This window comes from Rosettibacter sp. KY25 (assembly GCF_057554405.1).
Genome location: NZ_BAAJAO010000006.1, coordinates 1 through 115,343, shown reverse-complemented (window position 1 = coordinate 115,343; position 115,343 = coordinate 1). Strand labels below are relative to the sequence as shown.

Annotated in this window: 93 protein-coding genes (1 of these 93 running past the window's edge); 48 read left to right on the top strand and 45 right to left on the bottom strand. The window is 30.6% G+C overall.

Annotation, left to right across the window (positions count from 1 at the left end; translation table 11 throughout):
• From AC27L2_RS05610 to AC27L2_RS05580, 7 genes are all read left to right on the top strand, one after another.
• Positions 1–97, top strand: the final stretch of a protein-coding gene (locus AC27L2_RS05610) for a glutamate synthase subunit beta (protein WP_487210720.1). Its footprint begins 1,334 nt before the window's first position; only the last 97 of its 1,431 coding nucleotides appear in the window; the start codon falls outside the window, past its left edge; it ends in the stop codon at positions 95–97.
• Positions 98–352: 255 nt separating this feature from the next.
• On the top strand, positions 353–7,423 hold the full coding sequence (locus tag AC27L2_RS05605) for a lamin tail domain-containing protein (protein WP_487210719.1): 7,071 nt from the start codon (positions 353–355) through the stop codon (positions 7,421–7,423).
• A 309-nt stretch (positions 7,424–7,732) separates the two neighbouring features.
• On the top strand, positions 7,733–8,671 hold the full coding sequence (locus AC27L2_RS05600) for an integron integrase (RefSeq protein ID WP_487210718.1): 939 nt from the start codon (positions 7,733–7,735) through the stop codon (positions 8,669–8,671).
• Between the two features lie 173 nt (positions 8,672–8,844).
• A complete protein-coding gene (locus AC27L2_RS05595) occupies positions 8,845–9,288 on the top strand; it encodes a DUF6790 family protein (protein WP_487210717.1) in 444 nt (147 codons plus the stop codon).
• A gap of 267 nt (positions 9,289–9,555) precedes the next feature.
• Complete coding sequence (locus AC27L2_RS05590; RefSeq protein WP_487210716.1) at positions 9,556–10,158, top strand: hypothetical protein; 603 nt, start codon at positions 9,556–9,558, stop codon at positions 10,156–10,158.
• A gap of 925 nt (positions 10,159–11,083) precedes the next feature.
• Positions 11,084–12,106 carry a hypothetical protein gene (locus tag AC27L2_RS05585; protein ID WP_487210714.1) on the top strand — a complete coding sequence of 341 codons (1,023 nt, stop codon included), beginning with the start codon at positions 11,084–11,086 and terminating at the stop codon, positions 12,104–12,106.
• A 186-nt stretch (positions 12,107–12,292) separates the two neighbouring features.
• Positions 12,293–12,634 carry a signal peptidase II gene (locus AC27L2_RS05580; RefSeq protein ID WP_487210712.1) on the top strand — a complete coding sequence of 114 codons (342 nt, stop codon included), beginning with the start codon at positions 12,293–12,295 and terminating at the stop codon, positions 12,632–12,634.
• 723 nt (positions 12,635–13,357) lie between these two features.
• Here the strand turns inward: AC27L2_RS05580 and AC27L2_RS05575 are convergent.
• The 9 genes from AC27L2_RS05575 to AC27L2_RS05535 form a co-directional block, all read right to left on the bottom strand.
• The gene (locus AC27L2_RS05575) at positions 13,358–13,768 is read right to left on the bottom strand and encodes an acyl-CoA thioesterase (protein ID WP_487210711.1); all 411 of its coding nucleotides are present in this window, start codon (positions 13,766–13,768) and stop codon (positions 13,358–13,360) included.
• Positions 13,769–13,789: 21 nt separating this feature from the next.
• On the bottom strand, positions 13,790–16,600 hold the full coding sequence (locus AC27L2_RS05570) for a tetratricopeptide repeat protein (protein ID WP_487210710.1): 2,811 nt from the start codon (positions 16,598–16,600) through the stop codon (positions 13,790–13,792).
• 237 nt (positions 16,601–16,837) lie between these two features.
• Positions 16,838–18,337 carry an MBOAT family O-acyltransferase gene (locus AC27L2_RS05565; protein ID WP_487210709.1) on the bottom strand — a complete coding sequence of 500 codons (1,500 nt, stop codon included), beginning with the start codon at positions 18,335–18,337 and terminating at the stop codon, positions 16,838–16,840.
• A 28-nt stretch (positions 18,338–18,365) separates the two neighbouring features.
• Positions 18,366–18,599, bottom strand: coding sequence for an acyl carrier protein (locus AC27L2_RS05560; protein WP_353678482.1), 234 nt, complete (start codon positions 18,597–18,599; stop codon positions 18,366–18,368).
• Positions 18,599–20,332: an AMP-binding protein gene (locus AC27L2_RS05555; RefSeq protein ID WP_487210708.1), complete on the bottom strand. Its 1,734-nt coding sequence runs from the start codon at positions 20,330–20,332 to the stop codon at positions 18,599–18,601. The genes AC27L2_RS05560 and AC27L2_RS05555 overlap by 1 nt, the downstream gene beginning before the upstream one ends.
• Before the next feature lie 3 nt (positions 20,333–20,335).
• Positions 20,336–21,742: an SGNH/GDSL hydrolase family protein gene (locus tag AC27L2_RS05550; protein ID WP_487210707.1), complete on the bottom strand. Its 1,407-nt coding sequence runs from the start codon at positions 21,740–21,742 to the stop codon at positions 20,336–20,338.
• A 26-nt stretch (positions 21,743–21,768) separates the two neighbouring features.
• The gene (locus AC27L2_RS05545; protein ID WP_487210706.1) at positions 21,769–22,479 is read right to left on the bottom strand and encodes a GDSL-type esterase/lipase family protein; all 711 of its coding nucleotides are present in this window, start codon (positions 22,477–22,479) and stop codon (positions 21,769–21,771) included.
• A gap of 26 nt (positions 22,480–22,505) precedes the next feature.
• On the bottom strand, positions 22,506–24,191 hold the full coding sequence (locus tag AC27L2_RS05540; protein ID WP_487210705.1) for a hypothetical protein: 1,686 nt from the start codon (positions 24,189–24,191) through the stop codon (positions 22,506–22,508).
• A gap of 95 nt (positions 24,192–24,286) precedes the next feature.
• Positions 24,287–25,546 carry a toxin-antitoxin system YwqK family antitoxin gene (locus AC27L2_RS05535; protein WP_487210704.1) on the bottom strand — a complete coding sequence of 420 codons (1,260 nt, stop codon included), beginning with the start codon at positions 25,544–25,546 and terminating at the stop codon, positions 24,287–24,289.
• A gap of 92 nt (positions 25,547–25,638) precedes the next feature.
• Between AC27L2_RS05535 and AC27L2_RS05530 the strand changes: the two genes are divergently transcribed.
• Positions 25,639–26,466, top strand: a complete 828-nt coding sequence (locus tag AC27L2_RS05530) for a M23 family metallopeptidase (RefSeq protein ID WP_487210703.1) — start codon at positions 25,639–25,641, stop codon at positions 26,464–26,466.
• Between the two features lie 92 nt (positions 26,467–26,558).
• On the opposite strand, the gene AC27L2_RS05525 is transcribed toward AC27L2_RS05530, so the two are convergent.
• On the bottom strand, positions 26,559–27,203 hold the full coding sequence (locus AC27L2_RS05525) for an HAD family hydrolase (protein ID WP_487210702.1): 645 nt from the start codon (positions 27,201–27,203) through the stop codon (positions 26,559–26,561).
• Positions 27,204–27,327: 124 nt separating this feature from the next.
• Here AC27L2_RS05525 and AC27L2_RS05520 point away from each other — a divergent pair, with 124 nt between their 5' ends.
• From AC27L2_RS05520 to AC27L2_RS05490, 7 genes are all read left to right on the top strand, one after another.
• A complete protein-coding gene (locus tag AC27L2_RS05520; RefSeq protein WP_487210701.1) occupies positions 27,328–30,411 on the top strand; it encodes a ligand-binding sensor domain-containing protein in 3,084 nt (1,027 codons plus the stop codon).
• A 96-nt stretch (positions 30,412–30,507) separates the two neighbouring features.
• Positions 30,508–32,106, top strand: coding sequence for a sodium:solute symporter family protein (locus AC27L2_RS05515; protein ID WP_487210700.1), 1,599 nt, complete (start codon positions 30,508–30,510; stop codon positions 32,104–32,106).
• Positions 32,103–32,402, top strand: coding sequence for a hypothetical protein (locus AC27L2_RS05510; protein WP_487210699.1), 300 nt, complete (start codon positions 32,103–32,105; stop codon positions 32,400–32,402). The genes AC27L2_RS05515 and AC27L2_RS05510 overlap by 4 nt, the downstream gene beginning before the upstream one ends.
• An 847-nt stretch (positions 32,403–33,249) precedes the next feature.
• Positions 33,250–36,468, top strand: coding sequence for an alpha-mannosidase (locus AC27L2_RS05505; protein ID WP_487210698.1), 3,219 nt, complete (start codon positions 33,250–33,252; stop codon positions 36,466–36,468).
• Between the two features lie 23 nt (positions 36,469–36,491).
• On the top strand, positions 36,492–38,135 hold the full coding sequence (locus AC27L2_RS05500; RefSeq protein WP_487210697.1) for an amidase: 1,644 nt from the start codon (positions 36,492–36,494) through the stop codon (positions 38,133–38,135).
• Positions 38,136–38,292: 157 nt separating this feature from the next.
• A complete protein-coding gene (locus AC27L2_RS05495) occupies positions 38,293–39,042 on the top strand; it encodes a cytidylate kinase-like family protein (protein ID WP_487210696.1) in 750 nt (249 codons plus the stop codon).
• A gap of 70 nt (positions 39,043–39,112) precedes the next feature.
• Positions 39,113–39,577, top strand: coding sequence for a YbhB/YbcL family Raf kinase inhibitor-like protein (locus tag AC27L2_RS05490; RefSeq protein ID WP_487210695.1), 465 nt, complete (start codon positions 39,113–39,115; stop codon positions 39,575–39,577).
• A 13-nt stretch (positions 39,578–39,590) separates the two neighbouring features.
• Here AC27L2_RS05490 and rfbA read toward each other — a convergent pair whose 3' ends face one another.
• The 6 genes from rfbA to sucC form a co-directional block, all read right to left on the bottom strand.
• The gene (rfbA, locus tag AC27L2_RS05485; protein ID WP_487210694.1) at positions 39,591–40,454 is read right to left on the bottom strand and encodes a glucose-1-phosphate thymidylyltransferase RfbA; all 864 of its coding nucleotides are present in this window, start codon (positions 40,452–40,454) and stop codon (positions 39,591–39,593) included.
• Positions 40,455–40,473: 19 nt separating this feature from the next.
• Positions 40,474–41,238, bottom strand: coding sequence for a hypothetical protein (locus AC27L2_RS05480; protein WP_487210693.1), 765 nt, complete (start codon positions 41,236–41,238; stop codon positions 40,474–40,476).
• Positions 41,239–41,317: 79 nt separating this feature from the next.
• A complete protein-coding gene (gene cydB / locus AC27L2_RS05475; RefSeq protein ID WP_487210692.1) occupies positions 41,318–42,337 on the bottom strand; it encodes a cytochrome d ubiquinol oxidase subunit II in 1,020 nt (339 codons plus the stop codon).
• Entirely contained in the window at positions 42,334–43,668 is a 1,335-nt protein-coding gene (locus AC27L2_RS05470; RefSeq protein ID WP_487210691.1) for a cytochrome ubiquinol oxidase subunit I, read from the bottom strand. The genes cydB and AC27L2_RS05470 overlap by 4 nt, the downstream gene beginning before the upstream one ends.
• 56 nt (positions 43,669–43,724) lie before the next feature.
• On the bottom strand, positions 43,725–44,096 hold the full coding sequence (locus AC27L2_RS05465; RefSeq protein WP_487210689.1) for a hypothetical protein: 372 nt from the start codon (positions 44,094–44,096) through the stop codon (positions 43,725–43,727).
• Between the two features lie 78 nt (positions 44,097–44,174).
• Complete coding sequence (sucC, locus tag AC27L2_RS05460) at positions 44,175–45,395, bottom strand: ADP-forming succinate--CoA ligase subunit beta (RefSeq protein WP_487210688.1); 1,221 nt, start codon at positions 45,393–45,395, stop codon at positions 44,175–44,177.
• Positions 45,396–45,526: 131 nt separating this feature from the next.
• Here sucC and AC27L2_RS05455 point away from each other — a divergent pair, with 131 nt between their 5' ends.
• Positions 45,527–45,784 (top strand): hypothetical protein, encoded by a 258-nt coding sequence (locus AC27L2_RS05455; RefSeq protein WP_487210687.1) that lies wholly within the window; start codon positions 45,527–45,529, stop codon positions 45,782–45,784.
• Positions 45,785–45,804: 20 nt separating this feature from the next.
• Here AC27L2_RS05455 and AC27L2_RS05450 read toward each other — a convergent pair whose 3' ends face one another.
• Complete coding sequence (locus AC27L2_RS05450; protein ID WP_487210686.1) at positions 45,805–46,971, bottom strand: HDOD domain-containing protein; 1,167 nt, start codon at positions 46,969–46,971, stop codon at positions 45,805–45,807.
• 159 nt (positions 46,972–47,130) lie between these two features.
• Here AC27L2_RS05450 and AC27L2_RS05445 point away from each other — a divergent pair, with 159 nt between their 5' ends.
• A complete protein-coding gene (locus tag AC27L2_RS05445; protein ID WP_487210685.1) occupies positions 47,131–47,766 on the top strand; it encodes a YceI family protein in 636 nt (211 codons plus the stop codon).
• Here the strand turns inward: AC27L2_RS05445 and AC27L2_RS05440 are convergent.
• Genes AC27L2_RS05440 through AC27L2_RS05420 form a run of 5 tightly spaced genes read right to left on the bottom strand, consistent with a single transcriptional unit; the run spans position 47,763 to position 52,955 of the window.
• Positions 47,763–48,425, bottom strand: coding sequence for a LolA family protein (locus AC27L2_RS05440; RefSeq protein WP_487210684.1), 663 nt, complete (start codon positions 48,423–48,425; stop codon positions 47,763–47,765). The two genes, AC27L2_RS05445 and AC27L2_RS05440, sit on opposite strands and share 4 nt — an antisense overlap.
• A gap of 5 nt (positions 48,426–48,430) precedes the next feature.
• Positions 48,431–49,267 (bottom strand): ABC transporter permease, encoded by an 837-nt coding sequence (locus AC27L2_RS05435; RefSeq protein WP_487210683.1) that lies wholly within the window; start codon positions 49,265–49,267, stop codon positions 48,431–48,433.
• The gene (locus AC27L2_RS05430; RefSeq protein ID WP_487210682.1) at positions 49,264–50,187 is read right to left on the bottom strand and encodes an ABC transporter ATP-binding protein; all 924 of its coding nucleotides are present in this window, start codon (positions 50,185–50,187) and stop codon (positions 49,264–49,266) included. The genes AC27L2_RS05435 and AC27L2_RS05430 overlap by 4 nt, the downstream gene beginning before the upstream one ends.
• Before the next feature lie 45 nt (positions 50,188–50,232).
• A complete protein-coding gene (locus tag AC27L2_RS05425) occupies positions 50,233–52,041 on the bottom strand; it encodes an MFS transporter (protein ID WP_487210681.1) in 1,809 nt (602 codons plus the stop codon).
• Complete coding sequence (locus AC27L2_RS05420; RefSeq protein WP_487210680.1) at positions 52,038–52,955, bottom strand: N-acetylglucosamine kinase; 918 nt, start codon at positions 52,953–52,955, stop codon at positions 52,038–52,040. The genes AC27L2_RS05425 and AC27L2_RS05420 overlap by 4 nt, the downstream gene beginning before the upstream one ends.
• Before the next feature lie 241 nt (positions 52,956–53,196).
• Here AC27L2_RS05420 and AC27L2_RS05415 point away from each other — a divergent pair, with 241 nt between their 5' ends.
• From AC27L2_RS05415 to AC27L2_RS05365, 11 genes are all read left to right on the top strand, one after another.
• Positions 53,197–53,670: an aminoacyl-tRNA deacylase gene (locus AC27L2_RS05415; RefSeq protein WP_487210679.1), complete on the top strand. Its 474-nt coding sequence runs from the start codon at positions 53,197–53,199 to the stop codon at positions 53,668–53,670.
• A 25-nt stretch (positions 53,671–53,695) separates the two neighbouring features.
• Complete coding sequence (locus tag AC27L2_RS05410) at positions 53,696–54,127, top strand: lipocalin-like domain-containing protein (protein WP_487210678.1); 432 nt, start codon at positions 53,696–53,698, stop codon at positions 54,125–54,127.
• 146 nt (positions 54,128–54,273) lie between these two features.
• Positions 54,274–57,660 (top strand): transcription-repair coupling factor, encoded by a 3,387-nt coding sequence (gene mfd / locus AC27L2_RS05405; protein ID WP_487210677.1) that lies wholly within the window; start codon positions 54,274–54,276, stop codon positions 57,658–57,660.
• A 96-nt stretch (positions 57,661–57,756) separates the two neighbouring features.
• Positions 57,757–58,185 (top strand): heme-binding domain-containing protein, encoded by a 429-nt coding sequence (locus AC27L2_RS05400; RefSeq protein ID WP_487210676.1) that lies wholly within the window; start codon positions 57,757–57,759, stop codon positions 58,183–58,185.
• 1 nt (position 58,186) lies between these two features.
• Positions 58,187–59,218, top strand: a complete 1,032-nt coding sequence (locus tag AC27L2_RS05395) for a serine hydrolase domain-containing protein (protein ID WP_487210675.1) — start codon at positions 58,187–58,189, stop codon at positions 59,216–59,218.
• Positions 59,218–60,333 (top strand): sensor histidine kinase, encoded by a 1,116-nt coding sequence (locus tag AC27L2_RS05390; RefSeq protein ID WP_487210674.1) that lies wholly within the window; start codon positions 59,218–59,220, stop codon positions 60,331–60,333. The genes AC27L2_RS05395 and AC27L2_RS05390 overlap by 1 nt, the downstream gene beginning before the upstream one ends.
• The gene (locus AC27L2_RS05385; RefSeq protein ID WP_487210673.1) at positions 60,334–61,341 is read left to right on the top strand and encodes a histidine kinase; all 1,008 of its coding nucleotides are present in this window, start codon (positions 60,334–60,336) and stop codon (positions 61,339–61,341) included.
• Positions 61,342–61,362: 21 nt separating this feature from the next.
• On the top strand, positions 61,363–62,160 hold the full coding sequence (locus tag AC27L2_RS05380) for a LytR/AlgR family response regulator transcription factor (RefSeq protein ID WP_487210672.1): 798 nt from the start codon (positions 61,363–61,365) through the stop codon (positions 62,158–62,160).
• Between the two features lie 157 nt (positions 62,161–62,317).
• Positions 62,318–65,893: a pectinesterase family protein gene (locus AC27L2_RS05375; RefSeq protein ID WP_487210671.1), complete on the top strand. Its 3,576-nt coding sequence runs from the start codon at positions 62,318–62,320 to the stop codon at positions 65,891–65,893.
• Positions 65,894–66,080: 187 nt separating this feature from the next.
• Positions 66,081–67,019, top strand: coding sequence for an alpha/beta hydrolase fold domain-containing protein (locus tag AC27L2_RS05370; protein ID WP_487210670.1), 939 nt, complete (start codon positions 66,081–66,083; stop codon positions 67,017–67,019).
• 84 nt (positions 67,020–67,103) lie between these two features.
• Positions 67,104–67,478, top strand: a complete 375-nt coding sequence (locus AC27L2_RS05365) for a hypothetical protein (RefSeq protein ID WP_487210668.1) — start codon at positions 67,104–67,106, stop codon at positions 67,476–67,478.
• Here the strand turns inward: AC27L2_RS05365 and AC27L2_RS05360 are convergent.
• The 15 genes from AC27L2_RS05360 to AC27L2_RS05290 form a co-directional block, all read right to left on the bottom strand.
• Complete coding sequence (locus tag AC27L2_RS05360; RefSeq protein ID WP_487210667.1) at positions 67,475–67,972, bottom strand: hypothetical protein; 498 nt, start codon at positions 67,970–67,972, stop codon at positions 67,475–67,477. The two genes, AC27L2_RS05365 and AC27L2_RS05360, sit on opposite strands and share 4 nt — an antisense overlap.
• Positions 67,973–68,060: 88 nt before the next feature.
• Positions 68,061–68,453 carry a M67 family metallopeptidase gene (locus AC27L2_RS05355; RefSeq protein WP_487210666.1) on the bottom strand — a complete coding sequence of 131 codons (393 nt, stop codon included), beginning with the start codon at positions 68,451–68,453 and terminating at the stop codon, positions 68,061–68,063.
• A 3-nt stretch (positions 68,454–68,456) separates the two neighbouring features.
• Positions 68,457–68,684, bottom strand: coding sequence for a sulfurtransferase TusA family protein (locus AC27L2_RS05350; protein WP_487210665.1), 228 nt, complete (start codon positions 68,682–68,684; stop codon positions 68,457–68,459).
• Entirely contained in the window at positions 68,681–69,157 is a 477-nt protein-coding gene (locus tag AC27L2_RS05345; protein ID WP_487210664.1) for a DsrE/DsrF/DrsH-like family protein, read from the bottom strand. The genes AC27L2_RS05350 and AC27L2_RS05345 overlap by 4 nt, the downstream gene beginning before the upstream one ends.
• Before the next feature lie 11 nt (positions 69,158–69,168).
• Entirely contained in the window at positions 69,169–69,972 is an 804-nt protein-coding gene (locus AC27L2_RS05340; protein ID WP_487210663.1) for a HesA/MoeB/ThiF family protein, read from the bottom strand.
• A 14-nt stretch (positions 69,973–69,986) separates the two neighbouring features.
• Positions 69,987–71,222 carry an O-acetylhomoserine aminocarboxypropyltransferase/cysteine synthase family protein gene (locus AC27L2_RS05335; protein WP_487210662.1) on the bottom strand — a complete coding sequence of 412 codons (1,236 nt, stop codon included), beginning with the start codon at positions 71,220–71,222 and terminating at the stop codon, positions 69,987–69,989.
• Positions 71,212–71,430: a sulfur carrier protein ThiS gene (gene thiS, locus AC27L2_RS05330; protein WP_487210661.1), complete on the bottom strand. Its 219-nt coding sequence runs from the start codon at positions 71,428–71,430 to the stop codon at positions 71,212–71,214. Before thiS ends, AC27L2_RS05335 begins: the two co-directional genes overlap by 11 nt.
• A gap of 9 nt (positions 71,431–71,439) precedes the next feature.
• Complete coding sequence (gene cysK / locus AC27L2_RS05325; protein WP_487210660.1) at positions 71,440–72,363, bottom strand: cysteine synthase A; 924 nt, start codon at positions 72,361–72,363, stop codon at positions 71,440–71,442.
• A 14-nt stretch (positions 72,364–72,377) separates the two neighbouring features.
• Positions 72,378–72,620 carry a sulfurtransferase TusA family protein gene (locus AC27L2_RS05320; protein WP_487210659.1) on the bottom strand — a complete coding sequence of 81 codons (243 nt, stop codon included), beginning with the start codon at positions 72,618–72,620 and terminating at the stop codon, positions 72,378–72,380.
• A complete protein-coding gene (locus tag AC27L2_RS05315) occupies positions 72,613–74,826 on the bottom strand; it encodes a nitrite/sulfite reductase (protein ID WP_487210658.1) in 2,214 nt (737 codons plus the stop codon). Before AC27L2_RS05315 ends, AC27L2_RS05320 begins: the two co-directional genes overlap by 8 nt.
• A 19-nt stretch (positions 74,827–74,845) precedes the next feature.
• On the bottom strand, positions 74,846–76,156 hold the full coding sequence (gene cobA / locus AC27L2_RS05310; protein ID WP_487210657.1) for a uroporphyrinogen-III C-methyltransferase: 1,311 nt from the start codon (positions 76,154–76,156) through the stop codon (positions 74,846–74,848).
• An 11-nt stretch (positions 76,157–76,167) separates the two neighbouring features.
• The gene (locus AC27L2_RS05305; RefSeq protein ID WP_487210656.1) at positions 76,168–77,523 is read right to left on the bottom strand and encodes a sulfate adenylyltransferase subunit 1; all 1,356 of its coding nucleotides are present in this window, start codon (positions 77,521–77,523) and stop codon (positions 76,168–76,170) included.
• 38 nt (positions 77,524–77,561) lie between these two features.
• Positions 77,562–78,443, bottom strand: coding sequence for a sulfate adenylyltransferase subunit CysD (gene cysD, locus AC27L2_RS05300; protein ID WP_487210655.1), 882 nt, complete (start codon positions 78,441–78,443; stop codon positions 77,562–77,564).
• Between the two features lie 10 nt (positions 78,444–78,453).
• Positions 78,454–79,155, bottom strand: a complete 702-nt coding sequence (locus tag AC27L2_RS05295) for a phosphoadenylyl-sulfate reductase (protein WP_487210654.1) — start codon at positions 79,153–79,155, stop codon at positions 78,454–78,456.
• 8 nt (positions 79,156–79,163) lie between these two features.
• Positions 79,164–79,394, bottom strand: a complete 231-nt coding sequence (locus AC27L2_RS05290) for a DUF2061 domain-containing protein (protein WP_487210653.1) — start codon at positions 79,392–79,394, stop codon at positions 79,164–79,166.
• Between the two features lie 550 nt (positions 79,395–79,944).
• On the opposite strand from AC27L2_RS05290, the gene AC27L2_RS05285 reads away from it, so the two are divergent.
• The 5 genes from AC27L2_RS05285 to AC27L2_RS05265 all read left to right on the top strand — a co-directional run bounded on the left by AC27L2_RS05285 (position 79,945) and on the right by AC27L2_RS05265 (position 87,789).
• Positions 79,945–80,841 carry a cation diffusion facilitator family transporter gene (locus tag AC27L2_RS05285; RefSeq protein WP_487210652.1) on the top strand — a complete coding sequence of 299 codons (897 nt, stop codon included), beginning with the start codon at positions 79,945–79,947 and terminating at the stop codon, positions 80,839–80,841.
• Between the two features lie 123 nt (positions 80,842–80,964).
• Positions 80,965–83,637 (top strand): pyruvate dehydrogenase (acetyl-transferring), homodimeric type, encoded by a 2,673-nt coding sequence (gene aceE / locus AC27L2_RS05280; protein ID WP_487210651.1) that lies wholly within the window; start codon positions 80,965–80,967, stop codon positions 83,635–83,637.
• Between the two features lie 29 nt (positions 83,638–83,666).
• Positions 83,667–85,004, top strand: a complete 1,338-nt coding sequence (locus AC27L2_RS05275) for a 2-oxo acid dehydrogenase subunit E2 (RefSeq protein ID WP_487210650.1) — start codon at positions 83,667–83,669, stop codon at positions 85,002–85,004.
• Positions 85,005–85,155: 151 nt separating this feature from the next.
• On the top strand, positions 85,156–86,574 hold the full coding sequence (lpdA, locus tag AC27L2_RS05270) for a dihydrolipoyl dehydrogenase (RefSeq protein WP_487210649.1): 1,419 nt from the start codon (positions 85,156–85,158) through the stop codon (positions 86,572–86,574).
• 72 nt (positions 86,575–86,646) lie between these two features.
• Positions 86,647–87,789: a tetratricopeptide repeat protein gene (locus AC27L2_RS05265; protein WP_487210648.1), complete on the top strand. Its 1,143-nt coding sequence runs from the start codon at positions 86,647–86,649 to the stop codon at positions 87,787–87,789.
• A gap of 2 nt (positions 87,790–87,791) precedes the next feature.
• On the opposite strand, the gene porQ is transcribed toward AC27L2_RS05265, so the two are convergent.
• Positions 87,792–88,721 carry a type IX secretion system protein PorQ gene (gene porQ, locus AC27L2_RS05260; RefSeq protein ID WP_487210647.1) on the bottom strand — a complete coding sequence of 310 codons (930 nt, stop codon included), beginning with the start codon at positions 88,719–88,721 and terminating at the stop codon, positions 87,792–87,794.
• A 155-nt stretch (positions 88,722–88,876) separates the two neighbouring features.
• Between porQ and htpX the strand changes: the two genes are divergently transcribed.
• The 7 genes from htpX (at position 88,877) to AC27L2_RS05225 (ending at position 96,012) form a co-directional block, all read left to right on the top strand.
• Positions 88,877–89,731 (top strand): zinc metalloprotease HtpX, encoded by an 855-nt coding sequence (gene htpX, locus AC27L2_RS05255; protein WP_487210646.1) that lies wholly within the window; start codon positions 88,877–88,879, stop codon positions 89,729–89,731.
• An 11-nt stretch (positions 89,732–89,742) separates the two neighbouring features.
• The gene (locus tag AC27L2_RS05250) at positions 89,743–90,369 is read left to right on the top strand and encodes a hypothetical protein (protein WP_487210645.1); all 627 of its coding nucleotides are present in this window, start codon (positions 89,743–89,745) and stop codon (positions 90,367–90,369) included.
• Positions 90,370–90,442: 73 nt separating this feature from the next.
• The gene (locus AC27L2_RS05245; protein WP_487210644.1) at positions 90,443–91,216 is read left to right on the top strand and encodes an outer membrane protein assembly factor BamD; all 774 of its coding nucleotides are present in this window, start codon (positions 90,443–90,445) and stop codon (positions 91,214–91,216) included.
• Complete coding sequence (locus AC27L2_RS05240; protein ID WP_487210643.1) at positions 91,191–91,667, top strand: acyl-CoA thioesterase; 477 nt, start codon at positions 91,191–91,193, stop codon at positions 91,665–91,667. Before AC27L2_RS05245 ends, AC27L2_RS05240 begins: the two co-directional genes overlap by 26 nt.
• Complete coding sequence (locus AC27L2_RS05235) at positions 91,657–93,744, top strand: FG-GAP repeat domain-containing protein (RefSeq protein ID WP_487210642.1); 2,088 nt, start codon at positions 91,657–91,659, stop codon at positions 93,742–93,744. The genes AC27L2_RS05240 and AC27L2_RS05235 overlap by 11 nt, the downstream gene beginning before the upstream one ends.
• Entirely contained in the window at positions 93,744–95,375 is a 1,632-nt protein-coding gene (locus tag AC27L2_RS05230) for an MXAN_6640 family putative metalloprotease (protein ID WP_487210641.1), read from the top strand. The genes AC27L2_RS05235 and AC27L2_RS05230 overlap by 1 nt, the downstream gene beginning before the upstream one ends.
• Positions 95,368–96,012 carry an ABC transporter ATP-binding protein gene (locus AC27L2_RS05225; RefSeq protein WP_487210640.1) on the top strand — a complete coding sequence of 215 codons (645 nt, stop codon included), beginning with the start codon at positions 95,368–95,370 and terminating at the stop codon, positions 96,010–96,012. The genes AC27L2_RS05230 and AC27L2_RS05225 overlap by 8 nt, the downstream gene beginning before the upstream one ends.
• 260 nt (positions 96,013–96,272) lie before the next feature.
• On the opposite strand, the gene AC27L2_RS05220 is transcribed toward AC27L2_RS05225, so the two are convergent.
• From AC27L2_RS05220 to metH, 6 genes are read right to left on the bottom strand one after another with little or no spacing between them, the layout of a single operon-like run.
• Entirely contained in the window at positions 96,273–96,770 is a 498-nt protein-coding gene (locus AC27L2_RS05220; RefSeq protein ID WP_487210639.1) for a NanQ anomerase/TabA/YiaL family protein, read from the bottom strand.
• Between the two features lie 33 nt (positions 96,771–96,803).
• Positions 96,804–97,343: an outer membrane protein gene (locus AC27L2_RS05215; RefSeq protein WP_487210638.1), complete on the bottom strand. Its 540-nt coding sequence runs from the start codon at positions 97,341–97,343 to the stop codon at positions 96,804–96,806.
• A gap of 16 nt (positions 97,344–97,359) precedes the next feature.
• Positions 97,360–99,222: a CocE/NonD family hydrolase gene (locus AC27L2_RS05210; RefSeq protein ID WP_487210637.1), complete on the bottom strand. Its 1,863-nt coding sequence runs from the start codon at positions 99,220–99,222 to the stop codon at positions 97,360–97,362.
• Positions 99,219–99,962 (bottom strand): nucleotidyltransferase family protein, encoded by a 744-nt coding sequence (locus tag AC27L2_RS05205; protein WP_487210636.1) that lies wholly within the window; start codon positions 99,960–99,962, stop codon positions 99,219–99,221. The genes AC27L2_RS05210 and AC27L2_RS05205 overlap by 4 nt, the downstream gene beginning before the upstream one ends.
• Entirely contained in the window at positions 99,959–101,389 is a 1,431-nt protein-coding gene (locus AC27L2_RS05200) for a RapZ C-terminal domain-containing protein (protein WP_487210635.1), read from the bottom strand. Before AC27L2_RS05200 ends, AC27L2_RS05205 begins: the two co-directional genes overlap by 4 nt.
• Positions 101,390–101,401: 12 nt before the next feature.
• On the bottom strand, positions 101,402–105,097 hold the full coding sequence (metH, locus tag AC27L2_RS05195) for a methionine synthase (protein ID WP_487210634.1): 3,696 nt from the start codon (positions 105,095–105,097) through the stop codon (positions 101,402–101,404).
• Between the two features lie 92 nt (positions 105,098–105,189).
• On the opposite strand from metH, the gene rfaD reads away from it, so the two are divergent.
• Genes rfaD through AC27L2_RS05180 form a run of 3 tightly spaced genes read left to right on the top strand, consistent with a single transcriptional unit; the run spans position 105,190 to position 107,024 of the window.
• On the top strand, positions 105,190–106,173 hold the full coding sequence (gene rfaD / locus AC27L2_RS05190; protein ID WP_487210633.1) for an ADP-glyceromanno-heptose 6-epimerase: 984 nt from the start codon (positions 105,190–105,192) through the stop codon (positions 106,171–106,173).
• A 15-nt stretch (positions 106,174–106,188) separates the two neighbouring features.
• Positions 106,189–106,536, top strand: a complete 348-nt coding sequence (locus AC27L2_RS05185) for a four helix bundle protein (protein ID WP_487210632.1) — start codon at positions 106,189–106,191, stop codon at positions 106,534–106,536.
• Between the two features lie 29 nt (positions 106,537–106,565).
• The gene (locus AC27L2_RS05180) at positions 106,566–107,024 is read left to right on the top strand and encodes an NUDIX hydrolase (protein WP_487210631.1); all 459 of its coding nucleotides are present in this window, start codon (positions 106,566–106,568) and stop codon (positions 107,022–107,024) included.
• Between the two features lie 42 nt (positions 107,025–107,066).
• Here AC27L2_RS05180 and AC27L2_RS05175 read toward each other — a convergent pair whose 3' ends face one another.
• Positions 107,067–107,858 (bottom strand): alpha/beta fold hydrolase, encoded by a 792-nt coding sequence (locus tag AC27L2_RS05175; protein WP_487210630.1) that lies wholly within the window; start codon positions 107,856–107,858, stop codon positions 107,067–107,069.
• 64 nt (positions 107,859–107,922) lie between these two features.
• Between AC27L2_RS05175 and AC27L2_RS05170 the strand changes: the two genes are divergently transcribed.
• The 5 genes from AC27L2_RS05170 (at position 107,923) to AC27L2_RS05150 (ending at position 115,131) form a co-directional block, all read left to right on the top strand.
• Complete coding sequence (locus tag AC27L2_RS05170) at positions 107,923–110,379, top strand: sigma 54-interacting transcriptional regulator (protein ID WP_487210629.1); 2,457 nt, start codon at positions 107,923–107,925, stop codon at positions 110,377–110,379.
• 142 nt (positions 110,380–110,521) lie between these two features.
• A complete protein-coding gene (locus AC27L2_RS05165; RefSeq protein ID WP_487210628.1) occupies positions 110,522–111,532 on the top strand; it encodes a hypothetical protein in 1,011 nt (336 codons plus the stop codon).
• On the top strand, positions 111,519–112,460 hold the full coding sequence (locus tag AC27L2_RS05160; protein ID WP_487210627.1) for a hypothetical protein: 942 nt from the start codon (positions 111,519–111,521) through the stop codon (positions 112,458–112,460). Before AC27L2_RS05165 ends, AC27L2_RS05160 begins: the two co-directional genes overlap by 14 nt.
• A gap of 16 nt (positions 112,461–112,476) precedes the next feature.
• A complete protein-coding gene (locus AC27L2_RS05155; protein ID WP_487210626.1) occupies positions 112,477–114,438 on the top strand; it encodes a hypothetical protein in 1,962 nt (653 codons plus the stop codon).
• Between the two features lie 9 nt (positions 114,439–114,447).
• Positions 114,448–115,131, top strand: a complete 684-nt coding sequence (locus tag AC27L2_RS05150) for a FecR family protein (RefSeq protein WP_487210625.1) — start codon at positions 114,448–114,450, stop codon at positions 115,129–115,131.
• The last annotated feature ends 212 nt before the right edge of the window (positions 115,132–115,343 follow it).

Genomic DNA, 115,343 nt, shown 5'->3' with positions numbered 1-115,343 from the left:
TGGAGATTCAATAATTGGTGCATCACTTGTTGTTCGTGCAATTAGTCATGGAAGAAAAGTTGCAGAAGCAGTAGACAACTATTTGAGCAATGTTTAAAAAAATTATTTCATAATTAAAAGATTGCAAAATTGCAAGTTGAGGTCTGGGTAATAGATTAAAAGTTATAGGTTACAAGTTCAAGGTTGAAAGGTCAGGCTTCAATACTTATTTTTAATTGTGATATAATATTTCAACGAGGGTAAGCTAAAATTCTTGATGAAATTTTTGCTTGGATTTTATTTTAATAATTTTTAAATAACATCGTTAATAATTTATCTTGGGGCATTAGCAGGGCATTTTGAAGTTCACTCTATGTCAAACATAAAGTGTATTTCAATATTATTTTTGATTTTGGAAATTTCTGTTTTTGCTCAACAAACTTCTCCTCTTACATTTAGTGAAATTATGTTTTATCCTTCCGAATCAAACGGTGAGTTTGTAGAAATTTATAACACATCTTTAACTGACACTGTGGACCTCTCTGGTTATAAATTCAAATATTACACTTCTTCGAATAATAATATTGTTTCATTTATTAGCGGAACAAAATTAGCACCTCAAAAATTTGCAGTAATTATTCAAGGAAATTATGATTTCAACAATGGAATTTATAAAACATTAATCCCTCCAGATGCAATTGTATTGAAAATCAGTTCAAATAATTTTGGTTCTTCTGGAATGGCTAATACAACAAGCAGAACAGTATATTTAATTAATCCTGCTGGACAAATTGTTGATACTTACACTTATTCTGCAGATAATTCAGCTGGCATTTCGGATGAAAAGATTATTTTGAATAAAGATAATTCTTCATCAAATTGGCAAAATTCTATTAAGACTCATGGAACACCTGGTTTTAAAAACTCTGTCTCTCCAACAGATTATGATTTACAAATTAAACTGCTTAAAATCGAACCACTTATTCCTCGAGCAGAAGATTCTTTAAAAATTACCTTAGCAGTTTTTAATAAAGGTAGATTAAGTGCGAACAATTTTTCTGTAAATATTTTTAATGATGTGAATCATGACTCTGCAGCACAATCAGAAGAAAATATTTTTTATCAAGATTTTTCCGAATTACTTAGTGGTGATTCTATTATAATTCATAAATCAGTTTATGTTGAAGCGCCAGGTAATTATTCATTTGTCGCAAATGTTAATTTTATTAATGATGAAGTTACAGAAAACAACAGTGTGATTATAAATGTAACAGTTACTGAAAAATTATCTTTGTATAATGATGTTGTCATTAACGAAATTATGTATGCACCAATTAATGACGAACCCGAATGGATTGAACTTTATAATCGCTCTAATAGAAGAATTAATTTGAAAAATTGGAAAATCGGGGATAACTCTTCTTCAGTTGTAATTTCTGCTAATGACATATTTATTGATTCCAACCAATATTTAATTATCAGCAAAGACGCATCAATTAATAATTTTTATAGCATAACTTCTCAATTGTTAATAAAATTATTTCCAACATTGAATAATACTGGCGATGAAGTGATTTTAAGAGACAGCGAAGGAAGAACAATTGATTCTGTAAAATATAATCCTTCATGGGGTGGAAGTTCAGGCAAATCACTCGAAAGAATTTCTGCAAATGAAAACAGTTTGTCATCTTCGAATTGGGGAACCTCGATAAGCAAGGAAAAAGCAACTCCAGGAAAAATTAATTCTTTAACCAAGAAAAATTATGATGTCGCAATTATCTCTGTATCTGTTGAGCAGCAATTAGTTTATGCTAATCAGCCTTTGAATGTAAAATCTGTAATAAAAAATGTTGGAAAAGAAAGCGCATCAAATTTATTACTAAAAGTTTATGATGATAAAGAAGGCAATTCAATTATTGATGAAAATAATTTAATTGTTACACGGAATATTGAGTTAATTAATCCTGATAATCAAATTGAAGTAGAAGTTGTGATTGATTCAATTAAAGCCGGTAAAAACAATTTTATCTTTTATCTAAAATATGAATTAGATGATTTTACTGATAACAATCTTTTTATCTTATCTGTTAATGGAATCGAAGTAAAAGAAAATTTATATGATGTTGTTATAAATGAAATAATGTATGCTCCTTCCGGAGATGAACCAGAATGGATTGAATTGTTCAATCGTTCAGATAAAGTAATTAATCTTAAAAACTGGAAGGTTGGAGACAATTCAACTTTTACGGAGATTACCAAAAATGACTTTGAACTGAATCCGTATGAATATCTTGTAATAAGTCGTGATTCCTCAATAACTAATATCTATACTTCAATAACAAAATTAATTGTTTGTTCTTTACCGGTATTAAATAATTCAGGAGATGCAGTTATAATAAAAGATATTTACAATCGAACAATAGATAGTTTGAGATATTTTTCTGATTGGGGAGGAAATGGTGGAAAATCACTTGAAAGAAAAAGTGCAGACTTAAGCAGTATATTGAAAGAAAATTGGAGCAGTTCAATAAGTAAATACAAAGGAACGCCAGGTAAAATAAATTCTATTTCAGAAAAAAATTTTGATTTGGAAGTTAAGTCATTTTACAGCAAATCAAATTATGCCGAGATTAATAAGAGTATAAAGTTAAGAGCAATCATTAAGAATAATGGAATAAAAAAAGCAGAAAACTTTAGTGTTAATCTTTATAAAAAAGAAAATCTTCTTCAGAATATTAAAATAGTTGAATTGGAACCTGGCAGAGAATACGAAATTGAATTTGATGTTTATGATATTGATTTAGGAAATAATCAATTTGTTGTAAATATTTTTTATCAACAGGATGAATTCGAAGAGAATAATGAAAAAGTAATTAGTGTAAATGGAGTAAAAATAAATGAAGAGAGAAATGATATTGTAATAAATGAAATCATGTATGCGCCAATATCACCAGAGCCAGAGTGGATAGAACTATACAATCGAAGTGAAAAAGAGATTGACATAAAAAATTATCAGATTGGAAATGAAATAAACAAAAGCTCAATAATTAAAACAAGCAAAGTAATAAAGCCAAAAGAATACGTTGTAATATCAAAGGATACAAACATATATTCAATTTATTCTGGATTGAAGAATGTGGTGATAAGCAACTTTCCAATTTTGAATAACAATGGAGGGATGATAGTAATAAGTGATTCATTGGGAAGAGTGATAGATTCAGTTTATTACAGGCCATCATGGGGAGGAAGAAATGGAAAATCATTAGAAAGAATTGATGTTAATGTTTCTTCTGTAGATTCAAGTAATTGGAAAAGCTCATTAGAAATTAGAGGTACACCTGATAGAAAAAATACTGTTTCAGCAGCAGATTATGATTTAGAAATTACTTATGATGGGTTATCTCCCTCCACACCAGTAATTGGAGATACTATAATTATAAAATTTAAGATAAAGAACAAAGGCAAATTGCCTGCAGAAAATTTTTCTATTCAGATTTTTAATGATGTGCAATGCGATTCAATTCTAAAAGAAGATGAATTAATTCAAACAATAGATTATTCTTTTCTTAATTCTAATGATTCACTAATTATTAATTATAAAACAGCTGCAAGTGTAATTGGCGAAAATTGTTTGATATCAAAAATTATTTTTAGTCAAGATGAAAAAATTTTTAATAATTATATTCATATGAAATACAATGTATTAGAAAAGCCGAGAAAATATAACGATGTTGTAGTCAATGAAATAATGTATGCTCCTTTGGGCGATGAGCCGGAATGGATTGAATTGTACAATTGTTCAGATGAAATTATTAATCTAAATAACTGGAAAATTGGAGATAAATCATCATTCACAAAAATTATTGCACGAGATTATAAGTTACAACCAAAAGAATATTTAGTAATAACTAAGGATTCATCAGTACTAAATTATTATTCATTTCTCTTTCGACTCATCAAATGTTCTTTCCCAACTTTGAATAATACTGGTGATGCTGTGGTCATTAAAGATTTATATGATAGAACTATTGATAGTGTAATGTATTTCCCAAATTGGGGAGGAAACAATGGAAAATCACTTGAAAGAAAATCTGTTGATTCAAGCAGTAATGAAAAATATAACTGGAGCAGTTCAATAAGTAAATTTAATGCAACACCGGGAAAAACAAATTCTATTTCACAGAAAGATTATGATGTGGCTATAGAATCATTTTTTAGTAAATCAAAATATGCAGAAGCTGGGAAAAGTTTAATTATATCAGCAGTTATAAAAAATTTAGGTAAGCAAAGAGCTGAGAATATTGAAGTTCGTCTTTATAAAGATGAGAATCTTAATAACATTATTGATGAACCAGTTATAGAAGAAAAAGAAATTTCACTTATTGAAGTTAATCAAGAACTGCAAAATGAATTCACCATATCAACTGTTACTTTAGGAATAAACCAATTTATTTTATCAGTTAATTATTCATCTGATGAATATGATGTGAATAACATTGCTTACTTTGAAATTAACGGCGTCAAAATAAATGAAGAGAGAAATGATATTGTAATAAATGAAATCATGTATGCGCCAATATCACCAGAGCCAGAGTGGATAGAACTTTATAATCGAAGTGAAAAAGAGATTGACATAAAAAATTATCAGATTGGAAATGAAATAAACAAAAGCACAATAATTAAAACAAGCAAAGTAGTAAAGCCAAAAGAATATGTTGTAATATCAAAGGATACAAACATATATTCAATTTATTCTGGATTGAAGAATGTGGTGATAAGCAATTTTCCAGTTTTGAATAACAATGGAGGGATGATAGTAATAAGTGATTCATTGGGAAGAGTGATAGATTCAGTTTATTACAAATCATCATGGGGAGGAAGAAATGGAAAATCATTAGAAAGAATTGATGTTAATGCTGCTTCTGAGGATTCAGTAAACTGGCAGAGTTCAAAACTTGCTAAAGGTGGAACACCAAACAGAAGCAATTCTGTATCAAGAAAAAATATTGATGTGGTAGTAGTTAGTTATACAATTCAGCCAGAAGTTCCAAATGTTGGTGAAAATGTTAATCTTACTATTTACTTCGCAAATTATGGCAAGTCTTCAGCAGAAGCTGATTTAATTATTTATGAAATAAAAAGTAATGGAAGAGAAAAAATCAAAGAAATAAAGATTAATCATTTGCTCCCGGATACTCATCAACAATATGAGATAAAAAATTTTATTCCAAAATTAATTTCAAAAAGAAAATTAGAAGTAGCATTAAATATTATTAATGAAGCAGATGAGGATACAACAAACAATAGTATAACTTTCACAATTTTTCCGGGTTATGCTGCAAATTCAATTTTAGTAAATGAAATTATGTATAATCCAATTAACGGTGAGCCTGAATGGATTGAAATATATAACACAACAAATTACGATATTGATTTGGAAGGCTGGTCAATTTCTGATGTACTAACAAATCCAACTAAGACGAAAATAAAATCCGGAATAATCCCTAAAAATTCTTTTGCTGTAATTTCAAAAGATTCATCAATAATAAATTATCATAAAACTGTTCCTTCAGAATTAATCATCAATCAGTTTGCTAATTTAAATAATGATGCCGATGGTGTGGTGATTAAAGATTATTATGATAAAACTATTGATTCTGTTTTTTATGATAAAAGCTGGGGTGGAGAAAATGGCAAATCACTTGAAAGAAAATCTCTGTTGGTTTCATCTTTAGAAAAAAATAATTGGGGTTCATCATTAGATATTGAATTAAGCACACCATGTAGAGTAAACAGCATATCAAAAAAAGCAAATGATTTGGTATTAAGAAAAATATTTACTAAACCAGAATTTCCAGTTCAAGGTGATGAAATAAAATTACTTGCAGAGGTAATCAATTATGGATTGAGTATGATTCAAAATTTTTCTGTTAAGTTTTATCTTCAGAAAGGAAATGAAAAGATATTCTATGATGAAGTTTATGGAGAAAGTTTATCTTCAGGTGATTCTATTGTAATGCCGTCTAATAAAAAACTGCTTTTTAGTGATGACATTAAGATATTTTGTAAAGCAATCATGAATAATGATGAAGATACATTGAATAACTATTTGGAAAAAGAACTTAGAGTGAGCAGTCCCGCTAAATCTGTCTTAATAAATGAAATTATGTTCAACCCTTTTGAAGGTGAATCAGAATGGATTGAAATTGTAAATGTTTCTAATCATCCAATTAATTTGAAGAATTGGTATGTATCTGATTTGATGCCTTCACCAATTAAATCAGTAATTACAAAAGAAGATGAATATTTACAGCCAAATGAATTTGCTGTATTAACAAGTGATACTTCAAAATATCTATACAATCATGCGGGAAAAATATTTCAAACTAAATTTGGAACATTGAATAACACTACTGATGGAATAATTATTTATGATTTTAATGGAAGAATGATTGATAGTGTTTTTTATAATTCAAAATGGGGGAACAAAAAAGGTTATTCACTCGAAAGAATTTCTTTTACAGCATCATCAACAGACAGCACAAATTGGTTAATATCATTAAGTAAAGATGGAGCTACGCCGGGTTATGAAAATTCTATAAACAATATATCGACTTACAAAAAGAATTCAATTGTAATTAATGAAATAATGTATGAACCAGAAACAGGCAATTCTGAATTTATCGAATTTTTTAATACTACGAACGATACAATTCAAATTGGCGGAATGAATTTAATGTTTGGAAAAAATGGTAAAACTAAATTGTCGGATACATATTTGTTAATTAAGCCAAACTCATTTTTTGTATTGGCAAATGATTCTTCAATTTATAAAAATTATACTTCATTGCAAATTGATGATGTAATAATAATCAATAATTCATTGTCTCTTTCAAATGACGGCTGTGAATTGATATTGAAAGATATTAAAGGAAATACAATTGACTCAGTCTATTATTTGCCGAACTGGCATAATAAAAATTTATTGAATACAAAAAACAAATCTCTGGAAAGAATTAATCCATATTTAGATTCGAATGATAAAACAAACTGGAGTACATCAGTAAGCAAAGAAGGAGCAACGCCACTAAAACAAAATTCAATTTATACAGCAGTTGTTAATTCAGAATCGAAAGTTACAATTTCACCAAATCCTTTCTCCCCGGATAATGATGGATTTGAAGATTTTACAATAATTAATTTTGATTTATCATTCAAAATATCTCAAGTAAGAATTCGTGTATATGACAGCCAAGGCAGATTGGTTAGAACTCTTACACACAACATGCCCGCTGCTTCACATAATACAATTATATTTGATGGACTTGATGATAGTGGCAGACCACTCAGAATCGGGATTTATATTTTGCTGATAGAAATTGCAAATGAAAATGGTAATACTGAAGTAATAAAGAAGCCGATTGTTATTGCAAGGAAGTTGTGAAAGTGCTTTATTACACAATTACAAGATTACAAAATTGCAAGATTGCGGGATTGTGGTTGCAGGTGACGGAGTGGAGTAATGGAATGATGGGAAGTTCCTATTTTAAAATTTGTTAAGTGATTAAGTGTTATTGAAACCGCAATGTTCGCAAAGAAGTCGCAAAGGGTATAAAGATTTATTTTATTTGATAGCTTACAACTGCTAATTGCTTATTGTTTATAAATCGAAAAAATGTTTTTGAGTTTTTAAGATTTTTTCTATATTGCTCAAGGCAATGAGGGAATACATGTGAGCACAAGCCAGAGTAATATGGCTGACAAACCGAAGCTCTTCGATGAGGTAAGGTTTACGCTGCGGGCAAATCACTACAGCAAAAAAACGGAAGAGGCATACATCAGTTGGATAAAGAGATATATTCTTTTCCACAAAAAAAGACATCCCAATGAAATGGGTGCTGAAGAAATAAAAAAATTTATATCATTCCTTGCAAATGAGAAACAAGTTTCATCATCTACACAGAATCAGGCATTAAATGCGATTTTATATCTTTACAAAAACATTATTAAGAAAGAAATAAATTTTGTTGATGGACTAAGTTATGTAAAACGAGTAAGACATTTGCCAGTAGTATTTACAAGAGAAGAGGCTCAAAAAGTAATAGCAGAGTTAGAAGGAATGGTTCAGTTATTTGTAAAAATGTTATATGGGACAGGAATGAGACTAAGTGAAGGTTTACAACTAAGAGTTAAGGATATTGATTTTGAGGCAAGACAAATTATGATTAGAGATAGTAAAGGTGAGAAAGACAGAAAAACAATATTACCGGAAAAATTAATAGAGCCTCTTAAGGATCATATAAGAAAAGTAAAGAATTTGCACTTGAAAGATTTACAAAAAGGTTTTGGTTTTACTGTTTTGCCGTATGCATTAGAAAGGAAATATCCGAATGCATCTAAAGAATTTATATGGCAATATGTTTTCCCTGCCAAAAGTTTTATTTATGATAAAGAAAGAAAGTTGAAGTATAGATACCATATACATGAATCAGTTATTCAAAAAGCAGTTCGAAGTGCAATACAAAAAGCTGAGATAAATAAGCAGTCAAGTGTACATACATTCAGACACAGTTTTGCCACGCACTTGCTTGAAAGTGGTGTAGATATCAGAACCATACAAGAATTATTAGGTCATAGTTCAATCAGGACTACAATGATTTATACACGTGTAATGCATAAATTGTCCGCTTGATAATATTTTATAATAGGGTGTTGACTATGTGGAAAATATTTTTTGAAAAGTGCGAAATTATTCAAAAAAAGAACTCAAATTTGCAATATATTATGCAGAACCGCCAAGCATACTATACGGAATTTTGGCGGGTTAAATAATAGTTAGGTTTTACTTGGATAGGAGATAATATTATGATTTATATCATATCATATTTCATTGGCTGGATAATTGGAATAACATTTTATTTCGTAAGCCCAGAAAATGGGTTTATAAATAGTGTTTTATTATCACATTTGGTTTTTACAGTTGGATTTTTTGGCATATTTAATTTTATAGGGCATTCCCTTCTCAGTGAGAAAGTTGCAAAAAGTATTGGTTGGATTTCAAATGGATTTCAAAAAGAGCTTGGCTATGTATCTTTGGGAATCGGTATCTGCGGAATAAGTTGTTTCTTTTTCAGAGATGCATTCTGGCTTGCAACTATAATTCCATTATCAACTTTTTTATTTGGAGCTGCTTTTCTTCATATTAAAGAAATTATAATAACAAATAATTATAAACCCGGAAATACCTGGATAATAATTCCAGATTTTTTAATGCCGATCACACTTATAGTATTATGGCTATTGAAATAGGAATAAGAGCTAGAAATTACAACCAGTTTATTAGTAATACATTTTTGTAAAACCTAACCAGCAACTCAAAGCGACCGCGTTTTCGATGTGGTCTAATTGAGTCGCATTAGGGTTTTGCTTTTCAGAGTAAGTTTGTTGTTAAAGTTGATTTATAAAACGAAGTTGATTTTAGAACAAAAAAGGTAGTTGCCGTAAGCGTCAATATAGTTATGGGCGGCGCTTTAGTTGCAACGCCGTTAGTTTGCTAGAATTAATCGAGTATAAATTATGAAGAGAAGGATTTATGCAACATATAGAAAACGTGAAGTGGACAATGGTAAAGAGATTTCTTTTTACTCGGCAATTTATAATGGCTGGCTTACAACAAGATTAGAACATGATAAAAGTATTTTAACACTTGCAACTTCCGCAATAGGATTATTAATTACTTTACTAATAACCAAAACTAGCGTTGACAGAATAGAATTGATATTATTTTTAGCTGCATTAGTAGCATTTAGTATCTCGGCACTTTTGGCATTGCATATCTTTGAAAAAAATTCTGATTTACTTGAAGCAGTGGCGAAAAATCAAAGTTATGTTAATGACGATAAGAAGTTAAAACTGTATGATAGGATTAAAAAATATTGTTTTTACATCGGTATAATTCTCACTTTCATTATTGGACTTAACTTTGGTCTAACTAAGATAAAAGAGGTAAATATGGCAAAGGATAATTCACAAATTAACAAGATTATTAAATCTGATATGAAGAAGAGTTTTCAAGGGGTTCAAAATTTGAAACCTGTATCCGGTAGTAAACCAACTGGTAATTCTTCCAGTTCTTCTGGTAATTCCGGTTCTTCTAAGTCATCTGGCAATAAAAAGTAATGCAAACTAACAAGCGCCTCAACAGCGACCGCGTTTTCGATGTGGTCTAATTGAGTCGCATTAGGGTTTTGCTTTTCAGAATTAGTTTGTTGTGTAAAGTTGATTTAGGTCTTTAAATTGATTTACAAATTAAAGTTGCGTTGACAAAACCGTCATTGTTGTTTTGGGCGGCGCTTTAGTTGCAACTTCGTTATGTGGCTAAATGGAGATGTATATTGGCTAAGGTAATAAGTTATGGAAAAGAAGTTGAATTACGAGAATATATAAAAGATGAATTAGCGAAATCTGATCCATCAGTATTCGAGATGTTGATAGATCTATTGATTATTTCATGAATCTTACTGTATCATTAAGTGGAATGATAACTCTTTTATATGAGAAAATATTATTAACCGTTGATGACGTTAGAAGAATTAATAAATCGCAAGAAATTAATATAATAGATTAGAGAAAGGTTTATTATATCGAAGCAATGTTCAATAATAATATATTGATTGAAATATAAATATGAGTAGAGATAGGATATGTAGAATTATTGGCCTAATCCTAATAATAATATCAATATTATTGTTATTTGTTATTTCAGATAACTCTGAAATGTTGTCATTTGTTGCTGGATTCTTGTTTGGGCTAGGACTTGGGTTCCTATCATCTGGAGAGAATGTTCTATTGTTTTGGAAATCTTTTATTAAAAAAAATGATAACGCAATATAACCAGCAACTCAAAGCGACCGCGTCTTCGACTTGGTCTTTTGATGTGGTAATTGGGTTTAGCTTTTCAGAGTTATTTTGTTGTTCAAAGTTGATTTATAAATAGAAGTTGATTTTAAAACAAAAGAGGTTGTTGCCCAAAGTGTCATCGCAGTTATGGGCGGCGCTTTAGTTGCAACGCCGTTATGTAGCTTAAATATTATACGAGGTAATAATGGTTTTATTTAATGAAAATAAAAAATATTATGAATTTGCCTATTCAAAAGAAGAAGATATTGAGAGAGACGTAATACAAAATTCACAACTATTTTTTGGTGATAAATCAATATTTATTGATGCAAAACGCAAAATAGATTCAAAGTTTATCGGTACAACAATACCAGATGGGTTTCTGTTTGATTTTTCAGAACCGGATAATCCAGAATTTTATATTGTCGAGGTTGAACTTTCCTCTCACGATTTTTACAAACATATTTTTCCACAAATCACCAAATTTTTTGCATTCTTTAAAAACCAACAAAGCCAGTCAGAGTTAATTGATAAATTATTTTCAATAATAAATTCAGATAGTAATTTAAAACGTGAATTCAAAAAAAATATTGGCGAAAAAGAAATCTACAAATCAATAAAGGACATTGTAAAAAATTCACAAAACATTTTACTTGTAATTGACGACGAAAAGGATGAATTGCCCGAAATAATTGATACTTACACAGATACTTGGGGTAAAATGGTAAAACTTATTATTCTAAAAAAGTTTTATTCTGGTAAAGAATTTCTTTTCTCATTAAACCCTGACTTTCGCGATATTCAATTTGCTGATGCTGACTCAATTAAAAGAACCGAAAGTGAATCAGAATCTAATTACACTGAATTAGACCACCTAGATAATGTTACTGATAATGTTAAGAATATCTATACTTTACTAAAATCAAAAGTAATATCTCTTAATTCAAATCTTATTTTTAATCCTCAGAGGTATTATATCTCGATTCGTTCAGATAGAAACATTGCTTTTATCAAGGTTCGTAAAAAGAAAGTTAGAATCATTGTAATGCTGCCAGAAGATGAAGTAAAAAATATTATAAAGAGTTACCCAGTTGTAAGTTTATCTGCACCTGTTCAAAAATTTTATAACGGTCCATCTTGTGCAATTGATATTGAAGATGATAAATACCTTGATGAAGTGTTAAAAGTATTTAAAGAGAAATTAAATAAAGATGAAAACGCTACATAACAAGTGCCTCAAGCCAAAAGCATTTTCGCATTTGTCATTTGTGTAATTATTGTCTTTGTTCTTCCGTGTATTGTTGCTTTGTAAAGTAGTTCTATTAAATAAATGTTTTAAAATTATTGGCAGTTATTTATTAAGCGGCACAGTTGTTCTGGGGCGCCACTTATCGGCAGCGCCGTTATGTGATAGATGAGAAATATAAAATTCTCTAAAATATTTATAGAAAATACCAAACAAATAGTAAGCTTACTTGTATTGGTTTCGTCATTGATAATTATTGATCAAGTTACTAAATCATTGGCTCAAAAGTATTTGGAAAATTCAACGAGTATTGTGATTATACCAAATTTTATAAGTCTACATTTTGTTCGAAATGAAATCACATATATACATCAGTACATTTTATATTTCATTCTGAGTGTCATTGTATTTCCAGTAATAATATTTTATTCTATTAAAAAATCATTTTCGAGAGGAATTATAATTGGACTTGCATTGCTGTGGAGTGCAGTTATTTCAAACAATTATTAGATGCTTTCTTGCTAGGTTATATCCGCGATTTCATAAAACTACACGGAGTTGCAACTGGAAATATAGCAGATCAGTATAGAACAATTGGTTTATTAATAATAATTGTTGCTCTTATAATCAAAGATGAAAAAAAACTTAATTCAAAGATTATTGTGAAATTGCTTTTTTCAATTATCATTATTTTGGCTCTACTTATTTTATATTGGAGATACCTTGCAAAGAGTATACCTATATGAAACAGTAAAACCACTATACCCGCATCTTTAGCCTACAACGTATTTGCACTCGGCATTTTACAAATTTTAGAGTTGGTCGTTCCATTTCAGAAATATTGTTCGAGGCAGTCTTGTCATGAAAGTTCTTTCTAATATTTACTATCATGTCGGTATTGTTTGCTTGATGCTGCGGCTTGCAGCACCGTTATGTTTACAAAATATGAAGAAAACCATCGTTGTAATGTTTTTTGTTTTTCAAATTCATTTTATGCACCAACAAATGATTTATCAATTTTATTAGAAATTGGTAGAGCTAGGGATAATGATGTAATCTAAGTATTGTCAGTGGTATTGGTGCTGGTCACAAGGCGTGGGAATCAGGTTCATTATTTAGGATAGGCTTAGAATACAAATGCAGAGTATGTGATACAAAAATTTCTTAGGAAGGATAAAAAGAGTGAATAATTAGTAACGATATTTTCAAGAAAGTAATTTCAATTTTTTGTTATTAATAATTTTCTTGCAAATGATTTTTTAGTTTATCATACAATTCTTTCGGCAGCTCACTTTTATTGAAATTACTCTTTGAAACACAAACATGAACAGTCTTCGCAGTAGCAGCAAGCTCATTCTTTTGTCGATAAACTTTATAACTTAATTCAAAGGAAGATTTTTTTATTTTGGTGACATGAATTTCAATTTTTAATTCGTCGCCAACTTTTATTGGTAAAAAATAATCTGCTTCTGTATGCAAAATTGGAAGAACATAGTTATCATCAAAGAAAAAATTTCTTTTCATGTTCAAACTTTTCATAAAGTCTTCGTATGCTACATGCAAATACTTAAATAAATTTCCAAAAAATATAATGCCTGCTGGATCAGCATCAAAAAAATATGTTTTAATTTTTGTTGTGAACATTTTTTGAACTCATATTTTTAATTAAAATACATTCCAGTAAATTGACAATTGTGCAGAAAAATATCTGTAGCTCGATTCATCACGCGAAGTGCTGCCCATTCCAACTTTGCCGCTTATTAACAAATACTTTATTGGTTGATAGAAAAATTCTGTGTGTCCTTCTAAAGCTAAAAATTTATTTCTTGGAATTATGCCAACTTTTCCTCCAAGTGTAATTCTTAATTCTTCCTGATTTTCTAAATCATGGTCAATCCAGATGGAGTGAGATTCAAAATTTTGAGGTGAATAGTAATTTTGCACTTTTAGTTTGTAATTTGTGTAATAATATTCATAACCTGCTGATAAATCTTTATAAAAATATTTTCCAATTCTTAACATCAAATCATTCCCTTCATTTTCATCTGAAACAGATATATATTGAAATGAACCGCTAAGCTTTAAGCCATTATTATGTCTGTAATATCCTTCTATTCTGTAAAGAGAAGAGTAATATCTCTGGTCAATTAAATAAGGAGAATAAAGTATGAGTGCTGCATCTGAATTTTGATAAACAAAAGCCATTGAAATTGTGTCTTTTTTTTCAAATCGAATGAAAGCATCTCTTTCATTTCTTGCTAAAAAGCCTCGAGCATTTGTTGTTCCAAAACCTGCTCCTGCATTAAGATATTTTGATAAACGAAATAACAAATGTCCTTTTAATGTTCTGAACTCTCTCTGTCCCGTAAAATTATAAGTCGAAATTATATCTTGATTTAAAATTTCTGCATTTGCTTTTAGTTGGGAATGAATGAAAGAAATTCCAATTGTAAAAAAGTTTGTTACACCTAAATCAATTCGTGAACCGAATGACAATATTTTAAAACCAAGATTATCATTATAAACTTGAGCAAGGGGAGCCAGTCCAACATAATTTGGAAATGTTTCAAGAATTGCAGCTAAACCTGTAACAGGCAGCCATTTTTTTCTCAGCTTAATCATTTCTACTTGAGTTGAATCGAGCTGCCAGTTTTCAAGAAGATTATTATAAATTGTTCTTGCAGAATCATGTTCACCTAATTTTGCAAAAGAATCACCAAGATACATTTGTGCTTCTAAGTCAGTTGAATCCTGTTTTACAAGTTCTTTAAATTCTTTGACGGCATTAAGTGAATCTCCCATTGCATAATAAACTTTTGCTCTTTGCATTGCTGCATCATAATTATAATTTGTAGCAAGAACCTGATTATAAGTTTTGAGTGCATCTTCATATTTTTTTGCACAGAAAAGAACATCTCCATATTCTTTGAGAATTAAAACATTTGGTTCAGCTTTGGAAAGATATTCTTCATAAAATGGTAGAGCTCCGCTGCAATCTTCGGCTATAACTTTTTTTCTTCCTTCTTCAAGTATTGCATAAAGTTTTTCTTCCTCTTCTCTCATTTTCTGCCAATCAATATTAGATTGAAGTTTAATCACTTCATCATTAGCAGGTTCTATTTCTTTTGCTTTATCGGCATACTTTTGAGCTGCATCATAATCTTTTTGAATTAATTTAAGAGAACCCATTGCAATATTAGCTTCAAGATTATTTGGTTTTGCTTTAAGAACATTTTGTAAATATTGTTCTGCAAGTTCTATATCTCGATTAATCCATACAGATACTTGTGCTCTAAAAAGTTGATAGTCAAGATTGTCAGGATAATCTTTCAATAATTTGTCTATTATTTCAATTGCTTTGTCAAATTCACGATTCCATGCGGATATTCTTGCATAACGATAAATTAATTGCGGGTCTTTTTCATCAGGATATTTTTCAAAAAATTTATTAAGCAAAACCATAGCGCTGTCATAATATTGAAGATTTTCATAATACTGAGCAGCAGCTTTAATTGCTTCTTTGTCGAATTCATTGATTAATAATTTTGCTTTTGCTTCATTTAATCTTTGCAAAAAAATTTCTTCTCTTAGTTTAAGAACCTGTGCCCATTTGTCTTTATATCTCTTGTCTTCTGAATGAGTAAGCGAAATTATCTGAAGTTGTTGATAAGCTTCTTCATATCTTTTTGCTGCAATTAATTCATCAACAAGTTTAAATCGTGTTTCAACATCTTCAGGTTTTCTTCTTAAAATTCTATAATATCTATCGATTGGATATTCTTTTTCAAAGGCTCTTGGATTTTGCTGCGTAACATAAGCTTGTTTTGTTACCATATCCAATCCATCCTGAGCCTCTTTAAAAAATGGTTTAATGCTGAGAGCTTTTTCAAAAGCTTGCTTTGCAATAGCATATTTAGCAAGCCACATAGTAAAGTAACCATAACGACTCCACAACCGCCAATCTTCAGGATATCTTTCAACATATTTTTTTAGAATTTTTTCTCCTTTAGTAATACTTCCGGTTTTGGCAAGTATTTCAGTGTAACGAATAATTTCATCTGGTGATGCGTTATCATCGCGCTTTAGATATTCATCATACCATGCTTCTGCTTTATCCCATATTTCCATCCATCTGTATGCTTTTCCAATTTCAAGATAGTTTACAGGATTTTCAGGATTAATTGCTATTTCTCGTAAATGTCCTTCAATTTTTTTATTTAGAATTGCATACCATACTTCCTGAACTCTTCTGAGATTATTCTCATATTCTGATTTTTTAGCAGGATTTTTTTCGAGTGCAATTGCACGTCTGTAATCAAGAACAGCATTTTGGTATTGTTGTCTTTTTTCAAAACAAATTGCACGAAGATTATATCCATCTGCTTGTTGTGGAAGAGCTGAGATATATTTATTCAATTGGTCGATTGCTTCGCCGTATCTGCCCGCTTCCATGTGAGATAAAGCTGCTTTTTTCAAAATATCAACTTCGGAATTCTGAGAATAGCAAATTGAAGAAATTATGATATTAAGAATAAGGAATAAAAATCTAAGTGATTTCTTATCCATTCAATGAAAATTTGTTGTCAGTTTTGTTAAAAACAAACTTATTAAAAATCTTCTAAAAATTATAATTAAAAGAATGAAAGTGTAAGAGTAATTAGTTGTTAAGTGTTTATTGTAATTAAAAGCTAAAGACAAATAATTAATAAAATTTTAAAACTGGAAATAAATAAATGGTTGAATGTCTGCAGATTTAAATTGAGCTGCAATCCAGATTGCAATAACAAGTATTATAACTTTTCCAGCAACAGGAACTTTAGCAATAAAATTAATTGCTTTTGTTTCTAACCTTGAAGGCATGAAATGGAAAAAGTAACCAATCACAATTAAACTGAAGATTAATGGAAGTCTTTCAACAAATTGAATAAAAACTTCTCCATGAAAGAAAGTAAAAATTTGTGAAAGCATATCAAATACTGTTTGAATATCTGTGCTTCTGAAAACCATGAAAGAAATTGCAACAAGATGAAATGTTATAATAGTTTGAATGACAGTAAGAAATTTCGTGTTATTGATTTTTAATAATGTAAAGAATTTTGTTTTTGGTTTTTGAATCAATAGAGCAAATGACATCATAAATCCATGCATTGCACCCCAGTAAATATAATTCCAGCCGGCTCCGTGCCATAATCCGCAAAGTAGAAATGTAATGAAAATCCCAATCATGTTTCCATAAACTCTGAGATTTCTATATTTCATTTGCAGTGGTCTGAACAAATAATCAAGCAGCCATTTTGAAAGTGAGATATGCCATCTTCTCCAGAAATTTGCAATACTTGTTGCTTTGAATGGATAATTGAAATTTTCCATTAATCTAAAACCAAGCATTAATGCTATCCCAATTGCCATATCGGAGTAACCAGAGAAATCACAATAGATTTGAAGAACATATCCATAAACCGCAAGCAAGTTTTCAACTCCAGTGTATCTCAATGGAAAATCAAAAACTCTGTCAACAAAGTTTATGCTGATATAATCTGCAATCACAACTTTTTTGAACAAGCCGATTATGACAAGAAAAATTGCTCTGCCTATATCTTCTTTTGATAGATATAATTCTTTATTAATCTGTGGAAGAAAATCCGAAGCTCTGTCAATTGGTCCTGCTAAAATATTTGGGAAGAAAAAAACATAAAGGCAAAAATCGCGAAAGCTGTTTGTAGGTTTTAGTGTATCGAGATAAATATCAAAAACATAGTTGAGCGATTTGAATGTGTAAAATGAAATTCCTATTGGAAGGAAAATATCAAGCGGCTGAATTTCACTTTTTGCAATATCATTAATAATCTGGATTATAAAATTTGTGTATTTGAAGTAGCTGAGAATTCCAAGATTGACTATGAGAGAGAGAATTAAATAAAACTTCTTTTTGGAAAAATTTTCTGTCGATGCAATCCATTTGCCGAACAAAAAATTTACAATTGCGGATACAATTAGAATCAGTGCATAATAACCTGCTGACTTATAATAAAAGTAAAATGAGAATAGAATTAAAAATATAATTCTTACAGAATTGTTTTTTGAAAAGAGATTATAAAACAGCAGGAAAAAAAAGAAGAGAATTAAGAATAAACTTGTACTGAAAATTAATGGGTCATCAGGAATATATTTTAATTGATACAAAATTTTGTTGAAGTCAAAATTAAACTGCATATTGATTCTGGATTAGTGGTTGAAGAATTTATTTACCAAGTTTTGAGTCAAGAAGTTTTTGCAAATCGCCAACGCACTTAAGTCTAAGCAATTCGTAACTCTTAAATTTTACTTTGAAATGTTCTTCTATTGCAAGTATGATATTTATATGATTTAATGAATCCCATCCGGGCACTTCCGGAGCAGTAGTTTCATCTTTAATATCAAAGTCATCAAGATTAAGTTGTTTTAAAATTACCTGCTTTAATTCTGGTGATATCATTATCTACTCCATACTTGTAGATCAGTTTTGCTTAGTAATCTTTCTTTATTTGTCTTTCTGCTTGGTTTTCCAGATGAACTTTTAATAAGCCATCTTGGAGGGACAAGATAAACTTTATGAATTACAATGTCGATGCTCATTCCTGCTTTTAATATTTCTAATCTAATTTTATTTTTTTCTTCATCAGTTTGAGCATTTGTTTCTGCTACAACACTTACGAATTCAGTTCCCATGTCTGGGTCTTCTTCACCAAATGCAATAACTCTCCCAGGTATAACACCTTCAACATTGTTTACTGCATCTTCGATATCTTCTGGATAAATATTTTTTCCAGCTACAATTATAATATCTTTTTTTCTTCCAATTATGAAATATTCATCATTGTATCTGAAACCATAATCACCAGTGAAATACCAGCCATCCTGAACAACTTCTGCAGTTTTTTCCGGATAATTTCTGTAGCCATCAAATTGAGAAATAGATTTTACAGCAACTTCGCCAACAAATCCATCTGGGAGGTCGTTTCTATTATCATCAACAATTCTTGCACTGCATCCGTCAATCAGTTTGCCGGAGGAAACACAAATTCTTACAACAGAATTATCATCTGCAAATTTTACTATTCCTTTTGATAATTCATTTCTGTCAACTGCAAGTTCAGTAATTTGTTTGCCTGGTTCTGTAACTGTTACACCGAGTGTGGCTTCTGCCATTCCATACAAGCAGGCAAGTGCAAGAGGATTAAATCCATATTTTTGAAAACGATTAACAAATTTTTGATGACTGTCGTGCCTTATTGGTTCTGCAGCATTAACAATAATTCTTAAACTCGATAGGTCAATTCCCTGAAGTTCTTCTTCATCAATTTTATCTGCAAGAACATTGTAAGCAAAATTTGGAAGAAATGACATTGTTGCTTTTTCTTTTGTAATTGCTTCAAGCAGAATAACTGGAGCCAAGACCCATTCAAACGGGTCAAGCTGAACAGTTGTGATTCCATAAGCAAGCGGGATATGAAATGCAGCAATTAAACCAAAATCATGATAAAGAGGAAGCCAGCTGCATGCTTTGTCGTTCTCAGATAATCTGAAAGCTTTTCCTAAATTTAATACATGATTTAATACAGCACGATGAGAAAGCACAACAGGTTTTTGAAGTCCTGTTGTTCCAGATGAATGCTGAAGAAAGGCAGCATCAGTATCTTTAACTTGATTTGCAATTTCTTCAATTTCATTATCAAGATTTTCGTCAGTTGAATTTGATAAATCCCATTCAAGTGGAAAGAAAACAGATTTTATTGTGCTTTTGGGATTTTCAATTAATGGTCTTATGATTGAATCAAGTTCTCTTTCTGTTAAAATGTAATCAAGTCCTGAACGCTGTGACATTCCTTCCAGTCCTTGCCTGAATTTATCAGGGTGAAGTCGAGGATTCGGGTAAGCTAAAATAGCAGGCAGTGCACCTATTCTGGAAATTCCAAGATAGAGAGGATAGAATAATGGATTATGTCTTATGATAATTGCACAAACTTCACCGGGCTTGATGCCAATTTTTTTCAAGTGTTGTGAAAATTTTTTTGCAGTGTCAATTAAATTTTTGTAAGTCCATCGGTAAGGTTCTTGACCTGCAACCCAGTGAACAACTGCTTCTCTATCTGGATATTTTTCTGAATTTAATTTCCACCTTTTCCAGAGAGTATTTGCTTCTTCGATATTGAAATAAAAATCTGTCATATTTTATTTGAACTCTTCCATTAATGAGTTGATAAATAATTGAGCAATTTTTGCTGCTCCCTGATCATTGAAATGAACGAAATCTCTGTAAGCAAGAGGTGGATTGGCATTAACCCATTTTGCCATAGAATTTTCTCCACCCATTGCATCGAACATGCTCCAGAAAGCAATATTGTTGTTCAATGCAATTTTTTTCTGTGCATCAAGCAATTTGAAAACAGCCGGATCCGTAACAAAGTTTGAACCTTTTTTCATTGCTTTATCGTGAACACCAATCAATATTATCGATGCTTTTGGAAAAACTGATTTGAATGTATTAATCACTTTTGACATTTCTCTTTCATACCAATTATAATCTGTTGTTGTTGAACCGAGTATGTTCAAACCAAATTCGAATATGATTAAATTGTAATCAAGATACTTGGCAAATTCTTTTAGAACAGAAGGATTGATTTGATTTATATCCACACCTGAATTACCACGAAGCGGGAAATTATCAACATAAATTCCAGATTCATTTTCTAAGCTTACTCCATAAACATAAGCTTGTTCTGGAATCGGGAATTCTATTCGAATTGATTTTGCTTTAGATACAGGTTTTAAAATTAATTCCTGAATATTATTCCCTGGTTTCAATTGTGCAGTTTGTTTAGCTCCTCCATCAAATGAGTAAAAGATTTGAGAATTTTTTGCATTTGAATAATAGAGCTTAACAACAGAAAAATCTTTTAGTGTTTTTCTTGCATTAGTAGTTTCATATTGAACCCATGAATTTCCTTTTGGGACAGCAACTTCTCCGCTTATTCCAAATGGTAGTTTTTTAGGATTGTTTGTGTAGATTGATGCACTTTCCCAGTTATCAGAAAATGTATGTTTTGTTGTAATTCTAAAGTTTATATCCTGCGAAACAATTCCAAGCCATCCTACTGCATTTCCTCCATATTTTTTTTGAAGAGCTTCACGAATGTCTGCTGTAATTAAATCTCCTTCAATTATTGAATCTCCATAATGAGCAATTCTAACAGGCTTTGATTTAATATTTTTTAATGCATCAAAGAAATAAGAAAGCTGCTGTGTATTGCCGATGATTTTAACATTTTGTCCTTGCGCAGGGAAAAGAAAATTAAGATTGTCTTTTACTGTTTCAATTATCAAAGAAAGAGAATTAAAAGAATTTGCTTGTAATGTTTCGGTTTTCGAATTAATCAGATTGTTCATTAAATTATTTTGTGAAGATTCCTGCTTGCTTGAACTTGATTCATCTGAACGGATATCAGAAAAAATATCAATAGTCTTTAGTTTGAATCCAGCAATATCATAATCAATTTTAATAAATGATATCAGATATAAAATAATTATTGTGAAGCCAATAATTATTAATGGTTCCTTTATTTTATTTTCGTTCTTCATTTTTTGACCCAAAATTTTTTGTATAATTACATTTTATACTTAAGCAAAATTTTTTCTACTTCTTCTGCCCAAATTTTATAACCTTCTGCATTCAAATGAACACCATCCCAGGTTACATCAGGACGCAAAAATTTATCGCTTGTTGATAATTTTGAATTAATGTCAATGTAATCAATGTTGTTTTTTCTTGCATAATCATAGAGCAGTTTGTTCAGCTTATCAACTTCTCGATTTCTGCCTGCATTAATTTCAGGAGTTCCTCCAAAATCTTTTGCATAATCTTTTGCAGCATAAGTAGTAGATTGAATAACAGGAATAATTCCTTTTGATTGAAGTGCCGTGATTATTTTTAGGTAATTATTATAAATCTCTTCCACAGGAGTCCAATTATAAATATCATTTAAGCCGCCAAGAATAAAGACAATTTTTGGTTTAAGACGAAAAACATAATTTAATCTTGCATAAAAACCAGGAAGTATATCTCCAGGAATTGCACGAACAACAACATTAGGTCTTCCTAAAAGTTCACTCCAATTTGCACCAGCAGTTATTGAATTACCAAGCATTACAATATCTGCCTGCTTTGTTTTGTAAATGTCGAACATTGCAGTTTGCAAATTGTAATTTGGATTGCTTTTATATTTTTCTGTATCATTTTTTTGCTGCGATAATAAATTCTGAGTAACTATAAAGAATATAATTATCAGGTTGAATGTAATATGTGGTTTAGGTTTCATAAGTGAAAAAAATTAGTCAAAAAATTTTATGATAATTTTTCTATTTGCTGCTGAAGCAATGCAAGCTGTTTTTCGTGTTCAGAAATTTTGTATTTAAGATTATTTTCCATTGCAATCAGTTCTGAAATTTTTGCTGTGTATTCTTCTTTTCGGGTTTCTTCGTTAGCCCTTTCTGTTTTGAGGGTTCTTAATTCTTCTTTCAAGCTACTAATTTGATTTCTTAAATTATCAAGTTCCTGTTGACTTTGAATTATATCCTGATTGATTTGATACTTACTTTCATCCAGTGCTGAATAACTCTCGTTAGCCTGTTTTAGTAACTGTTTAATTTCTTTTTCAAGCGAATGTTTTTTACTGAGCAGCAAATGAATTTCAGATTTCAATTCTTCAAGAAAAGATTTTTGTTTGCTGATGTAATCTTTCAAGCTGATAATTTCTTCATTCAATTCTTTTTGTTCTTCTTTGAGAATTGAAATTGATTCTTCTATAGAACTTCTTTCTTTTTGAAGCACCTTTATTTTACCATCATACTCAGCCATCTGATAAGCTTTTTCTAACAGTAGTTTTTCTTTTTCTGCAGCTTCTCTTTCTTTTTCAAGAATTTCCTGTTTGAGTGAATTTAATTTGTTTTGAAATGAATTAATTTCTTCTGTAAACTTGATGAGTGTGTGAGAAATGTTGCTTTCTATTTGTAAAATTGATTTCTCAATTTCAAACTTTCTTTTCTCATAATCATTAATTGCATTTTTCTGTGATGTAAGTATTTCGTTTAATTTTTCTTCTTCTTTTTTGAGAACTAAAAGTCTTTCCTGCAAATCATTTTTAACTGATTCAAAATTATTTATTTCATCAAGAAGATTATTTTTTTTCTCTGTTAATTCCTGAATCTCGGAATCTAATTTTTCAATTTGTTCTTTGCTGAATTTGATTTTATACTCATACTCGTCATGCTGCTTTTCTATTTGCCTGATTTCTTCGAGCAGAGCATCTCTGTTGTAAATAAACTCTGTATAAATTTTTTCTTTTTCTGAAAGCTGATTTACAAGCAAGCTTAAAGTTTGTTCAAGATTTGTTTTTATTTCTTCTGATACAATAATTTTTTCTTCGAGACTTTTTAATAAAGAATTTCTTTGAGTTTCTTCTGCTTTAAGTTGTTCAATTTTGTTTATCAGTTCATCTTTAATTTCTGATAACTTATTTATTTCGCTTTCCGATTCTAAAGAAGATTCATCTCTAAATTTTTCTTTTTCTTCTTGAAGCCGATGATAATCAGCTTGCAGTTTAAGAAATTCATCATTGAGTTTTTGAAAAGATTCATTAAGTTCATTATACTTGCTTAAGAGTTCATGATACTCTGTTTCTTTTTCTTCAGAATAAAATAAATTTTCTGAAATTTCACGATTTTCTTTTGTTGAAAGGAAAGCTTCGAGGTTTGATTTTCTTTCTTCCAAATTTTCAATTTGTCGAGTAAGATTTTCAAGATTTTCTTTCTTTTGTGACAGTTCAGATTCAACTAACGAAATATTTTTCCGAAGTTCTTCTTCTTTATTTTTTAATTCATTAAGCTCTTTTCTTGCAGAATTAATTTTGTTATCAATTTCAGTTAAACTTGAATGCTTTTGCATGAAAGCATGGAGGGTATTCTTGAGTTCGTCGTTCTCTTCTTTCAACTTTTGCATATCTGATTTTAACTTAGCTGAGAAAAGGGACATTAATATACTCCCTCCGTGATTTATTTATTCTTTTAATTAAAGATAATAAACTTTATCAAAAATAGCTTTTTATTTTTTGGAATTTTTTTATGAAATCATTGCACAATTTCGCCGTCTTTATAATTCAATTCTTTGATAACAATACCTTCTTCGTTGTATGTATAACATTTACCATTTAGCAAATTATTTTTGTAAATCATGAAATCAGAGATAATGCCATTATGATAATACCATCTTGATATTCCTTCCTTTAATCCGTTTCTATAATTTTCTTCAGCTTTAATTTTTCCATCTTTGTAGTATGAAATAACAAGACCATCCAATTTCCCGTTTTTGAAATTTCTTTCACACTTAATTTCACCAGTTTCATAAAAAATTTTTGACTTTCCTTCAAGTAAATCATCTGAGTAATAATCTTCAGCAATTTTAATTCCTTTATCATTGAACTTAATTGATAATCCGTTTTTCATTCCATTTCTATAGTAAGCAATTTCTGATATAATACCTCCGTCGTAAAAAAATTTGCATTCACCTTCTAATTTGTCTTCATTGTAATTAAGTATTGATTGAACAAATCCGCTTTTGTAGTAATTAATAATTTTGCCGTGCTTTTTCCCTTCTTTGAAGTTAAGTTCTGCTTTTATTGTTCCTTCATCATAATATTCGCTGAAACTTTCTTCTATTTTATCGAACTTTCCACCGATATCATATCTAACTCGTTTAACAATTTGTCCATTTGAATAAGTATCAATTACTTTTATTGAACCATCTGGATAATAAAAATATGAGTTGCCGTCTAGTTTGTCATTCTTAAAATTTGCTTCGAGAGCTATTCCGCCAAATTCATAATAAACCCTACTTATGCCTTCTAATTTATCATCAACATAATTTCTTTCTACCTCAACCTGACCATTTTCATAAAATATTTTTGATACACCATTTAATTTGCCATTATGATAATTCCAGATTGCCTGCAAAGCTCCGCTTTTGTAATAAGTTTTACTGAATCCTTCCTGAACATCATTGACATAATTTGGTTCTGCCCATAGTTCACCTGTTTCATAATACCATCTTGATATTCCTTCAAGTTTTCCATTGTGATAATTCCATTCCATACTTTTTGTGCCATCTTCAAAATACCAAGTGGAAATCCCTTCTTCTTTTCCATTAACAAAGTTCCATTCTTTCCAGAGTTTTCCGCTTTCGTAATATTCTCTGTAAACTCCATGTCTTACTCCATTAACATAAGTTCCTTCCGATTTCAATTTCCCATTTTTATAATATTCTCGTTTAATTTCTTGAGGGAAAATTATGGTAGAAGTTATAAAGATAAAGAGAAAAAATTTTTTAATCATAGACACAAATTTTTTTTGCGAAATTACACAAAAGTTTTTATACATTTGTAAAAATAACATTATTAGCATCATAATTAATATTGAAGGGAAAAATGAATTCTTTAAGAAATTTTTCTTTAGTTTTATTTTTAATTTTTTCACTAAGAATTTATTCGCAAGAAATAAAATTTTTTGGTGAACCAAAAGCAGGAGGAGTAATAATTGGAAAAGGAGAGAATGTGAAAGCTGCATGGCTTAACAATAAACAATTAGCAATTGATAAAAACGGTATTTTTATTTTTGGTTTTGATAGAGATGCAAAAGGGAAATTTATTTTGAAAGTAAAATTAAAAAACAAAAAAACACTCAAATATGAATACAAGATTGAAAAAAGATTATATGGGGAACAAAGATTAACATTACAAAAGAAATATGTAACACCTCCTAAAAAGGAATTATCAAGAATTAAAAAAGAAACAAGAATTATTAAGAGAGCACGAGCAAAAATTGGAAAGCTAAAGTCTGCTCTCTTTTCATCAGGTTTTGTTTATCCAGTTGATAGTATTAAAATTACAGGGTTATTTGGAAGTCAAAGAATTTTAAATGGAAAACCTCATAACATACACAATGGTATTGACTTCGCAGCAAATGAAGGAGATTCTGTTTATGCAATAACTGATGGAATTGTTCGATTAGCAGGAGAAAATTTTTATTTTAATGGAAATTTTGTTTTGCTGGACCATGGTCAGGGTTTAAGCAGTGTTTATCTGCATCTAAGCAAAATTTTTGTTAAAGATGAACAAAGAATTAAGAAAGGGGAAGCAATTGGACTTGCAGGTTCAACAGGTCGATCAACCGGACCACATCTTCATCTTGGAGTTCAATGGTTTAATAAAAGAATTGATCCATTAAGTTTACTTGAAATAAAAAAAATCGAATAATCTTCAAAATGAATCACTAAAAAAATTATTATCACTAAAAAATCTTTTCCGTCAATCCGCATCCTTAACATTTAACCTGTAACCTTTAACCTTCAGCTTGCAGCCATCAACTCCAAAACATTATCAATAACTTTTGTTCCGCTGGTTAATAGTATATTTTTATTTTGATGACCAGTTGCTACTAAAATGCAATCGGCTCCAATTTCAGATGCAACTTCGTAATCGTGCAATGTATCTCCAATTAATAAAGTTTCCTCTTTCCCATTGCCAAGTTTTTTCATTAACTCAATACCGAGATGTAATTTGCCTGCAGCATATATATTATCCAGTCCAACAATGTATTTAAAATATTTTCTTAGATTAAAATAATTTGCCATCTCTTCAAGAGTATGCTGAGAATAAGCAGAAAGAATTGATTGTTCTATTCCCAATTCCTTTATTTTTTCAAGAACTTCAATTATGCCGTCATAAAGAGAGCATTCATATTTTCTTTTTTCATATTCATCAATCCATAATTTACCAATTACTTCAAAAGATTCTTTAGAAAAATCGAAGCCAAGTTTTTCATAGTAATTTTTAACGGGTATTGTGAAAATTTCTTTGTATCGGTCAACAGTTAAAACATTCAATCCTCTTTCGGATAAAATCTTATTAATAATTTCAACTCCAAGTTCAACATCATTAAAAATTGTGCCATTCCAATCCCAGATTATGTGATTATATTGATTAATTTTCATAAGCTCTCCAAAAAATTTTTGCAAAAATTACTTAAAAAAATTTTCATGGGATATAAACTTTATTATTTTTTAATCGATAATAAGTGTGGATTATATTGCTTTAAAAAAATTAGGGCAAATTACTTTGAAATTTTTAATACAATGTAGTTTTTTAATCTTCTTCTTTCTGCAGCAAATATTTTACGGAGGGGCATTAAATCCCAATAAGTATTTAACGCAGCATGTTCTTGATAATTGGAATACAAAACAGGGACTCCCTCAAAATTCAGCCTACAGCATTATTCAAACAAAAGATGGATTTATTTGGTTTGGAACAGAAGAAGGTTTTGTAAAATTTGACGGCTTTAGATTTACTGTTTACAATCCAGATGTAGTTCCCGAAATGAAATCATCTTTAGTTGTAGCTTTAATTGAAGACGGAGAAGGAAATTTATGGGTTGGTACTTTTGATGGACTGTTAAAATATTCTCCAAAACAATCAAAATTATATACAATTAAAGATGGATTGACAAGTAACATTATTCGTTCTTTGTATGAAGATGAAAAAGGACAAATTTGGATTGGAACTTCTGAAGGATTGAACGTTATTGAAAATGGAAAGATAAAAAAGTTTACAAAAGAAAAATTGTTGAACAACGAAACAATCTATAAAATTATTGGCGATAAAACCGGCAAAATTTATCTGGGGACATCAAATTCTGGTGTAGTAATAATTGATGCCACAAAAAAAGATAATTATAAAGTTTCTGTAATTAATACGAGCAAAGGATTATTAAGCAATTATGTTCGTTCACTTTTTTTGAAAGATGAAAAATTATTCGTCGGAACAGATAAGGGTTTGGATTTAATTGTTAATAATAGAGTAGAACAATTTCCATTTAAGAAAAATCTTTTGAATCATCAAATAATGGATATTATTGAAGACGAAGGAAATTTATACCTTGCAACTCAAAAGGGCTTATGCAGAATTGTTAACGGCAAAACTGAATTTCATACACTTGATAAAAATTTAGAAATAAATTTTCTGCTCGATTTGTTTGTGGATAGAGAAAATAATTTGTGGATTGGAAGTTACAATAATGGACTTTACCGAATGCGAGATGGAAATTTTACAACCATTTCTCTTGATGAAGGTTTAAAAGAAAAATTTATCAGAGCAGTTACCCAAAATAAAGATGGAATTTGGGTTGCATCAAGCAATAATTATTTATCTTTAATCAAAGGAAATGAAGTAAAAAATTATTTTTTAAGAAAAGAAGATAATTCAAATATTCAAACAATTGCAGCGCAAAACGATTCAATCTGGATTGGCACAAGAGCAGGCTTGTATTTATTCAAGAATGGAAATCTTACAAAAATCAGAAGTTGTAATTTTTCAGTTACAGCATTGTTTGTTGATTCAAAAAACAGACTTTTAATTGGATGCGGCAGCGGAGGATTTTATCAATTAAAATCTGGCAAACTAATCAGTTTAAGCAACGATGAAAAATCTTCAAAATTAAGAATAAGATTTATTACAGAAGATAAGAAAGGAAATTTATTTTTAGGAACAATCGGACAAGGTTTGGTAATATTTGATGGAAAAACTTTTCAATATTTTAATGAAGAAAATGGACTGCCAAGCAATATAATTTATTTTATTCATCTTGATTCAAGAGGAATTCTCTGGCTTACGGCAAGCGGAAGCGGAATATTGATTTTTGATGGAAATAAATTTTCTAAGATTACTAAAAAAGATGGTTTGCCAACAAACGAAGTTCAAACAATCCTTGAAGATGAAAATGGAAATTTCTGGTGCGGTTTTAATAATGGAATATTTAGAGTATCCAAATATGAACTTGAAAAATTTATTTCAGGAAAAATTACTGAAGTTAACACAGAACTTTTTAATGAAGCTGAAGGATTGAAAAATTCTGAATGCAATGGTGGTTTTCAGGGAACAGTCTTAAAAGATGCTAAGGGAAAATTCTGGTTTGCAACAATTGATGGAATTTCATTTGTTCATCCACAAAAAATAAAAGCGAGTAATTACTTTCCGCCTGTTTATGTTTCCAGAGTCTTATGCAATTTTGAACCTGTGAAATTATCCTCTGAAATTAAAGCTCCAGCAGGAACAAACATACTCAGGTTTGATTACATTGTTGCTTCTTACATTCAACCTTTCAAATTAAAGGTGAAATATATTCTTGAGGGATACGAAAAAGAATGGCATGAAGTAAGAAACAGAAGAATAGTTTATTATTACAATTTAGAACCTGGTGAATATAAATTTAGAGTAAAAGTTTCCAATTATAATTATGAATGGAATAATCAGGAAGCATCAGTAAAAATTGTAATTCCTCCATATATTTATCAAACAATGACTTTTAAGATTTTATCGCCAATTTTACTTTTATCGTTAATATTTTTATATGTTAAGTGGCGTGTAGATAAACAGGAAAAATTAACTAAGAAATTGGAAGAAATGGTAAAACAAAGAACGGATGATTTGAAGAGGTATGCTGAAGAACTCGAAAAAGCAAATAAGACAAAAGACAAATTCTTTTCAATCATATCTCACGATTTAAGAAATCCAGTCCATTCAATTTCCTCAATTGCAGAATTTTTGTACAGCAACAGAAATGAATTATCATCAGATGAATTAGATGACATGTTAATTCAAATAAAGAACTCTTCAATAAAGTTATATAATTTGATTGAAAATTTATTGGAGTGGTCAAGAATTCAAACCAACAGAATGGAATATAAACTCGAGAATTTTAATTTGTATGAAAACATCAGAGGTGTTTCTTCAATACTTGAATCAAATGCACGGAAAAAAGAAATTAAGATTATTATTGATGCAGAAAAAGAAATTAATGTATATGCCGATAAAACTTCTGTAGATTCTGTTTTATTAAATTTAATTTCGAATGCAATTAAATTTTCACATCCCAAAAATGATATAATAATCTCTGCAAAAGAAGATGAAGATAAAGTAAAAGTTTGCATTAAAGACAAAGGTATTGGAATAAGTGAAGAAGAAATTGAAAAAATTTTCACAATAGATTCAAAGTTTACCAAGATAGGAACAGCAGGTGAAAAGGGCACAGGTTTGGGTTTGATTCTTTGCAAAGAACATATTGAACGTAATGGCGGGAAACTCTGGATTGAAAGCAAACTTAATGAAGGCACATCAATTTATTTCACATTACAGAAAGGTAAATAAATTCTTATTGCTTTTTAATTTTTTTATTGATTTCAAAACTTGCTCTCCATAATTTCATATCATCATAAAATATTTATCAACTTATCGGGAGTTCATATGGTAACTTTTCAATTCCTTGATTGGTTCTGGGTGGTAGCATTTTTAATTGTTACAGTTAGTCTTGGTGTTGCATTTTATCGACTTGGTAAGCGTTCAGAAGCTGATTTTTTTCTTGCTGGAAGAGGTTTGCCCTGGTGGCTGCCAGCTTCATCTGTTTATGCTACTCACACAGCAACTGATACACCTATCTGGGTTACAGGTGTGATTTATAAGTATGGTATCGCAGGACTCTGGTATACTTTCTTTTCAGCATGGTGTGCTATAAGTGCTTTTGTATCAACAAGAATATTCAGACGTTCTCTTGCTTACACTCAAGCTGAATGGAACACAATTAGATTTCATGGACTTGGAGCCGAACTTTTAAGAGGCTGGATTTCAGGCTGGCAGGTTTTTATGAATATGTTCATTCTTGGCTGGGTTGGAATAGCTATGGGAAAAGTTTGTAACTATTTATTTGGTTGGGACTTATGGATTGGCCTTGTTCTGTTTTCTTCTTTGTGTGCAATTTATGTTCTTGCTGCTGGTTATTGGGGAGTTATAATGGCAGATTTTCAACAAGGTATAATTGCTTTTTTAATGATATTGCTTGTATCAATCTGGGGAATTATTGCTGCAGGTGGTCCATTTGAAATTCAGAACAAATTAATTGCAATGGGTCAATCTTGGCGGTTAAATCCATTTGCATTTACAGGCTGGTTCGAAGGTGATTTTCCAGTTGCCTGGTTTTTAACTATGATGGTTATTGCAATTCTTGGCGGATTTGGAATGGGAACAAGTATTGATTGGTATGTTGAAGCTCAAAGAATTCAAAGTGCAAAATCTGTCAGAGATGCAAGTTATAGTATCTGGTGGGGAACTGCTCTTGTGTTAACACGAAATGCAATCTGGGCAGCTGCAATTTTAGCTTTTTTTGTAATGTTCCCAAATATCTCTAATCAATCTGAATACGAACTGGGCTGGCTTAGACTTGGATTCGAATTTCTTCCAACAGGATTAATTGGATTTTTCTTTGCAGCTTTAATTGCAATTCATGTTTCTACTATTGCATCTCATTTAAATCTTGGTGCAATGTATTTTACACGTGACCTTTACTTGCATTACTTCAAGCCAACTGCATCTGAAAAAGAACTTGTTTGGGTTGGCAGAATAGCAACATTAATTTTATTGCTTGGTTCATTTTTCTATGGATTAATGATGGAAGATATAACTTCATGGTTAATTTTTGCTTTGTGGCTGATGGCTGCAGGAATCTGGCTGCCTAATATCTTGCAGGTTGTATGGTGGCGATTTAATGCTTGGGGATATTTATCTGCATGGATTGCTAACCTTGGTCTAAGCTGGCTTGTAGTATGGATTTTGCCTCATTGGGGTGTAATTCCTCAATTGGCAGATTATCAACAATTCTGGCTTTTAATGCTGCTTGGTGCTGTTATTTTCATTCCAGTTACTCTTTTAACCAAACCAGAACCAATGGAACATCTTGTAAAATATTATGTTCAGGCAAGACCAATAGGATGGTGGGGACCAGTTAAAAGAGAAGCACAAAAACTTGGCTTATTAACTCATGTTGTAAATAATAATGGAGGTAATAAATGAGTTTTATTAGAAGAACCTGGACGCCATGGGAAGCAGATGAATGGCGTAAAGAAGATTGGTTTGCTGTAATTTTGTCTCCAATCTGTTACATACTTTTAATGATTGGAACTGTAGGAAGTTTTTTATTGAACTTGTGGGGATTTATCACTCTTGCAGCTGGAATCTTTTTAGTATGGCTAATGCACTGGATAATCGACCCAAAACTTAAAGTGATTTCAAGTGAATATGAGAAGAAACAACATGAATATCTTGAACAATTAGAGCGTCAAGCACGCTGGGAGGAACTAAATGGATAAAGGATTAGCAATGGTAATCGGAATGTCTATTGCCTATGTGGCTTCTTTTCTCGGTTTAATTTTAGCTTGGTATTCTCATAACAAACATTCAAAAAAAGGTGAAAAATGATTTTGTTAGTAGAACAATTTCAGAGAATTGGCAGCCCGATTTTGGGAGTAATCTTCCCGGCTTTGATTCTTGGTCTATCTATTTTTTTAACATGGCTGCTTTATAAAAAATTTTCTAAATGAATGTAAGTAAATTTTTTATTAAGAACCGAAGAAAAAAGTTTGACATCTTGATTAGAAAAATTATAAATGTGATTTAACATAATAAGCCAAAAAAATAAAACGCAAAAAATTTCGTCTTTGCGACTTAGCGAGAAATTAAAAATGATAAATTATTCACTTACTATAATTTCTCATAAATCTTTGCACATTCTCTTCGGTTAAAATTATTAAACCGCTAAGTTCGCAAAGATTTTTTTGAGAATTTTCACATAGTTCAAAATGACTTAATAATTTACATGTCTTTCTGAGGAGTCTCGATTAATTGGAATGAATAAGTATCTAAAACATTTTTTTAAAGAGATTCTTCATCTGCCTTTAGCGGATTCAGAATGACGCCAAAGTATATGTATTCAGAAGGTATAAGCTATGGACTGATTACTGAAAAATCTAAAACAAAACAGCGTAAATCTGTGTTCATCTGCGTGCTATAAAATAATGAAACTTCAAAGTTCATAAAGAGTGGAGGAAGTATAAGTTTATTAAAGAAATTGAATGATTAATTTGTTTTTTCAAAATGACAATCTCTAAAGTCCAATGGCAAAAAATTATTATTACAAATTTTATAAAGGTGACTACAATGAAAAAATTATTACTTCTTTTCTTTTTTTCATTTTCAATCTTTGCTCAAAGTAATGTTGACAAACTTGTAGAGCAATTAGATTCTCTCAGCGAAACATCATTCAATAATTGGAAATACTCAACAGATTTTTCTCTTTCACCTCAAGAAATTACAAGAAGTGATTTTAATGATTCAAATTGGAAGACAGCAAAACTAAACGAACGCCTTCAACTTGATTCATGCTGGTTCAGAAAAGTTATCGAAATCCCTTCTTACATTGCAGGAATTCCTGTTAAAGATAAACTAAAATTTTTTGCAACGGTTGATGATTACAGCTACATCTGGGTTAATGGTGAATATCAAGGAAAATTTATGTGGGATGCCGAATTCATCTTAACAAATAAAATCCCCAAAGAAAAAATAATTGTTCTTGTTAAAGCAATAAATACAGGCGGACCGCTAAGATTAATCAATGCAAAGCTGAGTTTTGAGAATCAAACATCTCTACAAAAATTAATTCAAAATCTTTCTCTCAGTTTTAAAGTTGCACAAAAGCTTTTAAGTTTTGATACTTATCAAACTAATGAAAGAGTAAAAGTTGATCCAAAGATTGATTTATCGAAAGCCGATAAAAAAGAAAAACAAAAATTAAATAGTCTTCTTCAGCAGCTTGCACAAGAAATCAAAGCAGATGAATTAGAACATGGTGACACAACAAAATTTGTTTCATCAGTAAATCAGGTATTAAAAAAATTAAAACCAATTCAAGAATATGTTAAAAGATATACAATTCAATTCACTTCAAATGCTCACATTGATGCTGCATGGTTATGGAGAAAAAAAGAAACCGAAGAAGTAGCAAAAAGAACATTTTCTGCTGTGATGAATATGTTTAATGCACGTCCTGATTTTACTTACACTCAAAGTCAAGCAGCATTATATGATTGGATGAAGAGAGATTATCCAGATTTATTTAATCAAATTAAAAATTATGTTAAATCTAAAAGATGGGAAATTTCTGGAGGCATGTGGGTTGAACCTGATTGCAATCTGCCAAGTGGTGATTCGTGGGCTCGGCAACTATTGTTTGGACAAAAATTCTTTAAAGATAATTTTGGAATTGCTGCTCGAATCGGATGGAATCCAGATTCATTTGGCTACAATTGGAATCTTCCACAATTTATGCTGCTTGGTGGTCTTGATGCTTTTATTACACAAAAACTTGGCTGGAACGATACAAATGTTTTTCCTTATCGATTATTCTGGTGGCAATCACCTGATGGTTCTAAAATTTTAACTTATTTTCCGTTCAATTATGTCAATACAATTGATAATCCATTTCAGCTTGTTGATTGGTTGAGACAATATGAAGCAAACACAGGATTGACAAAACTTCTGGTTCTTTTTGGAGTGGGAGACCACGGCGGCGGTCCTTCTCTTGAAATGATGGCAAGAATTGACCAACTAAAAAATTTATTTATCTATCCTCAAATAGAATTTAACACAGCACAAAATTATATTGATTGGATTCGTAAACAGGATTTAACAAAACTCCCAGTTTGGAATAATGAACTTTATCTCGAATATCACAGAGGAACAGCAACTACTCAATCAAATATTAAAAAGTGGAATCGTAAAAGTGAAGTGCTTTTAACAAATGCAGAAAAATTTTCTGCAATCTCAAAAATAATTGGGGAAAATGATTATCATGATTTAATTAATGATGCATGGAAAAATGTTCTGTTTAATCAATTTCATGATATACTTCCCGGCTCTGGAATTCGGGAAATTTATATTGATGCAGAACAAGATTATAAAAAATCATTTGAGCTTGGAAATTTTGCTCTTAATAATTCATTAAAAAATATTTCAAAAAATATCAACACTTCTTCGATTAAAGATGGCAAAGCATTAATTGTATTTAATTCGTTATCTTGGAAACGAAATGATGTTGTTAAAATTGAACTTGAATTAGGTGATAAAAACAATTATAAAATTTATGATATCGAAGGGAATGAAATATCATCACAAATTATTCAGAAGGACAAACTGAGAAGAGAAATAATTTTTATTGCAAGTGATATTCCTGCACTCGGATATAAAACATACATAATTAGAGAAGAGAAAAATGAAAACACAATCAGAACGAACAAAGAATTAAAAAATATTTTTGAAATCGAAAATGATTTCTTCAAAGTTAATGTCAATCCGAATACAGGGTGGGTTAGCAGTATTTTTGATAAAAGATACAACAAAGAATTAATTGCAGGGGAGGCAAATAAACTTCAATTGTTAGAAGATAAGCCTTCAGCATGGGATGCATGGAATATTGGTTTAACAGGAATTGAATATCCGTCAAAATTCCGAAAAGCTGAATTAATTGAAGATGGTCCTGTTAGAAAAATTTTAAGATGTTATCATGATTATTTAAAACCTGGAGTAGTAAAAGAATTTCCAACAGAAGATTTTCCAAATTCATTCTTTGAGCAAGATATAATTTTATATAATGGAATTGATAGAATTGATTTTAAAACAGATGTTGAATGGTGGGAAGATAAAACAATGCTCAAGGTTTCTTTTCCATTGAATGTTCAGGATACTTTAGCAACTTATGAAATTCCATTTGGAATGATAAAACGTTCAACAACTTTGAAAGCGCAGCTCGATAAAGGCAAGTGGGAAGTAAATGCTCAGAAGTGGGCAGATTTATCTGATGATAATTTTGGAATTGCATTATTAAACAAATCTAAATATGGTTATGATACTAAGGGAAATGTTATGAGATTATCGTTGCTTCGTTCTCCAAAGTGGCCCGACCCAACTGCCGATAGAGGAAATCATTCTTTTGAATATTCACTTTATCCTCATCAAAAAAGAGTTGAAGAAAGTGAAACTGTTTATAAAGGTTATGAATTTAATTACCCGCTTCTTTATGTTGTAGAAGATATTCATGAAGGCAGTTTACCAAATGAGTATTCTTTTATTCAAATTTTACCGGGAAATGCAATTCTTACATCTGTTAAACTATCTGAAGAAAATTCACAAGAATTAATTTTAACAATTTATGAATCATCAGGAAAAGATTCTGAATGCAAATTAATACTGCCTTTCATTCCTAAAAAAATTTATGAATCAAATTTTCTTGAAGAGAATATAAGAGAAATTTTATTTGACAAGGAAACAGTAAAATTTCAGTTGAATAAAAATTCAGTAAAAATTTTAAAAGTGATTTTTTAATAACTTTTATATCGGAGTATAACATGAAAAAAATTTTCATAGCTTTATTTCTTATCTCATTACTTGAGACTAATATTAAAGCTCAAGAAAAAATCACAAGAGAAAATGTTGAAAATGCTGAAAAAATAATTGGTCTCGAATTTACAGAAGCAGAAAGGGACTCAATGCTTGATGCATTAGATGAACAGTTAGACAATTATTTGAATATTCGAAAAATCAAGATTGACAACAGCATTCCACCAGCAATCCTTTTTAATCCAATTCCCGTTGGGTTCAAAATTGACAATAAACAAAAACCTATTCGTTATAGTGATTACAGTTATGCAAAACTTCCAGAAAATTTTAATGACCTTGCATATTATTCAATCGGAGAACTTGCTTATTTAATAAAAACCAGAAAAATTACTTCTACACAGCTTACAAAATTTATTCTTGAAAGATTAAAAAAATATGGTCCAAAACTTTACAGTGTTGTTACACTTACAGAAGAAAGGGCACTTGAAGAAGCCAGAAAAGCTGATGAGGAAATTTCGAAAGGAAAATACAGAGGAATGCTGCATGGTATTCCATACGGTGTAAAAGATTTGCTTGCAACAAAAAATTATCCTACAACCTGGGGCGCAGAACCTTATCAAAATCAAATTATTGATGAAGATGCTACAGTAATAAAAAAATTGCATGATGCAGGTGCAGTTCTTGTAGCAAAACTTTCGATGGGTGCTTTAGCTTGGGGAGATGTTTGGTTTGGTGGCACAACTCGCAATCCATGGGATACAACTAAAGGTTCAAGTGGTTCATCGGCTGGTTCGGCTGCCTCTGTTTCTGCTGGACTGATTCCTTTTGCAGTCGGCACAGAAACATGGGGTTCGATTGTTTCACCTTCAACTGTCTGCGGCGTAACTGGTTTGCGTCCAACTTATGGAAGGGTCAGTCGAACAGGTGCGATGGCTTTAAGCTGGTCTATGGATAAAATTGGAGTTATATGCAGAAATGCAGAAGACCTCGCAATTGTGTTTGATGCAATAAGAGGAACAGATGGAATCGACCAAACTCTTTATGATGCATCATTCAATTATAAACCAGAAATAAATTTGAAGAAATTAAAAATAGGATATTTGAAAAATGATTTTGACAGTAATTATCCATTTCATAAAAATGATTCTCTTGCATTGGAAAAGTTGAAAGAACTTGGTGCAGAATTAATTCCAATTGAACTGCCATATATTTCAACAGAAGATTTAGCATTCATACTTTCAGCCGAAGCCGCTGCAGCATTTGATGAACTTACTCGTTCTAATCAAGATGATTTATTAAAAAGACAAATTAAAAATGCCTGGCCTAATGTATTTCGTGCTGCAAGGTTTATTCCTGCAGTAGAATATATTAATGCAAATCGAATTCGTTATATGTTGATTCAAGAAATGAAAAAAATTTTCGATAAAGTTGATGTTTATATTTCACCTTCATGGAAAGGAAATAATTTATTGACTACAAATTTAACTGGTCATCCTTGTGTTGTTGTACCGAATGGTTTTTCGAAAAATGGAACCCCAACAAGTTTTACATTCATAGGAAATTTATTTGAAGAAGCAAAATTAATTTCACTTGCTAATGCATTTCAGGCTGCAACTGATTTTCACAAACAACACCCACCAGCATTTAAATAATTTATAAGACCCCCTCTCTTATTTCAACAAAAAATTTTTTGAGAGGGGGGAAGTTTTTCATTCACATTAAAACTTCTTTTTATTACATTTAGAATGACTGCATAATGCAGATTTGAAAATTCCTTTCCTCCATTACTCAAATTTTATGGAGGTGATTATGAAAGTCTTGAGTGCATATGAAAAAGCCCGCATTTACATTGAGAAACATTATGAAGCATCTGAAGAAGCTAAAGCACAGAAGAGAAAATTAAATCCCGGACCAACAATAACATTATCGCGACAAACTGGAATTGGAGCAGCTGCAATATGTGAAAAGTTGACTGAGTATTTGAACAGCAGAGCTGTTGAAGGTTATGATGATTGGACATATTTCGACAGGGAATTAATTGAAAAAATTATGTCAGACCATAACCTGCCAGATCACTTTAGAAAATATCTTGATGAAGAAAAGCCCCCGAAGATTGAAACATGGTTCGGAGAAATTCTTGGCATTAATCCAAACAAACTTTTGCTGCTTCATAAAATATCTCAAACAATTTTAAAACTTGCTGATTATGGTAATGTAATAATTGTCGGGCGAGGTGCAAATATTATTACAGCAAAAAGACCAAATACATTTCATATTCGTTTGGTTGCACCATTAAATTATCGAATTGAAAATGCATGCAGACTTTATAACATTGATTATAAAACTGCAGCAGATTTTATTAAGGGAGAAGATGAGGCGCGTAAAAATTATATCTGGAAATATTTTCATAAAGATATTGAAGACCCGCTTTTATATCATGTAGTTATTAATACAAATTATCTTAAGACAGAAGAAGTAGCCGAAATGATTGGTCATTGTGTAATTCGTAAGTTCCCTAAATTTTTTATCAAAAGTCAAATGACAGTTGTAAATGAATGAGTAAAGAAGTATGAAAACAAAACTAATATTATTCTTTGTTTTAATACTTTGTATAAGCAAGGAGAACAAAATGAAATTTCAAATTACTTCATCTGCATTTAAAGATGGAGAGATGATTCCATCAAAATATACATGCGATGGAGAAAATATTTCTCCTCCATTGAACTGGAGTGAAATTCCAGAAGGAACAAAATCACTTGCATTAATAAATGATGATCCAGACGCACCTGTTGGAGATTGGGTTCATTGGATTGTGTACAATATTCCTCCAGAAACAAAAGAATTAAAGGAAGCAGCATCAAATAAAAAATTATTGCCGAAAGGAACACTCGAAGGATTGAATGATTGGAATAGAAAGGGTTATGGTGGTCCCTGTCCGCCTTCGGGTGTGCACAGATATTTTTTCAAACTCTACGCACTTGATGTTGTTTTGTCGTTAAAAGAAGGCGCAACAAAAAGGCAACTGCTCGATGCAATGAAAGGACACATTTTAGCAGAAGCCCAGCTTGTTGGCAAATATCAAAGAAGAAGATGATTTAATTGAAAGATTATTCATCCAAAATTTTTTCAAGGTAATCTCTATATAGAGATTTAGGAATATTTGCAATTACATTTTCAAGCTGTGCTTTTGTGATAAATCCTTTTTGATATGCTATTTCTTCAAGACAAGCAACTTTCAAACCTTGTCGATCTTCAATAACACCAAAGAATTGAGATGCTTTTAATAAAGATTCAGGAGTTCCTGTATCAAGCCAGGCAACTCCTCTTCCAATTTTTTCAACATGAAGTTCTCCTAATTCGAGATAAGTTTTATTAACATCTGTAATTTCAAGTTCTCCTCTTGCAGAAGGTTTTAAATTTTTAGCTATGTTTACAACTTTGTTATCATAAACATAAAGACCAGGGACTGCAAAATTAGATTTGGGTTGTTTGGGTTTTTCTTCAATACTTATTGCTTTACCTGTTGAATCAAATTCAACTATGCCATAACGCTGTGGGTCGTTAACTTGATATGCAAATATTGTTGCTCCATTTTTATTATTTCTTAATGCTTTGTAAAAGAAATCGAGTTTGCCGTAAAAAATGTTATCGCCTAAAATTAATGTAACAGAATCCTGCCCAATAAATTTTTCTCCAATGATGAATGATTCTGCAATTCCATTTGGAGCTGCCTGAATTTCATAATCTATTTTTAATCCAAGATGTGAACCATCCTCAAATAATTTTTGGTATAGTGGTATTGTCTCAGCATTTGATATAATTAATATTTCTCTAATTCCCCCAAGCATCAACACAGACATTGGATAATAAATTAAAGGTTTGTCGTAAATTAAAGTCAATTGTTTGCTGTAGACTTTTGAGATTGGGTACATTCTGGTACCAGAACCTCCTGCAAGTACAATTCCTTTCATTTATACCTCAGATGTTTATTTATTCAACAATAATATAAGCTCTTTTTAATAATAAATCTTTATCATTAAATATGTCAACTCTGTAATAACCATCAGACTGGAATTGATACTTGAAATAAGTATCGTACCAATCAGGTTCGATTTTGAATTTTTTGAAATCAACAAAATCTTCGTATGGTGCATTTATATTTTTCTTTTTCCATATTCTTACTTGAATTATATTTGTATTAAGCGGACGATTATTAATAAAATAAATAAACACTTCGCCGCTTTTAAATCGAAGTGAAATTTTATCTATAATGTTAATTGGTTTGTTGCCAATAACTTTCTCACAAAATATTATTCTTGAGTTTGGAAACACTTCATAATCATTAATGCCTATAAAACTATTTTTAGAATTTTCAACCAGAAGAAATGCTTTTGAAATAATTTCTTGTTTATCATTAATAAGACTTACAGAATATGTCCCTTCCTGATTAAAACTGTAATCATAAGCTGCCCAGTTTTTTAGATTGCTAAATTTAATTGTTGAAGAAAAAATGCTTTGTTTTATATTGTTGTTAATTTTTTCGATTAAAAGATTCATTCCTTGCTGTTCTGATTTATTATTATTTTTTATCAAGATAAAAATTTTATTATTTGTTTCAACTTTTCTGTTTGCTATAATTCCAATTGGGTCTCCATTTTCATTTACTGCTTTACAAAAGATTATTTCCTGTGAAAATATTTCTGATAAGAAAAGAAGGAAAAGCAATGCATGTAAATAAAATAATTTTACCCTCATCTGTTTATGTTATGATTTCAAGAAAATAATTTTAAGAAATTTGTGCCCGTACATTTTTATTAATGCCGGGCACCTGAATTTAATAACTATCTTTTGATATAATAACTTTACCTTTGAAAACTCTGTAAACAAATATTGTGTATGCAATAACTATCGGCATTCCAATTAATGCAATAATTAACATTGTGTTCAATGTATATTGGGATGAAGAAGCATTATAAGTTGTTAAACTGAAATTTAAATCGATGCTTGAGGGCACAAGACGAGGATACAAACTTACAGCACTTATTCCAAATGCCGCAGCAATTGTAATTGAAGATGATAAAAATGAAAGAAAATATTTTTGACTTTTTAATCCAATTGGTATATAAAATAATGATAGTAAAAGAAGGATAAACAAAATCCAGAACAAATAATTTTTTGTCATGCCTTCAAATAAATAGCCCGAATAAAAGAATGTAAAAAATGTTGCAATGATATAAAGAACAATAAACGTCATCCAGCTGCCGGTTGCCCATTTAATCATTCTCTGAAGTTGTGCGCCTTCTGTTTTCATTGTCATATAAATTGCACCATGCATTATAAACAAGGAAACTCCAGTTAATCCAATTATCAAGGCATAAGGATTGAGCAAACTGAAAAATGAACCGGAATAAATTCTTGATTCGTTAATAGGGATTCCTCTAAGAATATTTCCATAAGCAACACTTAATAAAAGTGCAATCAATAAACTTCCAATTCCAAAAGCGTTATCCCAAATTTTTTTATAAATATCGGAAACAATTTTACCTCTGAATTCAAATGAAACAGCACGAAGTATCAGGGCTGTGAGTAATATCATTAATGCAAGATAAAATGCACTGAATACTGTTGCATAAACGACGGGGAATGCAGCAAACAAAGCTCCACCTGCAGTTAAAAGCCAAACTTCATTTCCATCCCAAACTGGTCCAATAGCATTTATGTTAATTCTTTTTTCATTTTCATCTTTTGTAAATAAATGAATTATTCCAACACCTAAGTCAAATCCGTCAAGTATGGAATAACCAATAATTAATACAGCAATTAAAATAAACCAGATTGTATTGAGGTCTATCATAATGTTGCCTCCTTTGGATTAATTGGTTCTGGTCCATGTTTAATTTTATTAATAAGAACATATAAGAAAAGTGCAAAGAGAAGTAAATAAATTATTCCAAAAAGAATAATTGAGAATAGAATTTCACCTGCGCTTACGGTTATCGAGGCAGCTTCGCTTGTTTTTAATAATTTATAAACAATCCATGGCTGTCTTCCAACTTCTGCAGCAATCCATCCAAGCTGGCAGGCAATTACAGGAAGCGGGATTGACCAAATGTAAATTTTCAATAGTTTCTTTTTGTCCCAGATTTTTTTCTTCCAGAGGAAGTATGTTCCCAATGCTGTTATAAAAATGAAATACATTCCAAGCAGAACCATGTTATGATAAGATACAAATGTCAGGAACAATGGAGGAATTTCTTCGCGTGGAAATTCATTTATGCCTTTTACTTTTGCATTGATATCTCCAAATGCTAACCAGCTTAACAATCCTGGAATCTCAATTGGTGCTTTTAATTCTGGGGGATGGTCAAATGGAATTGCAAATAAAGCAATTGGTGCTCCACTTTGAGTGGTGTATAAACCCTGAATTGCAGCAAACTTTTCTGGTTGAGTTCTTGCTACTTGTCTTCCATGTTCATGTCCAAATGGAAAAACTTCAAGAACAGAAACAATTAATCCAAAAATTAGAGCTAAACGAAATGATTTTTTTGCAGCTTCGAGTTCTTTGTTTTTAATAATTAAGTAAGCAGAAATTCCCATCATTAGAAAAGCACCAGAAATTAATGATGCTGTAAAAGTGTGAAAAAATCTTGGAAGTGTTGAGGGATTAAAAACAGCTGCCCAGAAGTCAACAAGTTCTGCTCTTCCATTTCTGATGACATAACCCGCAGGAGTTTGCTGCCAAGAGTTAGCAACAAGAATCCAGAAAGCAGAAATTGTTGCGCCAACAGCAACCATTAGAATAGAAAACCAGTGAACACCCTTTGAAACTTTGTTCCTTCCAAAAATATATAGGCCTAGAAAGGTTGATTCAAGAAAGAATGCAAAAATGCCTTCTGCTGCCAGCGGTGCGCCGAAAATATCACCAACAAATTTTGAATACTCTGCCCAGTTTGTGCCAAATTGGAATTCCATTACAACTCCTGTTGCCACACCCATTGCGAAAATCAATCCAAGGATTTTTCCAAAAAAATTTCCAAGCATAATGAATGATTCATCATTTCTTTTCCAACCAATTGCTTCAAGTATAACAAGAAGCCATGCAAGTCCAATACTTAAAGGAGGAAATATAAAGTGGAATCCAACTGTGAATGCAAATTGTAAGCGGGCTAATAATAGTGCATCCATATTTAACCCCAATTTTGTTTATGTCAGAATTTTTTTGTTATTGAATTTCACGGAAATCAATTGTTTTTAAAATCATCTGTTTTTATAGATTCAGATAAAAATTTCTTTACTCGATTAATAATTTTTTGTGCTTGTCTTCTATTAAACATTGCAAATTCTTCTTTCTTAAAAATTCTTGACAATGCTTTGACAGCCTCTGTAATTAATTGTGAAATATTTGAATCCATCAGGACTAAATCGATAGGCAGCATAAAGAGAGTATCGAATATAGAAGCCTCAACAATTTTTATTAATTGACTATAACTAAGATCTTCAAGGCGTAATCCAACTGGAATTAATCCACATCTTTGTCTTTGCCTTAATTCAATTTTCATTTTTTCTATCAAAATGGAAATTATGGCTTCGATTGTAATTCTAATTTCAATCATAATTAATTCCAGCTGTTAAATTTTTTCTTTGCTAATAGTAACCAGAAGTTTTTATTAATAGTTCAAGCAGCATATTTATTAATTTTTTTGTGACAGAACAGAAGTTACTTTATATGCAGCTTCTTTCAGTGAAGATGCAACTTCAAAGTTCAATCCTGAATTTTCAAGCATTTCTTTTGCAAGTTCTGCATTTGTACCTTCAAGACGAATTACAACAGGAACAGTTACATTAACTTCTTTAACAGCATCGATTACACCCTGAGCAACTCTGTCGCACCGAACAATTCCACCAAATATGTTAATTAAAATTGCTTTAACATTTGGGTCGGCAAGAATAATTTTAAATCCATTAGCAACAGTTTCTTTATTTGCAGTTCCACCAACATCTAAGAAGTTTGCAGGTTCTCCTCCTGCTAATTTTATAATATCCATTGTAGCCATTGCAAGTCCAGCACCATTAACCATGCATCCAACATTTCCATCAAGTTTTATGTAATTAAGATTGTATTTTGATGCTTCAATTTCGAGAGGTTCTTCTTCATCTAAATCTCGATATGCTGCAATTTCAGGGTGACGATAAAGTGCGTTATCATCAAAATTCATTTTTGCATCAAGTGCAACAATTCTATCGTCGTTTGTGATAATCAAAGGATTTATTTCAAGCAGTGAGGCATCTGTATCTTCGTAAGCATTATATAGTTTCATCACAAATGGAATGAAATTTTTGTATGCTGTTCCATTCAATCCAAGACCAAATGCAAGTTCTCTTGCCTGATAGGGTTGAAGTCCAACTGCAGGGTCAATCCATACTTTCAAAATTTTTTCTGGTGTTTCGGCGGCAACTTTTTCTATCTCAACTCCACCTTCAGTTGAAGCCATTATAACATTTCGAGCAACACTTCTATCGAGCAAAATTCCAAGATAAAGTTCTTTTTTGTAATCCAAACCTTCTGTAATAAAAATTGTTTTTACAATTTTTCCTTCAGGACCTGTTTGATGAGTTACAAGCAAATTGCCAAGCATTTTTGAGGCATATTCTTTTGCTTTTTCTATAGATGTGGTGAATTTTACTCCGCCTTCAAGTATCAGTTCATCTCTGTTATTTACATTATAAATTTTTCCTTTGCCTCTTCCACCGGCATGAATTTGTGCTTTTACTACAAATTGATTAATTCCTTTTGCCTGAAGCTGTGCGATTGCATTATCAAATTCTGAAATATCTTTGATTGCAATTCCATCCTGAACAGGAACATTATATTTTTTTAGAGTTTCTTTTGCCTGAAATTCATGAATTTTCATAACAATTTCCTCAATAGTGATTTTGAATATTCTATTTACTGACAAAAATTAAATCATTTTGTAAACAGATTCAATTTATGAATTAATTGATTCAAATTATTGTTTGAAGAACAATAATATTTGGAGGATTTATGAATAAGAAACAAAGAATAATTTTGTTTGCAGTTATTTCAATTGTGTTTTTGTCGATGATTATTTGGTTATTCTATGGTGGTGAAATTTTTACAAAGTCGCAAGTTCTTATTGAAACCAAAGATGAACTCTTTGGATGGACAGAAAAGAAATGGGTGAATAAATTTGTATGGGGATTGGATTTAAGTTTATTAATAAGCGGAATCAGCATTTTAACAGGCAGCATTCTCTTTTTTATATTTAGGAATAAAGAGTAAGAGAATGATTTTTATTAATATTATGCGTTCTCTACTTTTTCTTCATGACCATTTAAAAGTTCAATTAAACCATCTTTAGTATAAATAGTATCATAAATTGAATCATCTATCCCTTCAATATTTGCTAATTTATTGCTTATTTGTACAGCTGAAGTAACATTGAAATCATTGATTGTTGGAGTTCCATGATGCAAAAGAATAGCTTCCACAATTTCTTTGGAAAAACCCCATAGTGAAAGAGCATATGCTCCAAGTTCTGAGTGAGAAGCCCCATAATATTTTTTAACATCTTCATCATTAATTGAAGCACTGTTGTTGAAGAATTCTAATACTTTAGAATGATTTTGTTCAATGTTCATTAAAATTATTTTACCAATATCATGCAAAATTCCTGCTATGTATGCTTCTTCAGCTAATTCTCTCTTTTGTGTAAAATGATATGTTAATTTATGTGATAAAGTACTTACAACAAGACTATGATTCCAGATTGTTTCGATTATTTCTTTCAGTCCTTCTTTTTTATCTAAATGAGAAAATACTTTTTCATAGAGAATTACAGACTTAACAACATTAAGCCCAAGTATATTAATTGCTTGATGCAAGTCAGTTATTTTTGCAGCAATACCAACAAAAGCTGAATTTACTAATTGAAAAATTTTGGTTGTTAATGCAATATCTTTGGCTATTAAATTTACTACTCTGTGAATTGAGGCTTCAGGTGAAAAAATTTCTTTTTCTATTTTATAATAAATTTCTGGCAACGAAGGAATTCCATCTTCTCCATTTAGTTTGATTAATGTTCTTTCATTTGTTATCAAATTCTTAAGTATCAGAGGGAGTTCCAATTTTATTCTAATTGATTCAAAATTATCCGGCTTAAGCAGGAATTGATGAGCTAAATTAAAATTTCGGATTGATAATTTTTCATCTTTATCTGAAGCAAGAAGAATTCTCAATACCTTTGGATAATTTTTTTTTATTCTTGATAATAATTCAATTCCATTAAGTTCAGGCATAATATAATCTACAAGGCAGGCATCAATTTCATTTGTTTTCAATATATCTAAAGCTTCTTTTGCATTTCTTGCAAAATAACCCTGCCACTTATTGCTAAAAGGAGTTAATAGTTGAGCATATTCATTTAAAATTTTTTGATTATCATCTACAAATAATAATTTATATTCCATAATAATTCCTTATGATACAGAAGTTTTTGATTCCCACTTTTATAATCGATAAAATGAGCAAAAATTTAAATGGTTATAATTATGAATCATAAAAAATTTTATCCTGTGAACTAAAAACTACAATAGTATGTTTTGGCGATAAAGTAATGAGGATTTGTTATGAAGCCGAAATTTGTTGTGTTATTTTTTCTAATTGCAATTGTTTCTATTTACTCACAGGGCTTTAAAGTAAAAGCAAAAGGAATTAAAACTTTTGATTTTTATGATAAGAATGGCAGAAATCAGGCAGTTTTTTTCAGCACTACTCCACTTGAAGATATTACGGGAACTGCTAATGGAATATCGGGCAAAGTTACTTTTGATGTTGCCGATTTTGCTAAAACATTGAAAGGAAAAATTATTGTAAAAGTAGAATCGATTAATACAGGGATTGAGCTTCGTAATCAACATTTAAGAAGCAAAAATTGGCTTAATGCAGAAAAATATCCTGACATTATTTTCGAAGTTATTTCTGTCAGTGATGTAAAACAGACAGGCGATAACAAACTAAGTTTTAAAGTAAATGGAAATTTTACATTGCATGGAGTTACAAGAATTATTTCAGCCGCAGCTGAGGCTGTTTATCTTGATGAAAATGAAGAAACACAGAAGAGAGCACCTGGAGATTTGCTTGGCGTAAAAGCAAAATTTAACATTAAGCTTTCTGATTTTAATATCAATAATCAAATAATTGGAAATAAAGTAGCTGATAATATTGAAGTTAGTGTAAATATTATTGGAAACAGTGAAAATTAGTTATTCATAAAAATTTTGTCAGGAATGCCTTTGTTAATTTTATAATTGGAATAAATTATTGTTACAGTTCCATTAAGACTTCTTCTGAAATTTGCTCCTAAATTTTTTTGTGTTGATTGATTTCCATTCTTTTCTTCTGAACCAAATGAAAAAATTACTTTCGATGGCAAACCATATTTGTTGTCGTTGTATGATAAATCAATTCTTACAGTCATTGAATGTTTGTTTACTGTTTCAATTTTTCTAATAAGTTTATCAGAAGAATCAATCCATAATGTTGATAAAATTATATCAGTAGTATCTGAATTTGGGATAACTTTTATTACATCAACACTTTTGGAATCTAACAATTCTGAACGGACAAAAACAGCAGAGTAGTCACTTTTGAATAAATCAATAGGTGAAAAACTAACTGCCTGTTTAGGAATCATAGCAAAGTTATCTGATTGAATTTTGGTTTTATTTGGTTTCTTATAATAAATTTTGATTTTTGTATCTGGAACCTTGATTGATGAAAAGTCAAATTTAATTTCCGCCTCAACTTCATAATCTTTTATTAAATCATACTTATGTTTGATATCATTTAGAATTTTTAATGCATCTTTTTGTTGTGCAAAAGTGCAGTGCAGAAAAATCATTATTGAAAGTATTACAGCCATGTTTATTAACTCAAAATATCTTTTCTAATAAATATAATTGAAGTCAAAATAAGAAATCCAATTGAATATCCGACAAGAACAAATGCAGAATTTATTATTTCTTTGAAATCTACATTCTCATTAAAAAATTTATCCCACTGTGACATATGTGTTGTAAAAAAATAAGGTTGTATTTTGTCAAAAAATTCAATTGGCAAAGCTGATAACACAAACAAAATTATGATTACAGCCATAGTTGCTACAATTGGACCTATTGCATTTTCAACAAGAGAAGAAAATAAAAATGAAAGAGAATAAACTGTAATCATACTTAATATTGCAAATAAATAAGCGTAAAAAAATCTCCACAATACATCATTTGAATCGAAGATTATCAGCTTTCCTCGAAATGAAATTAGATTTCCTGTTCCAAACAATAAAATGCTCACAACAAGACTTAATAACACAAGCCAGAGGATTAATGATATTACATAAATTATCCCGGCAACATATTTAGAAATTATCACTTCAAATCTTGATACTGGCCTGATTAGAAGCATTCTGTAAGTGCCTGCAGTTGCTTCGCCAGCAAAAACATCTCCGCCAACAAGAACAATAAGAAAAGGAATATGAATAAATAGGGATGACAAAATTAGATATGCAATTAAATAACCATTGAATAAGTTTCCAATAAAAATGAATGAATCCTGCAAACCTCTTGTAAGAACTCGAATATACTGGTCTTTAGTTGAATAAAGAGCAAGCTGAATTATAGGAATCAATATACCTATTGCAATAAATCCAATATAAGTGCGCCACTTTTTATAAATTTTCAATAACTCGATATAAATCAAGGTTTTCACTTTTCGTTTCCTTCTGTAATTTTTAGGAAATAATCTTCAAGTGAACGGACAGGTACAACTGCACTTACTTCTATATTATTTTCTATTAGATATTTATTAAGAAAAGAAATTTCATTTTGCGGCATTTCAAAATAGATTAAATTTTTTTCTGATGATTTGAAATAATTTTTCCATTGCGATGAATCAATAATTCTAATTGCATTTTCAATATCATTAACTTCAAAAGTTACCGTAACATTTCCTGAATTCAATAAGTCCTGAACATTTCCTTCAACTTGTGCTTTACCTTTATTGATGATAATCATTCTTGTTGCAATTAATTCAACTTCTCTTAATATATGCGAAGAAAGAAAAATTGTTTTTCCTTTATCTTTGCTGAGATGAATAATTAAATCACGAATTTCTTTCATGCCTTGAGGGTCTAAACCTGTAGTTGGTTCATCAAGAATTATTAATTCGGGGTCATGCAAAAGTGCCTGTGCAAGACCAAGTCTTTGTTTCATTCCATGAGAAAATGTTTTTACTTTGCTTTTATATCTTTCAGAAAGTCCAACTAATTCAAGCATTTCCATAATTTTGCCTTTTGTTACATCAATTCCACTTAATCTTCCAAGTATTTCAAGATTTTGATATGCTGAGAGATAAAGATAGAAGTCCGGTTTCTCTACAATTGCTCCAACTTTTTTTAGTATAACTTTTCTATTTGATTTAAGAGGGAGTCCGAAAATTTTAATTGAGCCGGCTGTTGGTTTAATTAATGAAAGGAGCATTCTAATTGTTGTACTTTTACCTGCACCATTTGGTCCAAGAAATCCAAATATATCTCCTCGATAAACATTAAAATCAAGATTATCTACAGCAGTTAAATTGCCAAATTTTTTTGTTAAGCCTTTTACTTCTATTACTTTTTCACTATGCAATTAAAAATACTCCGAAAATTTGCAAACATAAGACGAATTCATTTATTATTTGTTCGAATTAGATTGATTATTTCTTTTTCCAAAAGAGGAATCGATAGGAATATATTTTGCTAAAATGAATGAAGGAATTGTTGCAATACAAACCCAGATGAAGAAATATTTGTAACCAATTGCTTCCTGAATCATTCCGCTGAACATTCCTGGCAGCATCATTCCCAATGCCATAAATCCTGTTGCAATTGCATAATGAGATGTTTTGTATTCACCTTCGGAAATATAAATCATATACATCATGTAAGCAGTAAAACCAAGACCATAACCAAATTGTTCAACTGCAACACAAGCATTAATGATATATAAATTAGTTGGTTGTGCATAAGCAAGAAAAACATACAATAAATCTGGAACATTCAAAGCGATAAGCATTGGAATTAACATTGATTTAAGACCTTTTTTAGAGATTAAAATTCCACCAAGAATGCCTCCCAAGATTAATGCAATAATTCCGATAGTTCCATAGATAAAGCCAACATCAGAAGTTGATAAACCAAGTCCTCCAGCTTCATAGGAATCGAGCATGAATGGTGAAACTAATTTGACTAATTGTGCTTCGCCAAGTCTATATAACAGGAGAAATCCAATAATCAACAGAATTTTTTCTTTTTCAAAAAATCTGAAAAATGCTCTGAAAAATTCTTTTATAACTGATGACCTTCTTTCCTGAAGTATTGATTTATCTGCTGCAGGACGAGGTAAAATAAAATTATGATAGATAAAAAATATAAAATAAAGTATTGCAACAAGTGCAAAAGGAATTATCCATGCTATAAGAATTTTTTCTGATTGAATTTTTAATACTGCTTCAGACTTTTTTTGAACTAAAGGGTCTATTTGAACAACTGCATATGCTAATTTATTCCAGTTGTTCGAGTTGAAAGTAATTGATTTGCCTGTTAATATTGAAAAACCGGAGGAACCATTAGAAAAGTCGAGAGTAATGTTATAATTTTTTCCTTCCTCCGGCTTTCCTGAAAGATGAAAAGAAATTAATCCAATATTTCCAACTAATTCATGTGGATTTGTTGTATCGGGAACAGATAATCTTTCTTTTGTGAATCCATTTATAATGTTAAACTTTTGTGCAAAGTTTACATAGAAATTCACTGTCTCTTTTGTTTGAGGATGTGTGCTTATTTCAAGTATTGATGGTCGGGCAACAATTTTTAATTTACCTTCAATTGGAAAAACTTTTGATGAATCAATTCGAATTGTGTTTTCGAAAAATTTTTCTGGTGATGCAATTAATTTTACTTCTGCGGGTGTAACGGAAAAAGTTGATTCTAAGTATCCAGCAAGAATGACTAGCAATCCCTGCCCTGCAATCATTGCAATTCTATAAAATGTGCTTCTAATTCCAACAAACAAAGATTGTTTGCTTTCAGAAAGAGAAAGCATATAAAAACCATCTGCAGATATATCGTGGGTTGCAGAACTAAAAGCAATTAACCAAAAAAATGCAAGTGTGAATTGAAAAAAATCGGGGACTGGAATTGTTAACGCAACACCGGCTAAACCAGCTCCAATCAATAGCTGCATTGAAAGTATCCAGAAACGTTTTGTTCTGAATATATCAACAAATGGACTCCATAAAGGTTTAATAACCCAAGGAAGGTAAAGCCAGCTTGTATAGAGAGCTATATCAGCATTTGAAATTCCAAGTCGTTTATACATTATTACCGAAACAGTAATTACAATTACATATGGAAGACCTTCTGCAAAATATAAAGTTGGAATCCAAAACCATGGATTTTTAGTTTTTGCAATTTTTTTATCGTGAGTTTTTTTAATTATCATTTTTCATTCAGTTTTGATGAATAAACTTTTTTGGCAAATAATGCTGCACCAAATTCTGGAGTAAATTTTGGTTTGATAATTTTTATTTCTTTGAAATTCTTTTTGATTTTTTCTTTAATCAATTTTGAATAAAAATTATTGCTAGTTATTAAATTTCCAATTAAACAAAGCCTAAAGTTTTCATTCCAAAATTTTTTTGCAGATTTAATAAGAAGAAGAATTTCTTCTGATTCTTCCTCAAGTATTGAGATTGCAATTTTATCTTTTTTAGCTGCAGCATTAATAACATAAGGAGCAAAGTTTTGTATTTCTAAATTATTGTTGTAAATACTTTTGATGAGTTCATCACGATTGTTAATCGAGAAATTTTTCTTAAGAATATCTGTCAACATTGTTTTATCAAATCTGCCGTCAAAATTTTTTGAAGCTGCTTGTAATCCCTTTTTGCCAATTGAATATCCGCTTCCTTCATCGCCAATTAATCTGCCGTAACCACCTGCAATAAATGTTTTTCCATTTTTCTTAGAAAATAAAATGGAACCTGTTCCAATTATTAAAATTGTTCCATCATTACCATGAAAAGCTCCTTCGTGTGCAATTTCAATATCACTGGTTATGTTGAATTCTGGCAGTATAATTTTTTTCTCTTTCGATTTTTTAATTAATGCTTTTCTTAAATTTTCTGAATTTTCTTTTCTCCCGCAGCCTGAAATTCCAAGTGTGCAATGTAAAATATTCCATCTTTTAGTTACCTGTTCAATCAAATTAATCAAAACAGTAGCAGAATTTTCGTAACCAATTATTAAAGGGTTCGAAGGACTACCCTCAAGTTCATAAATTATATTAAGATTATCGTCTATGCAAACACATTTTGTTTTTGTTCCGCCGCCGTCAATCCCTAAGAAGTAGTTCATTGATTAAGTGGAAATATTTGAGTTCTAAGATATGGAAAAATTAAAAAGAATAAAAAATTGGGAAATAAAATTTTGTTAATTCTGAAATAATAATTGAATTCATTATTTATTGTTGCTAATTTTCAAATGCCTCATTTCACTGCTAATATTTTTCTGGGATTTGCTGAAATGTTGTTTTGATTTCGTTGTGAAATTACTTTACTGTTGCTGACATGATTAATAAAAACAGCTTGGAGGGAAAATGCCTTCAAAAAAATTAAAAGAGTTTCTAGATCAGAATAATGTGAAGTATGTCACAATCAGACATTCACTTGCCTATACTTCTCAAGAAATTGCTGCCTCTGCTCACATTAAAGGGAAGAATTTGGCAAAGACAGTCTTGATTAAAATCAACGGAAAAATGGCAATGCTTGTTCTTCCTGCTACTCATAAAGTTGATTTTGATTTGCTTAAAAATGCATTGGGAAATGAAAATGTTAGACTTGCAAACGAACAGGAATTTCTGGATAAGTTTCCTGAATGTGAAGTAGGTGCTATGCCTCCTTTCGGAAATCTCTATAACATGGAAGTTTATGTTGACGAAGCTTTGTCCGAAGACAAAGAAATTGCATTTAATGCAGGCACTCATGTTGAACTTATTCAAATGTCTTATGAAGATTTTGAAAGACTTGTAAAACCTAAGAAGATGAAATTTTCTCATCTTTCAAAACTATAACTTAAACTAATAATCGAGGTAAACAATGAGAGAAAAACTTTTTACATTATTTTTAATAACATTGCTGATATTTACCGCATCATGCAACAAAGAGGATAATCCCGTAAGTCCTGAAAATGATATCGTTGGTACATGGGTATTAACCAAACTTATTTTGCCTGATTATGGAAATATGGAAATTAATCCGCAACAGGCAGGCATTAGTGTAACATTTAAGATGAAAAGCGACCACACATTTGAAGCCACTTTTACAGACTCTGGGGGGTCTGAGACCGATACCGGAACATGGAGTGTTTCTGATGGAAAAATTACAATGAAAAGTAATTCTGGGGAGACTCAAACATTTGATTATGAGATTTCGGGGAATAAACTTAGGATTACATTACAAATGGATTTGAGCGATTTTGGTATGCCAGGTGTAAATACCCGTGTAATTATGGAATTTACAAAACAATAATTCTTAATTTTTTTCTGCTTAATTTTACGATGTAAATTTATTTGAGCACCAGCTTGGTGAAAACTTGCTGGTGTTCATTGTTTTAATTCACCCTCGTTATTTGAGGAGTTGAATTATTATGTATTTTAAAAATTATAATGGATTTTATGAAATCAATTTTTGAAACATTCAAAAGCTCGTTTTCATTTTTTGAATCATTGAATAAAAGCATAGCAGAGTTAAATCCTAAGGAAAAACTTATCATCTCAAATTTTGCAGGTTCTTCACGTAATCTTTTTGTTGCACATCTATTTCAAAAAGAAAAACAAATTTTTCTTTTGTGTGAAGATTTACAATCACTAAACGAAACAAGAGTTGAACTTGACCTTCTTGGCGCAGGTGATAAAATTATTGTTATTGATGAATTTGATATTGAATCAGTTCAAGAGAAATTAACAGATTTAACAAAACGAGAAAATTTTATTTTAATTTCCACTTATGAGTTGTTAACTCAAAAATTTCCTTCAAATAAATCTTTTAAGGATAATATTACTCAAATAACTACAGGCAGCAATATATCTTATAATGAACTAATAGAATATCTCAATCTTTTGAATTACAATCAGGATAGATTTGTAGATGAACAAGGAGATTTTGCAATACGAGGTTCAATTATTGATTTCTGGTCATACAGCGAAAAACATCCATGCCGATTAGAATTTGATGGCGATTTTATTGAATCAATTCGTCACTTTGATCCAGAAAGTCAGCGTTCAACAGAAAAAGTTGATTTTATAACACTGGCTCCTTTATTAAATGATTCATTGATTTTTACAGAAAATATTTTTTCATATCTGAATAATCCGGTTATATTTGCTGCAGATTATAAATTAAAAGAATTAGTAAATGATTCATTACATAACAAACCGATTCAAAATATTGAAGATGAGGAACTTGATGAAGAATTAAAGGAAGAATTGTTTGATAACAAGTTAATTAATTCATCAAAATACATTTTTGATTCTTTAAAAGATGAAAATGAACAAAAAGAAAATTTAGAAAAATTATTCAATGAAAATGCACGATGGATAATCGAAGATACTCTAAATGTTTATGATAACAAGTTAAATTTGGAATTGTCTGAACCTCCAACTATCAATTCCAACTTTGAACTTCTTTTTACAATTCTTAAAAGTTATTTAGAGAAAGGAAATAAAATAATTATCACTGCAGAAAATGAACTTCAAAGTAAAAGATTAACTGAACTTCTTTCAGATTTTAAAACAGAACTTGCTGAATTTATTGAAGAAGGAAAAATCAAAATCATTTCATTTCCAATAAAAGCAGGCTTCATTTCGAGAAACGATAAAATTGCAGTTCTAACAGATTATCAAATTTTTAATAAGCCTTATCGAACAAAAATTTCAACCAGATTAAAAGCTAAAAAATCCAGAGCTAAAGATTTTGCGTCTATTAAAAAAGGTGATTTTGTCGTCCATGAAATTTATGGAATTGGACAATATGCTGGACTTGAAACAATAAAAATTGGTGAAGTAGAACAGGAATCAATCAAAATATTGTATGCAGATGGAGATGTTGTCTATGTAAATCTCAATTATCTTTCTCTCGTTAAAAAATTTTCATCAAAAGATAATGTTCAGCCAAAACTTACAAAACTTGGAAGCGGTGAATGGACAAGAACTAAGAAAAAAGTTAAATCAAAAATTAAAGATGCAGCTCGAGAGTTAATTACTTTATATGCAAAAAGAAAATTAACAAAAGGATTTGCTTTTAGTACCGATACAATCTGGCAAAAAGAACTCGAAGCTTCTTTCATTTATGAAGATACACCAGACCAGATGCGTGTTACAGAAGAAGTAAAAAATGACATGGAAAGTGAAAATCCAATGGACAGACTTGTATGCGGCGATGTTGGATTTGGCAAAACAGAAATTGCAGTTCGAGCTGCTTTCAAAGCTGTTAACGACAGCAAGCAAGTTGCTCTTCTTGTTCCAACTACAATTCTTGCAGAACAGCATTTTAATACTTTCAAAGACAGACTTGCTCAATTTCCTGTTCGAATTGAAATGCTCTCAAGATTTCGAACTCAAAAAGAACAAAAAGAAATTATTGAAAAACTTGCTAAAGGAGAAATTGATATTATCATTGGTACTCATCGATTATTATCAAATGATGTTCAGTTCAAAGATTTAGGACTTTTAATCATTGATGAAGAACATCGATTTGGTGTTATGGCAAAAGAAAAACTTCGTTCCTTTAAAGCAAATGTTGATACACTTACTTTAACTGCTACTCCAATTCCAAGAACATTGAATCTTTCTTTGTTAGGTGCTCGTGATTTATCAATCATTGCAACCCCGCCTCCTAATCGTCAGCCTATTTATACTAAAGTAGATACATTTGATATTTTTAAGATTCGTGATTGGATATTGCATGAAGTGAACAGAGGCGGTCAAGTTTATTTTATTCACGACAGAATTCAATCAATAGATAAAATTGCAGCTTATATTCAAAAACATGTTCCTGAAGTAAAAATTGGAATTGCTCATGGACAGATGAAACCTTCACAGCTCGAAAAAGTAATTCATGATTTCTTGAACAAACGATATGATGTTCTTATCTCTACAAAAATAATTGAATCAGGAATCGATATTCCAAGTGTAAATACAATTATTATCAATCGTGCAGATAGATTTGGACTTGCAGAACTTCATCAACTTAGAGGGAGAGTTGGAAGAAGTGATAAACAGGCTTATGCATATCTTCTTGTCCCTTCAATTGATTCTGTAACAAAAAAAGCTGTTAAAAGACTTCAAGCAATCGAAGAATACACAGATTTAGGAGAAGGATTCAATATTTCTATGAGAGACCTTGAAATTCGCGGCGCAGGTAATCTGCTCGGCACAGAACAAAGCGGTTTTATAGATTCAGTTGGTTTTGATATGTATTTGAAATTAGTTGACGAAGCAGTTGAAGAACTTCGTCAAAGTGAATTCAAAGAAGTTTTCAAAGATTTGCCCAAACAAATTGAAAGGTCTGAACCTACTATCGATACTTTTTTTGAAATTGGAATACCTCAAGACTATATGCCGGATCAATCCGACAGACTTGCATTTTATACATCATTATTTTCGATGCTGAAAATAGATGAAGCTGAAGAATTAAAAGAAGAAATGATTGATAGATTTGGAAAACTCCCTCAGCATGTTGAAAGATTAATTCTTGTTGCAACACTTCGGTTTTATGCTTCATTTGCTCTTCTTGAAAGAATTATAATACAAAGAAAAAAATCAATTATTATTTTGCCAAAAGGAAATCGAGAAGAATATTATCAAAACAAATTTGTTCCATTGTTGAATTTTATTTATGAGAATTATTCGAAATCAATAAAATTTGTCCAACAAAATGAAGCACTCAAACTTGAAATTATTAACAGTTCAGATGAGCCGGAAAAGATTCTCGAATTTTTAATTGAACTTTGCAAACAAATGACAAATATTATTAACGCTGATGTGTTGAATTCGGTTAATTAAAAAACTTGAACTTTGTTCTAAATTAAAAATGTTTGTAAGTAAGTTTATTTTTGATATACTAACAGCAAAAAAACACGAAAGAATAATGAGGGAATTATGAGGAAAAAAATAATCAAATTTGTTCTTGGCTTTCTTGCCGGATTATTAATTGCAATTCAATTTGTAAAAGCAGATAGAATCAATCCACCTGTTACTGCTGAAATTGCTGTCCCGGATGATTTAAAAAATATTTTCAAAACCTCCTGTTATGATTGTCATTCAAATGAAACTAAATGGCCTTGGTATAGCTATGTTGCTCCAATTTCTTTTTTCATTGTTGATGATGTAAAAGAAGGAAGAGAAAAACTTAATTTCTCTGAATGGGAAAAATATGATGACGCAAAGAAAAATAAATTAAAAGAAGAAATTTGGGAAGAAGTTGAAAAGGATGATATGCCATTGCCGATTTATACTTTTTCTCATCCGGATTCAAAATTGGATTCTGCCAAAAAGGAAAAAATTAAAAACTGGGCATTTGGTAAATAAAATGTTCAATTTCTTTTTTAATTATTTAATTGTGATTTTGTTGTTGATTGTTAAACCAGATGAAACAAAAAACTTTTCGAAGCAAATTAATGGAAATATTATGCAGAATATTATGAAAGTTGATTCAATGTTGATTGATTATAATAAAAAAAATCCAGTTACACACAGTTTGTTAATTTATAAAGGCAATCAGCTGCTTTTAGAAAAATATTATAATGGTTTTAATGAATCTAAGCTTGCTAACCTTAAATCCGTAACTAAAAGTATAACATCACTATTAGTCGGAATTGCAATTGATAAAGGAATGATTAAAAATGAAAATCAAAAATTAATTGAAATAATGCCCGAACTTTTTAATAAAGTTTCTGATGATAAGAAAAAAGAAATTACAATTCGTCAATTGCTTACAATGAGTGCAGGATTTGATTGGAATAACTTTGGAGGAAAGTGGCGCAAAGGATGGGATAATTCAAAAGAACCAAATAAATACTTGATTGAGAAAGTTCCATTAATAAATAATCCAGGTGAAATTTGGAATTACAACAGTGGACTTTCTCATTTATTATCCGGCATAATAAAAAAAATTACGGGTGAAAATACAATCATATTTGCAAAAAGAAATTTATTCGAACCACTTGACATAAAAGAAATAAAATGGGAAAAAGCTCCAGATGGAAATGAAAGAGGCAACTCTGAATTGTGGCTAAAACCAAAAGACCTTGCTAAAATTGGATTGATGATGATTAATGAAGGCAAATGGAAAAATAAACAGATTATCAGCAAACAATGGATTGATAAATCGACAAAAAAATATTTTGATGGATTTCCACAAATTGGCGGATATGGATATCAATGGCATACAAGAAAATTTGGCAGGTATAATTCTTATCTTGCTGCAGGATGGGGCGGTCAGTTTTTAATTGTGATACCTGCTTTAGATTTAGTAATTGTCAATACATCAAAATGGAATGTTGCTAAATCAACTTATGTAATTTTTGAATTGGTAGAAAAATATTTAATCAGAAATTTGTAATGCATTCAATTTCATTAAAGAATATTTACTTTAATAAGAAAAGCAGTTATTATCATCTCCAGTTGACTCTTTTCTTTGCTTTAATTTTTATTGCTCTTGCAGTTGCACTCCAGCATTATTTTATAATTGAACCTAATTCAACTCAACACTATAGTTTATTGTGGCATATCCCTTTTAATATTTTTTACTGGCTTTACTGGTTTTTTATTGCACCAGTAATTTTTAAGATAGTAAAAAAATATAACCAGAATAAATTTATTGATTACTTAATTATTTATTTTGCTGCTCCAATAATTCTTGTAAGCATTCATCAAATATTATCTGCAGTTGTTATAAATCTCATACTCGATTATCTCGACATTGAAACTTTGATTTACAGAAGAATACTCCGAAATCAATGGCTCTGGGTTGATATCGTAATTTATTTTATCATAGAAACGGGAATTTATGTTGTAGAAAATCTTGAAGAAAATAAGAAAGAAGAAATAAAATTATCTCAATTAAATAACAGTATTACAGAAGCACAGATAAGCATATTGAGAAGTCAAATTCATCCGCATTTTTTGTTTAACACATTCAATACACTTTCAACATTAATATTGAAAGAAGACAGACATACTACATTGAAATTGATTAAAAGTATTAAAGAACTTCTTTCAAGGTCAATTAAAGAAAATCATAATTCACTAATTTCATTAACTGAAGAATTAGAATTTGTAAAAAATTATCTGGAAATAGAAAGATTAAGATTTGGAGAAAAGCTTTCTTTTGAAATTAATAGCAATGTAAATCTTCAAAATGCTTTAATACCAAATTTTATACTTCAGCCTCTTGTGGAAAACTCAGTTCGTCATGGAATTGCAAAAATTACGGATAAGGGAATTATTCAGATAAATATTGATAAAGAAAATAATCATCTGATAATTTCTGTTGAAGATAATGGAAAAGGAATGGAAGACAACAAAATTGAAAAAGGATTGGGATTAAAAATTATCAGAAAGCAGCTTGAATATTTTTTTGAAGATAAATATGATTTCAAATTAATGAAATCAAAACTTGGCGGATTGAAAGTATTAATGAAGATCCCTTTAGTCAAAGATCAACTGCTGGTGTAAATGGTTTCACAATTGAAAAAAATAATTGACCTCAAATTATTTATGTCACTTTTTATTGTGCTCAGTTTTGTTGGGTTAATTAATTCATTGCAGACATATTTTATTTACCGCAAGACTATTAATCCTTTTTTACTTCTATTATTAACGAAACTAATTTATAACTGGTATTTCATTGTTATTGCAGTTACTATTTTAATTCTTGTTAACAGTCAAAAGAAAAATGTTTTTTTAGAAATACTGAAAGATGTGTTTATTATTTTTTTATTGATTGCAGCTCATCAGTTTATTTTTTATGCTTCTGAAAATTTATTGTTGATAAGAAAAAGTTATAACAGTTTTTATCAATTTATGTTTAACAATCCCTTGGTTTGGCTTGATATTGTAATGATAATTTTATTTTACCTTGGTTTTTATTTGATTAAATATAAAAATCAATTAAGAGAAAATGAGTTAACAAGCTACCAGCTGAAAGAAAAATTGTCATTAACCAAGCTGCAGGAACTTAAAAGTAAAATTAATCCTTCATTTCTTTACAAATCATTAGAAAAAATTTCAGAACTAGTAAGAGATGGACAAACCAATCAAGCAGACAATCTGTTGACATCAGTAAGTGAGTTTTTACGAATTTCACTTTATAACGAAAAAGATTTTATTTCCCTTCGTGATGAAATTGATATTGTGGAAAAATATTTATCAGTTGAAAGAATAATTTCTGGGAAGAAATTAGAATTGAAAAAAAATGTCGAAAATTCTTACGAAGATTTTATGGTTTCCTCTTTTTCAATTTTATTTGTTATAAAAAATTTATTGAATATAATCAATAATGATATTTGTATTGAATTAACTGCAAAAGAAATGAACAAAAAGTTTTTCGTCGTTCTTAATACTTATTTTGATAAAGAAATTGGGAATGATGAAATCAACAAGCTCCAGAATTTTATGAAAGAAAATGAAAATATCTATTTGCTTGAAAATAATAATAGTTATTCTATTGTATTGAGCAATTAGAAAATAATAAGAGGTAATAATTTGAAAGTAAAAACAATCATAGTTGATGATGAACCTCATGCAAGAGAAGGATTGAGGATTCGTTTGAAAGATTACAAAGAAATTGAAATTATTGCTGAGTGCAGTTCAGGAATTGATGCTGTAAAAAAAATTAATGAGCTTTTACCAGATTTAATTTTTCTTGATATTCAGATGCCGGGGATGAATGGTTTTGAAGTTCTTAAAAATCTTGATGATGAAAATATTCCAATGATAATTTTTGTAACAGCTTATGATAAGTATGCTCTCAAAGCTTTTGAATTCCATGCTGTGGATTATTTATTAAAACCAATTGATAAAACTCGCCTGAAGAAAGCAATTGATTTTGCAATTAATGAGATTGAGAATCGGAGATTAAAATTGTATTCCCAAAAATTCAAAACACTTGCAGATGAATATCTGAATTTAATTTCTAATAAAGAAAAGAGAACCGATGAAGGAAAATTTATAAACAGAATTTCTGTGAAGAATAAAAATATTATTAAAATAATTCCGGTTGCAGAAATTGACTGGATAGAAGCTCAAGGTGATTATGTTTGTATTCATGTTAATGATGAAAAATTTCTGTTGCGCGATTCATTAAATGCTCTTGAGAATAAATTAAATCCGGAAATTTTCATAAGAATACATCGTTCATCAATTGTTAATATTGAAAGAGTGGAAAAGCTCAAGTCAAATGAGCATGGTGATTATGAATTGTTCCTGAAAGATGGAACAAAATTGAAGATGAGCAGAACTTATAAAGAAAATTTTCAAAAGTTATCAGGATTCACGTTTTAAAAATCGCAGCTAACCTTTTCTAAATAGCGGCTTACCGAAAAATTACTCGGCTTATAGAAATTATATTCTAAATTCTAAAAATCCGTCTTAGATTTATTTAGCAGTATCATTCCATTTCTGAAATTAAGCAATTACAATTCAATAAATGGAGGCATCTATGAAGAAATTTTTATCGGTAATTATTCTATTAATTTTAACGAGTAATTTTTATTCACAAAACAATGCATTTGTTGAATGGAAGTGTGTTCCTCCTGATAGCCAAAAGGTTTCTGTTGTTCAGGGAAATTTAATTGGCTTTCCTCAAATTGGAAGTCTTAATTTTGTTGTAAGAAGTTATACTGGAACAAATGCCGGTCCTCTTGGAACAAATCAAAGGTGGTGGCCACACGATGGCACAAATCCACTTTCATGGGGGAATGAAACCGGTCAAGTTGAAACAAGATATGTGCAATTTTCTTTGATGCCTAAAGCTGGAAACAGTTTTCATGCTGATTCGATTTCATTATGGCTTGGTGGCGGTGGAACAAGTTATATGAGAGCAAATATTTGGTACTCAATTGGTTCTTCATTTGTCAATGCTCAAAAGTTAAATCCAAATCCATTAGTGCTTGGAAATAATAATGATTCATTGTATGCTTTTAAAATTAATGCAAATGTTAATGACGGTGATACACTTTTTGTAAGAATTTATCCATGGTATGAAGGTTCTCCTTCAACATCAAAATATCTTTATATTCAAGATGTTAAAATCTGGGGAACAACTAAAGGAAAAACATATCAGGCTTCTGCAACATGGCCTCTTACTAATCCTGCAGATGGCGGAACTGGTTTTGCAGTTATAACAACTGGACAAGTAACAGCTCAAGATGAATATTTTCACAACACAGAAATCAATCAATATACCGGACCAAATAATAGTCAAAGAATAAGAATGGCAGGAACAAATAATACCTGGCCAGCAGGATTAACAGACCAGATTGATTCTGTTTATGTTCAATTTTCAGTTTCTCCTAAATCTGGTTATACATTTTATGTGAATAAAATTTCTTTCGATATTGGTGCTAAAAGTTCAAGCACATTTAAGGCTAATGTATGGATTTCTACAAAACCAGATTTCAGCAATGCAATTAAATTGAATTATCAAACAAGCGACCAAACAGGTCATAACTACTTAAATCCAAATGCATTAGAACATTTTGAATTCGACCAAAATATTGTTGTTAAATCAGGTGAAACATTTTACTTGAGATTTTATCCTTGGCATGAAAGTTCATCTATCTCAACAGGCAAATATATGTGTTTGCAAAATATTGTAATTGCAGGTGAAGTTGAAGGAAGCCCAGTTGCATCAAAAGTAATTTGGCCCTATGAAACTGGTGAAGAGTATGAAACAACTGGACCAATTTTAGGAGAACCTGTTAAATACAGTCCAACAATGAAATTTTATGGAACAACTCAACTTCCAGATACAAAAGGAAATAATTTGAAATGCGGTGCAATTCAAACTGTTTCTAAAACATGGTATGCAGAACCAAACCCAACTGATACACTTTATTTCCAATACACAGCTAAACCAAAACATGGGGGAACTTTGTATGTTGATTCAGTCTCTTTATACATGGGCGGATGGTTCTCAAGCAACTTAAGAGCAGCAGTTTATTATTCTAAAGATTCCACATTTGCAACAAAAACATTATTGATAAAAGACACTTCTTTGGTTGGCAACAAAGTTAACAAGTATGGTGCTAAACTCGAAGAAATAATTAACACAGGAGAAAAATTTTATTTGAGAATTTATCCTCATAATACAAAAGCAGAAGGATGGGCAAAATTAATTGCAGTAGATAGTGTTCAAATTATTGGAAAAGTTTTGGGTGTAACTGCTGACCCGCCGACTGTAGTTACAAGTCCTGTAACTGATATTTCAACTACATTTGCAACAAGCGGCGGCAATATTCCAAATGATGGTGGAGCAATTGTTACTGCAAGAGGTGTTTGCTGGAATACTAAGGGTAGTCCAACGATTTCGGATAATAAAACAAATGATGGAAGCGGCTCTGGTTCCTTCAAAAGCAGAATGACAGGATTAACCCCAGGCACAAAATATTTTGTTCGTGCTTATGCTATAAATGATGCAGGAATTTCCTACGGTGAACAAATTGAATTTACTACTCTTGATTCTTTGACTGTTCCTGTTGTTAAAACAAATACTGTAACAAATATACTGGCTAAAACAGCAGTAAGTGGCGGTGAAGTTGTAAGCTGGGGTGGTGATACTGTTATTGTAAGAGGAGTATGCTGGAATAAAAAAGGTAATCCAACAATTAACGATTTCAAAACTGAAAATGGAAATGGATTAGGAAAGTTTACAAGTATTTTATACCCATTAGAACCAAATACAACTTACTATGTTCGTGCTTATGCAACAAACAGCAAAGGAACTGGATATGGTGAAGAATATTCATTTAAGACTCAAGAAATGATGCCGGCTGTTACAAAAGTAGTAGCAAAAGATGGAACTGGAGATTACAAATCTGTTCAAGCTGCATTTAATGATGTTCCAGATTATTATACCGGTCCTTACACAATTTTTGTTAAAAAAGGAATTTATTACGAAAAATTATTGCTTCCTGCATCAAAGACTAATGTTATTCTTAAAGGAGAAGACAGAGACAGCACAATTTTAACTTATGATGATTATGCAGGTAAAAATAATTTAGGAACTTCTGGTTCATACAGCGTTGCAATCGATGCAGATGATTTTACAGCAATTAATATTACTTTCCAGAATACAATTAAAAATGATGGCACTCATGGTAGCAGTGAACAGGCTGTTGCATTAAGAGTTAATGGCGATAGACAGCAATATTTCAATTGCAAATTACTTGGTTATCAAGATACTTATTATACATGGGGTGGAAGAGGTGCAGGAAGAATTTATATGAAGAATTGTTACATCGAAGGTTCTGTTGATTTTATATTTGGTAGAGACATTGTTGTTTTTGATTCATGTGAAATTCATATTAATAGAGAAGGTGGAACTTTAACTGCTGCAAGCACTGATGCAGAATCAAAATTTGGTTATGTATTTAGAGATTGCAAAATAACTGCAGATTCAATTGGTTTTGATGGAAGAAGAATTACATCATTTGTGCTTGGAAGACCTTGGCAGGCAAAACCAAGAACTGTATTTATCAACTGCTATGAACCTGCTTCATTAAATCCTGCTGGTTGGTCAACATGGAATGTAACTCCAGCTCTTTATGCTGAATATAAATGCTATGGCCCAGGTTCTGATATTTCAAAAAGATTAACTTCTATATCAAGACAACTGACAGATGAAGAAGCAAAAGATTATACGCTTCAAAATATTTTCTCTAAAAATACAAATCCAAATTTTGGATATGACTGGATGCCGGATGTAATAACTTCTGTTGAAGAAAAAGAAGCTGGTATAAAAGAAATTCCTACTAATTATTCTTTATCTCAAAATTATCCGAATCCATTTAATCCTTCTACTACAATAAATTATTCACTGCCAAAAGCAGGAAAAGTAAAACTTATTGTTTATAATATTGTTGGTCAAAAAGTTGCTACACTGGTTGATGAATTTCAAAATCCTGGATATTATAAGATTCAATTCAATGCATCAATGCTTGCAAGCGGTGTATATTTCTATCAATTATTAACAGATGATTTTGTAATGTCCAAAAAAATGATTTTATTGAAGTAAAAGGGGATTATCATAAAAAATGGAACGCAGATTTCTCTGGTTGGGCAGATTGTCGTAGTAAATCTGCTTAATCGGAGAAATCTGCAATTTTTATTTTGATAAAGATTGATTCACAAAACTCTAAAGCATTTTTGAAAAAATATTTTAGAAATCTTTTTGATCACCTCGTTAATTTATGAGGTAAACTATGAGAGTAGTTTTATTTTTACTTTTCGTATCAAATTTAATTTTTTCACAAAACCAAATTCTACGAGATACTTCTTTTACATTACATTCTGCATATGAAAAAATTAAAGAAGATTTTCCTTTTGCCAAACCAGCAGTCATAAATAAAAATGTGACTGTTAAGAAAAATATAGTTTATCATAAAGAAGGAAATCGAAAACTTCATCTTGACCTTTTTATGCCAAAAGCAAATAAAGAATTTTTACCTTGCATAATAATCATTCATGGCGGCGGCTGGCGTTCTGGTCATAAAGAAATGGAATGGGCTTTAGCTTCTAACCTTGCATCAGAAAATTTTATAACAGCAACTATTGAATATCGACTTTCAACCGAAGCTTTGTATCCAGCTTCTGTTTTTGATATTAAACATGCAGTTCTATTTCTTAAAGAAAATTCGAAAAAATATAACATTGATACTAACAAAATTATTTTGATGGGACAATCAGCAGGAGGACAGCTTGCAGCATTAGCGGGGGTGACTACAGGAAAAAAATATGAACCTTCCAATAAAAAATTTTCAACAAAAGTAAAAGCAATAATTGACATTGATGGCGTTCTTGATATGACAACTCCATCAGAGAGCGGAAAAGATACAATTCCATCCAAACCGTCTGCTGCAAAAATGTGGCTTGGATTTACTTACAAGGAAAAACCAGAATTATGGGTTGAAGCCTCTCCTTTAACTTATATTGGAAAAGATACACCACCAATTCTTTTTATAAACAGTTCAATACCAAGATTTCATGCTGGAAGAGACGAAGCAATTGAAATTATGAAAAAGCATAATATCTATTATGAAATTCACACCATTGAAAATACTCCACATACATTTTGGTTATTCCAGCCATGGCATAGTGAAGTTGTGAAAATCATAGTGAATTTTTTAAGTAAAGTTTTATGATTTTTTTATGCTTTGATTTGAATCAATAAAAATGATTTAAATAATTTTAAAACTCTTCGATAATTATAAAAAAAAGAGTACCAGATGGAACCCATTAAAAATGAGCATTTCTTTTTGAGTTCATTATTTAAAGAAATTTATGATAAAAAAGATTTTCTAAAAGAAGAATATAAACTGAAAGATTCTGCAGAAATTTCAAACACAGCAAAAGTATTTGATAAGCTTGATAAGTTTTTAAATCTTGGTAGAACCAACCGTCTTGATATTGATGACCTGAATGACAAAGAAAAAGAAGAATTCTTAAAAATGCTAAGTGAGTTACTTAAACGCGGAATTGTTGGTTACGAAATTCTTGAAGTTAATGGAAAACCCGAAAAGCATTATATTGTTAATCAGATTGGCGATGAGAGAATTTATGGTGCAAAGCTTTACAAGAAAAGAGGATATTATAAAGATTAAGCAATAACATTGACGAGTGTGCCTGGGTCCCTTGCGTAATTTAAGTGATAAATTTTATTAATTCTTTTCTGAATGTAACTTAACTCTTCATTTTTCTTTTTTGGTTGAAAAATCATTCCATCAATTATGATATAAAATCCCTTCTCATTTTTTGATTCAACAGACTTTTGTGTTTCTTCTTCGCTGTAGTAATGTCGATAAAAATTTTTTCTTGTTCTTTTAACTTTTTTTGTTTCATTGAATATCGTAGAACTTTCAAGTGGGCGGGCAACAGGAGTGTATTCTTGAAATCTTAATTCATTATGATTTTTTAAATCTTCATCAGCTTTTTCAGTAACAATTGCAAATTTTTTATCATCAGATAAATTTTTAAGGAATGTGTTGTAATCGATTTCTTTTTTAATTTCATTTATATTTTTGATGCTGAAAGAATTAATCTTTGCATCAAGATATTCGCCGATTGGAAGGATTATATTTTGGTTATTGATTGTCATAATTTGATTCCATTCCCTGAACAATAATAAATTAAAAGAGTAACTAATTCAAGATTATTTTTTAATTAATTGATTTCTGTCAAAATATTTATAGTGGTATAATCTCTTCTTCTGTTACATTTTTTTCTTTGTCGATGCTGAAGCATTTTAGCTTATCTTCTGAGACTGAATAAATTAAATACTTCATTGAAGTATCGTTAGCAAAGCGAATGTCTTCCCGAGACATTCTTGCAGGCGAAGCAGGATGAGAGTGATAAACAGCAATTAGCTTTGCCCCTTTTTGTCTTGCATATTTGACTGCATTGAATTGTTCTTTTGGGTCAAAAGTAAAATGTTCATTGGATTTATCTGTGTTTGTCATTTTGATAATATCAATAACAGTGTCATCATTACCAATAAGATAACCGCAGGCTTCGATAGGGAAATCGATTTTGCTGTGTTCAATAATTTTTTCAATAATTGTCTTAGGAATTTTTATCATTTGTTAACCCTTCTCAATAATTACCATATGGATATCATCTTGAATTTTTTTAATATCGATTACTTTATTTCCTTGTTCAGTAACAGTTTTAGGAACATTTTCCAAAGGTTCGCCTTCTTTGAGAATTACCTCAAGAATATCACCTTTTTGAAGTTTTTCAAGTTCGAGTTTTGTTTTTACAAAAGTCATTGGGCAGTGATCTTTTGTAATATCTAATCTTACAGTTTTCATATGAATAATATTTCACCTCCTTCGGAAAGATCTAAGAATTTTGCTACCCCAAGAATTTCTTTGACTTCAGGAATAAAATCTTCTTTTTTCAGTCCAAGAATATTTATTGACATTTCACAGGCATACAAATTCACATTCAATTGAATTGCTGCATCTACTAATTCTTGTAGAGTTGCAACATTTCTTTTTTTCATTAATCCAGTCATTAATTTTGGGCTTATACCTGCAAAGTTTAATCTGCTTAGAGGAAGATTTTTAAATCCGCCCATTAAAAAGTTAAAAGTTCTTGCAAGTAAACCTTTGCCAGCTGGATTTCTTCCTTTATATTTTTTGATAACATTTAATCCCCAGAAAGTAAAGAACAAATTTACTTCATAATTAACTGCAGCTGCTCCCGAAGCAATTGTAAAAGCTGCGATAGCTTTATCAAAATCGCCGCTGAAAAGTACAATTGATAATTTTTTATTATTCATAACAAAGCCCTTTATAATTTTAGTTCACAAACTGGTTGTTCATAATCCTGCAGTTCTTTAATTGTTGGATTTTTTCCACAAACAGAACAATTCTCATTTTTCTTTAATTTGATTTCTCTAAATTTTCCAGTTAGAGCATTGAAAGTAAGCAGTCTATTTGTTAGAAGTTCGCCGGCATTCAAAATAAATTTTAATGCTTCGTTTGCCTGTATCGTTCCGATTATTCCAGCAACAGCTCCGAGAATACCAGCTTCGCTGCATGTAGGCACAACTCCTTTGGGCGGCGGTTCTTTGAAAATGCATCTGTAGCACATATTACCTGGAGTATATGTAAATGTTTGTCCATCAAATCGTAATATACCTGCGTGAGAAAAAGGTTTATTGTGCATAACGCACGCATCGTTTACTAAAAATTTTGTTGGGAAATTGTCTGTCCCATCAATAATGAAATCATAGTCTTTAATGATATCTGCAATATTTTTTGAATTTAATCTTGTGTTATATGTAATTACTTTTACATCTGGATTAAGTTTCTCAATCTTAACTTTTGCAGATTCAACTTTTGGTGAATTTATGTCTTCAGTGAAATGAATAATCTGTCGTTGCAGATTGCTTAAATCAACAACATCACTGTCAACAACTCCAAGTGTCCCAACACCTGCAGCTGCTAAGTATAATAATACAGGAGAGCCTAATCCACCGGCACCAATAACAAGAATTTTTGATTCAAGCAATTTTTTTTGTCCAGCACCGCCTACTTCTTTTAATATTATGTTTCTGCTGTATCTAATAATTTGTTCTTCTGTAAAGTTCATATTAAAATTTCCTTTCAAATTTTTTCTAAAGATTGATTGAAATCTTCTATGATGTCATTAATATTTTCAAGTCCTGCTGATACTCTTATCATGTTATCAGTTACTCCAGCCATTTGCTTTTCTTCTTCTGAACAGTTTAAGTAAATCGTAGAATCAGGATGGATTACAAGAGTACGAGTATCTCCAATATTTGCCAGATTTTTTGCAAGTTTTAAATTGTTAATGAATTTAAAACAATCGTCTTTTGATTTTAGGTTGAATGTAAGTAATCCGCTGAATTTATTATTGAATTGTTTAGAACCAATATTATGAAATTTATTTTCAGGCAGACCAGGGTAATTTACATTTATAACTTTATTATGAGATTTTAAGAATTCAGCTAATTTAATTGTATTGCTGCAGTGTTTTTCCATCCTTAGATGAAGAGTTTCCAATCCAAGCAAATGTAAGTAAGCATTAAATGGTGAAGGTGAAAAACCAATATTTTGATAAATTTTTGACCTTGCAGCAGCAAGAAATGCAAAGCTGCCTGCTTTTTTGATTGTATCATGAATTAATTTATTTGTTGTTTTCCGCCAGTCATAATTGCCAGTATCAATTAAGATTCCGCCTATAGCGGTTCCATTGCCTGTGATATATTTTGTTGCAGAATGAATAATAATATCTGCACCAAAATATTTTGACCTCCATAGATATGGTGTTGCAAGAGTATTATCAACTATTACAGGAATATTATACTCTTTTGCCTTTTCTGAGATTAATTTCAAATTAGGTATTTCGAGTTTAGGATTACTGATTGATTCTAAAAATATCATTTTTGTTTTTGTGTTTATTAGTTTACCCCATGAATCAATATCATTGATGTCAACATAATTAACTTTAACTCCATATCTATTCATTACTTCTCTAAAGAATGAATAAGTTCCTCCAAACAAACAGCTTGAAGAGATTATCTCATCTTCCATTTGTGTAAGAGTAAAAACTACTGTAGCAATTGCAGCCATACCTGATGAAGTTGCAATTGCACCAATTCCTTCTTCAAGTGCATTCATTCTTAGTTCAAAAGCTGTTACAGTAGGATTTGCAATTCGTGAATAAACATAACCAAATTTTTTACCTTCGAATACATCTCTAATCTCTTCAGCAGTGTTATATGCAAATGATGCACTTTCATAAATTGGAATTGAAGTAGCACCAAATTTTTCATCTTTAAAGTTTCCGGCATGAATTGCCTTAGTTTCAATTTCCATGACATCCACCACCCATGAAATATAAAAATTCTATTGTGTCTTTATCTTTAAGTGTAATTTTATCATAATCATTTCTGTCTACAATTTCACCATTTAGTTCAACAGAAACCATTTCTGGCATTTCAACATTTTTTATTTTTAATAATTCAATTATTGTTAAAGAGTCTTTCTCAATATTTTCTGATTGTCCATTAATTGTTAACTCCATGGTACCTCCTTATGATGTAAAAAATGAAATTGATAAATATCTTTCTCCTGTATCAGGAAAAATTACAACAATCAATTTGTCTTTATTTTCTTTTCTTTTAGAAACTTCTAAAGCAGCATACATGGCAGCACCGCTTGATATTCCAACAAGAATTCCTTCTTCTCTTATAATTCTTTTTGCCATATTAATTGCATCTTCATTTTTAACCTGAATTATTTCATCTATGATATTGACATTTAATACTTCAGGAATAAAGCCTGCACCAATACCTTGAATCATGTGTGGACCTGGTTTTCCTCCAGAAAGTACGGGCGAACTGAATGGTTCGACAGCAATAGATTTTAATTCTGGTTTCCTTTGCTTTAAAATTTCTGAGACTCCTGTAATTGTGCCACCAGTTCCTACTCCAGCAACGAATATGTCTACTTTTCCCTCTGTATCTTCCCAAATTTCTTCGGCTGTAGTTTTTCTATGAATTTCTGGATTTGCAGGATTTTTAAATTGATAAGGCATAAATGAATTTTTTGTGTTTCTTAAAATTTCTTCAGCTTTATCAATTGAACCTTGCATCCCTTTTTCTGCTGGAGTTAGAATTACTTCTGCTCCAAATAATTCTAATAATTTTTTTCTTTCAATACTCATTGTTTCTGGCATTGTTATTATAACCTTATATCCTTTAGCTGCTGCAACATAAGCAAGTGCAAGTCCTGTATTTCCAGATGTTGGTTCGACAATAATTGTATCTTTATTAATAAGACCTTTTTTCTCTGCATCTTCAATCATGGCAATTCCAATTCGGTCTTTAACAGATGCACATGGATTAAATGATTCTAATTTTGCTACTATTGTGGCATATGAACCATTAGTAATTTTATTTATCCGAACCAGAGGAGTATTTCCAATTAATTTTGTTATGTCTTCTGCAATTTTCATTTTATACTCAAATTTTATTTCTTAACAAAAATTTTCCAGAATCGTTCATTAATTTTTTCCTGAATTAAAATTTCATGGCCATCCTGTTTTAATGATAAGGGAACATTTTTAATTGGTTGTCCATCATCCAGAATTACTTCCAGAATATCTCCTACCTGCATTGTTTCTAATTTTAATTTTGTTCTAACATAATTAAGCGGGCAGGGAACACCTTTCAAGTCTAATGTTTCATTGGCTTTAATTTGTATTTCAGACATCTTCTTCTCCTGTTACTTTTGCGCATTCGAGTATTTTTAAATTTGGTAAAAGTCGTAAGTATGATTTATCAGCATCTTCAACAAATTTTTTTGTGTATTCCAAAATTTCAAATGAAGTTTGTTTATTATCAGAAGAATATTTCCAGATGAAATAATTATCTTTAATATCATTCCAGTTGTTGCATAACCAATTTTTAGGAACAATCCTGTTAACAAATTCCGTTAATATTTCTTCTTCGTTTTGCGGTTCAATTCCTTCAAGATATACATACATTTTTGAGCATTTTAATATTGAATCGAGGCATTTTTGTTTTACATTGTTCCATTCTTCCAAATTAAAATCATCTTCAGCTTCATAAATATTTCTAATTGAATCGTAGAGATTAATAGCCATGATATCAAGAAGACTTCCAGCACATTCACCGCGCGATTCTGCTTCCATCTTAAATTCATCTTGAAATCCTGGTTCACGGAAGTATTCATAATTTTCTTTATCTACTTTTGAATTTTTTATTAACAATTTCCTGAATTGATCAATTCCAATTCGATCGACAAATTCAAAAAATTGTTCGCCTTCTAATTTTTGTTCTTTCCATAATTCTATAACATCCTTTACAAAATTGTGTGCATTTACAGCAGGAATTTTTCCAATTACTTGTCCAATTCTATCACGCTGATTGAAAACATTTCCACCGATTAAAACAACATAATGAGGTGATAGTTTGCCGTCTACTTTTAATGAAGCACCAAAAAATCCAAGGTCGCCAATATGATGCTGTCCGCAAGAATTTGGGCAGCCCGAAATATGAATTCTTATACCGTTAAGTTCATCTAAATTTTTTCCAATATGTTCTGCAAAATTATATGGATGAGTAACTGCAAGACGGCATGAAAAAGCACCGGGGCAGGATACAATTTCCCGCATTGCTTCTGTTTCAGTACCAATGAAGTTGTTGTATTTAAGAAATTGAAATGAATCTTTTAAGAATTTTTCTTCAATCCATGGTATCAGAATTTTTTGAGTTGGTGTAATTCTCAAAAAGCCTTCTGCATGAGAATCAGCAAATTCTGCTATCACATTTAATTGGTCTGAAGTTAAATTGCCTAAAGGAGGTTTGATTAATAATGCAAAATAATTTGGTTGTTTTTGTTTGATGATATATTTCTCTAAAAATGTTTTCCATAATGGTTCGTTTTCAGTATCAATGTCGTCGTATAAAGGAAATTTAATTTTATTATGATTTTGTGGTCCATCTTCTCTTCCATTTTTTGTTGGTGCAGGAAGAGGGAAATTATTTATGTAATGTTCAAGTTCATTATCGATTTTTCTTACTTTTTTTATTGCTTCAAATTCTTGAAGTACAAGTTCTTTAAAGTTATCAAAGCCAATTCTGGCAATTAGGAATTTCATTCTTGCACGATTTCTATTTTTTCTTTCCTCGGTTCCATGCTTATGAAATGTTCTTAAAATTGCTTCGGCAAGAGGATAGAATTCTGTTACAGGAATAAAATCAAAAAGAAGATTTGAAGTCATAGGAACCGAGCCAAGTCCTCCACCTACATAAATTCTAAAACCAAATTCTTCTTTTCCATTGGTTCTTTTTTGAGCAATGCAGCCAATATCATGAATTCTTGAATATGCTAAATCTTCTTCGCTTTCAGAAAATGATATTTTAAATTTTCTTGGCAAAGTAGAAGATAAAGGATGTCTTAAAAAATATCTTGTGCAATAAACAGCATAAGGCAGAACATCAAAATTTTCATCAGGATTAATTCCTGATAAATATGAAGAAGTAATGTTGCGTACACTATTTCCGCAGGCTTCTTTTGTGGTAATTCCTACATCGGCTAACATTCTTAATATTGTTGGAATATCCTCAATTTTTACAAAATGTATTTGAATATCCTGTCGAGTTGTTAAATGTGCATGACCTGACCCCACATAAAGCTCAACAATTTTTGCTATTTGTCTAATTTGTTCGGATAATATGAAACCACTTGGAATTTTTATTCTCTGCATGTGAATGCCTTCGCCGTGATGTCTTACTCCGTAGGTTCCAAATGTTAATCTATAACCCTTAAATCTCTCGGGATGAATTTCCCCGGCTTTTAATTTATGTATAATTTCTTCATATTCATCAATTTCAGAATAAACATCAAAATTTTTGTTAATATCAATTTGTTCCCAGATTTTAATCTGTTCCATTTTATCTCCTTTCAAAATTTTATTTGGTATTTAATTCAATTTTATCGAGAGATTCTATTTTAATATGAGGCAGAATAGTCGAGAAATTTGTTACCTCTCCAAAAACGAGAACAGCAGGCAATTCAGCTTCTTTAGAAGCTTCAATTAAATTTTCTAAAGTTGTAAGCAATACTTTTTGATTGCTTCTTGCAGCGTTTGAGATTATTGCTGCAGGTAAATTTTTTTCTACACCATATTGAATAGCATGTTTAACAATATTTTCTGCTTGAGTTAATCCCATTAAAACAATTGTAGTGTGATTTTTTCTTTTCAATAAGTCAATCCATGAAGTATCAAAAACATTTCCATTCAAATGTCCTGTTACAATAGTTACAGAAGAAGAATAATCGCGCATGGTTGAAGGAATTCCAGCAGCTAATGGAGCGCAAAAAGCAGAAGAAATTCCAGGAATTATTTCTACTTCAATATTATTATTTATTAAGAATAATGCTTCTTCTGCACCGCGGCCAAATACGTAGGGGTCGCCGTTTTTTAATCTGCCTACTTTCAGACCCTGTTTAGCATAAAAAAGCATAAGTTTATTAATTTCATCCTGTGAGATTGAATGTGAGCCTTTGCATTTACCTACATAAATTTTTTCAGCTTTATCAGGAACGATGTTCAAAATTTCTTTTGTGATTAAATGGTCATATAAAACCACATCTAAGTTTTGAATAACCTTGAAAGCTCTAATAGTTAATAAATCTGCTCCCCCAATTCCACAGCCGATTATAAATACTTTTCCAAAGAGTTTTAGAGTTTCATTTTTTGTTTCTTCAATATTTACAATACCATTAATTCTTTCATTTAATTTTTTTTCGGCGATATCACCTAATTTCTCCGGTAAAAATTCTTTTATCTTGTCTCTTACAATTTTTGTTAAAGTTGGACTTGCACCATCACTTGAAACGGCAATTTTCAGATTTTTATAAATTAATAATGAAGAAAAATAGAAGTCGCATTCTTCTGGAACATCTACAGTATTAATTAAAATAAATCTTTCTTTTTTAATTTCTTTCAGTATAGAATTGACCTCTTTGTTACCAGTTGCATCAATGATGATATTAAAATTAGCCGCATCATTTTTTTCAAATTTTTTAATTCTGTATGGGAATGATAATTTTTTTAATTCATCGCAAAGTTTTTCTGAAATAACAAAGAAATCTATGTTGTTCTCTTTCAGAACATTAATTTTTTGAAGAGCAACTTTGCCGCCGCCGATGATTAAGATATTTGGATTTCTCAACAATATAGGCAGCGAATTTATTTTATACTTATTTGATTCTTTCATTTTTATAAACCTTATTCTATTGCAGTTTTTATTTCCCAGTGCGGGAAAAATTTTTTTACCAGCTGATAAAACTCTTTTTCGAATTCAGAATAGTTAAAAGTTTCTTGTTTTATCTCTTCTTCTAAAGCTTCTACAATTATTCCTCCGCCTGCAATATCGTATTCATCTACAATAACAAATCGACCTGTTGATTTTATTTGATTGAACAAATCAAAGCTTATTGGTTTATCTGTTTTGAAAATTATTTGTGCTACTTCATTTCGATGAACTTCGTTTTGATTTGTAAAACTTTCAAGATTCGAGGCATTCATAACAGAGATTATTTTTTCAATGCTGAGTCCAGTCTTATTTGTGCCGATTTTTAGTTTATATTTGTTATTCATTCTCAGCGGATTTTTTCCCATCCAGAAGATGTTTGCTTTGAACCTGTTTGTTGTAAAAGGTAATTTCTGATCTGCTCTGCAAATTAAATCGCCTGCTTTGACATAAATTTGGGTAGTGAGTGTAATTCCAATTGCCTGCTCAGCATATGCAAAAAGAGGAGAGTCTTTCCCAAAAATTTCAATTGTTTTAACAGTCGATTTTTTATTTGATGGTAGAAAAATTATTTCATCACCAACATTAATAGTTCCTGAATTTATTGTTCCTGCAATAATTCTTCTGTTATCACCATTCTCTGTAAATTTATATACACCCTGAACAAACATTCTGAAATCTTTATCTTGATCTTCAACTTCTTTTTCAAAAGAATCAATTATTTCGAGAATTGTTTTGCCAGTATACCAAGACATTAAATCAGAGTGCTCAATTAAGTTCAAACCAAGTCTTGCTGAGATAGGAATGTAAGTAATCGGAACTATTCCAATTTCTTTCAGGAAAATGGAATACTCATTTTTTATTTCATTAAATTTTTCTTTGCTGTAATTAACAAGGTCCATTTTATTAATTGCAACAACAATTTGTTTTATTCCGAGCAATGAAAGCATGTATGCATGCCGTTTAGAATTTTCTGCAATGCCTTCGTGAGCATCAATTAAAAGAATAGCAGCTTCTGCTCTTGCAGCACCGCTTATCATGTTTTTCAGAAATTCGATGTGTCCTGGCGCATCAATAATGATGTATTCTCTTTTTGAGGTTTTAAAAAATACTCTTGCTGTATCAATAGTAATTCCCTGGGATTGTTCATCAATAAGAGCATCAAGCAGAAAAGCATATTCAAATGGTTTTGCATTTAATTCACAATTTCTTTTTACCTGCTCAAGTTTACCAACAGGTAATGAATTTGTATCGGCAAGTAATCTGCCAATTAAAGTACTTTTGCCGTGGTCAACATGTCCAACTACAACAATGTTCATTCTTTCTTTCATATTTCCCCTGTAAGATTTTTAATGGATTCAAGATTTAATTACATGTAACCTTCTCTTCTTAACTCTTCGAGTGTACCACCGCCATCTTTGTCCTGAGCTCTTCCAGATCTTTCTGCTATGTTTTTTAATTTTCCGCTTTTTAATTCTTCAATAATTTCTTTTACATTTTTTGCTGTTGATTCAATTGGGAAAGTGCACGGATAGCAGCCTAATGACCTGTATCTTTTTCCATTTCCATTATCAAAATAAAGTGATACAACAGGAATATTTTCTCTATCAATGTATTCCCAAATATTTAATTCAGTCCAATCAAGTAATGGATGAATTCTTACATGAGTATTTGGAGCAAATTCAGTTTTAAATTGATTCCACAGTTCAGGTGGCTGGTCACCAATATCCCAATCGCTATTTTTATCTCTTGGTGAAAAATATCTTTCTTTTGACCTGCTTCCTTCTTCATCGGCTCTTACACCTACAATTACACCAGTGTAAGCTTCTTTATTTGGGTCTTCAACAAATACACCTAATTCATGGTCAAATTTGTATCGCACGAAATTTCCAGATAGTGTATTTTTTAGTGCTTCTGTCTTAAGTAACTTGCAGCATGTTATACGGTCGACATTTCCATCAGGAAAAGTTTGTTTTGTTCTTAATGCTTCTTTATTCTGGCCAACTATTAAATTCAGCTTTAGTTGTTTTGCGAGTTTGTTTCTGTATTCAATCATCTCAGGAATTTTAAATGAAGTATCAATGTGAATTAATGGAAAGGGCACATGTCCAAAGAATGCTTTACGTGCAAGATGTAATAATACTGTGCTGTCCTTGCCAATAGACCACAGCATTGCAAGATGTTTGAACTCGCGGTATGCTTCTCGAAAAATGTAAATGCTTTGTGCTTCTAATTTATCCAAATAATCCATGTTCACCTCTTTATTGTTTAATGTGTAGACCGCATTCTTTTGTATTTGGATTTTCCCACCACCATCTGCCGGCTCTTATATCTTCACCTGGTTGAACTGGTCTTGTGCATGGTGCACATCCAATACTCAAATAATTTTTGTCATAAAGACTGTTGTAAGGAATATTATGTTTTCTTATGTAATCCCAAATCTCATTTTCTGTCCATTTATAGAGCGGATTTAATTTTATTACTTTGTAGCTGTAATCATATTCAATTAATTCTATATTCTGCCTTGTAATTGATTGTTCTCTGCGAAGACCAGTAATCCAGACTTTAATATTTTTTAATGCTCTTTTTAATGGTTCAATTTTTCTTATTCGACAACATTCTTTTCTGTTTTCAATGCTTTCATAAAAGAGATTAATCCCTTTTTCATTTACCATTTTTTCTACTTGTCTGTAATCAGGGAAATAAATTTCAATATTAATATTGAATCGTTCTTTTGTCTTTTCGATTAAACTATATGTTTCGTTTGGTAGTCTGCCTGTATCAAGTGTAAATATTTTTATCTTTGAATTAATAGCCGCAAGCATGTGAGTTATAACCTGGTCTTCAATACTCAAGCTGGTAGAAAAAGCAGCTTTGCTGCCAAATTTTTCAGAGATGTATTGAATAATTTCGAATGTATCTTTGTTTTCCAGATAGCTTTTTATTTCTTCAATTTTTTTCATGTCAATCCTCAAATGTTGTATTCAATATCAGATTTCTTTTCTCTGCCAAGATTAATTTTATTCCAGATTCGTTCATGTAAGTAGTAAATAAAAATTTTTGTTAATACTTCAACGCCGCCTATTGATGCTGCAATTTTGAGATTATCAGTAAATAAGTAAGAAATTAAAGTCGTGTATAAACTTCCAGTAATTCTATAAGTAATTGATTTTATTAAACTTCTATAAGATTTCTCGTGCATATTTTCTTAGAGTTTGGTTATAAAAATTTTATATTGATTTTTTAATTAATTCTTTTCAGGACTTAAGCTTTATTAAGTCCAAATGATATTTATTTTGTGATAAAGTGATTATAGCTAAGTAAGGTAGTACTGTATTAACAACAGCACATCATGCAGCAACAGGGACAGGTAAGGAGTGTGGAAAAAAATGTAGATTGATGAAATGATTGTTTTGATACATTAGGCTTATAATGCCTGTAACTTATGTCTGGTATAAAATTATTTTTACTAAACGCTACCATTTTTCTTCCCTTTCAATTTGAATTTAGTATAACAAAAAAGCCCTTCAATCTGTGAAGGGCTTTTTAATAATATAAATAAAAAACTTTACTTCCTTCCCCTCACAGATTGGAGAAACTTATTCATGCAGCTACAACATATGTAAGATTTGTTAAATTGCATTATACTTCTTTTTCTTTTGTTGCGAATTTAATTTTAATAAGATAATATGTCAAGTAATTTTTTAATTTTTTTTGAAATATTTTTGTAAATGTTATGTGTGGAATTAATTATGGAAGAAGATTTAATTAAAAGTGATTTGATTAAAAAAAGAAATATTGCATTTGCATCTGCAGTAGCGGCGGTTTTTCTTACAACTTTTAAATTAATTATTGGTTTGCTAACTGGAAGTCTTGGTATTTTATCCGAAGCTTTGCATTCAGGATTGGATTTAATTGCTGCGGGTATTACATATTTTGCTGTTAAGTATTCAGATAAACCTGCAGATGAAAGTCATAATTATGGTCATGGCAAAATTGAAAATTATTCTGCATTGATAGAAACAATTTTACTTTTTGTAACAAGCATCTGGATAATTTATGAAGCGATTAAAAGATTGGTAACAAACAAAGTAGAAATTGAAGTTACAGTGTGGGCTTTTGTAGTTATGATTACATCAATTATTGTGGATATAACTCGTTCAAATGCTCTAAGCAAAGCAGCAAAAAAATACAACAGTCAGGCACTCGAAGCAGATGCGCTCCATTTTTCTACAGATATTTTGAGTTCATCAGTAGTAATAATTGGTTTGATATGTGCGTCTTTTAATTTTTATTATGCAGATGCTATTGCAGGCTTAATTGTTTCGTTTATTGTTATGACAGTAAGTTATCGTCTTGGGAAAAAATCTTTTGATGCATTAATTGACAAAGCTCCTTCCGGATTAAAAGAAGAAGTAGAAGAAATTGTAAGTGAAATTCCTGAAGTAATTTTATCTCATGACATCAAAGTTAGAGAATCAGGTCCTTACAAATTTGTTGACCTGAATATTCATGTAAGCAAAACAATGACAATCGATAAAGCTCATGAAATTTCTCATAAAGTTGAAGAAGCAATTACTTCCAGAATTAAAAATGTTAAAGTTATGGTTCATGCCGAGCCAGATAACGAAACAGAAGAAAAAAATTAATGAAGATTTTTATTTTTTATTAACTTTGTTAGCGATTATTGTTAAATGAACTAAAACTTTATAGAGTGTGTTAAATTCATAAAAATCAAAAAGAAAATAATATTTGAAAATTGGGAGATAAATATGAACGAAAATAATTTTGGTAATAATCAAATTGAAGATATTGAATTAAGAGAGTGGCTTGAATCCTTAGAATATGTATTGCAGACAGAAGGACCAGAAAAAGTAAAGGAACTTTTGCACAATCTTGATACATACGCACATCAGAAAGGCGTTGAAATTCCTTTTACTGCAAATACACCTCATATCAACACAATACCAAAAGAAAAACAACCTCCTTTTCCAGGTGGAAGAGAAATTGAAAGAAGAATTAAAAATTTGATTCGATGGAATGCAATGGCAATGGTTGTAAGAGCAAACAAAATTGAGCCTGGCATTGGAGGACATATTTCAACTTTTGCATCGCTTGCTACTCTCTATGAAATTGGATTTAATCATTTCTTCCGCGGTAAAGATGGAAATCATGATGGTGATATTATTTATTTTCAGGGACATGCAGCCCCTGGGGTTTATGCAAGAGCTTTTCTTGAAGGCAGATTAACTAAAGAACAACTTGAAAATTTTAGAAGAGAATTACAACCAGGCGGTGGCCTTTCTTCTTATCCTCATCCATGGCTTATGCCTGATTTCTGGGAATTTCCTACAGTTTCAATGGGATTGGGTCCAATTCAGGCAATTTATAGAGCAAGATTTATTAGATATCTCGAAGACAGAGGCTTGAAAAAACCGAGTGATCAGAAAGTCTGGGCTTTTATTGGTGATGGCGAAACTGATGAACCTGAAACTCTTGGTGCAATTACTCTTGCAGCTCGCGAAAAATTAGATAACTTGATTTTTGTAATCAATTGTAATTTGCAAAGACTTGATGGACCTGTAAGAGGCAATGGAAATATAATTCAAGAACTCGAAGCAATTTTTAGAGGAGCAGGTTGGAATGTAATTAAAGTAGTTTGGGGAAGCGACTGGGATCCATTGCTGGAAGCAGATAAAACAGGTTTATTGATTAAAAGAATGAATGAATCTATTGACGGCGAATCTCAAAATTATGTTACAAGAGATGGAAAATATATTCGAGAACATTTCTTTGGCAAATATCCAGAACTTCTGAAACTTGTAGAACATTATTCAGATGAACAGCTACGAAAAATGAAAAGGGGAGGACACGATCCGGAAAAGGTTTATGCTGCATACAAAGCTGCTGTTGAACATAAAGATGCACCGACTGTTATTCTTGCAAAAACAGTTAAAGGTTATGGCTTGGGAGAAGCTGGTGAAGGCAAAAATATTACTCATCAGCAGAAAAAATTAAACGAAGAAGAACTGAGAGAATTTAGAACCAGATTTTCAATTCCAATAAGTGATGATGAAGTTGCTAATGCTCCTTTCTATCGTCCGCCTGAAGATTCACCCGAAATACAATATCTTAAAGAAAGAAGAAAAGCTCTTGGCGGATATCTTCCTAAAAGAGTAATTAAAGCAGCACCTCTGAAAGCTCCTTCAGAAGAATTGTTTCAAGAATTTTATCAAGGTTCAGATGGACACGAAGTATCTACAACAATGGTATATGTTAGAATTCTCTCAAAATTATTGAAAGATAAAGAAATCGGTCATCTAATTGTTCCTATCGTTCCAGACGAAGCAAGAACTTTTGGAATGGAAGCTTTATTTAGACAGGTAGGAATTTATTCTCATGTTGGACAATTATACGAGCCAGTTGATAAAGATACTCTTCTCTATTACAAAGAAGCAAAAAATGGTCAGATACTTGAAGAAGGAATTACAGAAGCTGGTGCCATGTCATCATTCATTGCAGCTGGAACAGCTTATTCAGTGCATGGAATAAATACAATTCCATTCTTTTCATTTTATTCTATGTTTGGATTTCAAAGAGTAGGAGATTTAATATGGGCAGCTGGTGATATGCGCTGCAAAGGATTTTTACTTGGAGCTACTGCTGGAAGAACTACTCTTGCTGGCGAAGGTCTGCAACATCAGGATGGACATAGTCATCTTCTGGCTTATCCAGTTCCAAATCTTTTAGCTTATGACCCTGCATTTGCTTATGAACTTGCAGTAATAATTCGTGATGGTATTTATAGAATGTATGAAAAACAAGAAGATATATTTTATTACATAACTATAATGAATGAAAATTATGTTCAGCCACCAATGCCAGGCGATGTTAAAGACGGAATATTAAAAGGCATGTATAAATTTAAAGCCAGTGAAATGAAGGAACAAAAATTAAAAGCTCATTTACTTGGCAGTGGCACAATTCTAAATGAAGTAATTAAAGCAGCAGAAATTCTGGAAAATAATTATAAAGTTTCTACAGATATCTGGAGTGTTACAAGTTATAAAAATCTTCACCTTAATGCTCAGGAAATTGAAAGATGGAATATGTTCCATCCAGACCAACCTAAAGTTCCTTATATTTCTGAAATCACTAAAGGTGAAACAGGTGTTTTCGTTGCTGCATCGGATTATGTTCAGATTATCAAAGATGCAATGGCTAAATGGCTGCCAGGACCACTTCATTCACTTGGAACTTATGGATATGGAAGAAGTGACAGCAGAGCAGCTTTGAGAGACTTTTTTGAGGTTGATGCTAAGCATATTGCTTATGCAACTTTATATTCATTGTATAAAGAAAATAAAATTAAACTTGATGTTCTCAAAAAAGCCCAAAAGGAACTTGGTATTAATCCGGATAAACCTAATCCGGCTAAGTCATAAAAATTTTCTAACAAAATTGGAAATCTAAAATGATAGTAGATTTTAAACTTCCTCATCTTGGCGAAAACATTAATTCTGCTGATATTATAAAAGTTCTTGTTAAAGAAGGCGACCGAGTGGAAATTGACCAAATTATTGTAGAAATCGAAACTGACAAAGCTACAATCGAAGTGCCTTCTGAAGTAAGCGGAATAATTAAAAAAGTTCATGTAAAAGAAGGAACAAAAGCTAAAGTTGGTGAGCCATTAATTTCAGTTGAGGTCTCCGAAGAAGAGAAAGCACCCGAAAAGCCGGCAGAAGAACAAAAACAGCCGATTGAAACTCCTGCCCCAATCGAAAATAAACAACCAGTAACAGAAAAAATTTCTTCTGTGCCCGAAACTAAAGAGCAGGTCAAAGAACATACTCACATGCCTCAGGTTATTGATGTTCCGAAAGATATTGTAAAGACAATTGTTCCTGCTGCTCCTTCAGTAAGAAGATTTGCCCGTGAAATTGGCATCGACATTACACAGGTGAGAGGAAGTGGTCCAAAAGGAAGAATTACAATTGATGATGTTAAAGCTTATGCCAAAGCTTTGAATGAACAAATTCAAAAAGGCGGAATAATTTCAAGTGTTCAGTTTGGAATTTCTAAAGAACCTCTTCCCGATTTTTCAAAATGGGGAGAAATTGAACGTCAGCCAATGAGTAATGTTCGTCGTAAAACAGCTGAGCATCTTTCTTATGCATGGAATACAGTTCCTCATGTTACTCAATTTGATAAGGCTGATATTACTGAAGTAGAAAAATTTAGAAAACAATTTGGGAATAAAGTTGAAGCCGCTGGAGGCAAATTAACTGTAACTGCAATTCTGCTTAAAATTGTAGCTTCTGCTCTAAAAGTATTTCCTCAGTTCAATTCAAGTGTTGATATGGAGAAAAATGAAATTATTTATAAAAAATATATTAACATTGGTGTAGCTGTCGATACAGAGAAAGGTTTGCTTGTTCCTGTAATTAAAGATGTCGATAAGAAAAATATTACTCAATTAAGTGTTGAACTTTCTGAAATTTCCAAAAAAGCCCGCGATAAAAAATTATCACTCGAAGAAATGCAAGGTGGATGTTTTACAATCTCAAATCTTGGAGGAATTGGAGGAACTTATTTCACTCCAATTGTTAACACACCAGAAGTTGCAATTCTTGGTGTATCCAAATCTATAATAGAACCTGTTTATATTGATGGTGAATTCAAACCACGATTGATGCTTCCTCTTTCATTATCGTATGACCATAGAATTATAGATGGTGCAGATGCAATTAGATTTTTAAGATGGATTGTTAATGCTCTTGAAAATCCATTCTTGATTTTTCTTGAAGGATAATTTTCAATTTTAGATTCGAAAAATTTTTATGCTTGTTTCATAAAGAAATATTTTTTTCTGCTTTGATATTAATCGATTCAGAGCAAAGAATTTATTAAAATAAATTGAATCATTTATATTTGTGTATTGAATAACTAAAGAGATTAAAAATATGTCAACAAAAACACAATTAGCTGTAATTGGAGCTGGACCAGGCGGATATGCCGCTGCATTCTTAGCTGCAGATTTAGGAATGCAGGTTACTTTAATCGATATGGAAAAAAATCCAGGTGGAGTTTGTCTCTATCGCGGATGCATTCCTTCTAAAGCTTTGCTTCATGTATCAAAATTAATTAATGAAGCAGAAGAAGCTAAAAAATGGGGAGTTGAATTTGGTAAACCCAAAATTGATATCAATAAAATTCGTGAATTCAAAAATAATGTTGTAAATAAATTAACAGGCGGACTTGGTCAACTTTCTAAACAACGAAAAGTAAATTATATAAATGGCAAAGCTTCATTTCTGAATTCGAATACACTATCTGTTGCAAAAAATGATGGAACTGTTGAAGAAGTAGTTTTTGATAAAGCAATAATTGCAACTGGTTCGGTTCCTGCTTTAATTCCAGGTCTTCCATCAAATTCAAATAGAATTATGGATTCTACCGCAGCTTTAGAGTTGAATGATATTCCAGAAAAATTACTTGTAATAGGCGGTGGATATATTGGATTGGAATTAAGCACAGTTTATGCAACACTTGGAAGTAAAGTTACTGTTGTTGAAATGATGCCTGGACTTTTGCCTGGAGCAGATAGAGATTTAGTAGCTGTTCTTGAAAGAAGACTCAAATCAAAATTAGAAGCAATTTACCTTGAAACCAAAGTAGTTGAATTAAAAGAAACTGAAGAAGGAATTAAAGTAAAGCTCGAAGGGAAAAATGTTGATAATTCTGAAATGACATTTGATAAAGTTTTAATATCAATTGGAAGAAAGCCTGTAACATCTGGATTTGGATTAGAAAATACAAAAGTCAAAGTTAGTGAACGAGGTTTTATTGTAGTTGATAAGCAATTAAAAACTGATGACTCAAACATTTATGCAATTGGTGATGTTGTAGGGAATCCTATGCTTGCACATAAAGCTGCAGCTGAAGGAAGAACAGCAGTTGAGGCTATTCTTGGTCATAAAGTTGTATTTGAACCAAATGCAATTCCAGCTGTTGTGTTTACAGACCCTGAAATTGCCTGGGCTGGATTAACAGAAACAGAAGCTCAGGAAAAAGGAATTAAGTATGAAGTCGCAAAATTTCCATGGGGTGCAAGCGGTCGAGCTGCAACTCTCGATAGAAATGATGGCTTAACAAAATTAATTGTTGAACCAGAAACTGAAAGAATAATTGGTGTTGCCATCGTTGGTGTTGGAGCAGGGGATATGATTGCCGAAGGTACTCTTGCAATTGAAATGGGGGCAACAGTTAAAGATTTGGAACTGACAATTCATCCTCACCCAACTTTGTCTGAAACATTAATGTTTGCTGCAGAATTATATTATGGACATGCAACTGATTTGTATAGACCAAAACGAAAATGAACATTGAAAAAGTAAGATAAGAACTTGTTACAAATTTTGTTGTAGAATGCTTGCACAATTTTGTGAAGATATATGAAAACAAAAATATTTCTTTTCTTTCTTTACACTTCATTATTATTTGCTCAAAATTATGATTGGGTTCGACATGATTCTCTTGTAAAAGCTGGAGTAAATCAAATTTATGGAATTGAATTCGATAAAGCAGAAAAAACATTTGACATTGTAATTAAAGAATATCCAACACATCCCTCTGGAAAATTTTTCAAAGCAATGATTACATGGTGGAGAATTTTACTCGATTTGGAAGATGAAAGCTTGGACCAAAAATTTTACAATCAGCTTCAAGAAGTAATTGACATGTGCGATAAAATTCTGGATAAGAATCCAAAAAATATTGATGCAATCTTTTTCAAAGGAGGTTCGATTGGTTTTAGAGGAAGATTGCTTGGTATTCGTGAAAACTGGATTAAAGCTGCTCTTGATGGAAAAGAAGGTTTGGAACTTGTTTACAGAGCCTATAAAGCCGATCCCAAAAATGTTGATGTCCAGCTTGGTTTTGGAATTTATCATTACTATGCAGAAGTAATTCCTCAAAGATATCCTGCTGTTAAACCATTCATGGTATTTTTCCCACAAGGCGATAAAAAAAGAGGATTGAAAGAATTAGAAAATGTTGCATGGAATGGAAGATATGCAAGAATTGAATCAAGATATTTTTTGTTGACACTTAATTTCCAGTTTGAAAATGATATGGACGAAGCTCGAAAATGGGGCAGACTTCTTCTTGCTGATTTTCCAAATAATCCTAACTTCCAAAAATATTATGGACTAACTTTTGTTAAAGAAAATGATTACAAAACAGCTGCAAAAATTTTTAGAGATATTTATAACAAGTGCGAAAAAGGTTTTCCAGGTTACAATAAAAGATTCAAAAGAGAAGCAAGCTATTATCTTGGAATGGATTATAAGATAAGAGAAAAAGTAGATTCTGCAGCTTATTATTTTGAAATATGCGAAAAACTTTCAAGAGAACTTGATAAAGGAACCGAATCTGGATATTTAATCAATACAGTTTTATATCTTGCTATGCTTTATGATCAAATGGGCCAAAGAGAAAAAGCAATAAGATATTACAATGAAGTATTAAAATTGAGAGATAGAAATAATTCTCATGAACTTGCAAGAATGTATCTCAAATCTCCATACAAGAAATAAAATTATAATTTTGTAGTAATGCCAAATCTGTGAAGTGAACCAATTGAACCTAAAGATGAATATGCATAATCAATTAAGTAGTTTGAAGCCTTAAATCCAAAACCAAGATTAAAACCTGCAAGACCTGCCGTTGTTCCTATTTTTAATTCTTTTCTTTTTTCACTGTCATAACCAATTCGAAGTTTAAAACTCTGACCAAGCTGAATTTCACTTCCGAATGTAATTTGCTTGAATCGGGAGAAAAAGTTATTCTGTTTTTCATTCAGGTTATTAAAAGACCAATAGAATCTTAAAGGAACTTTTGCAAGTTGTTTTGAAAATCCAAGTCTTATATCTAATGGCAGTTCTTCTTTAGTATTGAAATAAGAATTTAGTTGTGAACCAAGATTCAAAACTGAAAAACCAAAGTTCCATAAATGTTCTGGTATTTCATAATGCAAACCAAGATCAACAGCAGCTGCTGTAGAAGAATAGTTTTCAATACCAGAGTAAATGAATTTAACATTAACTCCGTAGTAAAAATTTTTGTCAAGATGATTTCCATATCCAATCATTAATGCAACATCACCTGCACCAAAATGACCAAGTTTTAAACCAAGAGGGTCGGTTTTTGTAAAGCTGCCGTAGTTAATGTATTTTACAGCTGCACTGAATTTTCCAATGCTTTCAAATTCTTTTGTAAAAACTAATGACGCAGAATTTATATCAATCAAATGTTTCAGGAATGAAAATGAAGTTTGATTGCTTTCTAAAAAATTTATTCCGGCAGGATTATAAAAAACAACATTTGGGTCATCGTTGTTTGCAACAAAACTTCCAGCAAGTGCAGCAGCTCGTGGACTTAAATCAAGTTCCAGAAATCTATAAACACTTTGAGGGAAAGAAATAGTTGTTGTTAAAAGAAATACAAATATTATTTTTGCTTTTGTCATAATTCTCTATTTTTATTGCACGATTTTAAAGATAATCATCTATAAAGGCAAGGTAATTGCAAACTTTTCGAATCTTGAGGAACAATTAGAAATCTAATTCTGTTAGAGTTGGCAAAGTTTAATGATAAAGAACGAAATAAAAGAAAGGAGAAAACATGAACAGCATTAAAACTGTAATTCTGATGACCGCAATGATGGTATTATTTATTTTAGTTGGAAATTTATTAGGTGGTCAATCAGGGATGATGATTGCATTTATAATTTCACTTGCATTGAATTTTGGTTCATATTGGTTTTCAGATAAAATTGTTCTTGCAATGTATAGAGCACATGAAGTTACAAGAGCAGAATTTCCAGAATTATTTAATATAGTTGAAAAGCTTTCTTCAAAAGCTAATCTGCCAATGCCGAAAGTTTATGTAATAGACAGCCCAACGCCAAATGCATTTGCAACTGGCAGAAATCCACAAAATGGTGCAGTTGCTGTTACCACTGGCATCATGAAAATTCTCAATAATGATGAACTTGAAGGCGTAATTGCTCATGAATTAACTCATATTAAAAACAGAGATATTCTTGTAAGCACAATTGCTGCAACACTTGTTGGAACTATAACATTTATTGCTCGAATGGCTGGATGGGCTGCAATGTTTGGAGGCAGCAATAGAGACGATAGAGATAATGGAAACATTTTTTATGAATTGGCTTTGATTATAATAGCACCAATTGCTGCAATGCTTATACAACTTGCAATTTCCCGCTCCCGTGAATTTATGGCAGATGAAGGCGGTGCATTAATTTCTGGTAAACCCCTCGGACTTGCATCAGCTTTGAATAAATTATCACAAGCAAACGAAATGATTCCAATGCCAAATGCAGGAGCCTCTTCTGCTCATATGTTTATTGTTAATCCATTGAGTGGTAAATCTCTTATTAAATTATTTTCTACTCACCCGCCGGTAGAAGAAAGAATTGCAAGATTAAAAGAAATTGCAAGCGGAAGAAGATAAAATAATTTGTATTGAGTGCTAAAATCGAAAATTTATTTAATAAATATTTTTTGTTAATGAAAAAAAATTATCTGATACTTTGCAGCTTAATTTTTATTAATTACTCGATGTCATTTTCTCAAACTAATCTTGATGTGTGTTGTCAATTAATTAATCAATCTGTAAAAGGAATTGATTCTTTATTCGATAAAAATGACAATAAAATTAAACTCGATATTATTATACCTTCTTCATACGAAGAGCTAAAACCATGCATTGTCAATTCATTTTTGAATAATGGATTTAACCTATTGCAAGATTCTTCTAAAGTTAATTTAATTTATGCATTAACAGACATAACTGTTAATTATCATAACATTAATCAGATTAATTTTTTTAGTGATGATAAATTGGTAAGAGAAATTTCTATAGCTGGTTATTCATTTTTTAGTAAATCAGAAAAGCCGAATCGATTTTTTTATAGATATTCTGACACAGTAAAGTTCGGTGATGTGGAATCTCTTGAAAATAAAGCTCTAACATTTACACAAGGGAAAATTCCTGAACAACCTGTATTAAAAAATCTAATTCAGCCTATAATTATTGTTGGAGTATTAATTTCAACTGTGATTCTGTTTTTTACGGTGAGAAGTAAATAGGCATTCTGATTTTTTTAGCATAGATGATTTAATTATCTTTACAGTTGAATCAATTAAAAAATTCGGAGTTCTCTTGATAAAAAGATTATTCCTTTCTTCTATAATAATTTTATTAATTGCATCATGTTCTGGAAGCGTAGATACTTCTAAGTTTAATGCAGAAGAATATTTTAAGTATGCTTTAGAACTTTACAATAAAGAAGATTATGAACAGGCAGTAATTGAATTCCAAAATATTTTGATGCAGTTCCCTGGCAGCACAATTAATGATGATGCACAATATTATCTTGCAATGACATATTTCAAAAAAGAACAATATCTTCTTGCGGCTTATGAATTCAGTAAGTTGATTCAAAATTATGCTACAAGTCCTTATGTGCCCGATGCACAATTTATGCTTGCAGAATCATATTATAAATTATCTCCTCCATATCAGCTTGATCAGTCATACACAAAAAAAGCAATTGAAGAATTTCAGGCTTTTATTGATATCTTTCCATCAAATCCAAAAGTAGAAGAAGCTGAAAGAAAGATAAAAGAACTAAATGACAAACTTGCTCAGAAAGAATTTCAAAGTGCATTGATATATGAAAAGATGGAATATGATAAAGCGGCAATGCAATATTATGAACAGGTTTTCGAAACTTATCATGATACAAAATATGCTCCTATGGCTTTGTATAATAAAATTAAAATAGAAATTAGAAAAGGTCTGATTAATCAAGCTCTTGCAGATATAAGTATTTTTCTAAGCAGATATCCAGATGATGCCAATGCAAATGAAATTAGAAAATTAGAAACTGAATTAACAAACAAACACAATGAACTCACAACAGAGAAAAAGTAAAAGAGTAAAAGATTCTATTGTTACAATGACTGAGCTGGTTTTGCCAAATCATACAAATCAGCTCGGAAATTTACTTGGTGGACAATTAATGCAGTGGATTGATATTTGTGCTGCTCTTTCTGCATCAAAACATTCTCAACGAGTTTGTGTTACTGCTTCTGTTGATAAAATTGATTTTCATCATCCAATTAAAGTCGGAAATGTTGTTACAATTACTGCAAGGGTTAATCGTGCATTCAGAACATCTATGGAAGTTGAAGTTGATGTTTATGCAGAATCACACACAGAGGGCACAAGGATTCATACTAATTCTGCATTCTTAACATTTGTTAGTGTTGATGAAAATGGTAAACCAGTGGAAACATTTGAAATTATTCCAGAAACTGAAGATGAAAAAAGAAGATTTGAAGAGGCACTGCAAAGAAGACAAAAGAGACTTAATGCAGGGTAAATTTACCTTATTATTTTTATTCATTTCACTTAATATTTATGCTCAAATTCCATTAAATGGTTTTTGCAGATTCCGTGAATTCTCTACAAAAGCCAATGCTTCATCTGTCTTTGCTGTAGATGTGAACAATGACGGCTGGCGTGATTTGATTACTCTTTTTGATCAAAACAAAAATTATAATGTTCAAATCTGGTCCAAAGAAAAATTTTCGAATCCATCAGAAAAATTTCTAAACATTTCACTTTATGATTTGAGATTAAAAAGCACTCAATCGAAAGGTGGTAAAAAATATGTTTTCTTTTCAAGAAAAGAACGATTACTTGGTATATCTTCTTTTTCTTCTTCGGGAAATATGTCAATCAATTCAAAAGTTAAATTGAGAGGTTTTGCTTCGGATTTTGATTTACAGGATATTGATAATGATGGCAACAGTGAAATATTAATTTATGGAAGTGCTTATGAAGGATTATCAATTTTCAATGAATCAAAAAATTTTTTATATGAAAGGAAAATTAATTCCAATCGAATCTATTCTTATGCCGCATTCATTGACCTTGATTATGATGGTTTTACTGATATCGTTGCTGTAGATTTATTCACTAATTCAATAGTCTTTTTTTATAACAATCGTGCAGGAGATTTTAGAGAAAGCAGAACATTAAATGTCTACAGCAATATTGAGCAATTAAAAGCTGTTGATGTTAATTCGGATGGATTTAACGATTTGATGTATGTTGAAGGAAATCAATTTGTTATTCTTAAAGGAGATTCTGTTTCATCTTTCAATAAAAAAATTTTTGTTGATTGTCCGGTTCATCCTGATAAATATCTAATCTTTGATTTTAATGCTGATGGTTACAACGATATTGCATTCATCAACAAAGATACTGGGAGTCTTTACATTATTTATGCTAAAAATACAGAAGCCTTTTATTATCCAGTTCTTTACTTAAAGAGACCAAGCATTGTTGACATCGAAGCTTATGTAGACCGAGGCGGAAGAAAAATTATTGCTTTAGACAAATCAGGCAAAGTTTATTTAGTTGACAAAGTAATTTCTTTGAATGATGATTTAGCAATTTCTCTTCAATCGAAATTGGGAATTATTGGAAGTTTTAGTTACATGTATCAAACATGGCGCGGATTATTTTTTATAGATGAAGAAGAAATGAGCTTGAATGTATTGCTTGGAGGCAGAGGTAATTATTTTGAAAGATATTTTAAAATTCTCCTGTCGAATGCTTACAAAAGATTTTTTGTAGACGAAACTGATGAAGAAAGTAGAACATTTTATTTTTATTCACCAGATAATTCTGTGATTGAAATAATAAAAATGAATTTTGAAAAAAATGAAATCTCAAGAAGAATTTTGTATGCTAAGGGAAATATTTTAGAACTAAAAGTTATTGGCGATAATCTAAATGATAGACAAACAATTTTTGTTCTTTCAAAAAAAGAGAATACTCTATTCTTTGAATCATTTGAGTACAGAGATTTTCGATATGTAAAATCAGGTTTGGAAGAAATTTCTCGTAATGTTGAAGATGCTGCTCTTTCTGATGGCGCAAATAAAGAAATCTATTTCTTCACAAGATTTAATAATGTTTTTTATCTTAACAAATCTATCTTTGATAAAAAAATTGGAAGTCCAATTAATCTTGCAACAACTGTTCTTGATAAATCACAGTTTTATTCAGCAGAGTTGCAAAGTTTCAGCAGTCAAAATAAAATTGACAAACTTGTCGTTGGGGTAATTAGCGACAGCAGTAAAACAAATATTACAGTTTTTTTCAGGGCTCATATTAGAACAATTACTCTTTCTAATTTTTCTTATTCAAAAGGTTATCTTTATTTTTATGAATCTGAAGGAACAGATAATTTTTTATTATATGACAAAATTAGAGGCAGAATAAAAAAGATCTCTTTTGGCAAAAATTATTTAACATACAAAATTGATGATGTTTTTGAATCCCAAAACATCAATAGTTATATTGCAGCACAATTAAAAAATAATATTGATATGATTATTTATACAGATTCTTCAAACAATCTTATAAGGTTTAAATACATTCGGTAATGAAGAAATTTTTTATTGCAATAAATTTGATATTCATCAACTTATCAGTTGCACAAAATCTTGACTCTCTTTATTCTGAATTTTTACGAATTAAAGGAATTCAAAGTGATCGAAAATTTTCAGTTGCCTTATCAGACACTCAACGCACAAAATGCGGGTTTGGAATTGTAAATGAAGTAAAATTAAATTTCAATCGATTTACGCCAAAACAACAAACTGTAATTGCTCAACAGACAGAACGACCAGTAACAGATACGAGTATTGTTACACCATCTGGTAAATTTAGAATTCATTTTAATAAAGCAGGTATTCATGCGCCAAAATATGATTTGAATGAATTAGCTCTTGCAGCTGACTCGGCTTATAATTATGAAGTAAATATTTTAAAATACCCACCGCCTCCTGCAGATTTTGGGCAGGGTGGTGATGATAAGTATGATATTTATATTCAGAATCTTTCCGGCGGTTTGTATGGTTATACTGAAATTGAAACTTCAATTGGAAAAGATAAATTTACAAGTTACACTGTGATTGATAATGATTATACAGATACATACACCAAAGGAATAGAAGGCGCAAAAGTTTCGGTTGCACACGAACTTCATCACGCAATTCAAATTGGAAATTATATTTATCGAAATTCAGACCAATTTTATTATGAAATCACTTCTACTTCAATGGAAGAATTTGTATTCAACAGCATTAATGATTACTATGCTTATATGCCTTCATTTTTTAGAAATCCGCAAAGGTCATTTTCTTACAATGATGGATATAATCTTGCTATCTGGAATATTTTCTTAAAAGAACGATTTGGTTTTGATATTATTAAAAGAATTTGGGAATATATGCCTAATGAAAGAGCTTTGAATGCAATAGCAGATGCTATTACAGATTATGGTTCAACATTTAAAAATGAATTTGCTCTATTTGGCCAATGGATTTATTTCACAAACTATCGAACTATTCCAAATAAATATTTTAAGGAAGCAGAAAATTATCCTTTAATAAAGGCTTCGATGACAATTAATTTTATTCCACCTACATCTTCAATTGATATATTATCTGAACCGGTTTCTACGAATTATCTTGTTTTTGTAGACAATGCTAAAGCTGTTCCAGATACATTTGTTACAATAATATCAAATTCAGATTTAACTCAAGGTATAAGTAACCCAAACAGTTCATTGTTATTCAAATATATTCTTTCAAATCAAAGTGGAAATGGTTATAAACATATAATTGATGATTATTATTCAAAGATTGAGTGTGATAATTCTTTTCTTTTAACTGAATCAAATATTTTGAATAACAAGTTGATTAATGATGGTCAGATAATTACTGAAGAAGTTGATTATGCTTTTCCGCAGCCATTTAGGTATTCAACGGATGAATATATTTATTTCCCTGCTGAAAGAACAAAATCAGGTTATGCTAATTTATATGTTTATTCTGTAGATATGGATTTAATATATTCAGGCGAGCATAAAATTTATTCATCAGATAAAACAGTAATTAAATGGAATGCAAGAAACAATGAGATGAAAAAACTTGCAACAGGAATTTATTTTTATGTTGTAAGTTCTGGAGATAATATCAAAAAAGGAAAATTTGTAATCTATAATGACTGAATATTTACTTCATATCGAAAATCTTGTTAAATATTTTGGAAGAAGATTGGTATTTAATGGAATCAATGCTTCTTTTAAGTCGAAAAATATTTATGGTGTAGCAGGACCAAATGGTTCGGGCAAATCAACATTTGTAAAAATTATAGCCAACTTAATTTCTCCAACTCGAGGAATAGTAACTCACAAATATGAAGATAAAATTATAATCAACGAAGAACTTCATAACTATATTGGATTTGTTTCTCCCTATCTTTTTCTCTATGATGAATTTACTGCCGAAGAGAATTTAATTTATTTCTCTAAAATTCGCGGTATTAGTTTCGATAGAGAATATTCTGATTTTCTACTTTCAGAACTGAATTTAATTGACAGAAAAAATGATTTAGTTCGTGGTTATTCTTCAGGAATGAAGCAGAGATTAAAATTCATTTTTGCATTGCTGCATAAACCTCCTTTAATTATTCTTGATGAACCAACTTCTAATCTTGATAATTTTGGTAAAGAGAAAGTTTATGAATTGATTTCCAGAGAGGGTGAAAAAAATCTTGTCATCATCGCTTCCAATGAATTAGATGACTTGAAATTGTGTTCTCAAGTTTTGAATCTCGAAGATTTTAAGAACAACAATAAAAACTGACAACAATTACAATTTGAGCAATGTATTGTGAAGTTAGATTTTTTGAACATTTCTAATTATATACAATTCAATAAAAATTCTATTAAAGTATAATCAAGTTTAACAATTGCAAAAGTATCATTGACTTTTAATGTAATAACTTTGCGTTCCCTGCAGTTTTAAAATTAATTAAACCGCAAGGAACGCAAAGACCTAATAGATGAATAAATAATATATTTTCAAATACTTAATTAACTTTAAAGTCAAACACTATGTCAACTTCATGTTTGTGATTCAACATCAGTTGATTGTTGAGTAACTTCTTCCGTTTCTATTTTTACTTTTATTACAACTTTTTTAACAGGAATTGATAAATTAACAGCAATACCCGGCATATGGACATCTGTTGGGAAGAACAAAGCGAAATGACCTTCTTCTGCAATTAAAAAATTTCCATTTCCTTTAAGAAACATTATATCTTTTTCCGAATTATATTCTTCTGTTACAATCATTTTTACAGGATTTGAATAACCCATCTTTTCTTTTCCTGAAACAATGTATTGAATATCAATATATTTTTTGTGTGCTTCCCATTTGCCTGCAGTAATTGGTTTTGTATCATAATTTTGAACAACAGCATAAACATTATCGCCTTCTATTTCATATTTGCCGGGTTCAAGAGAAATTAAATCGGTATTTTGTAAATATTCAAATGCAGTTTGAATTCTTTTTCCAAGAGAGAAATAGAGATGTGCATTTTTTAGTAAATCAAATATCATAATTTCTCCATTATTTTGTTGCAAATTATGAAATTATAATTCAAATAAAACACCAGCTGTTATAACATAAAAATTATTTTTTAATTCATTTATTCCAGGCAGTCTATCTAATTTTAGATTAAGAAAAACATATCTAATATCACCAGTTAAAATTAAATTGCCAAGACCAAGTTCTGCTCCAATTCCAAGATGATAACCGAACTCGCTTTTAGTTTCATCTTTAAATCCCAATGAATTAAGAGCATTAGAATAATCAATTTTTGTGTTATACCAGCCTGCACCAACAGTTCCATAAAGTAAAGGGAAAAAGTATAATAATCCGCTTAGCATAACAGGATACATTTTTGTTTTAACAGCACCGTTCTGATAATCTTCGCTTCTGTAATTAATTGAAGCTTCGAGTGCAAAGCTGTTTGCAAGATAAATTCTTCCCATGGCACCAAGCAGCAATGAACCTTCTGCATCTTCTGATTTGTGATATCCTAATTGCGGACCTACAGCAATTGTTTGTGCATTAAATGATGCAAATGAAAAAATTATAACGAAAATCAATAATATTATTTTTTTCAACATACAGCCTCCGCTGATATTATTTTAGAACATTGAATTTAATGTGTGAAGGATAATCTTTCGAAAAATAAACTTTATGAACAGCTTTTTGAAAATCTTTTTCTTCTGCTGAATAAATATCAACAAATTTTTGCGGATTACGATCGAAGAAAGGGAAAAAACTGCTCTGTATCTGTACCATTATTTTATGACCTTTAAGAAATGTATGGTCAATATCGTTCAATTTAATTTTTACTTCCGTGATTTTATTTGGTAAAAATGGTTCTGGTTTTTCGTAACTGTTTCTAAATTTTCCTCTCATTATTTCATATCGAATTAATCTTTGATACCCACCATATTCTACATTGTTTGGATTTGGTTCTGGATTTTCTTCTCCATCAGGATATACATCAATTATCTTTACAACCCAATCAGCATCCGTTCCTGTGGTTGAGACATATAAATCTGCATAAATTGGTCCTGCAATTGTAATATTGTCTTCCAAAGGTTCTGTTTCATAAACTAAAACATCTGGTCTTGATGCAGCAAATCTTTGGTCTTCACTCATATATGTTCTCAAATACATTTGTTTTGAATCATAAAATTTAGCTGTGTAAGGAACAGGTTTGTTTGGGTCGCTGATAAATTCATCAAATAATATTTTTTTGTTAGATGGTTTTTCCTGAGTTAATTTTCCATTAGGTGATAGGTATAAAAATATTGTTTCAGAATTTTTGGGAATCCATTCGTCATAAAATTTCCATTCGTTTATTCCTGTTCTATAAGTTATAACTTCTGGTAAATTTAATTGACCTTCATTTTTGAGATAATATTTGAAGAAAGGAGTAAGGATATTTTTGTTGTAATATTCATTTGTATTTTCTGGAAATGTGAAATCACCAAAAAAGTTTCCATTGCTTCTTGCCCAGCCTCCATGACTCCATGGTCCCATAACCAGATGACATTTGTTTTCAGGATTTTTTTCTTCAATAGATCTGTAAATGTTCAAAGGTCCGTATAAATCTTCAGAATCATACCAGCCTCCAACAATCAAAACTGCCGGTTTTACATTCTTAAAGTGTGGAAGATTATTTCTGCTTTTCCAAAATTCATCATAAGTTCCATGCTTCATAATTGAATTCCAAAATGGAAGTTTGTTGTGAAAAAATTTTTCGTTGATATTTTTGATTGGTCCAAGTTTCAGAAAGAAAGTATACATATCGGGAGAATCATAAGGCTCAATTGTTTTCCATTTTGTTGTTAAACTATCTCTTGGCTGGTCAAATGATTTGAAAAAATTAAAAGACATTGATAAAGTCAAAGCACCATTGTGATGCATATCGTCACCAATGAACCAATCTGCAATTGGAGCTTGTGGTGATACAGCTTTTAATGCTGGGTGAGAATCAATTAAACTCATAGCAGCATAAAATCCGGGATAAGAAATTCCCCAGATTCCAACATTTCCATTATTGTGTTTGATATTCTTAATCAGCCAATCAATTGTATCGTAAGTATCAGTTGTTTCATCAACATCATTTTTGTTTTTTTTATTTGGGATATATGGACGCATGTTGTCATATTCACCTTCACTCATAAATTTTCCGCGGACATCCTGATAAACAAAAATGTATCCATCTTTTGCAAAATCTTCATTCGGTCCTAATGTTTGAGGATAATTATCTTCTCCATATGGAGAAACTGTGTAAGGAGTTCTTAGCATTAAGATAGGATAATCTTTCGTCGTATCTTTTGGTGTATAAACAGCAGTAAAAAGTTTAATTCCATCACGCATAGGGATTCTGTATTCTTTCTTAGAATAATTTTCTTTTATCCATTCAATGCCTTGTGCATTAAGAAGAGAAAAGATAAAAAAGAATAAAAGTAAAAATCTTTTTTTCATATCAGCTCCTCAAGAAAATTTGATGATGATAGAAATATTTCTGCCTGCTGTAAATTTTCTTTTTTGCCCAAATCGAAAAAGAAACTATTGCTGTGGTCATAAAATGTAATTCTTTTTTCTACAGCAACTGCAAGATAAAAATCAATTATTGAAAAAACATCATTACTTGGGAAATATTTGAAAATATCTGGATTTACAACATGAATTCCGCTGAATGCAAATTCATTCAATGAACTTGATGTGTTGCGAATTATTTTGACATCCGAAGTTTTTGAATTTTTCCAGCCGCATAAATTGTTTTCGTTGTCAAATAGAAAATATCTTGATGATTTTCTTTTTTGAACTGCAATCGTAGCAATTGCATTTTGTTTTTTATGATATTCATAAAAATCTTTAAGGTCAATGTCGCTTAAAATATCAACATTGTGAATGAGGAATGGAATGTCATCATCAAAAAAATATGATGCTTTTTTTAATCCGCCTCCGGTATCAAGAAGTAAATCTCTTTCATCAGAAATATGAATCTCAGCTTCAAATTTTTTCTTCTCAATAAAATCAATTATTTGCTCTGCAAGATGATGAACATTAATAATTATTTTATCGAAGCCAAACTTGATTAATCTTTTGATTATTATTTCAAGCAGAGGAATGCCGTTTAATTCGATTAATGCTTTTGGTTTTGTATCAGTTAATGGTTTTAATCTTGTTCCAAGTCCAGCAGCAAGAATAAATGCTTTCATGATTTATTGTTTTTGAAAAGTTGTAAGTGATTTACTTTTACTTCAATATCATATCTTGAAGAAAGATACTCAGCTAATTTTTCTGCGAAGTAAACAGAACGGTGTTGCCCTCCAGTACATCCAAAATTTATCATTAAATCTTTCCAGTCTCTAGAAATGTAATTTTCGATTGATTGAGTTACAATGTTGATTACATTCGACAAAAATTTTTGTGCTTCAGGCATTGAATCAAGAAAATTTTTAACTGCTTTGTCCTGCCCTGTAAGATTTTTGAACTCTTCTAATTTTCCCGGATTTGGAACTGCGCGGCAGTCGAAAACATATCCACCTCCATTTCCTGAAACATCAATTGGAATTTTTTCTTTGTATGAAAAGCTGTTTATTCTGACAGTAAGCTTTTCGGATTTATTCCATTCGAAATATTTTATTTCATTTAATTTTACTAATTGATTTAAGATAGAAAATAATTCTGGAATTTTAATTTTTATTTTATTTAAAATGAATTCAAGGTTTTTAATCGCATAAGGAATACTTTGAATGAAATGAGATTTTCCTTCGAAAAGACCGCGATAACCATAAGCTCCGAGCATTTGTAAAATTCTAATTAGAACAAATGCATCATAATATTTTAGAAATTCTTTGTTGTTAATTTTTTTAATTCGATTTACAGCATTCAAATAATAATCAAGAAATTCATTGCGTAGTTTTGCTGGAATGTTTGCTTTTGAGTCAAAAAGTAAAGAGGCAATGTCATATTGAAGTGCTCCTTTTCTGCCTCCTTGATAATCAATAAAATAAAGTTCATCATTTTTTATCATTATGTTGCGGGAATTAAAATCTCGATACATGAAATAATTTGAATCGGCAGCAAGAAGGAACTTTGTAAGTGTGTGAAAATCATCTTCAAGTTTTTGTTCATCAAAATTAATTTCAAATGCTTTGGCAAAGTAATATTTGAAATAGTTTAAGTCCCACATGATAGATTGATAATCAAAAGCTGAGCGTGGATAACAAACTGAAAAATCAAGATTAACACGAGCTCTGACTTGAAATTTTGGGAGTTCATCAATTGCTCTTTTATAAAAAGTAATTACATCATTAGAAAATTTATTGTCTTCTCGTCTTGAATTTAGATAGTTAAATAATGTTGTATCACCTAAATCTTCGAGCAGGTAAATGTTATCACTTAATTTTGAAGATAAAATTTTGGGGACATTCAAACTGTGTTTGGCAAAATGTTTTGTCAGATAGATGAAAGCTCTGTTTTCTTTTTTGTTTTCGTTGAATACTCCAATTGCGATTTTATTATCTCCAATAATTCTAAAATATTTTCTATTCGAACCAGAACCTGTAATTTGAGTTATCGATTTAACATTCTGCTTTGACCATTTATGAAAAAGTTTTTCAAGTTCATTTTTAAAATTCATTATTACCTCGCTTTACTCATCAGATTCTGAATAATTTAAAATTGGGCGCAGCCATTTTTCTGCTTCTTTCATGCTGATTCCTTTTCGCTTGTGATAATCCAAAACTTGGTCTTTGCCGATTTTTCCTACATTAAAATATTTTGCTTCTGGATGTGCAATATATAAACCGCAAACAGATGCTGCAGGATACATAGCCAAACTTTCTGTTAATTTAATCTGAACATTTTTTTCCACATCAAGAATTTTCCAGATAGTGATTTTTTCTGTGTGGTCAGGTTGTGCAGGATAACCTGGTGCAGGACGAATACCCTGATATTTTTCTTCAATTAATTCTTCGTTCGAGAATTTTTCATCAGGTGAATAGCCCCATAGTTCTTTGCGAACTTTTTCATGCAATAATTCTGCAAATGCTTCTGCAAGTCTGTCTGCTAATGCTTTAACCATAATTACATTGTATTCATCATGTTCATTAGTAAATTTATCAATTAAATTTTCTATTCCTAATCCAGCTGTAACAGCAAAAGCTCCAATATAATCTTTAACATTACTTTCTTTAGGAGCAATAAAATCTGAAAGTGCAATGTTAGGAATACCTTTTGATTTTATTGTCTGCTGTCTTAATGTATGAAGTATTGCAAGAATTCCAGTTCTTGATTCATCTGTGTAAATTTCAATATCATCATCAATTGAATTAGCAGGAAACAATCCAACAATTCCATTAGCTTTTAATAAATTTTCAGAGATTATTTTGTATAGAAGTTTATTTGCATCATCAAAAATTTTTTTTGCTTCGTTTCCATAATTTTCATTCTCAAAAATTTTTGGATAACGACCCTTAAGTTCCCACACCTGAAAGAATGGAGTCCAATCAATATAATTTTTTATTTCATCGAGAGGATAATTATGAAAAATTGTAATGCCTAATTTATTTGGTCTTTTTACTTTGTAGTTATTCCAATCTAAAACAAGTTTATTTTTTCTTGCCTGGTCAATTGTTAAAAATTCTTTTTCAATTTGTTTTTTGCTGTGAGATTCTCGTAATCTTTCATATTCATTTTTGATTTCCTGTATAAATTTATCTTTTGTTTCTTTGTTTAGCAGATTGCTTACAACGCCAACGCTTCGAGATGCGTCAAGCACATGAATTGTTGCATTGGAATAATTTGGAGCAATTTTAACAGCAGTATGAATTCTTGATGTTGTTGCACCGCCAATCAACAAAGGGATTTTCAAACCTATTCTTTCCATTTCTTTAGCTACATGAACCATTTCATCAAGTGAAGGTGTAATTAATCCGCTTAAGCCAATTATATCCACATTTTTTTCAACAGCAGTTGATAAAATTTTATCAGATGGAACCATTACTCCTAAATCAATTACTGTATAATTGTTACAGCTTAGAACAACTCCAACAATATTTTTCCCAATATCATGAACATCCCCTTTTACTGTAGCTAATAATATTGTTCCTGAAGTTTTATTTCCTTCAGAATTAATTTTAGTTTGTTCAATGTAAGGAATTAAATATGCAACAGCTTTTTTCATTACTCTTGCGCTTTTGACCACCTGCGGCAAAAACATTTTTCCAGAACCAAACAAATCACCAACGATGTTCATTCCTTCCATGAGAGGTCCTTCAATAATTTCAAGAGGATTAGAATATTTTTTTCTTGCTTCTTCAATATCAGTTTCGATGAAGTCAACAATGCCGTTTATAATTGAGTGTTTCAATCTTTCTTCTACTGTATTATTTCTCCAGCCTTCATTGATAATTTCTTTTTTTGAATCTTTGTTAATAGAATTTGCATATTCAATTAATCTTTCGGTTGCATCGGGTCTTCTGTTAAAGAGAACATCTTCAACTCTCTCGAGTAAGTCTTTTGGAATTTCTTCATAAACTGCTAATTGACCAGCATTAACAATTCCCATGTCCATTCCTGCTTCGATTGCATGATAAAGAAAAGCAGAATGAATAGCTTCTCTAATAATATCATTTCCTCTGAAAGAGAATGAAATATTGCTGACACCACCGCTTACTTTGCTATAGGGAAGATTTTTTTTAATCCATCTTGTTGCTTCAATAAAGTTTATTGCATATAGATTGTGTTCCTCTATTCCTGTAGCAATTGCAAAAATATTTGGGTCAAAAATTATATCCTGAGGCGGGAAGCCTACTTCTTCGGTTAGTATTTTGTAAGCTCTTTGGCAAATTTTAATTTTTCTTTCAAAAGTATCTGCCTGACCCTCTTCATCAAAAGCCATCACAACAACAGCTGCTCCGTATCTTAATATTTTCTTTGCTCTTTCTTTAAAAACTTCTTCTCCTTCTTTTAATGAAATTGAATTAACAACTCCTTTTCCTTGAAGGCATTTTAGTCCAGCTTCTATCACACTCCATTTTGATGAATCAATCATTATTGGAACTTTTGCAATATCAGGTTCAGATGCTATATACTTTAAAAATTTTGTCATTGCTTCTTCTGAATTAATCATTGCTTCATCCATGTTAATGTCAATCATCTGAGCACCATTTTCTACCTGTTCTCTTGCAACGGATAAGGCTTCTTCAAATTTATTTTCTTTTATGAGTCGTGCAAATTTCTTTGAACCGGTTACATTTGTTCTTTCCCCAATATTTACAAAATTTGTATCTGGACGAAATACAAGAGGTTCTAGCCCGCTTAGTCTCAAATAAGGTTCAACTTCTGGAATTTTTCGCGGAGGATATTTTTTTGCTATTTCTGCAAAAGTTTTAATGTGTTCTGGAGTTGTTCCACAGCAGCCGCCAACGATGTTAAAGAATCCTTCTTTTGCAAATTCTTCAAGAACTTTTGCCATCGAATCTGGTGATTCATCATATTCTCCAAATTCATTTGGTAATCCTGCATTGGGATATAAGCTTACATAAACATTTGCTATTTGTGAAAGCTCAGAAATAAATGGTCGCATTTGAGCTGGTCCTAAAGAACAATTTAATCCAACACTTAACAAATTTTTTGTGTGAGAAATTGAAATCCAGAATGCTTCGGTAGTTTGTCCTGATAAAGTTCTTCCACTCATGTCTACAATTGTTCCGGAAATCATAATTGGAATCTGAAGATTTAATTCATCGCACAATTCCATAATTCCGAACAAAGCTGCTTTAGCATTCAGAGTATCGAAAATAGTTTCAAGAAGAAGAACATCTGCTCCTCCATCAATTAATCCTCGTGCTTGTTCTTTATAAGCTTCTTTTACTTCATCAAATGTTACAGCACGAAAACTTGGGTCGTTTACATCAGGAGAAATTGATAGTGTTTTATTAGTTGGACCGAGTGCACCAGCAACAAAACGAGGTTTATTAGGATTTTTTTTCGTAAACTCTAAAGCAACTTCTTTAGCAATTCTTGCTGCATTAAAATTAATTTCATAAACCAAATCTTCTGTTTTGTAATCTGCTTGTGAAATTTTTGTTGCATTAAAAGTATTTGTTTCTATTATATCTGCATCAGCTTCAAGATAGGAGCGATGAATTTCTTTTATAATTTCTGGTTGAGTTAATACAAGAATATCGTTGTTTCCTTTTAAATCTGTAGGATGATTTTTAAATCTATCACCTCTAAAATCTTTCTCACTTAGTTTGTAACGTTGAATCATAGTGCCCATTGCACCATCAAGTACCATAATTCTATCATTTAATATTTTTGTTAGAAGTTCAAGGTTATTCATATAATCCTTTCTTAATTGAATCAAAGAATATTTTTATTAATCAATGATAATGATTAATTTTCGTTCAAATATAATAAATAAAAGAGAAGTTTATGATAGTAGTTACTGGTGGCGCTGGATTTATTGGAAGCGCAGTTGTATGGAAATTAAATAAAATGGGAATTGATAAAATTATTATTGTAGATGAACTTGGCAAAGATGATAAATGGAAAAATCTGAATGGGCTTAAGTATGAGGATTATTATCACAAATGGAAATTTATAGATTTAGTAAGAGCAGATTTTGTACCCTTCAAAATATCTTCTATCATTCATCTTGGCGCCTGTTCTTCTACTACTGAAAAAGATGCAGATTTCTTAATGAATAATAATTTCCTTTATTCAAAAGATTTAGCTCTTTATTCTGTAAAACATGGAATAAGATTTATTTATGCTTCTTCTGCTGCAACTTATGGTGATGGTTCGCAAGGTTATGACGACGATGAAAAACAACTTGAAAAATTGAGACCATTAAATATGTATGGATATTCAAAACATGTTTTTGATTTATGGATTAAGAGAAATGGTTTGTTGAATAAAGTAGTTGGATTAAAATATTTCAATGTGTATGGACCAAATGAATATCACAAAGGGGATATGAGAAGTGTTGTTCATAAAGCTTTTGAACAGATTAGAGATACAGGGAAAGTACAATTGTTCAAATCATACAAAAGTGATTATAAAGATGGCGAGCAAAAAAGAGATTTTATTTATGTTAAAGATGCAGTTGATATAACTCTTTATTTCCTTGAGAATAAAGAAAAAAATGGAATTTATAATGTTGGAACAGGAAAAGCTCAAACATGGATTGAACTTGTTACTGCTTTATTTAATGCATTAGAAAAACCTGTAAATATTGAATTTGTCGATATGCCTGTTGAGATTCGGGATAGATATCAATATTTCACAGAAGCAAATTTGACAAAACTTAGAAAAGCAGGATATGATAAACCAATCATGAATGTTCAGCAGGGTGTAGAAGATTATGTTAAAAATTATCTGTTAAAAAATCCTTATCTTGCAATGAACACTGATTAATAACGTGGTATTGATTTGGCAAAAGAATTATCAAAAGGGGAATTTAGAAAAAGACTTTACTTCTTCACATTAAAATTAATTGAGTTTATTGACCAGCTTCCTAAAGATAATGTGTCACAAAGAATTGGTGATGAACTTTTCAGCAGCGGAACAAGTGTAATAAGCAATTATATCGAAGCTACTGCTGCATCTACAAAAAAAGATTTGAACAATTACACAATTGCATCTCTTAAATTTGCTAACGAATGTAAATTGTGGCTTGCTCTTGTAAGAGACAGCAAAAGAGCAAATCCAGAAAAAGTAAAGTGGTTTCTTGATGAACTCGATGAAATTTCTGCCATTCTTGCCGAAACAATTTCTTAAATCAATATTCAAAAATTTTAGGATGAAATATGCAGCTTGCTACTTTGTGTTATGTAATCCATAACGATAAAACTTTAATGCTTCATAGAATTAAAAAAAAGAATGATGTTCATGAAGGTAAATGGAATGGACTTGGTGGAAAATTTGAACACGGAGAAACACCGGAAGAATGTGTAATAAGAGAAGTTAAAGAAGAATCAGGATTACTGATTAAAAATCCTAAACTTCATGGATTCATTACATTTCCAATGTTTGATGGCAAAAAAGATTGGTACGTTTTTCTGTTTACTGCAAAAGAGTTTGAGGGTAAATTAATTGATTCTCACGAGGGAATCTTAAAATGGATTCCAAATAATAAACTATTAGAATTGAATTTATGGGAAGGCGATAGAATATTTATTCCCTGGCTTTTTCAGGAAAAATTTTTTAGTGCAAAGTTTATTTATGAAAACGGAACCTTGAAAAGCTACGATGTAAAATTTTATTGATTAAGAAAATTTAATTCTGTCAATAAAATTTATTGAATAAGCTTAGAACTTTCTTTTTAAAAATCCTTTAATTAAATCATTTACAGCTTCTGGATTTTCGAGCGGTGAAAAATGTCCTGCTCTTGGAATTATTGCAAATTCAGAATCAGGAATTTTTTCTGACATAGAACGCATAACCTGCGGTGGAGTTAGTTTATCAAACGAACCGCATAAAATTAATGTTGGAATTTTTATTTGAGGTAAGAAAGATGATGTATCTGTTCTGCTCATTATTGCTAAAATTGCTCCTTTAACGCCAGTTGGATTATGTTGATATGATTTATTAAGTATAGAATCAAACAATTCTTTTTGCTCTTCGATTGTTTCATCTGCTAAACAATTTGGAATAAAATTATCAATGAATTTTTTTATTCCTTCTGTATTAATCATGTTGATATTTGAAGAGCGTTTTAATTTTGCCGCATTATCATCTGCATCGGCTTTTGTGTCGCACAATATTAACGCACCGAATAATTCTTGATTTCTTTCAGCTGCTCTTAAACCAATATATCCGCCCATGGATAAACCACATAAGGCTGGTTTTTGCAGTTGTAATCCTTCAATGATTGAGAATAAATCTTCAACATAAAATTCCATAGTATATTGTCCATCACCAACATAACTTTCTCCAAGTCCGCGAACATCGTATGCTATGCAGTAATAATCTTCTTTTAATACATCAATTTGATTTTGCCACATTGTGAAATCCAAAGGAAAGCCATGAATAAAAATAATTGGTTTATTTTCAGGCTTTCCAAATGTATTTACCGATAAACCATTAATTGTAAACTTCATAACAATTCCTTTACTTTATTTTTTGTAAATTAAACATATACACATACTAAAAGTTATACTAATTATGAAAAAGATTCAAAAAATAATTTTTTATGAAAATCGAATTAAGCTTTTTGCAGTAATATCAGGTTTAATTTTGATAATTATTTTTAGTTCTCTGAGAGATAGCATAAATTCTCAAACAGAAAATATTATAAGATTGTTTAGTGCAAAGAAGAATCCTGATAGCTCAATTGTAATTATTCATATTAACAGCACTGATATTGAAAGATTGGGCGGCTGGCCTCTAAAGCGAAGTTATTATGCTTTATTGATTAACAAACTTACTCAATTCAATGTCAAGAAAATTGGAATAGAAGTTTTGCTTTCGAATAACTTAGCCATTCAATCAATTTATAATGATTTGCTGAAAGAAGAATTATTGAAATCAGGAAGAGTTGTTCTTTCTTCAATTGTTACAAACCAAAGTAAAACTGGCGAGATTTATCAACATGATACTTTAATTTATTCTCAGCCCAAAATTGATTTACCACAATTATTATCAGGACATATCAACTACATTGCTAAAGATGGAATTTATGTACCGTCCGAAATTTACATTGGCAATAAAAGCGAAAAGGCATTTGCTCTTCAGCTTGCTGGCAATAAATTTTTGAATAAGAAAGATTTGATTAAGGTTAATTTTTATACATCATGGAAAAATTTTAAATCATATTCTCTGCTTGAATTTTTCGAATTGGCAGAGAATGATAAAAATTTTGCCAGAAATTTTTATGATAAAATCGTAATTATAGGTGTAAGTGATGCAGCCATTGCAAAAACAATCTCAACATTTTATGATGATGAACTTCCTGGTGTGGGTTTCCATGCAATTGTTCTTGACAATATTTTAACAGGAAGAATGCTCATTTATCAAAAAGGAAATTTTATCTCAGTAATTTTTATTTTGATTCTTGTCATTGTTTCTCATATAAAATTGAAAAAGCCTCATTTAGAAATCGAATTAATTGTATTGATAACTTATCTTTTGTTCTCGTATGCTTTGTTCAATTTTTATTATGTAGAAAATAATTATGCTCTGGTTATTGTTCCTGCTTTCTTGTTGTTCTTGACAGAAGGCATATTTTATTTCATTAAAAGCAAAACAGAACTTGATGAAACTTCTAAGGAAATTACTGCATTAAGGTATGCATTGAAAAATAAAGAACAATTATTACTGGAACTTCAAAAAGAGAAGGAAAGACTTCAAAGTGATTCAGATATTCATTTAATTGAAAAGATAAACAAACTTAAAGAAGAAATAGAGCAGCTTAAAAGATACAATGATGAAACTGAGATAGAATCTTCTGAAAATAAAATAAAAATTTTTGAAGGTATTGTTTATGCAAGTGAAAAGATGAATAAAATTATTAAGTTAATTGAAAAAGTTGCCCCAACAGATGCTACTGTGTTAATACTTGGTGAAAGTGGAAGTGGAAAAGAATTAGTAGCCCGTGCAATTCATAATTTAAGTAATCGAAAAGATAAAAAATTTGTTGCAGTAAATTGTGCGGCATTAACTGAATCGTTGCTTGAGAGCGAATTATTCGGTCATGTAAAAGGAGCTTTTACAAATGCCTATCAGGATAAAAAAGGAAGATTCGAAATTGCTGATGGTGGTACAATTTTTCTTGATGAGATTGCAGAAACAAGCGATAATTTTCAAGCAAAACTTTTGAGAGTTATTCAGTTTGGGGATTTTGAAAGTGTTGGTTCTTCAGAAGTTAAACACACAAATGTTAGAATAATTGCTGCAACTAACAAAAATATTGATGAATTAGTTAAGCAAAAAAAATTTCGAGAAGACCTTTTTTATCGATTAAATGTTATAAGAATCAACATCCCACCTTTAAGAGATAGAAAAGAAGATATTGAAGTTCTTGCAAATTATTTTGTTCGAAGAGAAGATGAATCGCTCAAAATATCAAAAGCAGTAATGGAAAATTTAATTCGTAATGAATGGAAAGGAAATGTTCGAGAATTAGAGTCACTCATAAAACGAATGGTAATATTTGCGAAGTCAGAAAATAGAACAAACATTACATTAAAAGATTTGCCGGAAGAATATCGCAATATTGAAAAATCTGATTTTGAAAACATTATTCTAAATACTTTGCGAGAGAAAAAGTTTTCTCATTCTTCAATTGTTCAAACAGCAAAGGAATTAGGCAACTTAAGCCGAACAATTGTATCCGAAAATTTCAGGGGAATATTTTTTAAAATATTTGTTAATACAAATTTCAATTTGGAAGAGACAGTCAAAATAATTGCTCATACTGACGATAAAGATGTACAGGAAAAAGTAAAATCTAAAGTGTTGACATATTTAGAAAATATTAAGAAAGATTTGGTTGATATAAAAAATCATGATTTCTCAACTATTAAAAATAAACTTGCATCTAAATACAAAAATTTACCTGTCAGATATCATACTTATTTAGATGAAACAATTAAATATTTTATTGAAAAATCAAATGACTAATTTATTTTTTCCAGGCATTTTGATGATATTTTCCAGGCATTTTAGAATTGTGAAGTATGCAAATTTTATTCTTTTTTTAAGAAATTAAGTTGGCACAGAAAATGAAATCTCCATTAAAACAATCAACCATAATGGAGGATTTATGAAACAGTTAAAATCATCAATTAGTGCTTTATTTTTAATTTTAGGTCTTATTCTAATTACTGCATGTGAAGATAAAAATTTCATTACAGAACCAGAATCTTCCGCAGCAATAAAATCAGCATTAGAAAAAATTACTTATTCGGATGAAGTATTAAATTCTTTCGTTCCAAATTATAATGAAGAGCAGGCAATGAGCCTTGCTGGTCAATTAAGCAAAACAATTTACCCGATTAAAATTGGTCAGATTGTTAATCTTGTAGACCGTGATTTACAAATTGACTATGGAGCAGATACAGCAGTAGGCAAATTAACACTCAAGTTCAAAGGTGAATTAATTATTATGGGTTCATTTAATGAAAATGACAAACGCGTCATCCCCGATACAATAGTTAAGAAACCATTTACTTCTACAATTACTCGAATTATAAAATATGCTAAGGTTGACAGCACAGGCGATAATCTTGTTGATTGGAAAATTGTAGGCTCATCACTCCCCGAAGGAGGAACAGAAACAAATAATATTGAAATTACTAAGCTCACTCTTACCACACTTGATGGCAAATCGATAACAATTACTTCTCCAAATGAATTTTTCTTTGATTTTGGAAGAAAAGGATATGCATTAGGAACTGATACTACAGGTACAAATCGACATGGGCAGAATAAAGTAAAAGTAAGAATGAATGATTTAATCCCATTCTTTGGTCGAAAGCAGCCAGTTACTGTAACATTGGAAGTAAAAAGCATTTACGAGAAACCTGATTTAGTTACAATTACACATGGAGCAATGGCTGGCGTAGGAATGTATAGAACAAAAGAAAAATTAGAATTAAAAGACACTCAGTTTGATGGAACATATTACATTAGAACTTATGAAAAAACATGGTTAACTCACTTACATCCTGGATTTATGCATGCAGTAATTAATTTATTGCCGGATAAATCTGTTACAGATACAGATTACACGGTAGAAGAAAAAACTTGGGGCATACCATATGTTATTAAATAACAAAGGCGGAATTTTATTTCCGCCTTTTAAAATTTTGTTGTGTTTTAACATAATGCTGTTTGTAATTTCATGTGGTGAACCCTCACCAACTGAATTGATTTTTGATAATCAATCAGAAAATAATATTCAAATTGAACCAGCACAAAGCGATAATGATGCAAATCTAAACTCATCAGGCTATGATACTACAGGTGTTGTTAATCCATTTTTAAGCAAAAGCGCAATTATAAATATAACAGGTGTAAGAAATACAAATTATGGAATGATACAAAGTGAAGGTTATTATTATGCGATATTTAATGATAAATCAAAACCAATAAAAGTTAAGAACGGCAAATTGATTGGTTATAAATCAAAGGATTTTTCTTCAGTCAAGTTTGATAATTATGAAGCTGTTAAAATTCCTAATATGATTCGTTTTGTTGATGGAATGATGGTTAGAGATACAGTCTTAGGCATAAAATATTTTATTAAACAAAGAATGATGAAGAATGGTCAAATGCATAGTTTCCCATTTTCTTCTAAGGTTAATATTAAAGTTGTAGCAGATAGAAATTCTTTCACTCAATTTGATGTAGTAATACCACCGGAAATTATTGGTAAAGTTAGTTTTGAAGGAAACAGATTAAGAAAAAATTTGAATTTAATTTTAGAATGGAATAAAAAATTAGATGATAATGTTGAAATAATAATTGCAAGATTTAGACAGAATTCTAATGACACAGAGCCACTGCTGAAATTAAAAGGTAATGAAATTGGAAAAATTAAATTGCCATACAGTATTCTGGAAAATATTATTACACCACAAAATAAGTTTTTAATTATTAGTTTTATCAGGAAATATGAAAAACAAATAAACAATATTATTCTTGATGATACATACATTGTTGCACAAAGCATCCATAACATCAAAATTGAAATACCATAAAACAGCTTTTATAATTATGATATTAAGTTTAACTTTTACAAAATCTGCTTATTGCCAGATTTCTCTCGATTACTTTGGTAATACTTCTTCAAAATTTAATTCTCGTTTCCGTCTGAACAGTTTAGAAAGTAATGTTTCCAATTATAATCTTACTAAAGATATGGAGCTTTCTACAACATTCAGCAGTGTATACAATGAAGGTATGAACAACAACATTTATTCAATTTCATTCTCTAAAAGAATTAATTCACATTATTTTTATGTTAGATATTCACCTGGAATATCTCAACAGTTTATAATTAAGAGTGGAATGAATATTCAACTTCCTGACAGCGTTGCTCAATTAAAAACCAAACTAAATTATGAAGAAAAATTTGGAATGGGTTATGCATTTAACTTTTCTCAATCTTTTTCTCTTGGATTTTCTTTAAGATATTTTTCTCAAGAATTTACAGAAGAAAAACCAATTTTATTTTATACTGATTCTGTCAATTATATTTCTGTTAAAGATGAAATTACTGAAAGTAATTTTTGGGTAGGAGATATTGGATTGACATTTTTACCTCATCCTGATTTTATGATTTCAATCTTTTCAAATAATTTATTTCTCTCAGAAGAATCTAAACAAAATTATTTGACTGACATCTATTCCTTAAAACGAAACAAAGGTTTTACAGCAAAACTTTTTATTTCTCCCTTAAACCAATTCAATATAGCTGCTGGATACGAAACATATGGTTCTTACTATACAGGATTTAATTTCTCTACAAAACTATTCAGAGGATTTTTAACAATTGGCAGTCTAATTTTTCATGATAGATATCAAAAACCATTTATTGCAGGATTTACACCATCGTTAAATTATTCAACTAATTTTTTCAGTATTACATTAAGTGGGGTGAAATATTTTTCGAACAGAAGTAAAGTGCAATCTATTGATGATATGATTAAATATGGAATACACAGCATTTCAAATAATTCTTACAGCAATGATAAAGTATTTTTGACCATAAATTTTTCGTTGAGCTTAACAAGAGAAAAACAAATTAAATTAATTGATGTTGATATTAAGGACGATATTTATCCAACTCTCAATGATATATTTATGCACAAACCATTTGCAATAGGAAAGGTTGTAAATCTTACCAACAAGATAATTGAAGTGAGACCTTCTTGTTTAATCAAAATAATTAATGATGAAGTAGTTTATTCGCCAGATGTCAAACTTCTTCCTTACGATACAGTAGAAGTGCCTTATTATATTTTTATAAATAATTCTTTGATTACAAAGAGAGAAGTTTCTCAGGCAGAATTTTTTGTTAGTGTTGATGATTTAGAACCAGACGATAAAATTCAAAAGCCTATTTTAATAAATGATAAAAACAGCTGGGATGGTACTGTTTCTAATCTTTCATACTTTGTAAGAAGTGATTTTGAATTTTCAAGTAATTATTCGAAAAATATTTTACAATCTTTTAAGAATTATTTAGATACAATTAATTCCCAGCTTTTGATTTTTAATCAAGTAAAAATCCTTTTTGAAAATTTTATTAAAGAAATGAATTATGTTGCTGATCCAAGAGCAAGCGTCGAACATGTTCAATTCCCAAATGAAACTATAAAACTAAAAGGAGGGGATTGCGACGACTTGAGTGTTTGTTTTGCTTCATTACTTGAAAGCATAGGAATTCAAACAGCATTTGTTGATTACAAAAATCCAGATGGGATTAGTCATGTTAATTTATTGATTAACACAAATCTTTCTCCTTTACAGATGAATTTAATTACAAATAATGATTCAAAAATTGTAATAAGAAGAAATACTGATGGGAAAGATGAAATCTGGATTCCTGTTGAAACAACATGCTTAAAAGATTTTGATACAGCTTGGAATATAGCAGCAGAAAAATTTAATAAAGAAGCAATAGAAGAATATGGTTTATCGAATGGCAAAGTAACTATCATCGATATTTATTAGGAGGTGAGTATGAAAAAGATATTTTTAATTTTTATATCAATAACATCAATATATGCTCAATCATTTGTAGTTGAAAAAGTAAGTGGTAATGTTCAAGCATTGATAGGATTAAATGAAGAATGGACAAAAGTAAAAGTTGGTCAAGTATTAAAAGGGAGTGATTTAATTTCTACTGGTGAAAAATCTCTTGTTCAGCTAAATAACAATGGGGTTAGATTTATACTCCAAAGCAATTCTGCATTAAATATTAATAACATAAAAAGATTATCATTGAATGAGCTGCTCTTAGCATTAGCAATGGAAGAAATAAGGAATGTTCCAAAAATTAAAGAGGATAATTCAAGAAGAAATACTGCAGTCTATGGTGAAAAAGTAGAAAGTGTGAACAGTAATAAAATTATATTCAGTGATTTAGGAGTTAAAAAATTAAATGGTGCCAAGCAGCTTGCAATTAATGGCTACAAAGAATCAGCAATATTGCTTGCAAAGGAAACTTATAGAAAATATCCAGATACAAAAACAAGAATCGATGATAGATTATTTTTTGTTAATCTTATGATAGAATTGCATTTACTTAACGAAGCATCTGCTGAATTAAATGAATTAAAGAAAATGAAATTGACAAAAGATCAAAATGAAAAAGTGGAACATTGTTATGAAATTATAAATGAAGAAATGTTAAAGAATAATTAAGATTATTTAAGAAATTAACTTCAAGAACTAATACAACAATTTCTAAGAATTCTATTTACTAAAAAGATAATTCCACATCAAAAGATTATTAGAATCGAGAAAAGCTCTGCCCTGACCGGACTTAAAAAATTTTTCTCTCATCAAAGCATCATGTTTGGAAGAGAAAGATTCGTGGTAGATAAGTTTTAAAGGGCGGCGGTTTTTGGTGGATT

Excerpts from the sequence above, each read along its gene's own strand:
- AC27L2_RS05605 (WP_487210719.1), top strand. The coding sequence starts at position 353 with ATGTCAAACATAAAGTGTATTTCAATATTATTTTTGATTTTGGAAATT.
- AC27L2_RS05600 (WP_487210718.1), top strand. The coding sequence starts at position 7,733 with ATGGCTGACAAACCGAAGCTCTTCGATGAGGTAAGGTTTACGCTGCGG.
- AC27L2_RS05595 (WP_487210717.1), top strand. The coding sequence starts at position 8,845 with ATGATTTATATCATATCATATTTCATTGGCTGGATAATTGGAATAACA.
- AC27L2_RS05590 (WP_487210716.1), top strand. The coding sequence starts at position 9,556 with ATGAAGAGAAGGATTTATGCAACATATAGAAAACGTGAAGTGGACAAT.
- AC27L2_RS05585 (WP_487210714.1), top strand. The coding sequence starts at position 11,084 with ATGGTTTTATTTAATGAAAATAAAAAATATTATGAATTTGCCTATTCA.
- AC27L2_RS05580 (WP_487210712.1), top strand. The coding sequence starts at position 12,293 with ATGAGAAATATAAAATTCTCTAAAATATTTATAGAAAATACCAAACAA.
- AC27L2_RS05575 (WP_487210711.1), bottom strand. The coding sequence starts at position 13,768 with ATGTTCACAACAAAAATTAAAACATATTTTTTTGATGCTGATCCAGCA.
- AC27L2_RS05565 (WP_487210709.1), bottom strand. The coding sequence starts at position 18,337 with ATGCAGTTTAATTTTGACTTCAACAAAATTTTGTATCAATTAAAATAT.
- AC27L2_RS05560 (WP_353678482.1), bottom strand. The coding sequence starts at position 18,599 with ATGATATCACCAGAATTAAAGCAGGTAATTTTAAAACAACTTAATCTT.
- AC27L2_RS05555 (WP_487210708.1), bottom strand. The coding sequence starts at position 20,332 with ATGACAGATTTTTATTTCAATATCGAAGAAGCAAATACTCTCTGGAAA.
- AC27L2_RS05550 (WP_487210707.1), bottom strand. The coding sequence starts at position 21,742 with ATGAAGAACGAAAATAAAATAAAGGAACCATTAATAATTATTGGCTTC.
- AC27L2_RS05545 (WP_487210706.1), bottom strand. The coding sequence starts at position 22,479 with ATGAAACCTAAACCACATATTACATTCAACCTGATAATTATATTCTTT.
- AC27L2_RS05540 (WP_487210705.1), bottom strand. The coding sequence starts at position 24,191 with ATGTCCCTTTTCTCAGCTAAGTTAAAATCAGATATGCAAAAGTTGAAA.
- AC27L2_RS05535 (WP_487210704.1), bottom strand. The coding sequence starts at position 25,546 with ATGATTAAAAAATTTTTTCTCTTTATCTTTATAACTTCTACCATAATT.
- AC27L2_RS05530 (WP_487210703.1), top strand. The coding sequence starts at position 25,639 with ATGAATTCTTTAAGAAATTTTTCTTTAGTTTTATTTTTAATTTTTTCA.
- AC27L2_RS05525 (WP_487210702.1), bottom strand. The coding sequence starts at position 27,203 with ATGAAAATTAATCAATATAATCACATAATCTGGGATTGGAATGGCACA.
- AC27L2_RS05515 (WP_487210700.1), top strand. The coding sequence starts at position 30,508 with ATGGTAACTTTTCAATTCCTTGATTGGTTCTGGGTGGTAGCATTTTTA.
- AC27L2_RS05510 (WP_487210699.1), top strand. The coding sequence starts at position 32,103 with ATGAGTTTTATTAGAAGAACCTGGACGCCATGGGAAGCAGATGAATGG.
- AC27L2_RS05505 (WP_487210698.1), top strand. The coding sequence starts at position 33,250 with ATGAAAAAATTATTACTTCTTTTCTTTTTTTCATTTTCAATCTTTGCT.
- AC27L2_RS05500 (WP_487210697.1), top strand. The coding sequence starts at position 36,492 with ATGAAAAAAATTTTCATAGCTTTATTTCTTATCTCATTACTTGAGACT.
- AC27L2_RS05495 (WP_487210696.1), top strand. The coding sequence starts at position 38,293 with ATGAAAGTCTTGAGTGCATATGAAAAAGCCCGCATTTACATTGAGAAA.
- AC27L2_RS05490 (WP_487210695.1), top strand. The coding sequence starts at position 39,113 with ATGAAATTTCAAATTACTTCATCTGCATTTAAAGATGGAGAGATGATT.
- rfbA (WP_487210694.1), bottom strand. The coding sequence starts at position 40,454 with ATGAAAGGAATTGTACTTGCAGGAGGTTCTGGTACCAGAATGTACCCA.
- AC27L2_RS05480 (WP_487210693.1), bottom strand. The coding sequence starts at position 41,238 with ATGAGGGTAAAATTATTTTATTTACATGCATTGCTTTTCCTTCTTTTC.
- cydB (WP_487210692.1), bottom strand. The coding sequence starts at position 42,337 with ATGATAGACCTCAATACAATCTGGTTTATTTTAATTGCTGTATTAATT.
- AC27L2_RS05470 (WP_487210691.1), bottom strand. The coding sequence starts at position 43,668 with ATGGATGCACTATTATTAGCCCGCTTACAATTTGCATTCACAGTTGGA.
- AC27L2_RS05465 (WP_487210689.1), bottom strand. The coding sequence starts at position 44,096 with ATGATTGAAATTAGAATTACAATCGAAGCCATAATTTCCATTTTGATA.
- sucC (WP_487210688.1), bottom strand. The coding sequence starts at position 45,395 with ATGAAAATTCATGAATTTCAGGCAAAAGAAACTCTAAAAAAATATAAT.
- AC27L2_RS05455 (WP_487210687.1), top strand. The coding sequence starts at position 45,527 with ATGAATAAGAAACAAAGAATAATTTTGTTTGCAGTTATTTCAATTGTG.
- AC27L2_RS05450 (WP_487210686.1), bottom strand. The coding sequence starts at position 46,971 with ATGGAATATAAATTATTATTTGTAGATGATAATCAAAAAATTTTAAAT.
- AC27L2_RS05445 (WP_487210685.1), top strand. The coding sequence starts at position 47,131 with ATGAAGCCGAAATTTGTTGTGTTATTTTTTCTAATTGCAATTGTTTCT.
- AC27L2_RS05440 (WP_487210684.1), bottom strand. The coding sequence starts at position 48,425 with ATGGCTGTAATACTTTCAATAATGATTTTTCTGCACTGCACTTTTGCA.
- AC27L2_RS05425 (WP_487210681.1), bottom strand. The coding sequence starts at position 52,041 with ATGATAATTAAAAAAACTCACGATAAAAAAATTGCAAAAACTAAAAAT.
- AC27L2_RS05420 (WP_487210680.1), bottom strand. The coding sequence starts at position 52,955 with ATGAACTACTTCTTAGGGATTGACGGCGGCGGAACAAAAACAAAATGT.
- AC27L2_RS05415 (WP_487210679.1), top strand. The coding sequence starts at position 53,197 with ATGCCTTCAAAAAAATTAAAAGAGTTTCTAGATCAGAATAATGTGAAG.
- AC27L2_RS05410 (WP_487210678.1), top strand. The coding sequence starts at position 53,696 with ATGAGAGAAAAACTTTTTACATTATTTTTAATAACATTGCTGATATTT.
- mfd (WP_487210677.1), top strand. The coding sequence starts at position 54,274 with ATGAAATCAATTTTTGAAACATTCAAAAGCTCGTTTTCATTTTTTGAA.
- AC27L2_RS05400 (WP_487210676.1), top strand. The coding sequence starts at position 57,757 with ATGAGGAAAAAAATAATCAAATTTGTTCTTGGCTTTCTTGCCGGATTA.
- AC27L2_RS05395 (WP_487210675.1), top strand. The coding sequence starts at position 58,187 with ATGTTCAATTTCTTTTTTAATTATTTAATTGTGATTTTGTTGTTGATT.
- AC27L2_RS05390 (WP_487210674.1), top strand. The coding sequence starts at position 59,218 with ATGCATTCAATTTCATTAAAGAATATTTACTTTAATAAGAAAAGCAGT.
- AC27L2_RS05385 (WP_487210673.1), top strand. The coding sequence starts at position 60,334 with ATGGTTTCACAATTGAAAAAAATAATTGACCTCAAATTATTTATGTCA.
- AC27L2_RS05375 (WP_487210671.1), top strand. The coding sequence starts at position 62,318 with ATGAAGAAATTTTTATCGGTAATTATTCTATTAATTTTAACGAGTAAT.
- AC27L2_RS05370 (WP_487210670.1), top strand. The coding sequence starts at position 66,081 with ATGAGAGTAGTTTTATTTTTACTTTTCGTATCAAATTTAATTTTTTCA.
- AC27L2_RS05365 (WP_487210668.1), top strand. The coding sequence starts at position 67,104 with ATGGAACCCATTAAAAATGAGCATTTCTTTTTGAGTTCATTATTTAAA.
- AC27L2_RS05360 (WP_487210667.1), bottom strand. The coding sequence starts at position 67,972 with ATGACAATCAATAACCAAAATATAATCCTTCCAATCGGCGAATATCTT.
- AC27L2_RS05355 (WP_487210666.1), bottom strand. The coding sequence starts at position 68,453 with ATGATAAAAATTCCTAAGACAATTATTGAAAAAATTATTGAACACAGC.
- AC27L2_RS05350 (WP_487210665.1), bottom strand. The coding sequence starts at position 68,684 with ATGAAAACTGTAAGATTAGATATTACAAAAGATCACTGCCCAATGACT.
- AC27L2_RS05345 (WP_487210664.1), bottom strand. The coding sequence starts at position 69,157 with ATGAATAATAAAAAATTATCAATTGTACTTTTCAGCGGCGATTTTGAT.
- AC27L2_RS05340 (WP_487210663.1), bottom strand. The coding sequence starts at position 69,972 with ATGAACTTTACAGAAGAACAAATTATTAGATACAGCAGAAACATAATA.
- AC27L2_RS05335 (WP_487210662.1), bottom strand. The coding sequence starts at position 71,222 with ATGGAAATTGAAACTAAGGCAATTCATGCCGGAAACTTTAAAGATGAA.
- thiS (WP_487210661.1), bottom strand. The coding sequence starts at position 71,430 with ATGGAGTTAACAATTAATGGACAATCAGAAAATATTGAGAAAGACTCT.
- cysK (WP_487210660.1), bottom strand. The coding sequence starts at position 72,363 with ATGAAAATTGCAGAAGACATAACAAAATTAATTGGAAATACTCCTCTG.
- AC27L2_RS05320 (WP_487210659.1), bottom strand. The coding sequence starts at position 72,620 with ATGTCTGAAATACAAATTAAAGCCAATGAAACATTAGACTTGAAAGGT.
- AC27L2_RS05315 (WP_487210658.1), bottom strand. The coding sequence starts at position 74,826 with ATGGAACAGATTAAAATCTGGGAACAAATTGATATTAACAAAAATTTT.
- cobA (WP_487210657.1), bottom strand. The coding sequence starts at position 76,156 with ATGAAAGAATCAAATAAGTATAAAATAAATTCGCTGCCTATATTGTTG.
- AC27L2_RS05305 (WP_487210656.1), bottom strand. The coding sequence starts at position 77,523 with ATGAAAGAAAGAATGAACATTGTTGTAGTTGGACATGTTGACCACGGC.
- cysD (WP_487210655.1), bottom strand. The coding sequence starts at position 78,443 with ATGGATTATTTGGATAAATTAGAAGCACAAAGCATTTACATTTTTCGA.
- AC27L2_RS05295 (WP_487210654.1), bottom strand. The coding sequence starts at position 79,155 with ATGAAAAAAATTGAAGAAATAAAAAGCTATCTGGAAAACAAAGATACA.
- AC27L2_RS05290 (WP_487210653.1), bottom strand. The coding sequence starts at position 79,394 with ATGCACGAGAAATCTTATAGAAGTTTAATAAAATCAATTACTTATAGA.
- AC27L2_RS05285 (WP_487210652.1), top strand. The coding sequence starts at position 79,945 with ATGGAAGAAGATTTAATTAAAAGTGATTTGATTAAAAAAAGAAATATT.
- aceE (WP_487210651.1), top strand. The coding sequence starts at position 80,965 with ATGAACGAAAATAATTTTGGTAATAATCAAATTGAAGATATTGAATTA.
- AC27L2_RS05275 (WP_487210650.1), top strand. The coding sequence starts at position 83,667 with ATGATAGTAGATTTTAAACTTCCTCATCTTGGCGAAAACATTAATTCT.
- lpdA (WP_487210649.1), top strand. The coding sequence starts at position 85,156 with ATGTCAACAAAAACACAATTAGCTGTAATTGGAGCTGGACCAGGCGGA.
- AC27L2_RS05265 (WP_487210648.1), top strand. The coding sequence starts at position 86,647 with ATGAAAACAAAAATATTTCTTTTCTTTCTTTACACTTCATTATTATTT.
- porQ (WP_487210647.1), bottom strand. The coding sequence starts at position 88,721 with ATGACAAAAGCAAAAATAATATTTGTATTTCTTTTAACAACAACTATT.
- htpX (WP_487210646.1), top strand. The coding sequence starts at position 88,877 with ATGAACAGCATTAAAACTGTAATTCTGATGACCGCAATGATGGTATTA.
- AC27L2_RS05240 (WP_487210643.1), top strand. The coding sequence starts at position 91,191 with ATGAACTCACAACAGAGAAAAAGTAAAAGAGTAAAAGATTCTATTGTT.
- AC27L2_RS05235 (WP_487210642.1), top strand. The coding sequence starts at position 91,657 with ATGCAGGGTAAATTTACCTTATTATTTTTATTCATTTCACTTAATATT.
- AC27L2_RS05230 (WP_487210641.1), top strand. The coding sequence starts at position 93,744 with ATGAAGAAATTTTTTATTGCAATAAATTTGATATTCATCAACTTATCA.
- AC27L2_RS05225 (WP_487210640.1), top strand. The coding sequence starts at position 95,368 with ATGACTGAATATTTACTTCATATCGAAAATCTTGTTAAATATTTTGGA.
- AC27L2_RS05220 (WP_487210639.1), bottom strand. The coding sequence starts at position 96,770 with ATGATATTTGATTTACTAAAAAATGCACATCTCTATTTCTCTCTTGGA.
- AC27L2_RS05215 (WP_487210638.1), bottom strand. The coding sequence starts at position 97,343 with ATGTTGAAAAAAATAATATTATTGATTTTCGTTATAATTTTTTCATTT.
- AC27L2_RS05210 (WP_487210637.1), bottom strand. The coding sequence starts at position 99,222 with ATGAAAAAAAGATTTTTACTTTTATTCTTTTTTATCTTTTCTCTTCTT.
- AC27L2_RS05205 (WP_487210636.1), bottom strand. The coding sequence starts at position 99,962 with ATGAAAGCATTTATTCTTGCTGCTGGACTTGGAACAAGATTAAAACCA.
- AC27L2_RS05200 (WP_487210635.1), bottom strand. The coding sequence starts at position 101,389 with ATGAATTTTAAAAATGAACTTGAAAAACTTTTTCATAAATGGTCAAAG.
- metH (WP_487210634.1), bottom strand. The coding sequence starts at position 105,097 with ATGAATAACCTTGAACTTCTAACAAAAATATTAAATGATAGAATTATG.
- rfaD (WP_487210633.1), top strand. The coding sequence starts at position 105,190 with ATGATAGTAGTTACTGGTGGCGCTGGATTTATTGGAAGCGCAGTTGTA.
- AC27L2_RS05180 (WP_487210631.1), top strand. The coding sequence starts at position 106,566 with ATGCAGCTTGCTACTTTGTGTTATGTAATCCATAACGATAAAACTTTA.
- AC27L2_RS05175 (WP_487210630.1), bottom strand. The coding sequence starts at position 107,858 with ATGAAGTTTACAATTAATGGTTTATCGGTAAATACATTTGGAAAGCCT.
- AC27L2_RS05170 (WP_487210629.1), top strand. The coding sequence starts at position 107,923 with ATGAAAAAGATTCAAAAAATAATTTTTTATGAAAATCGAATTAAGCTT.
- AC27L2_RS05165 (WP_487210628.1), top strand. The coding sequence starts at position 110,522 with ATGAAACAGTTAAAATCATCAATTAGTGCTTTATTTTTAATTTTAGGT.
- AC27L2_RS05160 (WP_487210627.1), top strand. The coding sequence starts at position 111,519 with ATGTTATTAAATAACAAAGGCGGAATTTTATTTCCGCCTTTTAAAATT.
- AC27L2_RS05155 (WP_487210626.1), top strand. The coding sequence starts at position 112,477 with ATGATATTAAGTTTAACTTTTACAAAATCTGCTTATTGCCAGATTTCT.
- AC27L2_RS05150 (WP_487210625.1), top strand. The coding sequence starts at position 114,448 with ATGAAAAAGATATTTTTAATTTTTATATCAATAACATCAATATATGCT.